This window comes from Gammaproteobacteria bacterium, from assembly GCA_028819075.1.
Classification (GTDB): domain Bacteria; phylum Gemmatimonadota; class Gemmatimonadetes; order Longimicrobiales; family Gaopeijiaceae; genus BD2-11.
This window is the reverse complement of the sequence record JAPPMM010000024.1, coordinates 1-115,343: the sequence shown is the minus strand read 5'-3', so window position 1 is coordinate 115,343 and position 115,343 is coordinate 1. Positions and strand designations below refer to the sequence as shown.

Genomic DNA, 115,343 nt, shown 5'->3' with positions numbered 1-115,343 from the left:
GCGGGCTCTCCCCGGCGCGCGCGCTCGGCTTCCCCTGCGATGAGTTCGAGCAGCGTGCTGCGCATGGTGAAGGGTGCGATCGCTAGCTGGTCGAGGCCCTCCGGACGCGCATACCCGGTCATGAAGTTGAACGCCCGCGCGGCATCGCGCGCCAGCGCCGGATCGCACGTGAAATACGACAGGTCGGTGTAGATCTTGGCGGTCACCGGGTGGTAGTTCCCCGTCCCGAAGTGGACGTAGGAGCGGAGCGACCCCGCCTCCCGCCGCACCACCAGCGAGATCTTGGCGTGCGTCTTCAGTTCCGCCACCCCGAAGACGACGTGCACCCCGGCGCGCTCCATCCCCCGCGCGAACGCGATGTTGGCCGCTTCGTCGAAACGGGCCTTCAGCTCGACCAGCGCGGTCACGTTCTTGCCCGCCTCTGCCGCCTCGATCAGCGCCGTCACGATGGGCGAGTCCTGGCTGGTCCGGTAGAGCGTCTGCTTGATGGCCACCACGGCCGGATCCTCGGCGGCCTGGCGCAGCAACTGCACCACCACGTCGAAGCTCTCGTACGGGTGGTGTACGAGGATGTCCTTCATGCGGATGGCGGCGAAGCAGTCCCCGCCGAAGTCGCGAATCCGCTCCGGGAAGCGTGCGTTGTAGGGCGAAAACACCAGATCCGGGCGATCGTCGCCGATGAGCTGCGCGGTGTCGCCCAGCCCCAGCAGATCGCCCTCGCGGAAGATGTCCCCGGGGCCGACGTCCAGCTCGCGCATCAGGAAGCGCTGCAGGGTCCCGGACATCCCGCGCGACACCCTCAGGTGGATGACCCGCCCCCTGCGCCTGCGCTTGAGCGCGGATTCGAACTCCAGCAGCAGATCCTCGGCTTCATCCTCGATCTCCACGTCGCTGTCGCGGATCACGCGGAAATACCCGGTCTCCCTGACCGCAAAGCCCGGGAAGAGGCTGTCCAGGTGCATCCCGAGCAGTTCCTCGAGGCGAATGAAGCGCTGGCTCTCTCCCGGAACGGCGATGAAGCGGTCGATCTGGGAAGGCAGCGGAAGCAGGGCGTGCATCTCGGTGCCGTCCCGCGGGCGCGCCAGCGACAGCACCATCGCGTATCCGGTATTGGGGATGAAGGGGAAGGGATGCGCGGGGTCCACGGCCAGCGGGGTGAGGACCTGAAAGATCTGCTCGTCGAAGTAGGCATCCAGGGCCGAACGTGCGGCCCCGCTCAGCTCGCTCGGATGCGCGATGACGATGCCGACGGCGCGCAGTTCGTCACGCATTTCGCGCCATCTCTTCTGCTGGCGCACCATCAGCGCCCTGGCGCGCCGGTCGATGGCCCGGAGCTGCCGCGCCGGCGTCATGCCCTCGGGGGTCGTGGTGGTGATGCCGGCGTCCACCTGGGCCCTCAGCCCCGCCACGCGCACCATGTAGAACTCGTCGAGGTTCGTGGCGGAGATGGAGAGGAAGCGCAGCCGCTCCAGCAGCGGATGGCGGGAGCTCGAGGACTCCGCCAGCACGCGCTCGTTGAACGCCAGCCACGAGAGCTCCCGGTTGATGAAGCGCTCGGGGGCTTCAGGCGTCAGGGTCTGGGCAGCAGCTGCCTGGGTCACGCGGATCGGCTCCGGCACCGGGGACACGAAACGCCGCCCGCCGGTCCCGGCCGGTGCGGCGCATGTCGAAGTCTCTACCATTCTTACACTTCGCCGGGCGGGTCAAGGTTCCAGTCGCGCCCAGGTGCGGGGGACAGCTCAGCCCCTCAGCGGAGGTGGACCCGGAAGTCCTTGAGCCAGAGTTCGCCGGTGCCGCTCACCGCCTCGTTGCCAAACTCGATCGCGGTCAGGTAGTGGTCGGCGGGGAGATAGCCCCGGTCGATCAGGTAGCGGAAGAGGGACAGCAGGTCGACGGAACCGACCAGCAGATCCCGGTGCCGCACCAGAGCCATGTAGTCGGCGACCAGCTCGCGGTCGCCGTCGGCGTTCGGCCAGACTCTGTCCGGCCAGTGGTACAGATCCCACAGGACGCCCTCGATCCGGACCGGGCCGACATAGAACTGCTGCCCCGCCGGCCGGAAATCATGATCCAGCCAGACCATCACTTCGTGTGAGATGCCGGACACGCTGGGCGGATCGTCGCGCGTGATCCAGAAGTCGAACGCGAGGTTGTACGTGCCCTCGACGGCGAGATAGGCCGCGTAGTCGACCTCCAGGGCCTCGATTGCGTCGATTCGTCGAGGAAGCTCCGGCGTGGTCGACCGTGGATGCCAGGGCTTGTGCCCGTAGATGAGCTCCGGGTAGGCCTTGACCTGCCCCCTCCTCGTCGGCCAGCGCCATCGCCAGCCGTATTCCACCCTCTCGACCAGCCCGGGCACGGTCCGCCGCATGATGCATTGCTCGTAGTCTCTCGTGTCCTGCCGGTTCCAGACGTTGTTGAAGTAGGAGAAGTCACCCACGAACCACTCTTCCCAGCCCCGGCAGGCCATGATCTCCGGCGCCACGGGCGTGGGATCCGCGGGCGGAGGCGTGGCGTCGAATGGTGCGGGTCCGGGGACGGTCGCCAGGGCGGTCCCCGAGATCGAACCCGCCGCCGCCGTGATCATCGCGTGTCCCTTTCCGGCCGCCTGCACGACGCCAGCCGAGTCCACGGTTGCCACCGACAGGTCGCTCGATTCCCATGTGAAGGAGACATCCGCAACTCTGTGACCGTCCGCGTCCGCGGCGGCCGCCCCCACCCGGATCGTGTCCCCGATGGCCGGCAGCGTGACTGCGGAGGGGGAGAGGACGATGGTCGCGGGTCCGGTCGACGGCGGCGCAACCGGCGTGTCGTCCGCACCGCAGCCGGCCAGGCACGCGACGACGATCGCCGGGAGGACGATGGCGGCCACGGTATCGGACCTGATCAGGTGTGCCGGCATTCGCGTTGCTCTCAGTCGTAACCCATGGCGCAAGCATGCGCCGATTCACGCGACGCACGGATAAACCGTGGGTCAATCCTCCTCCAGGAACAACTGCGGGCCCGTTTGTTGCCGGGGAAGTTCCTGGCTGGCGCGTGTCTCCGCCGCATGCGCTAGGTTCAGGGCACGGACAGGGCGGTCCGAGGAGCCGCGGATCATCGATGAAAGACCTCAACATCCTTCCCAACGCGTCCACCGCCGCCAACGGCCTTGGCGGAGGCCGGGTTGCGGCTCGGCCGCGCGTCGCCGAGTCGCCTCCGCAGGTGCCGCTGCGGGCCCTGGACCAGCTCTGGTTCCAGGTGAGCGGCACGGTGTGCAACCTGCGCTGCCGGCACTGCTTCATCTCGTGCAGCCCGGACAACCATTCGTTCTGGTTCATGACCCGCGGCCAGGTCGCCGCAGCCCTCGCCGAGTCCGTCCCGCTGGGAGTGAAGGAGTACTACTTCACCGGTGGCGAGCCCTTCATGAATCACGAGATGTGCGGCATCCTCGAGGATACGCTGGAGCTCGGGCCGGCTACGGTGCTGACCAACGCGACCCTCCTGCCCGAGCGGACGGTGCGCGAATTGGCCCGGCTGGCGGCCGGATCGCCTTATTCGCTGGAACTGCGGGTGAGCCTGGACGGGGTCACCCCGGAGATGAACGACGCCATCCGCGGAGAGGGAACCTTCGCGCGCTGCATCGAGGGCGTGGAACGTCTGGTCGACGCCGGGTTCCTGCCCATCATCACCGCCATGCAAAGCTGGCTCGACGCCGAGACCGGACGCATCCTGGGAGGCTTTCGCGAGCTTCTGGCGGATGTGGGCTACGACCGCGCCCGGCTGAAGATCATCCCGCCGCTGCTCATCGGCGAAGAGGCCCGCCGCACCCAGGGATATGCTCCGTCGATGCGGGTCACCCACGAGATGCTGCACGGCTTCGATCTCGATCAGCTTCTGTGCACGCGCGCGCGACTGGTCACGGCCGCCGGGGTCCACGTCTGCCCCATCCTGCTCGACTATCCGGACGCGCGCCTGGGCGACACCCTCGGCGAAGCGGTGGCGCGGCCCGCCTCGCTGTCCGAGCAGGCATGTTACACCTGCTACCTGCACGGGTCCATCTGCGCCAACACGGCGGCGAGCAGCGAGTTCTAGCGGGTGGCTGAATCGGAGGGCCGGTTCGATCGCGTGGCGGTGTTCGGCGGTGTCTACTCCAACCACCTGGCGCTGGCGGCCGCGGCCGAGGATGCGCGCGCGCGCGGCGCGGACGCGCTTTTCTGCCTGGGCGATCTGGGGGGGTTCGGGCCCAATCCGGACAAGGTCTTCCCCATACTCCGGCGCGAGGACGTGCGCGTGGTGCAGGGCAACTACGACGACTCCATCGGGCGCGGGCTGGACGACTGCCGCTGCGGCTACACCGACCCGCGCGACAATCACTATGCCAGGCTGGCGTACGACTACGCGCTCTCCAACACGTCCGGCGCGCATCGCCACTGGCTGGCCGCGCTTCCCCCCGCCATCCGCTTTCGCCTGGGCCCGCTGCGGGTGCTCGCCTGTCACGGCAGCCCGCGCCAGGTCAACGAGTTCCTGTGGGAAACCACCACGCCTTCGCATTTCCTGGCGAAGCTCGCCGCGGACGCGGGCTGCGACGTGATTCTCGGGGGACACACGGGCATCCACTGGGCCCGGCGGTTCGCGCCCCGGGGCTGGTACGTCAACGCGGGGGCGCTGGGACGGCCGGCGAACGACGGGCGCACCTGCGTCTGGTATGCTATGGTATCGGCCGAGGGGGACCGGCTGGGCGTCGACTTCATTCCGGTCCGCTACGATCACGAGGCGCTGGCCCGCGAGATGGCGGGAGAGGGCATCTGTGAGGAGTTCATCGCGACCATTCGCACCGGGTGGTGGACCACCTGCCTGGAGATCCTGCCGGGCAAGGAACGCGCGCGCGGGCGCTACTGACGCCCGGCGGGCGGGACTTCCTTCCGGTATCCTGGCCGAGAGACGCCGTTGAGCACGCACATCGCCTACCTGGACGGTCCGCGCCTGCGCCGTTCGCTGGTGGCGGCCTGCGAGTACACCCGCCAGCAGCGCCAGGAACTCAACCGCATAAACGTCTTCCCGGTGCCCGACGGCGATACCGGCACCAACCTTGCGCTCACGGTCGAGGCCATCGCGGACCGCCTGCGCCGCAACCGGGACCGCGACGTCTCGACCGTCGCGGATCAGGCGGCCGAAGCAGCGCTGCTCGGAGCCCGCGGCAACAGCGGGATGATGCTGTCGCACTTCCTGCTGGGCTTCGCGGCCCAACTGAAGGGGCGCCGGCGGGTGGGCCCGCGCGGATTCGCGGGCGCGCTCGCCGGAGGCATCGACAACCTGTACGATGCGCTCGACGATCCGGTCGAGGGCACCATTCTGACCGTCATCCGCGATACCGCGAACGCCGCACGCGAGGCGGTGGCCACCGATTTCGTCCCCTACGTCGAGGGATTGGTGGATGCGGCCAGGGAGTCGCTCGAGCGCACGCCTTCGCTGCTCCCGGTACTGAAGGAGGCCGGGGTGGTGGATGCGGGTGGGCGCGGCTTCGTGCACATGCTGGAGGGCGTGCTCCTGCTCATCAACGGCGACCCGATCGTGGCCGGGGACGATACGGACTACTCGGACGTCCCGGCCGCGGTCGCGGAGATCGAGTACCCGGCGGACGAGGAGCAGTACCGCTACTGCACGGAGGCGCTGGTGCGGGGCGCGGGGCTGCCGGAGTCGGCGGTGGTGCGCGAGGAACTGCGCCGCCACGGGGACTCGATCATCGTGGTCAGCTCGGACACCCTGCTCAAGGTGCACATCCATACCGACGGCCCCGAAGGCGTCTTCTCCTATCTCCGCACCCTGGGCCGGCTGGCCACGAAGAAGGCCGAGGACATGCGCGCGCAGCACGCGGCGGCGCGTCACGGCGGCGGACACCGTCGGAGCCTCGTGCGGCGGCCGTTCGCGATCGTGACCGACAGCGGCAACGACCTTCCCGAGGAAATCATCCGGGCGCACGGCATTCACGTGGTCCCGGCCATCCTGGTCGACGGGGGCCGGCCCCTGCGCGACGGCATCGACATCACTGCCGACGACTTCCACGAGAAGATGCGCGACGCCGATGGGGAGCTCCCCACCACCTCCCAGCCTCCGCCGCAGGCCTTCGTGGACGGGTTCACCCGGGCCGCCGAGGACGGCGACCGCATCCTGGGCGTCCTGCTGGGCAGCGGCGTGTCGGGCACCTTCGGTTCGGCGGAGGCCGCGGCGCGCACCTTCGACGGGGTGCCGGTGCATCTCTTCGATTCGCGAGGCGTGTCGGTGCTCGAGGGGCTGATGGTGCTCAAGGCGGCCGAGCTCGCGGAGAGCGGGATGTCCGCCGAAGAGATTCTGGCCGAGCTCGCCCGGGTGCGCGACCAGTCGGGCATCTTCGCCACCGTGGACACCTTCGACCGCCTGCTGCATTCCGGCCGCGTCGGCAAGGGGCAGGCGTGGGTCGGGGGCATGCTGGGCGTGAAGCCCATCCTGTCGCTGACCGATGAGGGGAAGGTCGGTCCGGTCGGCAAGGTGATCGGCCGTCGGAAGGTTCTTCCGGCGGTGATGGGGCTCCTGGAAGACCGCATCCCGGCCGGAGCGAAGAAGCTGCGCTTCGGCGTGGTGCACGTCGGGTATCCCGAGATCATCGAGAAGGTGTCGGCCGCACTGCGGGCGCGCTACGGCGAGGTCGACATCCTCACCGGGCCCGCGGCACCGATCTTCGCCACCCACGTCGGGCTGGGCGCCTGGTGCCTGGCGTACATGGTGGAGGACTAGCGTCGCTACTCGGACGAGCTTCCGAGGCGCGCCCGTCTGTGGTACGATGAAGTGTGGAACGACTTGACGCGGTGACGAATCAGCCGGAGGTCGAATCCCGCGATGCGTCCGATCCCCCGCCACGCGTGCTCGTGGTCGAGGATGAAGCCGACATCGCGGCGCTGGTTGCGTACCAGCTGACCCGCGACGGGCTGCGGGTGGAAACGGTGTCGAGGGGGACCTCGGCGCTCTCTTCCATCGACCGCGAGATGCCGGACATCGTCGTCCTGGACCGCCTGCTTCCGGGGGAGTCGGGCGACGAGGTCCTGCGCACCATTCGCCGCAGGGCCGCGACCCGCCACCTGCCCGTGCTCATGCTCACCGCCAAGCGCGAGCAGGAGGACCGCATCGAGGGGCTGGAGATGGGTGCGGACGACTACCTCACCAAGCCCTTCAGCCCGCGCGAGCTGATTCTGCGGGTGCGCTCCATTCTGCGGCGCGCCCGGTCCACCCACACCGGCGGCGCGGGACAGATCCTGCGCGCAGGTCCCCTCGCCATCGACCTGACCGGCCACCAGGTGACCCTCGACGGCCGCGAACTGAACCTGACGCCCACGGAGTTCCGGCTGCTTCGGGTGCTGGTCGAGCGCCGCGGGCGAACCCAGAGCCGCCGGCAATTGCTTGAGTCCGCCTGGGAGGTGGGGCCCGGAGTGTCCGGCTATATCCACACGCGCACGGTGGACATGCACATCCGCCGGCTGCGCACCAAGCTCGAGGAGGTGGGCGACTGGGTCGAGACCGTGCGCGGCTTTGGCTATCAGTTCCGGCTTCCCGACGCGGAGGGATAGCCCGGGTACGCCATGAAGCTGCGCGCGCACCACGGTCTGTTCCTGGGCTTCGTAGCGGTGGTGGGCATCCTGGTCGCCGCCATGGTGGTCATCGTCGGGACCGGCCTGCGGCGCCAGCTGGTGGAATCCTATCAGAGCGACCTGGCCGGGGATCTGGCGCTGGCGCAGCTGCTGCTGGAGGGAAGCGATGGGGGCTTCTCCAATCTGCAAGAGCTGGCGGAGCGCATGCGGGAGCGGGTCGACTACAGGGTTACGGTGATCGCGCCCGACGGGACCGTTCTCGCCGACTCCGATTCGGACTACCGCGCGATGGAGAACCACGGCGACCGCCCGGAGGTGCAGGGGGCCCTCGCGGGTTCGACCACGTTCGCCGAGCGCCGGAGCGCGACGGTGGGAGTTGCCCTCCTGTACGCAGCGACCGTGCTCGGGTTCGAGGGCGAGCCCGTCGTCCTGCGTCTGGCGGCGTCGCTTGAGGCCATCGACGCCACGGTGATTCAGACGCAGGGGGCCATCGCCGGCGCCGGCGCGGTGGCGATCGTCCTGGCGCTAGGTCTCTCGTACGTGCTGGCGCGCGCCCTGGCCCATCCCCTCGAGCGGGTGGCGGCGCGCGCGCGCCTGATCGCCGCCGGCGCGGACGGCATGCAGCCGCTGGCTTCGTCGCGCATGACCGAACTCGCCGAGCTGGTCGAGGCCTTCAACCGCCTCACCTCGGACCTGGACGCGCGCATCCGCGAGCTTGCGGGCGCGCGCGACGAGGTGCGCGACGTGCTCAACGCCATCAACGAGGGGGTTGTCGCCCTGAACGCCGATGCCCGTCTGGTGCGCATCAACGAGGCTGCGATGCGCATTCTCGACGTGGAGCCGGTTCCCGCGCTGACGCATGTGAGCCTGTTCGTGCGTTCCGCGGAGCTCCGGCTGCTCATGGAGGCGGCTCCGTCCCAAGCCGTGGGCGCGCGCGAAGTCCACCTGGGCGAGAAGCGGTACCTGGTGTCGGGCCGGCCGCTGGGGGCGGGCGGGGCCGTCATCACCTTCGTCGACGTGAGCGAGATCCGGCGCCTCGAAGAAGTGCGGAGCGACTTTGTCGCCAACGCGTCCCACGAACTCAAGACGCCCCTAACCGCGGTGCGCGGGTTTTCGGAGACCCTCCTCGAGGACGATCCGCCCGAGGACCTCCGCCAGAGCTTCCTCGATCTCATCTGGCGCAATACCGTGCGCCTGCAGCAGCTGGTCGAGGACCTGCTCGACCTGTCACGCCTGGAGTCCGGGGGATGGGTGCCCCAGTCCGAACCGGTCCGGGTGGAAGAGGTGGCCGTCAAGGCCTGGGCCCAGGCCGGGCCGCGCGTCTCCGAATCGAGCGTGCGGCTGCACATCGACGGAACCGGAATCGCGACGGCCGACGCCCGCGGGCTCTCGCAGATCTTCCAGAACCTCTTCGACAACGCGCTCCGGCACACCCCCTCGGGAGGGTCGATCCGGGTGCAGGTCGAGTCCGAGGCGAGTGAGGGCCTCCTCCTCGTGTCGGTAAGGGATACGGGCAGCGGCATCCTGCCGGCCCACCTGCCGCGCATCTTCGAACGGTTCTACCGGGTGGATCCGGCCCGCTCGAGAGCGGAAGGAGGGACTGGCCTGGGGCTTGCAATCGTGCGCCATCTGGTGATCGCCATGGGAGGCGAGGTCTGGGCCGAGAGCGTGATCGAGGAGGGAACCACGATTCGCTTCACGCTCCCGCGCGGCTCCGCGACTTCGCTGTCTCTCATGGAGCTGGATGAGGAAGACGACGACGATGAGGACGACGAACTCGACTACGGAGACTTCGTCGCCGCGTCGTCGCTGATTGGGGAGTAGAGATCATGGGCAGGAAAGGGAAGGCCGGAGTACGCGTGAGCGACCGTGAATGGAAGCAGCGTCTGACCCGGGAGCAGTTTCGCGTAACCCGCCGCAAGGGGACGGAGCGGGCCTTTACCGGAGCTTACTGGAACCTGAAGGACGACGGCCTCTATCGCTGCGTGTGCTGCGAAGCCCCGCTGTTCGACTCGGGGGACAAGTACGATTCGGGGACGGGATGGCCGAGCTTCAGCGACACGGCCGAAGGCGCCGACATCCGTCTCGAGGACGACCGCAGCTTCTTCATGCGCCGCACCGAGGTGCTGTGCGCGGAGTGCGACGCCCATCTCGGCCATGTATTCGGGGACGGTCCCGCCCCCACCGGCCAGCGCTACTGCATCAACTCCGCGGCGCTCAGGTTCGACCGGTCCCGCGGCCGGGAAGGTACGCAATCCCCAGAGTGAGGACGCCGACCTCGCGTCTCCACAGCAGTTCGCCCGTGCCGATGCGCACGGCGGCCACCCCCCCGGCCTCGCCGACCCCGCCCTCCCAGGTCACGTAGGCGACCTCGCCCGGCGGGTCGAGCGCCACCCCGTGCGGGAACGCCGCGCCAGCCAGCTCGATGCGGCGCACCTCCGTGAGGGTGGCCGGGTCGAGCACCGACACCGAGCCGCCGCGCCGGTTCGCCACCACCAGCACCCGCCCGTCCGCCGAGCCCGCGATCTGTGCGGGCATGGGCCCCACCGCGACGGCGCCCTCTGGTTGGCCCGCGCGGGAGAAGGCCCGCACCTCCCCGCTCCCAGCCATGGTTGCGAAGAAGCGGGCGCCGTCGGGGCTCCAGGCGACGTTCATGGGGGTGTAGCGCGGCGTTCCGGCGGGGGCGGGATCGGGTCCGGCCGGGACGCGGGCGAGGGTGGCCGCCGAGGCCGCGTCCATCAGCACGATTTCGTCGGAGAGCGAGCAGGTGACGGCGACCCGCGTCCCGGCCGGGTCGACGGCGGCGTGGTGGGGGGCGGGGCACACCACCGGCAGCGCCGCCACGGTCAGGTCGTGGACGTCCACCACCGCCACGCGGCTTTCGTCTCCCAGGCCGCCCCGCCAGTAGTCGGGGATGAAGGCGCGGCGGCCGTCGGGGGTGAGTTCCACCCGCGCCGCGCCCGGCATGTCCAGCTGGAGGCGCCCGACCAGCCGGTCGCCGTCGGTCTCGAACTTCCACAGGGTGGGGTGCCCGTGCGCGAGGGTGGCGTACCAGTGGCGGCCGTCGGCGGAAACGGTCACGCCGTGGGGCTCGTCGGTCTCGGTGCGGCGGCGGTCCAGCGAGACGATGCGCAGGGTGGTCCCGTCGCGCGCGTCCAGCACATGGATCCGGTCCGTGAACCCGGAAGTGACGTACAGGCGGGGCGGGTCCTCCGGGCCATCCGCCGCCCCTCCGCAGGCCACCAGGAGCAGCGCCGCGCCGACCCGTCTCAGGGGTCCGGCTCCAGAACGACCAGCCCGTGGTTCATGTCGGCGGCGTACAGCTTGCCGTTGTCGTGCAGCTGGGGAGCCCACGTGCATGTGTCCTCGGGGCCCAGAAAGCAGTAGTTGGTCTCGTTGCCGTAGTCGATGAAGCCGGTCTCGCGGCCCTGGAGCTCCAGTTGGCCCATGAGTTCGCCGCTGACGTCCAGAACGCGCAGGCCGCGCTCGTACCACGCCAGGTACAGGGTCGCGGCATCCTCGTCCATCCAGTAGTTGTGCGACGTGGCCCCCTGGACCTCATAGGTCGCGACCTCGCGCGGCCGGGTGATGTCGCGGAGATCCACCACATGCATGATCCCCGAGGGACTCGTGGAATAGCCGAACTGCTCCTCGCCCACGAAGGCGTAGCCGGCCTCGGGCCAGTACCAGACGTTGTGGGTCTGCCCGCCCAGATCCTGCAGGCGGCTCACCTCCACCGGGTTGGTGGGCGATCCCCCGGCCATCCCGTTGCCCACGTCGAGGATGACGAGCCCCGCATCCCAGTGCGACAGGAAGGCCAGCCCGTCCCGGACGTAGACGTCGTGGAGCATGCTCGAGCCGGCGTAGAAGCTGGCGGCGAGGCGAGGTGAAGCCGGATCGGAGATGTCGAGGATGCGCAGTCCGCTGTTGTAGGGGTCGAGAGCCAGATAGGCGTAATCGCCTTCCAGCCACGCGTTGTGGACGCCGGTGGCCAGACCTTCGGTAAAGCGGCTGATGATCTGCGGGTGCGCCGGATCGGAAAGGTCGAAGAAGGTGACCCCGTTGAGGCCTTCGGGGTCGCCCTCGTGGGTCAGCACGCCGAGCCGGCCGTCCGCCCGGATCTTTACATCGTTCACCGTGCGCGCGCTCACGACGAGCGAGTCGGAAAGGGTGGGCATTCCCGCGGCGTCCAGCGTCCAGGCGTACAGAAGGTTGCCCGGAAGCTCGGCCCGCATGCCCCAGGTGCCGGTGTAGGCGTGGTCGCCGTGCACCCACAGGTCCGAAGTGTAGCGGTCGTCGACGGCGCCCTTTCCAACCAGGCGGAGCGCCTGCGAGAGCCCGCGTGCCTGGACCGTGACGGGCGTGGTGGCGGAATCCGGCCGAATCGTGCCGTTGACGTTGACCTGTGTACGCGCGACGACCGTGATGTGCCCGGGGGCGTAGGCTACGAACCGGCCATCCGCGTCGAACAGCCCGGCATCCGGCGGGGTGGTGCGCCAGGTCACCTGCGCCCCCTTCACCGCGGCGCCGCTGCTGTCCCGGACCTCGGCCGAGAAACGCACCACGTCGCCCTGGCGGATGCGCCGGTTCCCCGCCGCGATGCGGATGTGCGTGCCGTCGACCGGCCCCACCCGCTGCTCCAGCTGGAAGCGCAGTCCGAGCGATGCACGGGCGTCGCTGCCGGCCTGTGCCTCCAGCGTGGCCTCGTAGCTGCCCGCCTGGGCGGCGTCCGGCACCATCACCACTATGGACACGGTCTCGCTCGTGCCGGGGTTCAGCGTCGGTATCTCGGAAGGCGTGGCTGTCGGAACCATGCCGGGCACGGCGACCCCGCCCGTGCGCGCGGCGCGAGCCGACAGGCTCACCGGCCCGACCGCCACGTTGCCGGTGTTGGCCAGATCGACGGCGCCCCGGTAGGAGAGCGCGCTTCCGTCCCGGGAAGCCACCAGTTCGAGGGTGGCGGTGGAGAACTCGATCGCCGCGACGCGCTCGACGGGAGGTTCTACGGGATCGCGGCAGGTGGTGAGCAGCAGCGTGAGCGACAGGCTGAACAGGAGCCCTCCGGGGTGCCTTGCCCGCGATGCGACTCGCGCGACCGGATTTCCCTGCTCGGAGGTTTCTACTGGGCGCATGTGCCTGGCTACTGGATGTCTAGGCGTGCCGGACGACACTGCCTGAAACGGCAACCATCTCCTAAGATATAACGACCGGGTCGGCGGAGCGCATTGAGTTGAGCCCGAGCGGACACTAGTATCCATGGTTGCCCCCAGGGAGACGGCGGACGCGGGGGCGGGCAGCGATATCGACGTTTCCAACACCGCGCAACATACGGAAGGGAGTATCCCGCATGACCGGGTGCCGGGTCGGCAAGGGCGAGGGTGCGGTTGGTTCTCGGCTTGTGACACGCCGCTCCCTCATCCGCTCCGGGCTGGCGGCGCTGGCGGCGGCTCCCTGGGCCGGGCCGCTGGCTGCGGCCACGGGTCCGGCGCGTCATCGAGGCCGGAACTCCGGTCCTGCCCAGGAGGGCGACATCGTACTGGGCGTGTCGGCCGCGTTCTCGGGTCCCTCCCGCGGCCTGGGCACCGAACTCTACCGCGGCTCGATGGCCTGGTTCAACCACGTCAACGACAACGGCGGGGTCAACGGCCGCAGGATCGTACTCAAGCTCACCGACGACGGCTATCAGCCCGATCCCTGCGTCGCGAACACGATCCAGCTCATGCAGGACGAGAGCGTCTTCCTGCTCTTCGGATACGTGGGCACCCCCACCGTCACCCGCGTGCTGCCCCTGCTCAAGAGGTTCCGGGACGAACAGATCTATCTCTTCTTCCCCTTCACCGGGGCGGAGCCGCAACGAGAACCGCCCTACGGCGAGTTCGCCTTCAATCTGCGCGCCTCGTACCGGCAGGAGACGGCGGGGCTGGTCGACAACTTCGTGCGCATCGGGCGCCGGCGGGTGGCGGTGTTCTACCAGAACGACGCCTACGGCCGGAGCGGGTGGGCCGGCGTGCGCGAGGCACTCGCGGCGCACGGAGAGACCATGGCCGGCGAGGCCACCTACATGCGCGGCACCCAGTTCGACGCCAGCATGAGAGCGCAGGTGGAAATCCTGCAGGGCCAGTCCCCCGACGCCGTGATCTGCATCGGCGCCTACCAGGCGTGCGCCGCCTTCGCCCGGGACGCCGTCGACCTGGGGCTCCACATTCCCGTCGCCAATGTCTCCTTCGTGGGAAGCGAGAACTTGCTCGCGCTCATGCGCGAAGGACGCGACGACCCCGAGTCGCACACCCGCTTCCTGGTGAATTCACAGGTCGTTCCGAGCTACGAGGACACGTCGCTGGCCGCCGTGCGCGAGTATCATGAGCTGATGGAGCGCTACAATCCGGAGCCTCCGGAGGATGTCGACAGGATCGCCGAAGGCGAGCCCTATGAGCCCTTCCCGCAGAGCTTCGTCAGCCTCGAGGGCTTCCTGAACGCGAAGCTGATCACGGAGATCATCGCGCGCATGGGGAGCGACCCGGACCGTTCGCAGATCGAACAGGCCGTCTTTGCGGTGCGCAACTACGACATCGGGGTCGGCGAGCGGGTGTCGTTCGGGCCTGAGCGCCGGCAGGGGCTCGACAGGGTCTACTATACGGTTCCGGAGGGGGACCGCTTCGTGCCGCTCGACGACTGGGAGTCCAGGTTCGCGATGTCATGAGGGTTCACAAGCTCTTCCGCAGACTGCGTTTCGGCGTCTTCGCGCTTTTCGCGCTCGTCGTGCTCTCCATCTTCCTGCTCTCCATCCGCACCGTCTCCAGCGAACTCGAAACCGAGTACGTCAGCAACAGCGCGAACATCGCCAGGAACATCGCCGACGCCAGCGTCGACATCCTGCTGAACAGGAACCTGGCCACCCTGCAGTCACTCATCGATCAGTTCGTGGAGATCGAAAGCATCCGCTACATCTACATCGTCAGCGATACCGGCGAGTTCCTGGCGCATACGTTCGTTCCGGGAATCCCTGAGGAGATTCTGGCCAGCGACCCCTCGCTCACCGATCCCGTCGAGCGCAGCCTCCCGGGCCTGGGCGAGTTCGTCGAAGTGGGAAGCCCGATCCTTTCAGGGGTGGCGGGCACGGTGCACGTCGGGATGGACACGGAGGCGCTCGCGCTCAAGATCCAGCGGGCGGTCGGGCAGCAGATCTACCTGCTGTGCATCATCCTGGTCGTGGGCGTGCTGGCGCTGATCTGGATCGTCAAGGCGACCGCCAAGCCGCTGGAAGAGCTGCTCACCTACGTGGTCGAGTTGGCCCGCAACGGCGGCGAGGTGTCTGACGACGGCGTGCTGGCGCGGAAAGATGAAATCGGGGACATGGCGCGGCTCATGCGTCACGCCGCCGGCCAGGGCTCCCCGCCCGCGCAGTGGCGGGCCCGGGTCAAGCGCCCGAGGTAGGCGGAACACAACGTGCGCGTTCCCAGAAGCGTCGTCGTCCTCTTCTGCACGGTGCTCCAGTTGTGCCTGGGCACGGTATACGCGTGGAGCTTTTTCCAGACCATGCTGGTGCGCGACTCCGGCTGGACCTTTAGCGAGACCGCCGCCGCGTTCAGCATCACGATCTTCTGTCTGGGGGTGTCGGCGGCGATTGCGGGGCAGGCGCTCCCGAAGGTAGGGCCCAGGGCTCTCGCCCTGGCCGGCAGCGTCCTGTTCTCGAGCGGCTATCTGGTCGCCAGCCTCGCGCTGTCGCTGGATTCCCTGTGGCTCTTCTATCTGGGATACGGGGTGATCGGGGGTGCGGGCATCGGGATGGGTTACGTGACGCCGGTTGCGACCGCCGCGAAGTGGTACCCGGATCGCAAGGGACTGGTGACGGGCATCGTGGTGATGGGCTTCGGCGTCGGGGCACTCCTGCTGAGCAAGGGTCTGGCGCCTCTTCTCGTGGTCGGAACGGAAGGCGATCTCGCGCAGGTATTCCTGTGGCTGGGGATCGTGTTTGCCTGCATCCTGGTCCCGTCCAGCCTGTTTCTGAGCGATCCGCCGGAGGCCCCGGCGCCCGCGTCCGGGGACGGCTCGAGGTCGCCGCCGCCCGAGAGGGTGGAGCCGGCCGCGCCCTACCTGCGCACTTCCCAGTTCACGATCATGTGGATCGTGTTCTTCTCCAACATCGCGGCCGGCATCTCCGTGATCAGCTTCCAGTCCGAGCTCCTGCAGGAGGTCTGGGGGCTGGCCGACCCGTCCCTCGGTCCCGCGATGCTGGCCGAATACGGCGCCACGCTCATCGCTGTGAGTTCGGTCTGCAACGGCGTCGGACGACTCCTGTGGGGCTCTCTCTGCGACCGCCTGGGACAGGTCAGCGTGTTCCGCCTTCTCCTCGCCAGCCAGATGGTGGTTTTCGGCATCCTCATGACCGAGTCCAACCCCTGGATCTTCTCCGCCCTCGTCTGTTACGTGCTCCTCTGCTTCGGCGGAGGATTCGCCACCATGCCGTCGTTCGTCGTGGACGTCTTCGGCTCGAAGAACATGTCCAAGATCTACGGCACGATCCTCACCGCGTGGGCCGCCGCCGGGATCATCGGCCCGATGTACGTGGGCTATCTGAAGGACACGTATCCCGACCGGGCGGTCATGTACTGCTTCCTGATCGGCATCCTGCTGCTGGGTACGGGATACGTCTTCTCGTTCCTGCTGGATGGCGACCGGGTCAGCCTGGGCCGCCCGACCGTGAAGGGCACGCTGCGCCGTTACGGGGTGCCGGTGACGGAGGAGGGGTAGCGCCCATCCCATGAGCCGGACCTTGACCGTCGTCCACGGAGACGGCATCGGCCCGGAGGTCATGTCCGCCACCCTGTCGGTGCTGGACGCGGCCGGCGCGGGACTCGACTACGACGAACGGCTGGGGGGGATGGCGGCGCTCGAGCGGGTGAACGATCCGCTGCCCCCGGCCACGCTCGACTCCATCCGGGCGAACGGGGTGGCGCTCAAGGGGCCGCTCACGACGCCGGTGGGCGGCGGGTTCCGGTCCATCAACGTCGCCATCCGCAAGGAATTCGACCTCTACGCCAACGTGCGGCCGGTGCGCACCTTCGTTCCCGGCGGGCGCTACGAGGACATCGATCTGGTCCTGATCCGCGAGAACACGGAGGGGCTTTACGTCGGGGTGGAGCACTACATCGGCATGGAGGGCGATCCCCGGGCCGCGGCCGAGTCGGTCATGATCGTGACCCGCTTCGGCGCGGAGCGCATCTGCCGCTACGCCTTCGAGTACGCCCGCCGGCATGGCCGCCGCAAGGTGACGCTGGCGCACAAGGCCAACATCCTCAAGTACACCCAGGGACTTTTCCTGGACGTGGGCAGGGAGCTGGCCGGCGAGTATCCGGACATCGAGTTCGAGGATCGCATCATCGACGCCACCGCGATGCAACTGGTGCTCAACCCGCACGCTTTCGACGTGCTCGTGATGGAAAACATGTTCGGCGACATCGTGAGCGACCTGATGGCCGGGCTGGTGGGCGGGCTGGGCATGGCCCCCGCCGGCAACATCGGCCGGGGCGTTGCGATGTTCGAGGCGGTCCACGGGTCGGCGCCGGACATTGCGGGACAGGGCATCGCCAACCCGACGGCTCTCATGCTGGCCGCGTGCGCCATGCTCGACCACATCGGCCAGCCGGAGACGGCCGCCCGCATCCGTGGGGCCCTGCGGCAGGTGCTGGGCCGGCGCGAGACGGTGACCGGCGACCTCGGCGGCAGCGCATCCACGCAGGAGTACGCGCAGGCGGTGATCCGGGCGCTGGAGTAGGGTCCGCCTAGCGCTCGCGCACCTCGCGCACCAGCACGCTGCGGCTCACGGAGACCTCCGCGGCGCCGCCGAGCGATTCCGGGCGGACCCGGGACCAGTCGCGCACGATGCTGAGGATGCGCCCGGTGGAGCGGCTGGTCACGATCGCGCCTCCTCCACCGCCGTCGCGGTCCAGGGTCGTGAAGCCCTCGGGGCCGGTCAGCGTCACGCGCGCCAGTTCGTCCGCCCGGCCCTCCTCGACAGGAACGGCGAAAAGGAAGCCCGCCCCGCCGTGGTCGATCCTGTCCGGCGTGAAGCTCAACGAGAACATGCGTCCCCCGGTCGTGTCGATCCCTTCCAGTCGGTACGGGCCCGGTGACGTGGGAAGCTTCACCGGCGTTTCCCACTCGAAGACGGGTTCCAGGCGCAGCTCCCCGTCCTGAACTCTGCCCCACAGCAGCAGCGTCTTCTCGACTGCCCCTCGTTCCGCGGTGGCAGTTGGCGCCGGTGGAAGCCCCATCCTGTACTCGAGGGCCTTCGTGAAGCTGAAGTCGCTGGTCCATGCCGGGTCGCAGTAGGACATGAAGTCGCGGTAGCGGGCCGGACTGATCAGCCTGCCGAAGTCGCCTCCGGTGCTGAAATCGACGCCCCAGACGCCCGTGTACGCGTCGGTGTACGGGTAGTCCGGATCGGGCCCTCCCGCGCCACAACCGGGAGCGTGTCGGAGGCTCAGATTGTGACCCAGTTCGTGGGCCAGGGTGCTGCCGAAGGGTCCGTCGCCGCGATAGACCCCCGCAACGTGTGACAGGGTCAGGCCGGCCCACCCGCCGATGTAGGCGACGCCCCCAAAGCCCCACACCGGCCGATAGCGCGAGGCCGGCAAGGCCAGGATACCGTGGTAGTAGTCGTTGGTGCCGCCTGCTTCGATGAATCGGAGCAGTTGGATTTCGTCGAGAAGTCCGAAGCCGCCCTCCTCCACCGTGTCGGCTTGGGTCGTGTACGGCTCCCGCACGCTGATATTCAACTCGGAGAGCGGCAGCACCACCTGGGTCTCCTGCAGCGCCGCGTGGGAGTTGCTGGTGGCCAGGTCCGCGACCAGAGCGGCCACCGGGGCATTGTCGACCTTGCTGGTCTCCGATTCGAACGCGACCGGGACGAGCGTCACGTCGAGCGGGGGCAGCGCGCGCACGTCCAGCGACTCGCGACCCGTCGCCGGAATTCGCATCTGGCTGCCCGTGAGCGTCGACAGAGTGCTGTCCGGGTCGATCTCGACCACCATCTCCAGGCCGGGCTGCAGGACGGAATCGGGGATCATGGCGTTGAACGAGGCGTTCAGGCTGCTCTCGTCCACCCTTCTCGGAAGGCCGGAAGGCGGGCTCAGGTCGGCAACGTGGATCTCCTCGTCATCGAGAAAGAAGGTGGCCCGCGCGGAAGGACGGTACGAGTTCAGAAAGTCGGCGGTCACGAAGACCCGCAGCAGCGCCTCGCGGTCCGCGACCAGCGGCACCTTGCCGGCGTAGGACTGGGTAGCCTGGACGAGGTAGGCGGCTTGCGCTTCGACCTTCAGATCCGGCGGGTTGACCAGCACCAGCGGTGTGCCGGCGACAGGCGTGATGCCCTCGAAACAGAGGAAGCCAACGCACTCGTCCACAGGCGTGGTTGGCAGGGAGTCGAGCTGGATGTACTGCGAGACGCTGCCTTCCCGGCGGGTGACGGTAACCAGTCGGCTGAGCGTGTCTCCCGCGGCGATCGAGACGACCGTCGAGCGCGGCTCGCCCCCGCGGGCGCCGAACACGAGGCGCATGTCGAACGGGGCGCCTTCCCTGACCGCGATGCCGATCTGTGCGGGTCCTTCCGCCAGCGGGTCCTCGTTGTCCGTCCTGACGGCTTCCAGGGTAAGTGGGAAGGGATCGGTCAGATTGTCCTCCAGCCAGAGAATCTCGAGTGAGGCGAGGCCGGCGAACACGCCCCGAGACAACTCCGTCAGCGCATTGCCGAAAACAGAGAGATTCTTGAGATCGGGCGTGCCCTGAAAGACTCCTTCCGGCAGTCGCGTCAGGTCGTTTCGGTGCATGTACAGCTCGGTCAGATCGCCGAGGTCGTCGAGGAGGCCGTCGGGCAACTCGGTCAACTGGTTGTCGCCGAGGCTGAGCAAGTCGAGGTCGTCGAGGCCGTCCAGGACGCCATCGGGCAACTCGCTCAGCCGATTGTACGAAACGGCAAGGGTGTCGAGGCTGGTGAGGTCGGCAAAGACGCCGTCGGCCAGTTCCGTCAATCGGTTCAGGTAGATCGACAGGTAGTTGAGTTCGCTGAGGCCGCCGAAAACACCCTCGGGAAGCGACGCCAGCCGATTTCTGCTGAAATACAGGTTCCTGACGTCGGTGATGTTGTCGAAGACGCCTTCGTTCAACTCGGTCAAGCGGTTTGCCGAGAGCGTCAGGTACTCCAGGCTGGTCAGATCGTCGAAGGCGCCCGCCGGCAACGCGGAAAGGCGGTTGCCCGACAATCTGAGCGCCTTGAGTTCGGTGAGGTTGTCGAAGACGCCGTCGGGCAGTGTCTCAAGTTCGTTGCCACCCAGCCAGAGGGTGTCCAGAGCCGTCATGTCGGCGAAGATCCCCTCGGGCACGGTGGTCAGCCAGTTGGATTGCAGGTAGAGCTTCTTGAGAGCAGTGAATCCGCTGAAGCTGCTGTCGGGCAATGCGGTCAGCGCGTTGCCCGAAAGATCGAGGTATTCCAGCCCGGTGAGCGCTCGGAAAACGCCTTCCGGGAGCGATGCCAGCAGGTTCTCCTCGAGATTCAGGGTGTCGAGGTTCGCGACATCGGCGAAGACGCTGTCGGGCAGCCCTCGCAGGAAGTTATGGCTGAGATCCAGGAACACGAGGCCGCTCAAGCCCTCGAAATCACCATTCTTGAGGGAGATGATGCGCTCGTCCTCGCCGTCGGCTCCAGCCATGTCCATGAATACCGTGCCGATCCCGGCAGGACCGGATGGCCGGGACTCGCATGAGGTCGACGCGCCGCCGCGCTGGAATTCATCCGTGACCGCTTCCGCGCAATCGGCACCCGACGCCGAAGTGGTGTCCTGGTGCGGACCACTGACGTCGAGGCGCCTGAGGCGCGCCAACAGTCCCGCGCTCACCTGTGCGCATTCCGTGCGGTTCGTCGCGGCCATGAGCGCGTCGCGAACCTGCGGAGTCCGGCTGCAGACGCCGTCGGTCGACGAGCTGTTGACCGAAACCTGAACCACGGCGCTCAGGTCTCCCGCCACAACCCTGATCGCGGCCGTTCCCCGGGCGACCGCCGTCGCCAGGCCATCCTGGTTCACGGAGATGACCGATGCGTTTTCGCTCGACCACGTAAACGGGGCGGGGAAGGCATTGCCGTGCTGGTCCAGCACGGTCACCGTGAGTTCCGCCGTCTCACCGGGAATGCCGAGCTCGACCGTGGCCGGGGAGACCGAGAGCGAAACCGCGCGCGGTGGCTCCGGTTCCGTGACGTCCTGGACGTCGCCACATGCCGTCAATGCCAGGAGGACAAAAACGATGGCGACTTTCTTCGGAAAATACTGAAACAGGCTCATGGTACATTCGCCTCGATTCATCAGGTGTCGCATGCCATGCCTTGGGGAGTCTGCACTGGCGGACCTCTGTCGGGTGCTTCCCTACTAGTCTGCCGGGGGGGATCGACGATACCTGCAATCTCGACACCGCCGCAAGGGGGCGCCGCCTTGCCGTGACGGGCCGCCTGAAGCATCCTTTCGCGGCGGCACTGCGGGTGCATGAGCCTGACCGAATGGCCGGCGAGACGCTTCGACAGGGACGACGGAAAACCCATGGGCATTCGTGACTCGATCGCAGACGAAATCCAGTGCTCGCGCTGCGGTGAACTCCGCGACCGCAGCGATGTCGACCGCCTTCTGTGGTGCGTCGGCTGTCGCGCCCGCGCCCGGCTGATCGCCACCCGCAGGGCGCGCATCGCCGCAACCGGGCTCGCGGTGATCGTGGCGGGTTACATCTGGGGCATCATCCGCCCGACCGACGTGGTGATCGGCGGCTGGATCGCCACCGTCATCGCGGCCTACTGGATCGGCGGCAAGCTGGCCCGCGAGATCTTCTACGGCATCGAGCGCTCCAACAGGAAGCGCTATCCCGGCAGCACCGGCTGAGCCCGCGAGGCGCCTCTTCGCCCTGACGGACGCCGGGGGAGGGGACGATCTCCGTGTCCGCTTCGTTTTCCGTTAGCTTCCCTGCGCATCTCCAGGACCGTCGGCGACAGGGGCACCCTCATGGCGGAAAAATTTCAGGGTTTCGACTTCTACGATCTGGACTCCGCGCTCAGCGAGGAGGAGCGGATGATCCGGGACGCCATCCGCGAGTGGGTGGAGGAAGAGGTCATTCCGATCATCGGCGAGGCCTACTACGAACGCAGGTTCCCCCGCTCGCTCATCCCCGGGCTGGGCGAACTCGGGGTCCTGGGGGCCAACCTGCCGGCGAAGTACGGCTGCGCCGGCCTCAACAACGTCGCCTACGGGCTCATCATGCAGGAACTCGAGCGTGGAGACTCGGGGCTGCGCTCGTTCGTGTCGGTGCAGGGCGCGCTGGTCATGTACCCCATCCATGCCTTCGGCTCGGAGGAGCACCGCCGCGAGTGGCTCCCCCGGCTTGCCTCGGCGGATGCCATCGGGTGCTTCGGCCTCACCGAGCCCGACTACGGCTCCAATCCCGGCGGAATGATCACCACCGCGAAGAAGACCGCCGACGGCTGGGTGCTCAACGGCACCAAGATGTGGATCACCAACGGCTCCATGGCCGATGTCGCGGTCATCTGGGCGCAGACCGACGCGCCCGACAACCCCAGGGGCATCCGCGGGTTCGTCGTCCCAACCGACACCCCCGGCTTCAGCGCGCGCGACCAGACCGGGAAGCTCTCGCTGCTCGCCTCGGACACCAGCGAGCTCGCGCTGCAGGACGTGCACGTTCCGGACGACGCGCTCATGCCGGGCAGCACGGGTCTCAAGAGTCCGCTCATGTGCCTTACCCAAGCGCGCTACGGGATCGCGTGGGGCGTGGTGGGCGCCGCCATGGCCTGCTTCCACGAGGCGCTCGGCTACAGCACGCAACGCGTCATGTTCGACACCGTGATCGGCGCCAAGCAGATCCAGCAGGTGCGCATCGCGGACATGCTCACCGGCATCACCCAGGGCCAGCTGCTGGCACTGCAGGTCGGCCGCCTGAAGGACGAGGGCAAAGCCACGCCGCAGCAGGTATCGCTGGCCAAGCGGGCCAACTGCCACATGGCCTGCGAGGTGGCGCGGGAGGCCCGGCGGCTGCTGGGCGCCAACGGCATCCTGGTGGAGTATTCGGCCATGCGTCACATGGCCAACCTCGAGTCGGTCTACACGTACGAGGGCACGCACGACATCCATTCCCTCATCCTGGGACAGGCGATGACCGGGCTGTCCGCCTTCTGACCTTGACCCCCGACCTGGCGCGGCGCAGGTTACCTGCCCGGCGCGACATTGCCCGCCTCGCTAGCTCAACTGGTAGAGCAACTGACTCTTAATCAGTAGGTTCGGGGTTCGAGTCCCTGGCGGGGCATAGGAGGTCGGAGACCCACATGCTCGCTCTTCCGCACGACCCACGACAGCGGGCGTCCGGTCGCCTTCTCGGCCTCGGCCTGGTCATCCTCGCCGCGTCCGGATGTGGAACCCGGGACGAGGCGCCAGGTGGAGCCGGCGTGGTCGATTCCCCGGCGGCGCAGCTGGTCCAGCGCTCGATCGCCTTGCACGACCCTGAAGGAATCTGGGGCTCGCGAGCCATCGACATGGCCTGGTTCGGCACCGGCTCCGATGGCGGCGAGCGCGTGTCCGTGGAACTCCGTTTCGGCGCGGATGAACGCGACTTTGCTCTTTCCGGTCGCTATGCGGGATCGAGTATCGAATACGAGGTTTCCGGCGAGGTCTGGGCCGCCACGGTGGACGGCGACGGTTCGCCGGACGGAGAGACTCTCGCTCGAATGCGGCTCGACCGCGAGGACGGCGTTTTCTGGCGCAGCTACTACGGCTTTCTGGCCGGCCTGCCCATGAAGATCGCGGATCCCGGTGCCCGTCTGGACCCGGAGGTGGCCGAGACGACGTTCGAGGGGCGGGACGTCCAGGCGGTGCGGGTGACCTACGATCCGCAGGTGGGCGGCGACACCTGGTACTTCTACTTCGATGCGGACACCGCGGAACTCGTGGGCTGCCGCTTCTACCACGACGAGAGGGCCAACGACGGAGAGTACATCACCTTCGAGGGGCTGGCCGAAGGGGACGGTCTGCGCCTCCCGCGCTACCGCGAGTGGTACACCAACGAAGGCGACCGCTTTCTGGGCTCGGACGAAATCCGCTCCGTCACCGTGAGGTGAGCGGCGGCCCGCTTCTCCGGCACTGCTACATCGAGAATACCGACCTGCCCCGCGAGAACGTCTCCAGAATCGGGATGAACTCCAGGTTCTCCGGGTCCGCGGTCAGCGGGTTCTCGTCCAGGATCACCAGATCCGCCTGCTTGCCGACCGTGATCGAGCCCTTGGTATCCTCCTCGAAGTACTGGTAGGCACCTCCGAGCGTCACCGCGTGCAGGGCCTGCATCGCCGTCAGCCGCTGATGCGGTCCCAGGATGTGCCCGCTGCGCGTCTTGCGGTTCACCGCGATCGACACCAGGCGCATCATGTGCGGCGGGACCACGGACGCGTCGTTGTGGATGGTGAAGTTCACCCCCCGTTCGAGGGCCCAGCCCATGGGGCTGGTGTTGTTGCCGCGATATTCGCCGAAGCTGATCCGGTGCCAGTCGCCCCAGAAGAAGGCGTGCGCCGCGAAGAACGAGGGAACGACGTTCAGGACGGCGGCACGATCCAGCTGGTCGGCGCGCATGAGCTGCGCGTGAATGATGACGGAGCGGTGGTCGGGCATCGGATCCATGCCCGCAACCGCCGCGTCCACCCCGTCGATCATGAGGTCCATGGCCGCGTCGCCGTTGGCGTGCACGATGATCGGAATGCCTCCCCGGATGAGTTCGCCCGCGGCCGCCTTGTACGCGTCGGGGATCATGACGCCGTATGCCACGTAATCCGGCGGGGCACCCGGGGGGCCTTCCTCGTAGGGGATCGTGACCCATGCCGTGCGGCCCTGCGGGGAGCCGTCGAGCATCAGCTTCACCCCGCCGACCCGGAAGCCGCCCTGGTAGTCGCGCGTGTAGCCTATGCTCGCCAGGTCCGTGGGCGTCTCGTTGAAGCGCGCGAAAGCCGCGACGTCCGCCTTGAAGGGCTCGCGGTTCGCTGCCGCCTGGAACGCCTCGGCCTGCGCCGGTCCGGTCCCGCCGTCCTGGATGGTGGTCGTGCCGTGGCTCAGGTAGATGTCGATCGACCGGCGAATCAGCTCGTCGAGTTCCTCGCCTGACGGGGTGGCGCGACGATCGAATGCGAGCAGTCCGCGGGCGGTTTCCTCCAGCACCCCGTTGGGCTCCATCGAGCCCTCCATGCGGCGGACGTGCCCGCCGGGCGGATCGGGGGTGTCGGCGGTAATGTTGCTGGCCGCGAGCGCGGCGGAGTTGGTCGTGGTCAGGTGGCCCGACACGTGGGTGAGGATAATGGGATGTTCGGTCGAAGCGCGGTCCAGATCCTCGCGCGTGGGGTGCCGGCCCTCCTCCAGCAGCGAGTCGTCGTAGCCGCGCCCGGTCACCACCTCGCCGGGCGGTATGTCGTGCTCGTCGATCCACGCGCGGACCTTGCGCACGACGTCGTCGATGTTGTTGACGTCGCCCACCGGCGGGGGGTGCAGCCCCAGGGAGGTCTGGTCGCGCCCCGCGCCCAGGAAGTGGCCGTGCGAGTCGATGAAGCCGGGCAGGAGGGCGTTGTTGCCCAGGTCCACCACCCGGGTCGATGGCCCCTGAAGCGCCATCACGTCGTCCATCGATCCGGCCGCCACGATGGTCTCCCCGCGAACCGCGACCGCCTCCACGGCGGGCTGCTGCGGATCCATGGTGACGATGTTGTCGCCGTGGAAGATCGTGTCGGCGGGGTCGGCCTGCGGAGCACAGCCCGCGAAAACGAGTGACAAAGCGAACGCGACAACGGCGAGGGGCTGCTTCGACCTGCTCATGACGCTCTCCGGGCCTTCTGAGGATGGATATCCGGTCACCGTGCGACGCGGAGTCCCCGCGCGTCAAGCGACCCGGCCGCACCACGCCCAGCATCTTGCCCGCGCCAGCCGCCGCCCCGTACTTCTACTCCCCTGAAACGCGCTCGGGTGGAACATGGTGGGCAGGCTCCCGCGCCCAGGTTCCGTATCCCGGCCGGCTGCACGCCGACACTGCTGCCGACGACCAGGAGGCTGCACATGGCAAAGAGAACGATGACCCCCTCCGAGGCGCTGGTGGAGACGCTGGTCGCCGAGGGTGTCACTGACGTCTTCGGGTTGGTCGGATCGGCGTTCATGGACGCCCTGGACCTCTTCCCGGATGCGGGCATCCGCTTCATTCCGGTGGCCCACGAGCAGGCCGCCGCGCACGCTGCCGACGGGCTGGCCCGGGTCTCGGGGCGACCCCAGGCCTGCATCGCCCAGAACGGGCCCGGCGCCGCCAACTTCGTCTCGGCGATCGCGGCGGCGTTCTGGGCGCACTCCCCGGTTGTGGCCATCACGCCCGAAACCGGCTCGCTGGGCATCGGCACGGGCGGCTTCCAGGAGCTGGACCAGATGCCGATGTTCGAGGCGCAGACCGTCTTCCAGGTGCGCGTCAACCGTCCCGAGCGCATGGGCGAACTGGCGCGCCGCTGCTTCTACAGGGCCAAGCTGGAACTGGGCCCGACCCACCTGAACATCCCCCGCGACTACTTCTACGGGGACATCGAGGACCAGATCTTCGCGACCCCCACGCTCGGAGCCGGGCGTCCCCCCCGGGCCGACATCGAGAAGGCGGTCGGCATCCTGAAGGAGGCCCGCTATCCGGTCATCGTCTCGGGAGGCGGCGTGAGCCAGGGCGACGCCGTGGAAGAGGTAAGGGCGCTGGCCGAGCACCTGAGCGCGCCGGTGGTCAACACCTACCTGCACAACGACACCTTCCCCTACAGCCACGAGCTGGGGTGCGGCCCCATCGGCTACTGCGGGTCCAAGGCGGCGATGCGCACCATCGCCAAGGCGGACGTGGTGCTGGCGCTGGGGACGCGGCTCGGCGTCTTCGGCCTTCTGCCCCAGTACGACATGACCTACTGGCCGGAGGACGCAACCCTCATCCAGGTGGACCGGGACGCCCGGCAGTGGGGCATGAGCAAGATCCCGGCCTTGTTCTCAGTCGCGGACGTCGGGGAGTACGCCGCGGAGCTGCTGGAGGAACTGAAGGGCGCGCTGCCGAGCCCGGGGCGGAACGAGGAGCGTATCGCGGACGTCGCGCGCGAAAAGCGGGCCTGGGACGACGAACTCGAGACGTGGTCCTCCTCCACCGACAGCTTCATGCATCCGCGCCGCTTCCTTTGGGAGTTCACGCGCGCGCTCCCCGGCGACGCGCTGGTCACGACGGACATCGGCAACACCTGCTCGATCAGCAACGGGTACCTCAGGTTCGACGGCCCCCGGCAGCATCTCGCCGCGCTGACCTGGGGGAACTGCGGCTTCGCCTACGGGGCCGCGCTGGGTGCGAAGGTCGGCAATCGCGGTGCGCCGGTCTTCGCCATTCAGGGAGACGGCGCCTGGGGCATCAGCGGGCTGAGCGAGGTCATGACCGCGGTGCGCGAGGACATCCCGGTCATCGCCGTCGTCATCAACAACCACGAATGGGGCGCCGAGAAGAAGAACCAGATCGACTTCTACGACAACCGCTTCGTGGGCACCAACCTGCGCGCCAATCCGGACTTCGCCGAGGTGGCCGAGGCGATGGGGGCGAAGGGCTACCGGGTCGAAGACTACCGCGACGTGAAAGACGTGGTGCGCGACGCCATCGCCAGCGACCGGCCCTGCGTCATCAACGCGGTGGTCGAAGGCGGCGCGAAGGTGCTCGCCGAGCCCTTCCGCCGGGACGCGCTGGCGATGCCGACCCGTCATCTGGAGAAGTACGCACACCTGAGCCTGGACTAGCCGCCCATACCGGAGGAAACCACATGTCCGACACCCAGGCGCTGCTGGCCGACTACGACGTCCAGGACGTCATCGAGAAGGACAGGAAGCACCTCTGGCACCATCTGTTTCAGCACAGCGTCTTCGAGACCCAGGATCCGCAGGTCTTCGTTGAGGGAGAGGGCGCACGGGTCCGGGACATCCACGGGAAGGAGTATCTCGACGGCGCCTCGGGCGGCGTCTGGTGCGTCAACGTGGGCCACGGGCGCGAGAGCATCGCGAGGGTGGTCTACGAGCAGCTGATGCGCCTGCCCTACTATGCCGGCGTGGTCGGCACCGTCCCTGCGGCGCAGTACGCGAGCGCGCTGGCGGAATGGCTGCCGGAACTGGACCATGTCTACTTCGCCAACAGCGGCTCGGAGGCCAACGAGAAGGCGATCAAGATGGTTCGCCAGATCGCGCACCTGAACGGGACCGGGAAGTACAAGGTCCTCTACCGGGACCGGGACTATCACGGGACCACCATCGGTTGCCTGGCGGCGAGCGGACAGGAGGAGCGCAAGGAGGCCTACGGACCGTTCCCCGACGGGTTCGCGGGGATACCCCACGCCATGTGCTACCGCTGTCCCTTCGGCAAGACCTATCCGGACTGCAACATCGAGTGCGCGCGCGCCCTGGGGGATGCCATCGAGGCGGAGGGACCCGACACGGTGGGCGGGGTCATTCTCGAACCCATCACGGCGGGGGGCGGCGTTATTCCGCCGGTGGACGAATACTACCCGATTGTTCGCGAGATATGCGACGAATACGGTGTGATTCTGATCATCGACGAGGTCGTATGCGGATTCGGGCGCACCGGGACCATGTTCGGGTACGAGCACTACGACTTCGTGCCCGACATCGTCACCATGGCCAAGGGCATGGCCAGCTCCTACGCGCCGATCTCGGCCGCCGCCGTGCGCGGGGAGGTGTTCGACACCTTCCTCGAGGACCCGAGCGAGAAGTACCACTACTTCAGGGACATCAGCACCTACGGCGGATGCACCGCGGGCTTCGCCGCCGCCCTCGAGAACCTGCGCATCATCGAGGAAGAGGACCTGATCGAGAACAGCCGCGTGATGGGCGCGTACCTGCTGGACCGGCTGCGCGAGCTGTCCGACCATCCGAACGTCGGCGACGTGCGCGGCAGGGGCCTGTTCGCCGGCGTGGAGCTGGTGGAGGACAAGGCTTCGAAGACGCCGGTGGGCGAGGACGTGATGATGGCGGTGGTGAAGAAGGCCGCCGATGAGGGCGTCCTGGTGGGCAAGACCACGCGGAGCGTCCCCGGGCTGAACAACACGGTCAACATGGCCCCGCCCCTCATCGTCACCAAGGCGGACGTGGACGAGTTGGTGGATGCCGTGCAGGCCGGGATCGAGCACGGGTGCCGGGACCTCTGAGATGACTCGCGAAGCCCACAGCTTGCTGATGCGAACCCGGCGCGGTTCGGGACGATCGCCTTGACCGGGTCGATGTGACGTTCCTCGACGAGTTGCGGCGCCGGGCGGGGAAGCGGCCGAGGCGGGTCGTGTTCCCCGAAGGCGGGGATCCGCGAATCCGCGAGGCGGCGCTGGCCGCGGCCGCCCACGGACTCGCGGATCCCCTGCTGCTGGGCCCCGCGGGCGAGCTGGCGCGCCAGCTCGCCGGCGATGCGCGCTCTCGCGCCGTCCGGGTGGTCGACCCGGCCGACCCCGCCCGGGTGGAGCGCCACGCGGCGGTCCTCGGCGGCCTGAAGCGCTTCCGCGACCTCCCCGGCGACGAGTTGCGCCGCCGCGCCGCCGATCCCCTCTACCACGGCGCGCTCATGGTCGGCACCGGCGAAGCCGACGGCGGGGTCGCGGGGGCGGTCTACACCACCGCGGCGGTGATCCGGGCGGGCATCCACTGCGTCGGCCGCGCCGAGGGGGCCACCACCGTCTCCTCCTCCTTCTTCATGGTGGTTCGGCCCTTCCGCGGCCCGGAACCCGAGGTGCTCACCTTCGCCGACTCGGCCATCGTGCCCGATCCCACGGCCGAGCAGCTCGCGGAGATCGCGCTGGCGTCGTGCCGTGCGCGCCGGCGCATCGTCGGCGACGAGCCCCGTGTTGCCTTCCTGTCCTACTCCACCCGCGGAAGCGCGGAGGGGCCCTCCGTCGACCGGGTGCGGGCTGCGGTGGCCCACTTCCGCGAGGTCAGCCCGCACACCGCAGCCGACGGCGAGCTTCAGGCCGACGCCGCCCTCATCGCAGCCGTCGGTCGTCGGAAAACCCCGGACTCCCCGGTGGCGGGAAGGGCGAACGTGCTCATCTTCCCCGATCTGGACGCCGGCAACATCGCCTACAAACTTGTCCAGCGGCTCGCCGGCGCGGAGGCGCTGGGTCCGATCGTGCAGGGGCTCGCGGGCCCCTGGTGCGACCTGTCCCGCGGCGCGTCGGTGGAGGACGCGGTTCACGTGGCGTGCATCACATCCCTTCTGGCGGACTGACCCGGTCGGTCCACCCCCTCACTCCAGCCGAGGACGCCCTCAATGGGTCTTGACGAACGAATCAACGAGTTCATGCAACCCGTTACGGACGCGGTGGCCGGCTTCATCTTCTACGCCGTGCCCATCGCGGGCGCCGACGTACCCCTCATCGTGGCGTGGCTCATCGCGGGTGGCGTGTTCTTCACCCTGTACCTGCGCTTCATCAACGTGCGCGGCTTCAAGCACGCGCTGGACCTGGTCCGGGGGCGCTACACCGATCCTTCCCAGCCGGGCGAGGTCACCCCCTTCCAGGCGCTCGCGACCGCCGTTTCGGGCACGGTCGGGATCGGGAACATCGCGGGGGTGGCAGTGGCGATTTCCCTGGGCGGGCCGGGCGCCACGCTCTGGCTCATCATCGCCGGCCTGCTGGGGATGAGCACCAAGTTCGCCGAGTGCACGCTGGCGGTGAAATACCGCCACACCAACCCGGACGACTCCGTCAGCGGCGGCCCCATGTACTACCTGCAGCGGGGCCTCGAGCTGCGGAACCTGCCCGGGGTCGGCAAGGGCCTGGGGATGTTCTACGCGGCAGCCATGGTGTTCGGCTGCCTCGGCATCGGCAACATGTTCCAGTCCAACCAGGCCGCCGCGATCCTCATCGAGGTCACGGGGGCGGAAGGCAGCTTCTTCAGCGACAAGGCCTGGCTGCTGGGCGTCTTCATGGCCGTCGCCGTGGCGATGGTGATCGTCGGAGGGATCAAGAGCATCGCGCGGGTCACCTCGAAGCTGGTGCCCTTCATGGCGGTGCTCTACGTGCTCTCGGCGCTGGCCATCATCGGCATCAACGCCGAACGCCTCCCGGCCGCCATCGTCCAGATCTGGCAGGGCGCCTTTTCGCCCGAGAGCATCGGCGGCGGGATGATCGGTGTCATGATCATCGGATTCCGGCGCGCCGTCTTCTCGAACGAGGCCGGCCTCGGCTCGGCCGCCATCGCCCACTCCGCGGTGCAAACCGACGAACCGTGCACGGAGGGCTTCGTCAGCCTGCTCGAACCGTTCATCGACACAGTGGTCATCTGCACCATGACCGCGCTGGTCATCATCACGACGGTCTACGATCCCGCGCTGGCCGATGCGGGCATCAGCGGCATCGAGATGACCAAGACGGCCTTCGAGAGCACGCTCTCCTGGTCGCCGGTGCCCCTTTCCGTCGCGGCCGTGCTGTTCGCCTTCTCGACGATGATCTCGTGGAGCTACTACGGCCTGAAGGCGGCCACCTACGTGACCGGCGAGAACCGGTCGGTGGAGACGGGATTCAAGCTGTTCTTCTGCGGCTTCGTGGTCCTGGGCTCGAGCATCAACCTCGCCGCCCTGATCGATCTCTCGGACGCGATGATCTACGTGGTCGCGATTCCCAACCTGCTGGGGCTGTACCTGCTGGCTCCGGTCCTGAGAAAAGAGGTCCTCTCGTATCGGGAACGACTCGGCCGCTACTAAACTTCACGCTTTCTCAGGAGGAACATGATGCTAAGGAACATCCTCGCCGCCATCGCCGGCTACGTTGCCATGGCCGCCGTGCTCTTCGTGCTCTTCTCTCTTCTGTGGGTGACGCTGGGGCCGTCGCGCGCCTTCGAGCCGGGTTCGTGGGAGGTATCCGGCAGCTGGGTGCTCGGCCAGGTCGTGCTCGGGCTCGTGGCCGCGTACATCGGCGGACGAGTCTGTGCGAAGGTGGCGCGAGACGCCGGGGGCGCCACCAGTCTGATCGTCATGGTTATCGGGCTCGGGGTGTTGAACGCCCTGATGCCGGGGGAGATGGCGGCGGGGCCGCGCCCCGACGACGTGTCGATGATGGAGGCGACCGCGGGCGCCCGGCAGCCGACGTGGTTTGCCTGGCTCAACCCGGTGATCGGCGCCGTCGGCGTCTGGTTCGGTTCGAAGAAGCTGCGCGCGTAATAGCCGCTTGCGGGTGGGTACGCGCCGCCAACGGCGGGCGAGTCCGCCACGCGCGCGCCGCGCGCCCGTTCAGTCTTTAAGCACGAGTTCGAGGCCGGGGAGATCCACCCCGTGCGTCTCGACGCGCCAGTGCTCGCCGGGAGCGAGCGGGGCAAGCGCGGTCATGGTCCCGGTGCTGACGACGCGCTCGCCCGAGGCGCGTGATGAGGCCTCGAAGTTCGAGCGCAACCGCGGGACGAACCCGAGCGCCGCGCGCGGATGGCCCAGCACGGCGCTCCCCCGTCCCTCGGCCACCGGCTCATCGTTCCGGAAGAGCCGAACTTCGAGCCGGTCGAGCCGTTCGATTCCTTCCGCGAATCCAGGCGCGGCGCGATGTACGCGGGGGCCGACGACCAGTGCTCCGTGAAGCGCGAAATCCGCCACCGAGTCCGCGGGCGTGAGGTCCCAGCCGTAGTGGCAATCGACGACTTCGAACCCGACCGCCATCCAGGCGGGGCGGCTCCAGTCCGGCGCCCCCCCTTCCGCCTCGATCCCGAACATGACCTCGACCTCGATGCGCGGCGAGCAGAAGCCGGCCAGGGACAACTCGGCGGCCGGCGCAGCCATCGTCAGGGTCTGCTCGTACACCGGCCCCAGAATGGGCTCGGAGATGCCGAACCGGGGCCAGACGGTCCTGTTGGTGAACCCAACCTTCCACCCGGCGCGCCGGTATCCGCGCTCCCGCAGGCGACGGTCGAGGGCCGCGCCCACGCGGTAGGCGCCGTCGAGATCGAGTCCGGCCACCTGGCTGGTCGGCGGCAGCGTTGTGCTCCGCCCGTCGCGGGCCGCCAGTAGCGCGGTTGCGAGATCGGCTTCGGTCACGCCGCGCCTCCCACCCTCCGAGCGTTCATCTCCGCACACCCCTCCGCAACCAGCCCTAGCCGCCGACCAGTCGGTTGTACTGCCGCAGGATTTCCCGCAGCCGGTCGTGCGGGAGTGCGTGGATGGTCCAGTCGTTGGCGCCGGTCATGGTCTCGCCCGCCACCAGCGCGTTGATCACCGCCTCCTCGGTGCCTTCCACCGTCGCGCGGAAGATGCCGTCCAGGCGCCCGTTGGGCAGCATGACCAGCGGGACCTCCCCTTCGCCGGCGACGGTCGCCTCGCGATTCGCGGTCGAGAACGCCATGAAGATGTCGCCCGACCCCCCGGTGGACACGCTGCCGTTGCGCGCCAGACCCAGCGAGATGCGGCGCGACACGCGCTTGAGCTGGTTGGGCAGCAGCGGCGCATCGGTGGCCACAACCACGATGATCGACCCGTCGCGGTTGGCGGGCGGCGGCTCGGCGGGCGAGTCTCGGCCCCCCTCCGGCGCCGGCCTTTCCGGCAGCAGGTCGGGGATCTCCCGGCCCACCGGCACCCCGGCAACCCGCAGGAGGTCGCGCGAGCCGTAGTTGCACTGCACCAGCACGCCCACGGTGTAGGTGGCGTCACCGACTTCCACGACCCGCGACGCCGTTCCGATTCCGGCCTTGAACCTGTGGCAGCGCATCCCGGTGCCGCCCCCGACGTTGCCCTCCACCACGGGCCCGCCCGTCGCCGACTCCATGGCCGCGATCGCGTCCGCCTCGGTCACGTGCTGGCCGCGGATGTCGTTCAGCGTCCCGTCCCAGGTCTCGGCCACCACCGGAAGCGCGTTGAGCCACGCCCCGTTCCCCGTCTCCACGCTCTTCGCCGCCCCGTAGCGGATGACCGCGTGGTGCACGATCCCGACGCTCAGGGTGTTGGTGATCATCAGGGGGGTGTCCATCATGCCCCGGTCCTCCACCCAGGTGGTGCCGGTCATCTCGCCGTCCCCGTTGAGCGAGAACCACGCCGCGAACACGGGCGCCGGGTCGTCGTTGCCGCGGGGCCAGATCGCCGTTACGCCCGTGCGCACCGGCCCCTCCCCCACCACCAGCGGGCCGCTCCCGCGGACGATGGTGGTGTGCCCCACCGTGACCCCGGGCACGTCCGTAATCGCGTTCAGCGGACCGGGGGTGCCGTCGAACGGAACCCCGAGATCGCGCGCCCGCGGCCTGTCCGCGTCCTGGGCCGCAGCCTGCCCGGCAGCCACCAGCAGCGCCGCCGCGCCGAAAAGCGTTGGCAGACCGCCCCCGATTACGCGCCGAATTCCAGTCTCCAATCTCATCGGTTCACCTCCGATCTGTTCTCGCTCTGCCCTCCGAAATCGATCCTACGGCGCGTTGGGGTTGGGAGCCATCGACACCAGGAGAATCAGCCGTTCCTTGCTTCCGTTGCTCACCCCATGGGGCTCATCCGGCGCAGACCACGCCAGTCCTCCCGCCGCCAGCCGGCGCGTCTCGGCACCGATCGTAACGAGCGCCTCGCCCTCGATCACATAGTAGAACTTGGTGGCCCCGGCATGCGCATGGACCTTCTGCTCCTGCCCCGGTTCGAGACAGTAGATGTCGCAGAACATCTGCGGCGTCTCGAAGAGATTGACCTTCTGCATCTTCTCATGTGAGAAGCGCGGCGCCTCTCCGGTGTGGACAAAGGACATATTTTCGGGCCCGTAGTGGATAATTCTGTGGATAAACCGGGCTGGGAGGGCATCGGAGCGCCAGCCTCCACCGTAGCCGACGGGGGAGTCCACGGGCAAGGGCAACGTTGCGCGAACTCGCACGAGTTCCGCGCCAGGGCTATCTTCGGCCCTCGGCGGAAGGGTCCGTCCCGCGTCCGTTCATCATGGAAGCCTTGAATCCGGGGATGGACCGACCTCCCGAGCAACACGCGATGACCACCGCATGGGGAAGGAACATGACCTACGTTACGGCCTTGACCGCGCGCATCAGGCTGAGCGCTCCGATCCTGGCGCTGACGCTCCTTTTGGGATGCGCCGGCGACGCAAGCGAAGAAACGGAGGGACCCGACGTGAGCAATCCGCTGATGAGACCGGCTGAACTCGCCGAAACCGCGCCCGACACCTACCGCGCCCGCTTCCAGACGAATGAAGGTGTGTTTGTGGTCGAGGTGAACCGCGCGTGGGCCCCCAACGGCGCCGATCGCTTCTACGTACTGGTCAAGAACGGGTACTTCGACGACGCCCGCTTCTTCCGGGTGATCGAGGGCTTCATGGCCCAGTTCGGCATGCACGCGGATCCGTACGTCACGAACGCCTGGCGCAACCATCCCATTCCCGACGACCCGGTAACACAGAGCAACCTGCGGGGCTACCTCAGCTTTGCGGCCACCTCGCTGCCCAACTCGCGCACCACCCAGGTGTTCATCAACCTGGTGGACAACACCAACCTGGACGGGATGGGATTCGCGCCCGTCGGGCAGGTGGTCGAGGGGATGGACGTCGTGGACAACATCTACTCCGGTTACGGAGAAGCTGCCCCGATGGGCAACGGGCCGCTCCAGCAGAACATCTCGGCCAGCGGCAACGCCTACCTGACCGAGAACTTCCCCGAACTCGACTACGTGGAGCAGGCCACCATCGTCGGGGGATAGCGGCGGCTCGGACGCACCCTTTTGACACCCGGAAACCCGGACCGTAGTCTGTCCGTTGGGCAGAAGTCCGGGTGTGCCCTGGACCTCGGCCCGTTTCCATTGAGGATGCAGCGGCGCCGCGGCGCGTTGGCGCCGGCGGGCTCCCCCCGGGGCATGCGGAGTTCATCCGGATGAGCAGCATCATCGTGCGGCGGAGGATGACGATATGGAGTATCTGCCACGGAACCCCCACAGGAGGACACGCACCATGCAATCACCCTGGCGAACCACGCTGCTGGCCGCGGGTGTGCTGGCTCTCTTCCTCGCGCCCCCACTCGAGGCGCAGGAAAACGGCCGCATCACCGGGGTCGTAACCGAATCCGGTTCGGGCGGGCCGGTCTCCGAGGCGCAGGTCTACCTTCCGGACCAGGCACTCGGCGGCCTCTCCCGCGCCAACGGGCGGTATCTCATCATCAACGTTCCGCCGGGCACCTACACCGTGCGCGCCGAGCGCATCGGCCTCGGCTCCGCCGAGCAGGAGGTGACGGTCGGCGCGGGTGAGACCGTCACCGCCGACTTCGTGCTCGAGGAACTCGCCCTGGGTCTCGACGAGATCGTGGTCACCGGTACCGCCGGGGCAGCCCGCCGGCGCGAGATCGGCAACTCCATCGCGCAGATCAACGTCACCGAGCTGCCCGACAAGCCCGTCCAGATGGTGGACCTGCTCCAGGGCGCGGCGCCGGGTCTCGACCTGAGCGCCACCGGGGGGGAGCTGGGCGTCGCGCCCGCCATCCGCCTGCGGGGCAACTCCAGCGTCTCCATGAGCAACAACCCCATCATCTACATCGACGGGGTGCGCATGCGCAGCGAGCCGCTGGCGCACGTGGCGGCTCCGGACCACCGCGGCATCCGCGGGTCCAACACCTCGAAGACGCCGCTCAACTCGATCAACCCCAACGACATCGAGCGCATCGAGATCATCAAAGGGTCGGCGGCAACCACGCTGTACGGCACCGAGGCGTCCGCCGGCGTCATCCAGATCTTCACCAAGCGCGGATCCGTGGGGGCGCCCCAATGGACGATGGAGAGCCAGCAGGGCGCGGTATGGAGCCGCAAGTTCGGCAACTATCCGGACTCCCCCTTCCCCTACCTGCGCATGGAGCCCTTTCTCAAGACGGGCCACAACCAGCACTACATGACATCGGTGCGCGGCGGGCTGGAGAACCTGCAGTACTTCGTCTCGGGTTCCTTCTCCGACCAGGAGGGTTACCTGCCCAACGAGTTCAGCAGCGAGTGGATCACGCGCGGGAACTTCACCTTCACGCCGCTTCCCAACTTCCAGATCCAGTGGAACACATCGTACTCCACCGAGTCCGCCCAGCAGCTCTCCCAGAGCAACGCGCAGGGGCTGGGCCACAACGTGTACCGGGGCAAGGCCAACTACTTCACCGACGACTCTCCCGACGTGATCGCGGCCAGCGTGCTCGCTTTCGATATCCGCCATACCATCGACCGCTTCACCACGGGCGGCACCTTCACCTACACGCCGATCGCGGATCTTACCAATCGTTTCACCCTGGGGTACGACTGGCTGCAGCAGGACTCGCGCAACCTGCGCCCCTTCGGCTTCCGCTTCCGTCCCCGGGGCGCGCTGCTCAACCACCACTGGCAGAACCGCCTCATCACCTTCGACTACGTCGGCACCTACAGCTTCAACCTGATGGACGGGATCCGCTCCAACTTCTCCTGGGGCGGCCAGGCGGTTGGCGACGATGAACACACCGTCGAGGCCTGGGGCGAGGGCTTCCCGGGCGCCGAGGAGCCCACGGTCAACTCCGCCGCCGAGACTCAGGGATTCGAGACGCGGCAGAAGGTCTGGAACGCTGGCTTCTTCTTCCAGAACGTCTTCGACATCAACAACAAGTACTTCATCACCGGCGGCGTCCGCGTCGACGGCAACAGCGCCTTTGGCGAGGGCTTCGGCCTGCAGGTCTATCCGAAGGTCAGCGCCTCCTGGGTCCTCTCCGACGAGGAATTCTGGAATCCCGGGATGGGCTCGCTGAAGCTGCGCGCCGCCTGGGGGAGGTCGGGACGCGCGCCGGGCGCGTTCGATGCAGTGCGCACCTGGGAGGCCGCGGGCCTGAACGACCGGCCCGCCTTCCTGCCCCAGAACCTGGGCAATCCGGATCTGGGTCCCGAGGTCACCACCGAGCTGGAAGGGGGGTTCGACGCCTCCTTCGTCGACGATCGGGTGGCGATCGACTTCACCTATTATTACCAGCGGACCACCGATGCGCTCTTCGCGGTGCTGCAGGTCCCGTCCAACGGCTTCCAGTCGAGCCAGCTTCAGAACATCGGGGAGTTGAAGAACGAGGGCTTCGAGGTGTCGATCAACACCACGCCCTACCGGAGCGCCAACTACGAGTTGAACCTCGGACTCAACATCTCCACCAACAAATCCGAAGTGCTCGACCTGGGCGGCGCGCAGGCGTTCCATGCCAGCCAGGGAACCTGGATCATCGAGGGGGAGCCGGTTCCGGTGGTGCGTGACGACTACGTCTCCAATCCCGACGAGATCGCGGACCCGATCCGCGAGCGGAACCACATCTACGGCCCCAACTTCCCGACCCACAACATCGGTCCCAGCACGAGCCTGCGTCTCCCGGGCGGGATTTACATCTCGGCGGCTGGCGAGTTCAAGGGCGGCCACTTCCTGCGCGACTCCAACGTGCACCCGGGCGGCATCAGCCGCGGCGGCAAGATGCCCCTCTGCTGGCCCTACTACGAGGACAAGGCCAACAACACCAACATCACGCTCCTGGACAGCACCCCTGCGCTCTGGCGGGCCCGCTGCACGCCGAGTCTGATCGACTCCGGCTACCTCACCTGGGACGCCGACTTCTTCCGGCTGCGCAGCCTGAGCGCCCAGGTGCCGGTGGACTTCGCGTTCCCGGACCGCATCAGCAGCGCGCTGCTGACGCTCGCGCTCAACAACTCCTATACCTGGAAGAGGATGCCCTATCTCGATCCCGAGATGCGCGGTAACCAGGGAGGAGTGGACCTCGGGCAGGCCATCGCGGCCCGCAACCCGACTCCCATCAGCTTCCGGGCCTCGCTCCGGATCCAGTTCTAGAGGAGGGCGGACGATGACCACGACCAACAGACGACTGACGGCTGGCGCCCTCCTCCTGGTGGCGTTTGCGGGCGCTTGCGAAGTGACCAATCCCGGCCCGGTGCAGGACAAGTTCCTCGACGACGAAACCTCGCACGCGGCGCTGGTTCGCGGGGCCGAGCGCATGGTGCTCGAGACCGCGAACTTCGTCTTCTACACCAACTCCATCATCACGCGCGTGCTCTTCCCCGGGGGCGATACCAACTCCCACAGCCCGCGCATTCAGGGAGGCTCGCTCCCGCCCGAGGACGTGAACGGAGACTGGAACAACGTGCAGCAGGCGCTCTTCATCGCGAAGAGCGCACTGGAGAGGGGTGTGACGGGTGAAAACCTGGCCCAGGCGCACATCTGGGCCGGCTACACCTACCGGATTCTGGGCGAGAACTGGTGCCAGTGGCTGGAGGCCGCAGGCGCACCCCAGCCCCCCAGCGCGGCTCTCGACAACGCGGAGCAGCACTTCACGTCGGCACTGGGCGCCGCTGCCAATTCCACGCAGAGCAACGCGGCTTACGCAGGGCGCGCGCAGGTCCGGGTGGCCAAGGGCGACTGGGGAGGCGCCCTGAGCGATGCCGCCCAGGTACCTCCCAACTTCGTGTTCGCGGTGCAACCCGATCCGAATTTCTTCAACACGCGCAGCCGGGTCGGATGGGCCAACGCAGATGAGCCCTACCGGCAGTTCACGCTCCTCTTCACCTTCTTCGGTGAACAGGCCCCGTCCAATATCCGCTCGCTGCTGCCGCTCGAGGCCAGCGATCTTCCCGTCACCATCCCCGGCACCGGCTATTACGCGGAATCCGGGGATCCCCGGGTGGCGTGGCACCGGATCCCCGACCAGCCCTTCGCCAACGCTTCGTTGCAGGGCTTCGGCCAAGTGCCGTGGAGCAACTTCACCTGGCTGGATCCGGAGACTCCGATCCACCTCGGCACCGGGACGGAGATGCTTCTGTACCGGGCTGAGGGAATGCTGCGCGACGGCAACTACGCGGGGGGCATGGAGCTCATCAACCAGGTGCGCTCGATGTACATCAGCGACAACACCGGGGAGCCGCTGGCGCCCTGGGACGCCATGAGCCTGGAGGCGGCGTGGACGGCGCTGAAGACCGAGCGCATGATCGAGGGGCTGCTCGAGGGCCGCCGTCTGGTCGACCTGCGCCGGTGGGCTGCGGACGGTTCACCGGGCGAGGCTCCCTTCCCGCCGTGGGAGGAGCTGTCTCCCCTCTTCGCGGAAGCCCCGACGGCGACCTGCTTCCCCATCGCCGAGAACGAGGTGAACCGCAACCCGAACCTGGGCGGGTGAGCGAACGCGGAGAACGACTCGGATGTCAATGAGGAAGGACCGCTCCCCGTACGCCGGCGACGGCACGCGGAGGACCGGGGTGGGGCTCGAATGAGACCACCGCGGCGCGGCTCCCGGCTGATGGTGCCGGGAGCCTGCGCTGGTTATTATGCATGGTTGGCATGGACTGACTCCCTCTGGAGGGCCGGACGATGAACTTCATCACGGGCAAGCACATCCCGCGACGGACATTCCTGCGCGGGGCCGCGGGCGTGGCGGTTGGACTGCCGCTTCTGGACGCCATGGTTCCGGCGGGCGGCCGCTGGAGGGAGGTGATGGCGGCGGTCGACAAGACGCGTCTGGTCGGCATCGAGATGGTGCACGGCGCGGCGGGCTCCAACGACTGGGGCGCGACCCAGCACCTGTGGTCGCCGGCGCAGATCGGCCGGAACTTCGACCTGAGCACCAGCGCCCTGAGTTCCCTCGAGCCGTACCGCGACTACCTCACCATCGTGTCCAACACGGACTGCCAGATGGCGGAGGCGTTCCAGCCCAAGGAGATCGGGGGCGACCACTTCCGCACCAGCGCCGTCTACCTGACCCAGGCGCACCCGAGGCAGACCGAGGGCTCGGACGTGTACATCGGCACGTCGATGGACCAGTTGTACGCCCAGCGCTTCGGCCAGGACACCCCGATTCCGTCGATGCAGCTCTGCATCGAGAACGTGGACCAGTCGGGCGGCTGCGCGTACGGCTACACCTGCGTGTACACCGACTCCATCAGCTGGGCCTCCCCCACCGAGCCGCTCCCCGTCATCCGCGATCCGCGGGTGGCTTTCGACCAGCTCTTCGGGGCCGGCAGCACCCCGGAGGATCGTGTGGCGCGCCGGCGTGAGAACCGGAGCATCCTGGACTGGGTGGCCGCACGGGCCGCGCGCCTCAAGACGGAACTGGGGCTGGAGGACCGGGCCCGCCTCGACCGCTACATGGACAACATCCGCGAGCTCGAGCGGCGCATCGAGATGACCGAGGCGCAGAACCGGAGCGGCGAGGCGCGAGAACTGCCAGAGGCCCCGGCCGGGGTGCCGGATTCCTTCCGCGAGCACGTCGAGCAGATGTGGGACGTGCAGGCGCTCGCGTTCCAGTCCGACATGACGCGCGTCTTCTCGTTCAAGATGGGGCGCGACTCCTCGGCTCGGGTCTTCCCCGAAAGCGGCACCGACAAGCCCTTCCACCCGGCCTCGCACCACGGCGGCAACCCGGAGGCGGTGTCGGAGTTCAACCTCATCAACCGCTACCACGTGAGCACGCTTCCCTACTTCCTGGAGAAGCTGAAGGGCATCGAGGAGGGCGACTCGAACCTGCTCGACAAGAGCATGATCCTCTACGGATCGGCGATGGGCGACCCCAACCTGCACAACCACAAGCGGGTGCCCTTCATCGCGCTGGGCGGGGCCAACGGACGGCTGGAGGGTGGCCTGCACCTGAAGGCGCCGGACGGAACCCCGCTGGCCAACGCAATGCTCACCCTGCTGCACGCGCTCGGCCTCGACGACATGGACGGCTTCGGCAACAGCACCGGGGAATTCGCCCTGTCCATGCCGACCTCGATGGTGGAGCAGGCCAGCGGCAGCTGACGAACTCGGATCGGCCCCTCGCCCGCGGGGGGCCGCATCCAGGAAATAGCCGGAGGCGAGATGAAGGACGGAAGAAGAAGTGCGCGCCCCCGCCTTGACGTGGTTGCGGCGCTGGTCGTGCTGCTGGTCGCGACCGCTGCGACTCCCCCCGACTCCCCCGTGGCCGACGCGGCCATGCGCGGAGAACTGGACGAGGTGAGGGAGCTGCTCAGGAGCGGCGCCGACGTGAACGCCCCCCAGAGCGACGGCCTGACCGCGCTGCACTGGGCCGCCGACAACGGGGACGCCGCCGTGGCCCGCGTGCTGATCTACGCGGGTGCCAACCTGGCTCCGCTGACCCGCAACGACGCCTACACCCCGATGCACATGGCGGCCCGCGGCGGGCACGCCGAGGTGATCGGGCAACTGGTGGAAGCCGGGGCCGATCCGGCGGTGGCGACCTCGCGCACCGGGGTAACTCCGATGCACCTGGCGGCCAAGGCCGGCAGCGGCGAGGCGATCCGGACCTTGGCGGCCGGCGGGGCGGAGGTCGACGCGCGCGACCACCAGTGGGGCCAGACGCCGCTGATCTTCGCGGCCGGCTTCAACCGGCTGGTGGCCGTGAACACCCTGGTCGAGCTCGGCGCGGACGTATCGCTGACCGAAAACGTGCTGCACATGCCCACCCGCTACGCGGTGGACAGGGCGGCCAGAGCGGCCCGCAACGAAGTGCTGGAGTCGTTCCGGGCGCAGTCCGACAACCCGGGCCTGTGGGCCCCCTCGCCGCAGCAGGTACAGGCGGCGTCGGAGGCGGCGTGGCGGGTGCAGGCGCTTTCTCCCGAGGAGATCATCGGCAAGGCCACCGACCAGGAGATGACGGAGAACCAGCTCGCCCTGCTCCAGACCAACGCGCTCTCGTACCACGAGATGGTGGGGAACCAGGGCGGGCTGACCGCGCTGCTGCACGCCAGCCGCGACGGCTTCCGCGACGTGGTCCACGCCCTCCTCGACGCGGGCGCCGACGTCAACCAGGTGAGCGGGGGCGAGAGGAACAGCCCGCTCCTGATTGCGGCCATCAACGGGCACTTCGACCTGATGCTCGAGCTCCTCGAGCGCGGCGCCGACCCCAGGCTGGCCGACCTCTCCGGGGCGACCCCGCTCTTCGCCGTCATCAACACCCAGTACGCCCCCAAGACGCGCTACCCCCAGCAGCAGGCCTTCAAGCAGCAGGAGGCCACACACCTTGAGGTGATGGAGGCGCTGCTGGACGCGGGCGCCGATCCCAACGTGCAGCTGGACCGCCACCTCTGGTACCTGGAGTACAATTTCGCCCAGTTGAGCGTGAACATGTGGGGCGCGTCCCCCTTCTGGCGGGCTGCCCACGGCACCGACGAGAAGGCGATGCGGCTGCTGCTCGAGTACGGCGCCGATCCCACCATCCCCACCCGCAGGCCCCCCTCGCGCAGGCGCGGCGGCTACGGTGGCGGCGGCGGCGATCAAGTCGACCCGTCAGGCCTTGCCCCGGTGCCCACCGGCGGCCCGGGCGTATTCCCCATCCACGCGGCCTCCGGGGTAGGGTACAGCGGTGGCGACGGGGCCGGTCGCGCGGGGGTGTCGCACATCCACGTCCCCAACGGCTGGATGCCGTCCGTGAAGCTGCTGGTCGAGGAGCTGGGCGCCGACGTGAACGCACGCGACCACAACGGCTACACCCCGCTGCACTTCGCGGCCGCGCGCGGCGACAACGAACTGATCCTCTACCTGGTGGAGAAGGGCGCCGACGTGATGGCGGTGAGCCGGCGCGGCCAGACCGTGGTCGACATGGCCAACGGCCCGGTGCAGCGCATCCAGCCCTTCCCGGAGACCATCGCGCTGCTCGAGGGCATGGGCGCCATCAACAACCACAACTGCGTTTCCTGCTGACCGGATCGGGGCGCCGGGGCGGCCTCCCGCCCGCCCCGCCTTCCGTCCACTTCTATTCGGCGCCGTCACCCTCCTCTTCTGAGCCACGCGTCCACGGGCAGGTCGTCGGTGGTCTGGGCGTCTTCGTCCACCCAGTAGTAGGGGCCGAAGGGGCGCGTCTCGGGCCATACCTCGTCGAGGGTGTCGGCTTCATACAGCACCCCGTGCTGCATCACGTACTCGATGTCCATGGTGTTGCGGATGTCGTCCAGGGGGTTCGAGCGGAGCACCAGCAGGTCCGCGAGCTTGCCGGCCTCGAGTGAGCCGATATCCTGGTCGGCGCCCAGGAAGTATGCCCCACCCCAGGACGCCATGCGCAGCGCTCCGAGGGGACCCAGGCCGGCGGCCGCCATCCAGATCTCCCAGTGCATGCTGGTGCCGTGGTGCTCGCCGTGTCCGCCGAGCGCGCCATTTCCGCCCGCCGCCACGATGTCGGCCAGCCCCTGCGCGATCATCGGGAAGCTGTAGTCGGTTTCCGGTCTGAGCATCCGGCGGCGCAGGAAGGCGGTCATGCGCCAGGGCATCCAGCGGCGCTGCTTCTCGTGCATCCAGACATCCGATTCCGCGTACCAGTATTCGATGTTCGCCGCGGTGGGGCTGTCGAACATGAAGGGGTTCGAGTAGACGGTTCCCGCCTGCGCGAAGAACTGCACGGCATCCGAGAAGAGCGGGATGACGCTCATCGGGTGTTCCTGCCCGGTATAGCCGTCCATCGCCTGGCCCAGGTTGTACTCGAGTTCGTAGCCTTCGGCCGTGAGGTTGAGGTTCCTGGCGCGGGCGACGTCCGCGATCCACTGGCGCCGGTCGCGCCGCGGGTGCGAATGCTGCTTGAGCGAGACCGCGCCCCAGGACTGGAGACGGTCGATGGCGTCTTCGGTGGCCGCGTAGTCGCTGAGTTCCTCGTAGGGCAGGGGATCGCCCGTGGCGTAGCTGCGCGGGCCGATCATGCGCCCGGCGCGGATGAGTTCGGCGGTGGGGAAGGTGTTCTGGTGCCAGAGCGAGTTGTCGAGGCGCGTGGTGACGCCGTAGGCGAGATAGATGCCGGCCTCGTAGTCGCGCAGGGGCCGATGGCCGCGGTGCTCGCGGTTGCTGTGGGAATGCATGTCGACGAACCCGGGGACGATGGTGCGTCCCGAGGCGTCGATGACGCGGTCGGCGCCCGCCGTATCGCACTCCCCGACGCACACGATGCGGCGTCCGTCCACCACCACCGTGCCGCGCTCCAGCACCTCGTCCTGGCCCGCGCCCGCCAGGGTCACCAGCCGCGCGTTGGTGAACGCGACCCGCCCGGTCACCTCGCGCCGCGGCACCTCCAGGCGGATGTCGAAGGTATCGGCGCGCTGGGCGGTGACGTCGTGGCGGTAGTAGCGCGCGGCGCTTCCGAACTCGACCGTGGAAGCATCGCGCCAGCGCGGGAACAGGCCGCCGGTGCGGCTCAGGCGCTCGATCGGAAGCGAGCTGTCGCGGCGGCTGAGCGCCACCGGGCCGCCGGCACCTTCCGCTGGCGCGAGCGGAGTCACCCAGATGTCGTTGGCCTCCTGGAAGGCCAGCCAGCGGCCGTCGGGTGAAGGCGCGACCTCCTCGGCGGACTCGAGGATCATGTGGACCCTGCGGTCCTCCCCGTCCCGCCCGACGGAGGCGACCTCGACCCCCGCGTTCGTGATCTCCGGATAGAAAATGCGTCCCTCCGGTCCCCACGACGGGGCCAGGATCGCCGTCCGCTGCACCCGGTCGGGGCCGCTGCCGGTGGGGAGCGCCACGCGCACCACGTGCGCCCCCTCCCCTCCGTCGGCCGGGAAGCGCTGCAGGTCCCACCAGGGGTTGTGCGTGACGGTACGTCCGCGCAGGGTGGCCCCCGACCCCCGGGCGACCACGATCTCGCTCCCGTCGGGGCTCCACGCCGCGTTTACGTACTCCCCGCGCGCTGCGCTTACCTGGACGGGTGTGCCGCCTCCCGCGCGCACCTTCCAGACGTGGCCGCCCCCGGTGTCGTCGAGGGTCGTGAAGGCGATCCACTCCCCGTCCGGCGACCAGGCCGGCCCGAACTCCTGCACGGGCACGAAGTCCCCGGGTGTGGCTCGGCGCGGCGTGCCAGACGGCAGATCGGCCACCCAGACCCGCCCGATCGCCTGGAAGGCCACGGTGGAGCCGTCCGGCGACGCGGTGTGCCAGCGCAGAAACTCGGCCTCGAAGGGGCCGTCCTCGATGCGGAACTCAAGCCGCGCGCGCTCCGAGATAGTGCGCTGCACCCGCGCCTCGAAAGGAACCGGACGCACGTCGCCGGACTCGATGTCCACCAGGCCGATGCCCCCGCCCCCGGAGATCACGATCGTGCCCCCGTCCGCCGACCACGAGTACCCGGGCAGAACCCGCAGGCTCTTGTCCCCGCTCTCCACCGCGATGTTGATCGGGTCGACCAGCTTGCGCTCCGCGCCCGTCTCCAGGTCGAGCAGCCAGAGCGCGGTGCGCGGGCTGAAGCGGTGGCCCTTGAACGACACCGTGGCGGCCGGCAGGTGGCGGGCGAAGGCGAGCCAGCGCCCGTCCGGGGAGGCCTCCGGGGCGAACGCGCCCCCGCTCGAGCGCCGTCCGGCTCCCGTGCTGAACGAGGTCCCGCTGGTGATGTCGATGATGCGCCCGCTCTGCACATCGACGCGCCGGATCTGGTAGGCGCCGTCGAGCGCGTCTCGGTCGCGGCCTCCCTCGACGTCGTGGTAGTAGACGTAGCGCCCGTCCGGCGACACCGACGGCCAGTGCGCCCCGCCGTCGTCCACCAGCCGCACACCGGCGCCCCCGTCCCGGTGGTGCATCCAGATGCCCAGGCCGTTCTCCCCCACCCCGCCGCGCGCGATCGGGTCGCGCCGCACCACGATGAACTCGCCGTCGGGCGTCCACGCCGGGGTGACCGCACGCGAGTTCAGGTCGTGGAAGACCGCTCGCGCGTTCGATCCGTCGGCGTCCATGACCCACAGGTTGTCCTGCCCCCCGCGGTCCGAGATGAAGGCGATGCTCGCCCCGTCCGGCGAGATGCGCGGGTGGTAGTTGACCGCCACCCCGCTCTCCTGGGTGAGCGACTCCCCCGCGCCGCCCTCCGCCGGCACCCGGTAGATGTGGCCCAACAGGTCGAACACGACCCAGGAGCCGTCTGGCGCCAGGTCCACCGACATGCGCGTCCCCTCGGTGGTGGTGAAGTCGATTTCGCGGGTCTGGCCGCGGGGCAGGCGCACGTCCCAGCCGTCCTGTGCAGCTGCGGGGTGAGCCGAAGCCGCAAGCGAGCAGACCAGCAGACCGACGGCCGCCATCGCGGCGGTGGGGAAACGTGTCGAAAAGAGATGTCGACGCCCTACGGGCAGGGTGGTCGTGACGCGCATCGGAGACCTCCGGGACCAGCGGTGGGGAGACAATCGCCCAAGGGTCGATAGTGCCGCTCCGCGCGACTCCCGCGCAAGCGGATTCCGGCCGCGTCCAGGCAGGCGGCCAGCCCCGCAGGTGGGCGGGCGCGTCCCTGGGGCAGCGGTGCAAATCACGCTTGACAAGCCCGCTTCTTCCCCCGCTATTGAAGCTTGTGTCGGTGCGTCCGTTTCGGCGCCGGCGCCGCGCATGATTCGATGCGTCTTGTCAATCGAGGGGAGGCACGATGAGGATACTTGTCGCCGGAATGATGGTTCTCGGCGTGGCCATCGCAGGCAACGATCCCGGGATTTCATTGGCTGACGGACCCTGGGGCGCGGAGCCCGCGGCACCCGTCTCGCCCGCGCCCGCGGTGAACCCCACCGGCGCGCCGCACCCCGCCCCTGAGACCCTCACCGGCCTGGTGCGCACCTATTGCGTCGTGTGCCACAACGACGTCCTCCTGACCGGCAACACCACCCTGCAGGCCTTCGAGGTCGAGAACGCGACCGACAACGCCCAGACCGCCGAGCGCATGATCATGAAGCTGCGCGCCGGCATGATGCCGCCCCCGGGCTTTCCCCGGCCCGGCGGCGACTCCCTGCTGGCGCTGGTCGAGACGCTCGAGTCCACCCTAGACGAGGCCGCGGCGCGCAATCCCAACCCCGGCAACCGCACCTTCCAGCGCCTCAACCGCGCCGAGTACGAGGCCTCCGTCGAGAGCCTGCTGGGGCTCAGGATCGACGCCGGCCTCTACCTGCCCCTCGACACCAAGAGCGCCAATTTCGACAACATCGCCGATGTCCAGCTGCTCTCCCCCACGCTCATGGACGCGTATCTGAACGCGGCCGCGGAGATCAGCCGGCTGGCGGTGGGCAACCTCGAAGTCCAGCCCAGCGAGACCACCTACTCCAAGTCCGGCTACTTCTCCCAGTGGGAGCGCATCGACGGGGCGCCCTTCGGCACCCGCGGAGGAATCTCCGCCCTGCACAACTTCCCCGCCGATGGCGAGTACAGCGTGAAGATGGCGTTCGACCACACGACCACCGGAGAGTTCTTCGGCAACGTCACCCAGGGCGAACAGATCGAGATCTCCATCGACGGAGAGCGCGTGGCGCTGCTCAACGTCGACCAGTTCATGCACGTCGCCGACCCAAACGGAGCGAACCAGGAGAGCCAGTCCTTCTTCGTCACCGCCGGGCCGCACGAAGTCTCGGCGGTCTTCCTCAAGCAGTTCGAGGGGCCGGTGCCCGACCTCATGTCGCGTCACGACTGGTCGCTGGCCGATCGCCGCATCGGCGCGGACGGGTACGGCATCACCGCCCTCCCGCACATCAAGGATCTGACCATTGCGGGCCCGTTCCAGGTGACCGGCGTGTCCGAGAACCCGGTTCGCCGCCACATCTTTACCTGCCGTCCCACCGCCCCCGGGGAAGCGGAGGCTTGCGCGCGCGACATCGTGACCCGTCTCGGCTCCGCCGCGTTCCGGCGCTCACTGACCGAACTCGACACCTCCGAACTCATGGAGTTCTACCGCCAGGGTGAGGACGCGGCCGGCTTCGAGACCGGTGTGCGGCTCGCCCTGCAGGCGATCCTGGCGAGCCCGGACTTCGTGTTCCGCTTCGAGCCGGTTGCGGGCAGCGCGCGCGACGGCAGCTATCGTATCAGCGAGCTGGCCCTGGCCAGCCGGCTCTCCTACTTCCTCTGGGGCACGCCTCCCGACGAGGAACTGGTGTCGCTGGCCGAGCGCGGCCGGCTCTCGGAAAACCTGCGGGACCAGGTCGAGCGCATGATCGCCGACCCGCGTTCCGACGCGCTCGGCACCCGCTTCGCCAACCAGTGGCTGCGCCTCCAGGACCTGGATCTGGTGCATCCGGACCGCCTTATGTTCCCCGACTACCACCAGCAACTGGCCGATGCCATGACGAGGGAGACGGAACTCCTCTTCATGAACCTGGTGCGCGAGGACCGGAGCTTCCTCGAGCTCTACACGGCCGACTACACCTTCGTGAACGAACGGCTGGCGAAGCACTACGAGATCCCGGGGGTCGTGGGCGAGGAGTTCCAGCGCGTCGAGTACCCGGACGACCGCCGGGCCGGCATCTTCGGCCACGGCAGCGTCCTCACCCTTACCTCGGTGGCCAACCGCACCTCCCCGGTGTTGCGCGGCAAGTGGGTGATGGAGGTGGTTCTGGGCACGCCGCCACCGCCCCCTCCGCCGGGCGTTCCCGACCTGGAGGAGACCGAAGCCGTCGAGGGCACCACCATCCTGACGACGCGCGAGCGCATGGAGCGGCACCGGGCGAGCCCGGTGTGCAACGCCTGCCACCAGTTCATGGACCCGATCGGGCTGGCGCTCGACAACTTCGACGTGACCGGCAAGTGGCGCATCCGCGAGCACGGCATCCCGCTCGACACCCGCGGAACCTTCTACGACGGGAGCGATGTGACCAGCCCGCAGGAACTGCGCGCGGTGCTGCTGGAGCGTCCGGAACCGCTGATCCGCCACTTCACCGCAAACCTGATGGCGTACGCGCTCGGTCGCCGAATGGAGTACTACGACCAGCCGGAGATCCGCGAGATCGCGCGCAAGGCGGCGGTCGAAGGCAACCCCATGTCGGCCTTCATCCGCGGCGTGGTCGAGAGCGAGGCCTTCCAGATGAAGAGCGCCGCCACGGTGGAGGACGCACAGAGCGGCAGTTGATCCGTCCTATGGTGGGGTAGGTGCCGGTGGTGCGCCGGCACCCGCTTCACGCCTCGGATTCACCCTGCCGCTGGCCGAGTTCCGTCTCCAGCAGCAGCAGCGCGGATTTGTCGTCGCCCGCCAGGCGCAGCCGGTCGACGATGTCGGAGGCGACCTTCTCCTCCTGCACCTGCTCGTTGACGAACCACTGCAGCATCACCTGGGTGGGGTAGTCGGTCTCCTCCACGGCGAGGCGGTATAGTTCGCCGATGAGCGCGGTCACCTTGCGTTCGTGGGCCAGCGCCGCCTGGAACACTTCCAGGGGCGAGCCGAACTCCGAGGGCGGGGCGTCGATGCGGCCTAGATCGACCCGACCCTCGCGGTCGTTCACGAAGTCGAAAATGCGCAGCGCGTGCTCCCGCTCCTCGTCCGACTGCATGCGCATCCAGTGGGCGAAGCCGGGGTATCCCGTCCGCTCGAAGTACGCGCTCATGGCGAGGTAGTACTGGCTGGCGTAGAACTCCTGCACTATCTGCTCGTTGAGCGCCGCCTCGACTCTGTCTCCAATCATCTGTTCCTGTGTCCCGTGGGTTGGTGAAGAAGGCTGGTTCCGCGCGTTCAGTACCCCAGAGCCCTTCCCCCGCGCCGGGGATCGGACCACGCGGTGAGCAGACCGTCCACGACGACGATCATCTGGACATCGCCGGAGAGCCCCCCTCGCTCGACGACGACGTGACCGAGCGCCTCCAGCCGCGAAACGGTCTCCGGCGAGAGCGCTCCCGCCTCGTAGAAGATCTGGTCCGGCAGATGCTGGTGATGGACCCGCGGCGCCAGAACGGCCTCGACCACATCCATCTCGAAGTCCACGACGTTGGAGATCGTCTGGAACACCGTGGTGATGATGGTCGCGCCACCCGGGGTGCCGGTGACCATTCCCAGCTCTCCGTCCGGCCCCAGGACGATGGTCGGCGACATGGAGGAAAGCATCCGCTTCCCCGGCTCGATGGCGTTGTTTTCCCCTTGCACCAGGCCGAACTGGTTGGCGAAGCCGGGCCTGGCGGCGAGGTCGTCCATGTCGTTGTTCAGAATGAAGCCCGCCCCGGTGACGGTGACCTTGCTTCCGTACCAGGAGTTCACGGTTGTGGTGACCGACACGGCGTTGCCATCGGCATCGACGATGGAATAGTGCGTCGTGTTCTCGCCCTCCTCGGGGACGGTGACGCCGGGAGACGTCCCGGCCTCCCCCACACTCTCCAGTCCGGGTCCGACCTCGGAGGACGGAGTGGCGGCATCCAGGGAAATGCTCGCTCCCCGCTCGCTCGCGTATGCGGCCGAGGTCAGGCGCTCCAGCGGCATTTCCACGAAGTCGGGATCCGCCAGGTAGTGGTTGCGGTCGGCATAGCCCCGCCGCCAGGCCTCGGCGTGCAGATGGATCGTCTGCGCCGACTGCCAGCCGAGGGAGGCAAGGTCGTAGCGCTCCAGGATCCCGGCGGTCTGCGCCATCGTGACGCCCCCGGACGACGGGGGCGGCATCGAGATGACCGTGTGCCCCCGGTATTCGAACGCGATGGGTTCGCGCCAGACTGCCTGATACTCGGCGAGGTCCCGGCGGGTGAGGATGCCGCCGCCACGTTCCATCTCGGCGAGGATGAGGTCCGCCGTTTCCCCAAGGTAGAAGTCGTCGCGGCCGATATCGCGGAGGCGCCTCAGAGTGCTGGCCAGGTCCGGCTGGCGGAGCGTGTCCCCGACGGCGGGCGGCTGGCCTCCGCGGGGCAGGAACTGCTCCGCCGAGGCCGGAAAGGCCTGAAGGGCCGCGACCATCGCGTCGCCCAGGGAGTTCAGGAATCGGGGCCGCACGGGGAAGCCTCCGGCAAGCTCGATCGCGGGGTCCAGGAGCGCGGCCCATTCCATGCGCCCGAAGCGCCGATGGATTTGCCACATTCCGTCGACGGTGCCGGGCACGCCGACGGAGAGATGGCCGACGACGACGTCCTCCGTGACTTCGCCGTCGTCGTCCAGGTACATGTCCCGCGTGGAGGCGAAGGGCGCGCGGGCGCGGAAGTCGAGAGCCGCCGTTTCGCCGCCTGCCGTCCGAAGCACCAGAAACCCGTCACCGCCGAGGTTCCCTGCTTCCGGGTTGACCACGGCCAGCGCGAACATCACCGCGACGGCGGCATCCATCGCGTTCCCGCCGGACCTGAGGACGTCGACACCGACCTGGCTGGCGAGTTCGTCGGTCGTGACGACCATCCCGTTGGTCGCGGTAACGGGGGCGGGTGTGTCCCGGTACCGCCACGACTCCGGAAACGCGGTCCCACCCGCCGGCGAGGGATCCCCACAGCCGATGCAGGCCGCGAGCGCCAGGACGAGAGCCGTGTGCAACAGCAGTGGCAGCCGCGCCATTCGTTTTCTCCTCTCCGGCAATCGCGGAAGCCTCCCGGGACGCACGAGGTTCGCCGACGTTTCCGAAAGCTGGTTGATTAGGCTGGAAGCCCGGATCCCCGCCGGGTCGGCCCTCAATGTACCGATCTTCCGATTCCGGGCCAGAGTGCGCTTTACTCCGGCCGCCTTGCCCTGTAGCTTTCCTGCTCCCCGTCTCCGGCGTTTCAGTTGAAGCGCCCGAGAACGCGGAGCGCACGAGTGAGGATCGCTGGCGGGTTAGCCCGCTGGAGGAAAGTCCGAGCTCCACAGGGCAGGGTGCCGGGTAACGCCCGGGCGGCGTGAGCCGACGGAAAGTGCCGCAGAGAGCAGACCGCCGATGGCCCCCCGGGGCACAGGCAAGGGTGAAAGGGTGCGGTAAGGGCGCACCGGGCCGCTGGCAACAGGGGCCGCATGGCAAACCCCACCCGGAGCAAGGCCGAATAGAGGACGAGGAGTTGCCCGCTCCACCCGAGTCCCGGGTAGGCCGCACGAGGCCGGCAGCGATGCCGGTCCCAGATAAATGATCCTCCCCCGTCTTCGGGCGGGGACAGAACTCGGCTTATTCCGTGCGCTCCGCCGCGGGGGAGCAGCCGGCATTGGCCGCGACACGCGCCCGTAGCTCAGCTGGATAGAGCGCTGCCCTCCGGAGGCAGAGGCCACAGGTTCGAATCCTGTCGGGCGTATCCTCTCTCGCGGGGCCATCCGCGCCCCGCCGCACGGCGATCAGCCGTAGCGCCCCTCGATGTAATCGGCGGTCTGGCGGTGCTGCGGGTTCAGGAAGACGTCCTCCGTACGGCCGTGCTCGATCAACTTGCCGATCAGCATGAACACGGTCTCCTCGCTGGCTCGCCGCGCCTGGGCCATGTTGTGGGTCACGATCAGGATCGTGAACTCGCCCCTCAGCTCCCAGATGAGCTCCTCCACGGCCGCCGTGCCCTTGGGATCGAGCGCCGAGCACGGTTCGTCCATGAGCAGCACGGCGGGCTTCACCGGGAGCAACCGCGCGATGCAGAGCTTCTGCTGCTCCTCGAGCGACAGCTCGGTGGCCAGGGTGTCGAGCCGATCCTTGACCGAGTCCCAGAGCAGCACCTTGCGCAGGGCATCCTCGACCAGTTCCTGCCTGCGCGCGCGCGAGACGCGGTGGCCGCGGGCGTGCAGCCGGTGGCCGAAGCTCACGTTGTCGCGGATGGAGAGCGGCAGGGGATTGGGACGCTGAAACACCATCCCCACCTGCTTGCGCACCTGCACCAGCTCTACCTCCGGCGCGTAGATGTCCTGGCCCAGAATCTCGATGCTTCCCGTGGTTCGGACGTAGCCGAGCCGCTCGTTGATGCGGTTGCAGCTCCGGAGCAGGGTGGATTTGCCGCAGCCCGAGGGACCGATGAGGGAGGTGATGATGCCCTGCTTCACGTGCAGGTTGACATCGAAGAGGGCCTGGAAGTCTCCATACCAGAGGTTGAGGCCCCGGGTCGCGATCGCGGCAGGTGCGGGAGCGGCAGCCGGCTCAGCCAAAGCGTCCCTCGATGTAGTCGTGGGTGCGCGGATCCTTGACGATGCCGCTGAAGATGCGCGCCGTGTCGCTGGTTTCGACGTGCTCGCCGGTCAGGAAGAACGCGGTCCGGTCCGCCAGCCGCCTCGCCTGCTGCACCAGATTGGTCACCAGCACGATCGACATCTCGTTCTTCAAGTCCTTGAGGACATCCTCTATGCGCATCGTGGTGACCGGATCCACGGCGATCGAGAACTCGTCCAGCAGCAGGAGATCGGGTTCCTGCGAAAGCGCGCGCGCGATGGTGAGGCGCTGCTGCTGGCCTCCGGAGAGCAGGCTTCCGAGCGAGTCAAGCCGGTCCCTGACCTCTTCCCAGAGCGCGGCGCGCCGGAGGCACCGTTCGACGATCTCGTCGAGCTCGCTGCCTTTGCGCACGCCCCGCAGGCGCGGAGCCAGGGCCACGTTCTCGTAGACGGTGAGCGGGAGCCCCACCGGGAGCGGAAAGACCACGCCGATGCGGCTGCGCAGCGCGTACACATTGCGCACGCGTCGGATATCGCGGCCGTCGAAGGTGATACGGCCCTCCACCTCCATCCCGGGGATGAACTCGTCCATGCGGTTGAGGGCGCGCAGGAACGAGGTCTTGCCCGAGCCCGCGGGGCCGATGACCCCCAGGATCTCGTTCCGGCGAATGGAGAGATCCAGCCCTCGCAGCGCCACATGGTTCCCGTAGCGGATCGTGAGGTTCTGCACGACCACCTTCGCGGAAAGCGCCTCGGCCGAGGCGCCGCCGCCGTTGGGCGCCCCGCCCGCTACCATTTCTTTCTCCCGCGCACGTACACGCGAAAGGCGATGGAGAGCGCGTTCATTGCCAGCACCATGGAAATCAGCACAAGCGCCACGCCGAACGGCAGCGCTTCCGGCGCGTCCGGTACCTGAGTGGCGATGACGAACAGGTGCAGCGACATGGCCATGGTCTGGTCCAGGACGCCCTGGGGCAGGAAGGGAAGGAAGAAAGCCGCGCCGGTGAACATGATGGGAGCGGTCTCTCCCGAGGTGCGCGACACCTCCAGGATGATGCCCGTGAGGATGCCGCTGAGGGCGTTGGGCAGCACGATGCGGCGAATGGTCTGCCAGCGGGTTGCGCCCATGTTCCAGCAGGCTTCCCGGAAGGCTCGCGGCACCGCCTGCAGCGACTCGCGGGTGGACACGATGACGACCGGGAGCGTCATCACCGCCAGGGTGAGGCTGGCCGCCAGAATGCTCGTGCCGAAGCGGAAGAAGAGCACGAAGGCGCCCACCCCGAACAGGGCGTGCACGATCGACGGCACCCCCGCCAGGTTGATGATCGCGAGGTTTATGGCGCGCGTGAGCCAGTTGTCGGGGGCGTATTCGCTCAGGTAGACGGCGGCCGCCACCCCCACGGGCACGGACGCGATCAGCGCCACGACCACCAGCCACACCGTCCCCACCAGCGCGGGTAGAATGCCCCCGGCGGTCATGCCGTCCACCGGCGGCGTGGTAAGAAACTCCCAGGAGATGACGGGGCCGCCCTCTACCACCAGCAGTGCCATGATGATCACGACCGGCAGGATGAGCAGCGCGGTCATCAGTCCGAGCAGAACGCGCACCAGCCACTCGACCTTCCGGTCGCGCGCGTTCAGCGAGGTGCCCGCGAACAACGGGGCCGCCGTACCGGTCATGGGCGCCCCCGCTCCCCCTTCCTGCGGATCCCGCGCATGATGGTATCGGCGGCCAGGTTGATCGCGAAGGTCACCAGGAAGAGCAGGATGCCCAGCGTGAAGAGCGCCCGGAAGTGATCGGAGCCGACGGCCGTCTCGCCCAGTTCCGCCGCAATGGTGGCGGTGAGCGCGCGCACGGAGTCGAACACGCTGTCCGGGAGGTTGATGGAGTGGCCGCTGGCCATGAGCACGACCATGGTCTCGCCGAACCCTCGTCCCACGCCCAGCAGCACCGCCGCCACCAGGCCGTTCTTCGCCGCGGGAATCACCACCTTGCGAATCACTTGCCAGCGGGTGGCGCCCAGCGCTTCGGCTGCTTCCCGATAGCCGTCCGGGACCGCCTTGAGGGCGTCTTCGGCGATGGTGGTCATGATGGGGGCCGCCATCAGCCCCAGGATGATCCCCGCGTTCAGGACGTTCAGCCCGATGGGAACGTCGAAGAAGTCGATGATCAGCGAGTTCATGATGCTGAAGCCGATGAAACCCCACACGACGGAGGGGATGGCCGCGAGCAGCTCGACGAGCACCTTGAGCGTTTCGCGCACCCGGCCGCGCGCGAATTCACCGATGAACACGGCGGCCGCCAGCGAGAAGGGGATCGACACCACCATCGCCAGCCCCGTAATGCTCGCCGTCCCCACGATGAGCGCCAGTGCGCCGTAGGTGGCATCCACCGCCGAGGTGGGCCGCCAGGCGATGGAGCCGAAAAACTCGCCCGCGTCGAACTCGGTGAACACGAACCCGAGGCCTTCGCGCGCGATGAAGGCGAAGATCCCGCCGATGAAGAGGATCGCCGAAGTGCCGCCGATGAAGACGAACACCGTCACCGCGCGGTCTGCGTACCAGGCGCGGCCGCGGTGGTCGAAGTCGCGCGAGCGGGCGAGCGCCTGCGGATTCATTGAGGGCCGATCAGGCGTCCTTATCCCGGGCTACTGTACGCACTCGGCGGGCATCGCCGGGGTGTAGCCCAGCTCCAGCATGATGCACTGCCCGGCATCGCCCAGCACCCAGTCGAGATAGGTCTTGACCGCGCCCGCCGGACTACCGGAGGTGTACATGAGCAGGGGCCGGGCGATCGGGTAGCTGCCGTCGAGCGCCGTCTCGATCGAGGGGGCGACGCACGACTCGCCGGCGCTGCCCATGACGCAGGGCATCGTGACCTCGGGGGTTGCGTAGGCCATTCCGCTGTAGCCGATCGAGCACGGCGTCTGGGCCACCAGGTGCACCACGTCCTTCGAGCCGTGCATGTCGTGGGAGCCGAGCTTGAAGTCCTCGTTGTCGAGAACCGCCTCGCGGAAATACGCGAAGGTGCCGGAGTTGTTCTGTCGGCTGACGCGGACGATCTCGTCCGATGCGCACCCCGGCACCTGAACGTCGAGCTGGCTCCAGCGCTCGATCGTGCCGTTCTCTCCGTAGATGCCCGCCAGCTGGTCCAGGGTAAGCCGGCCCACCGGATTGTCGCGGTGGACGTACACGGCCAGCGCGTCGTGGCCGACAAGGTGCTCTACGGGATCGTTGCCGTTCGCGCGAGCCGCCTCGATCTCCCGCGAGGTCATCTTGCGGCTCGAGTTGGCGATGTCCACCGTGCCGTTGATCATCGCCGAGATACCGGTGCCGGAGCCGCCACCCGAGACCGCCACGGCGACTTCGGCGTCGACTGCGCTGTACGCTTCCGCCCAGGCCTGGGCGACGGTGATCAGCGTATCCGATCCCTTGTTCTGGATCACCGCGCGCGCACCGTTCTCGGCGCGGCCGCCGCAGGCGATGACAAGGATCGACAACAGGGTGGACATGCTACGTCTCATTCTCGGTTCCCTCCATGGATGATCGCTGCAATCGGGCATACCCGCTCCCTGCGTCGGAACCGGGGCCACCATAACCTATCCGCACGGCGGGCCCTCCGATACCGGGCGCCGGTGCGCTGCGCGCTTCTGTTACGAAAGTGTTGCCTCGCCGGGACGAGAAGGCCGATCGGGGCCTCGGCGGGCCAGCTTCCACACGCCCACGGTGAGCACCGGTACGACGTACACGGCCAGGAAGACCCAGGTCATGGTCCCGTATCCCCGCGCGATCAGGTCGATCAGCCCGAATTGGGCGATGAGGGCGCCACCGAGCAGCAGGCCTGTGCCGATCCCGGTGCGCAGGCGGGCGGGCATCTCCGCCTTGCGCCGTGCGTAGACCGCCGCTATGCGCTCGTTCACCGCGTGGATCATCCCCGCCCCGGTCTCGATCAGGGTTCCGAAGAGCGCCAGCTGGAACGCGAGTTGGAACCAGCGCATGCCGAGCGTTTCGAGCAGCGCGTTCGCGGGGACGGTGCGGTCAAGGATCTCCGGGTACTGTCCCACCATGGCGAGGTAGAAGAGCAACCCGGGGATGATGGCGATCGGGCCGGCCAGCAGGCCCGCCGAGACCGCCTCCCGGCGGGTGCCGACGTGCCGCATCACGAAGAGCAGGCCGGGAATGGTCGCGAGGTTGTAGGCGGCGTAGCGCACGCCGGCAAGGAGCCAGCCCTCGCCCGCCGGGACGGCGGCGAACCTCTGCGAGATTTCTCCCCCGAAGGAGACGAAACAGAGGACGAAAAAGAGGACGAACACGGCGTAGAGCACGAAGGACCAGCCGGCGAAGAAGCGCTCTATGGTCTTCGACCCGCGGAACACCAGGTAGCCGATGGCGGCGATCATGCCGAGCACCCCGGCAGCGTAGCTGATGCCGAACGTCTCTTCGAGTATGCTGCCGGCCGCGGCCGCGATGACCGCCAGAACCAGCATGAGGAACGCCAGGTATGCCGCTTCGTAGGCGACCCACCAGCGCCCACCCAGGAGGCGGCGGAAGAAGGTTCGGTAGTCGTAGGCGGAGAAGCGGCGGGCGAAGTCGAAGGTCACCGCGCAGGTCGCGCTCCAGATCACCGTGGACACCAGCAGCATGGCCATGAGGCCGCCGCGGGGACCCTGCGTGAGGAAGAACTCCACGAGTTCGCGTCCGGTGCCGTACCCGCCTGCGATGACCACCGACTGAAAGACGAATCCCGGGAGCAGGTAGCGGCGGAAGAACGAGTGCTGGGCGGACGTGGTCACGGTCTGGTTCTCCGGGCGAGGGCCTCCGGGGCCACGCGGGCGGGGGTGCGAGCCCTGAGCCTACGGGGGCCGGATCGGCATGGCAAACCGGCGGGCCACCTCGGGGCGGTCCGTTGCCAAGTTTGGCACGACTCTTGCTCTATGTCCTGCCAGGCGGACCTGGCTGAAACCGGGCATGCGCCGGTCGCGTAGGCCCGGAAGACAGGGGGAGTGGGATGAGCACGGAAGAACGAATCAGGCACCTGGGAAGAGCGGCATCGAGGGCGGAGGATGAAGGGAGGTACCGGGAAGCTCGCAATCTGCGGCTTCTGGCGCGTGACGCTCGACCCATCTCTTCCTTGAAGGACGTTCCGAACATTTCCCTGGCCGGTTCGAGGGAATGAGTATCGGCTGAGTCGAGATGTGGGGTGGGGTGGTGAGGCCCCCGAGCCCGTGGAAGCGGGTTCGGGGGCTTTGGTATTGAGCGCAGCGTCGGCGGATCTCCGCGGTCCCGGCGACCAGCGACATGTCGATCAGCAGCAGAAGGCCTGAGTGCCAGCATCTTGACAGCCGATGATGGATTTCCGTCGTTGAAAGGCGGGCGGTCCGTCGCCCGCCAGGCTGGAAAACTGCCGCAGCAGGGAGCAAGGCCGTGAGATTGAAGGGAAGCGATTGGCGCGTGATCGGAGGGATGCTGGCCTGTTTCGCGGTCGGCGCGTGCGCGGGCGACGACGAAGCGGGAGACTCCTTGTCCGGCTCGTCCAGGGACGCTCGGGCGGCCGCCGCGACCATCACCGAAGCCGACTTTCTGGACCGGGTGGCGATTCTGGCCCACGACTCCATGCGGGGCCGGGCCACGCCGAGCCCGGAGATCGAGGAGGCCGCGCGCTGGATTGCGGGAGAGCTCGCTGCAATGGGACTCGAACCGGGTGGTGGCGGGGGCGAGTTCATCCAGCGCTACTCTTTCCGTCCCCGGATAGTTGATCTCGAAGCCCCTGCGATCGACGCGCCCAACGTGGCCGCCGTGCTGACGGGCAGCGATCCGGAACTGCGGAACGAGTACGTCGTGTTCAGCGCCCACATGGACCACGTGGGAGTGCGGGATCCGGACGCGAGCGGGGACAGCATCTACAACGGCGCCGACGACGACGCCTCCGGAACGGCCGCGGTCATCGAGATCGCCGAGGCGTTTGCCGCCCTCGAAGAGCCGCCGGCGCGGTCGACGGTGTTCCTGCTGGTGAGCGGGGAGGAGCGGGGCCTGCACGGAAGCCGCGCCTACGCCGACGACCCGCCGGAACCGGTCGCCTCGGGGCGCATGGTGGCCAACCTCAACATGGACATGGTGGGCCGCAACTGGCCCGACACCATCGTGGCCATCGGCAAGGAGCACTCGGATCTGGGGGCGACCCTGCAACGCGTCAACGCGGCGCATCCCGAGCTCGGCATGACCGCCATCGACGACCTGTGGCCGGACGAGAACTTCTACTTCCGTTCGGACCACTACAACTTCGCGCGCAACGGCGTGCCGGTCCTCTTCTTCTTCAACGGGACCCACGACGACTACCACCGGCCGAGCGACGAGGTCGAGCTGATCGACGCCGAAAAGGGAGCGCGCCTGACCCGGCTCATCTTCTACCTGGGGCTCGAGATCGCCAGCGCTCCGGAGCCGCCGGAGTGGAATCCCGAAAGCCGCCGCATGATCGTCGAGATGATCGAGAACAGGCGATGAGCGTCCGGCTGATGCCGCTGGAAGACTATCGGGAGTATCCCGTCCGGGAGATGCGCGCCCGTGCGCGCGCGTTCCGCGAGGAAGTCCGCCGCCGGCGCACGGTGCGCGACTTCTCACCGCGCTCCGTGCCGCGCGGGATCATCGAGGACTGCCTGCTCGCCGCCGGTTCCGCCCCCAACGGCGCCAACCACCAGCCCTGGCACTTCGTCGTGGTGAGCGACCCCACGGTGAAGAAGCAGATCCGCGAGGCCGCGGAAGACGAGGAGCGGGCCTTCTACCGGGGACGGGCGCCGGACGAATGGCTGCGGGCGCTCGAACCCCTGGGCACCGACGAACACAAGCCCTTCCTGGAGGTCGCGCCGTACCTGATCGTGATCTTCGCCGAGAGCTACGCTCTGCTCCCCGACGGGACCCGCCGCAAGAACTACTACGTGACCGAGTCGGTCGGCATCGCCACGGGGCTGCTCATCACGGCCCTCCATCACGCCGGCCTGGCATCGCTCACCCACACGCCCAGCCCCATGGGCTTCCTGAACCGCATCCTGGGCCGTCCGAAAAACGAGCGCCCCTTCCTGTTGCTGGTGGTGGGGTATCCGGCGGACGACGCCAGGGTGCCCGTCATCGGCAAGAAGTCCCTGCGCGAGATCGCGACCTTCAGCGGGTAGCAACCCCGCGGCCGGCCACTCGCATTGCGGGTTGGTCTTGGATAAACTGCGCCCATGGGCACCCGCCGGACGCGGGCACCTGTCAACGGTTCCACCCGTTCAACCGGACGAGGCACAATGGGACGCCTGGATGCAGACACAGGACGGGACTCGGCGGAGATCCGCGCCTTCACAAAGGCGATTCTGAGGGACCTCAAGGCCCTCGAGAGGATGCTCTCCGAGGGCATGATCGAGTCCGGGGTGCGCCGCTTCGGCGTGGAACAGGAGTTCTTCCTGGTGGACCGCGGCTGGCGCCCGGCGACCGTCGCGCTCGACGTGCTGGAGCATCTTCCGAAAGACACCTTCACGACAGAGCTGGCGCTCTTCAACCTGGAGGCCAACCTCCAGCCCAAGCTCCTCACCGGGCGCTGCTTCTCGGCCATGGAGGTCGAAATCGAAGAGCGGATCGCGCAGGCGCGCGCCTCCGCGCAGCGGCAGGGGGCCGACATCGTCCTGTGCGGCATCCTGCCGACCCTGGGCAAGTCCGACCTGTCCATGGACAGCATCACGCCCATGCCCCGCTACTACGCCCTCAACGATGCGCTCAACCGCATCCGCGGCGGGTCGTCGTACCGGCTGCGCATCGAGGGCACCGACGAGATCTTCGTCGAGCACGACTCGGTGATGGTGGAGGCGTGCAACACCAGCTACCAGGTGCACCTTCAGGTTTCCGCGGAGGAGTTCCCGAGCTTCTACAACGTGGCCCAGCTGGTCACCCCGCCGGTGCTGGCGGCGTGCGTCAACTCCCCGCTCCTCTTCGGCAAGCGGCTCTGGAACGAGACCCGCATCGCGCTCTTCGAGCAGTCGATGGACACGCGCAGCGCAACGCCGCACCTGCGCCAGACCAGCACGCGCGTGCGCTTCGGCGAGCGCTGGATCAACAAGTCGGTGACCGAGCTCTTCGAGGACGACATCGCGCGCTTCCGCGTGCTCCTGACCGGAGAGGTGACGGAGGATCCCTTCGAGGTGCTTGCACGGGGCGGCGTGCCCCGGCTCCCCGCGCTGCAGCTGCACAACGGCACGGTATACCGCTGGAACCGCCCCTGCTACGGCATCAGCGAAGGCAAGCCGCACCTGCGCATCGAGTGCCGCGTGCTGCCCTCCGGTCCCACGATCATGGACGAGGTTGCCAACGCCGCCTTCTGGATCGGTCTCGTGCTCGGAGGCGCCCGGGAATACGGAGACGTGGCCGGCCGCGTCGACTTCGACTACGCCAAGGCCAACTTCGTGGCCGCCAGCCGCCGAGGCCTGGACGCCGGTTTCCACTGGCTCACCGGCGAGACCGTGAGCGCGCGCGATCTCCTGCTGGGTGAACTGCTTCCGCTGTCACGGAGCGGGCTCGAGGAGCTGCAGATCGAGGAGACCGAGATCGACCACTACCTGGGGATCGTCCAGGGGCGCATCGAGTCCGGCATGACCGGCGCGACGTGGCAGCTCAAGTCGCTGCGCAGCATGAGCGGCCAGGGATCGGCCGCAGAGCGCATGACCGCGCTCACCTCCGGGATGGCTCATCGGCAACGGGATCCGCGTCCGGCGCACACCTGGGAGCCGGCCGAGATCTGGGAGGCGGGCGGCTGGCGCTACAATTTCCTGAAGGTCGAGCAGTACATGGTGACCGACCTGTTCACCGTGCATGAGGACGAGCCCATCGAGCTGGCCGCCTTCCTGATGGACAAGCAGAACATCCGTCATGTGCTGGTGGAAGACGACGACCACACGCTGGTCGGGCTGGTCTCGTACCGCGCGATCCTGCGCCTGGTCGCCGCCTCCGGCGTCCCAGGCATCGAGGAGTCCGACCCCATCCGCACCATCATGGCCTCCGACGTGGTGACCGTGGAGCCCGAGACCTCCACGCTGGAAGCGATCAGGATCATGCGCGAGAAGCGCGTGTCCGCGCTCCCGGTGGAGAAGAACGGCAAGCTGATCGGAATCATCAGCGAGCGCGATTTCCTGCCGATCGCCTACCAGCTGCTGGAAGAGAAGCTGGAGGAGGTCTGAGGGGTCCCGACCCGCGACCTCAGATCTTGATGTAGATCCGGCGCCGGTGCAGCAGCCAGGCGACGGTGAGCCAGAACGCGACCTGTGCGAGCGCGAGGGCCAGCGAGCCATTGTAGTCGCCCGCCCAGGACTGGAAACCGTTGCGGAAGATCCAGTCGTAGAGGGATGACGCGGCGGCGTCGGGCGCGGGGATCCGCGCCATCGTCTTGGCCACCATCCCGGATGCCACGAAGATGGCGATGGAGTTCATTCCGCAGGCCATGAACGGTGCGCTCCAGGCACTCCGCCATCGCTTGACGTCGATGGCCCAGAACATCGTGCCCAGCAGCAGGAGCGCGGTTCCGGCGGTGAAGACCACGTAGGAACTGGTCCACAGGTTCTTGTTGATGGGGAAGACGAGGTCCCAGGCGAGTCCCAGCGCGACCATCACCGCGCCCGCCATCCACATCTCCCAGGCGAGCCGGCGGCCGGAGCGGCCGCTTTGGAGCCGTTCGCCGCAGAAGATGCCCAGGAGGCAGGTGGCGATGGCCGGGAAGGTGGAGAGCAGCCCTTCCGGGTCCCATGTGCCCGACCACAGCCGGCCGGGCATGAGGATGCGGTCGATGTGGGCGGCGAGGTTGCCGTCCGGCGAGAGGTCGCCCGGTGCGGAGCCGGGGACCGGCACGAGCATCATCACGGCCCAGTAGCCCAACAAGAGCGCGGCTGTGGCGGCCATCCTCCCGCGGGCGGAAGCCCACAGGTACAGCCCGGCCGCGGCGAAGTACACGAGGCCGATGCGCTGGAGGACGCCGTATAGGCGCATCTCGCCGAAGTCGAAGTCCGGGATGGCGCGCATGGCGAGCCCGATCGCGATGAGAATCAGCGAACGGCGGATGACGTGCCGGAACAGGCTGGAGCGGCTGGCTCCTCCCGCGAGCCTGCCCCGGAAGGAGAACGGCATCGCGACGCCGACGATGAACAGGAAGTACGGGAAGATGAGATCGGTGGGGGTCCACCCGTGCCACTCGGCGTGGGCGAGAGGCGCATACACGTACGCCCAGCTGCCCGGGTTGTTGACCAGCACCATTCCCGCGATGGTCAGGCCCCGGAACGCGTCCAGGGAGAGGAGGCGGTCCGACGTTTCGGGCATGTGGACACCAGAATCCGGGAACGTGTCATCCTTGCCGGGATTTCGATTCTAACCGTTCCCGGTGGTGAACGCATTGGCGGTGAGATGTCGGGGCGTCGGAGTGGGTCCCGTGGTTCGATATCCCTGCTTGTCCATCTGAGATATCTTGACTAGGATTGTCAGTATACCGTGTTCTGCTCTTTTTCGGAGGGTTTCGATTGAGGAAGACCAGCGTAGAAGTTGACCACGGCCTCATCGAGCAGGTTCGGCTGCTGCTTGGAACAGCCTCAATCAAGGAGACAATCGACACCGCGTTGCGCGAAGTGCTGCGGCGCGAGGCCAGGCGCCAGGAGATAGCGGCGCTCTCCACCATGGAGGGGCTTGATCTGGCCAACGAGACCGTCATGGCCAAGGCGTGGCGTCGTTGACACCGCGGGAAACGCCCGTCGCCTACCTGATTGACCAGAGTGCTCTGGCCCGCATGGAGGATCCTCGGGTCGGGGCGCGAGTGGTGCCGATCATCGAATCAGGCCGGGCGGCGACATGCTCCGTCGTCGAGCTCGAGGTCCTCTACTCGACACGCAATCATGCCGAGCACGCGCGTGTTCGGGCTCGACGGGCGCTGGCCTATCGGCGCATCGACCTTACGGAGGCCGTTTTCCAGAGGGCGATCGCCGTTCAGGGGTTACTCGCCCGCCGGGGACAGCACCGGCTGCCCATCCAGGACCTGATCATCGCGGCCGCGGCGGAGATGGCCGGCGCGACCCTTCTTCATTACGACTCGGACTTCGACACGATCGCGCTCGCGACGGGGCAGGATGTCGAGTGGGTCGCTCCGCGAGGCTCCCTATAGGCGTGGGCTACGCCACCACCTCCGCGAACGCGTCTCCCATCTTCTCCAGCGCTTCCTGCAGCTCGTGGGCGGGCGGGCCGAAGCCGAGCCGGAGGTAGTGGTCCATGCCGAAGTGGTCGCCGGGCACCACCAGCACGGACTTCTCGGCGCGCAGCTTCTCCGCCAGCACACTTGAGTTGACGGGAGCGTCGTAGCGGACGTAGCAGATGGCGCCCGCGTCGGGGGGATGGTAGCGGAAGAGGCCGTTTTGGGACTCCATCCACTCGGTGACCAGCGGCAGGTTGCTGCGCAGGATCGAGCGTGTGCGGGCGAGGATGCGGGCGCGGGCGTCCGGGGCCAGAGCGGCGGTCGCGAGGATGTCGGAAAGGGTCGCGGGGGTGATGGTGGTGAAGTCGGTGCGCGCCCACAGCGTCTCGGTGATGTCGACCGGGGCGACGATCCAGCCGATGCGCAGCCCGGGCGTGCCGTACGCCTTGGAGAGCGAGTTGGTCACGATGGTGCGGTCGTACTCGCCCCACATGGAGGGCGTGGGGATGCCGGAAAGCTCCGCGCCCTGGTAGACCTCGTCGCAGAGGATCCACGCCCCCGCCCGCTCCGCGGCTTCGACGATGCCTCGCCGCGACTCCGGGCTGAGACACGCTCCCGTGGGGTTGTTCGGGTTGGTGATCAGGATGAAGCGAACGTCGTCGTCGAGGATGGCGCGCAGTTGATCGAGGTCGGGCTGCCAGCCCGTCTCCTCAAGCAGCTCGAAGGGGCGCACCAGGCCGCCGAAGTTCCGCACCAGCCCGGGCACCTGCATGTAGTTCGGGACCATGACGGCCGCGGGGGCGCCCGGCTCCATGAGCTGCCAGCAGGCGGCCATGTTGGCCTCCGCGCCGCCGGTGGTGACCACCACCTCGTCGGGAGTGACGTTGTCGTAGAGGGCGGCGATGCGCTCCCTCAACTCGTCCGACCCGTTCGACTGGCCGTATCCGAGGCTCGACGCTCCCAGATTCTCGATGCCGGTGAGTTCGATCAGTTCGTCCAGCGAGAGCGGGTCCACTCCGCTCTCGGAGAGGTTGTAGCGAACGCGGTGCTCGAATACGGACTGCCAGCGCTCCATCTCGAATCGGTCGAGCTTCACGGGCTTGCCTCTCCGGGTTCAGGGCGCGCGCGGGGCGCGTTGATGTGGTTTCGGGCCGCGCGCGTGGTGCGTTGACTTGGGGCGCGCGGGCGCGTTGATGCTGATTTGGGCCGCGCGGGCGGCGGCTAGCGGATCCCTACCAGGCCGCGCACGGACTCGATGAGGGCGTCGCTGTCCCAGCCGATGCCGTGCCGGAAGACAATGCTCGTGTTGCGGATGTGTCCGTCGGCTTCGACGTCGCCCTCCACGACCGCGAGATCCGCGCGCTTGCCGGGCTCCACGCTGCCCACGTCGTCGTAGATTCCCAGTACGCGGGCACCGTTGGCGCTCATGATTTCCGCCACCTCGGGAGCGGTGAACCCGGCTTCCAGCAGCAGCTCGAAGTTGCGCTGGTCGCCCAGCCCCGGCGGCGCCGCGCCGTAGCCGGTCGGGTCGACGCCGGCGGCCAGGAGCCCTCCCGCCTGTACGAAGGCGTACTCGTAGTCCATCGCCACCCGCAGCAACTCGGGAGAGAGGCCCATGCCGGATGCGGGATCGGTGCCGCGGATGCGGTCGAACTGCGCCCGCACGTCGGCGGCCACCTCGGGCGCCAGGACTTCCCATACCCGGGGATCGAGGTCGCCGCGGCCCGGCACGGAGATCTCGTAGACCGCCAGCGTCGAGGTCATCGACACATCGTTGTCGACCATGTCCCGGAAGGTCTGCTGCACGTCCGGGCCGTTCACGTCGAGGTCCCCGTAGGTGTTGCGGAACCCGGGCGGACACTCGTCGGGCTGCTTGGACGGATCGTACTCGCTGTTGGCGAAAAGGCCGTGCTCGAGGTTGTCGATCCCGAGCGCCACCGCCTCTCTGTAACCCACTGAGCAAAGATGCGCAGTGACGTTGATGCCGTGGGCATGGGCTTCCTCGATCGCGGCGCCCAGCTCGGCCCGGCTGATCCAGGTATAGGCCTTGAACCAGTCCACGCCCTCCTCGGACCAGTAGCGCACCACCCGGCGGGCGGATTCCGGTCCGTCCAGTTGCGCCATCGTGCGGCTCCCCCGCTGTCCGGTGAGGTAGGGTCCGGTGATGAAGATGGTCGGCCCGACGGCGAGCCCGGCCTCGATTTCCTCCTGAAGGTTGATCTCCTCGTAGGGCGCGCGCGCGCCGGTGGTGCGGATGGTCGTCAGGCCGGAGGCCAGATAGAGCCTGGGGGCGCTGAAGGAGAGCTGCGCCGCCCGGCCGCCGGCCGCCGTGTAGAAGCTGTGGTTGTGCAACCCGATCAGCCCGGGCATCACCGTGTGTCCTGCCAGGTCGAGCACCTCGGCGCCACCGGGCACGTCGACCTCGCCGTCGTTGCCCACCGCCGCGATGCGGCCGTCCGCGATCACCACCGTCTGTCCGTCGCGCGCGGGTTCGCCGGTGCCGTCGAGGAGCTTGACCCCGGTGAGCGCCACCGGGTCGGCGTCGACCGCGATCAGGTCGGCGAACTCCTGGGTGACATCCGCCGCCGGCTGGGCCGCGGCGGCTTCCGGCGCGGGTGCGTCCGCTTCCTGCGGGGCAGGCGCCTCGCACGCGACGCCCAGCGCCACGAAGGCGGCCGGCAGAAGCAGCTTTGCGAATGGGGCGTTTTGTTCGCGTGGGTCTCTCATTGGTCCTCCTCGTACGCGATATCGTTCCAGAGCATCAAAAAGGCACGGCTGCGGGGCGCCGCACAATGGGTCAGGGCTCGACCTCGAACACGAACTTCATCCCGGCCTCGATATGCTCCGCGATGTGGCAGTGCACCATCCAGCGCCCGGGGTTGGACAGCTCCAGCAGGATGTCGGTGGTGGATCCGGTCGGGAGCAGCACCGTGTCCTTCCACACAAGGTTGTCGTTGGCGACGCCGTTCTGCGAGAGCACCAGGAAGCGCTGTCCGTGGATGTGCAGCGGATGCTGCATGGCGTGAAACGCGTTGCGGTCGTTGTGAAGCCGGATCTTGACCACGTCGCCCACGCGGAAGCGCCAGCTGATGTCCATGTTCTCGCGCGCGGTCCCGGATTCGCGCAGGATCCAGCGGGCCTGCCCGCCGTCGCTCGCCCAGTTCATGACCGGCATGGTGCCGCTCCACTCCACCGGGTTGAAGTAAACCCAGTCGTAGAGCATCGACTGTTCGACGGCGCGGGGAAGATCCTCGACCTCGAGGGTGAGGTCCAGCGAATGGTCGACGGGGCGGTCAAACTGCTCGCGGTAGGCGTCGATTTCGCGCGCGACATCCGCGTTCTCGCGCAGGGTCGCGAAGGCGTGTGCGTGATCGACCGCGCCGGGCTCGGGGTCGACGACGATCCGGCCCATGACGCGCGACTCGCTAAGGAAGACGCCTTCCCTGTGGCTGATCGCCTGCACCCGGTTGGCGAGCACGAACTCGCCGGGCTCGTCGAAGCGCACCTCCACGACGTACCGCTCGGCCGGGGAGATGACGACGCTCTCGGACATCACCTCCCGCTCGAACCTGCCCACGTCGGAGGCAACCACCTTGACGGGCAGGGGGATCGAGGCGCTGGACGGGATGACGGGTTCGCCGGTCAGGATGCCGGACGGGTCGAGCGTGGCGGAACTCTCGTCCGCGCGAGCGAACGAAAGGTTGAACGTGCGCGTGTTGGAGACGTTGGTGAGGAAAAAGCGCACCACCTCGCCGCGCCTCACGCTCAGCGCGTAGTCCGGCTCGCCGTTTACGAGAAGGATGTTGCCGAAGCGGCCCATGAGCGCGTAGTTGCTCGCTTCCTCGCCGAAGGGCACGATGCCGTCCTCCCCGAGCAGAAGGTCGTCCAGCATCAGCACCTGTTCCTGGTTCGCCGGGCCGTAGTAGTCGGGTCGCGGCGAGTCGACCAGCAGGTTTCCGTAGAGGCCCATCTCCTGCTGTATGTCCTCGCGGTGATGAGGATGGTACCAGTAGATGCCGGCGTCCGGGAAATGGATCTGGTAGCGGAAGGTCTCGCCGGGCTCGACCGGGTCCTGGGTGACCCCGGGGACCCCGTCGAAGCGGTTGTCCAGACGGATGCCGTGCCAGTGGATGGCCGTCGGCAGCGGGGTTCGGTTGGTGAAGTTGACGAAGATGGTCGCGTTCTCGGGCACCTGGATGAGGGGGCCCGGCTGCTGCCCGTTGAAGGCAAGCATGACCACCGGGCGGCCGCCGATGTCGCGGCGGACGAAGTCGGCTTCGAGGTCGAGCGTGCCGCCGTCGCCCAGGCGCACCAGCTGGCGCGGGCGGACCGGGGGGAGGTCCTCCGGCGCCGGGGCTTCCGGCAGAAAGCCGTCCACGCGCGGCCGCAGCGCCATGATGCCCGGCAGCATCGGCAGGCCGGGGTACATGGGGGGCAGGCTCCATGTGGATCCATCCATGCCGCCGGCGTGGTCATGGGACATGCCCTCGGGCGCGCGAAGGGCCTCCGGCGCCTGGGCCAGCAGGTCGTGGGCTTCCATCAGGCTGCTGGGCGAGCGGCCGCGCAGCACGAGCCGGCCCTCGCGCTCGGTGGCGCTGGCGGATGCCTCCGCGGTGACCATGATGAGGAACTTGTTGAACGAGACTCGGCCGAGGGGATTGCGGCCGTTCCCCACCGGCCCGAGCCGGATCATCGGATCCAGCGTGGGGGTGGTCGCCCACGCCACGTAGGCCTCGAATGGGCCCAGCTGGCTGGGGTCGGGAAGTCCGCTGATCCAGGCGGTCAGGTTGGACACATGGTTGCCTTCGGCGGTCACCGTCACCCCGAAGGGACCGGGCACCCGGCCCAGCTCGACCACTCCCCACGCATCCCGTGCGGCGGCCGTGGCGTGCAGGTCGAAGCAGAAGAGATCGGTCGGCGTCTGCCCCACGGGAGAAGCGGCGCCGCCGGCCAGTCGGGCGCCCCGGGCCCCCGCGGAACAGAGGCTGGAGAGGTCGGACTGCTGGGGTGCGAGCGCCGCGGCGCATCCCGGCAGGAAGCCGGCTAGGGCCACCACGCTGAACGCCGCCTGCAACAGGTCGCGCATCGTCTCCCACGCCTGCAAGGTGAATCTCCAGGTTCCCGTTTGGGTTCCCGGACGGTTGTTCCATAATATGGGTGCCCGCCGCGCACGCGAATGAAGATAGACCCTTGCCCCGGGAGACGGCCGTGAAGACGAGGGAAGCGCACTGGTACCACTTGGCCGCCGCTCGAATGTCGCGGCGCGATTTTGTGAGAATCGGGCGGGATGTGGCCGGCATCGTCGCGCTGGGCTCGCTTGGCGCCTGCCGGGCCGACCGCTCGGCGCAGCTGGCCGTCTCGCCCTTCCCGTCGGGGGTCGCGTCCGGCGATCCCGACGCCGGGGGAATGGTGCTGTGGACGCGCCTGTCCGGGGAGGGGATGCGCGAAGCGGGTCTGGCGGCGGAGCCGGTCGCGGTGCGCTGGGAGGTGGCGGCCGACGAGAGCTTCGCGCGCATCGTTCGCTAGGGCACCCAGCTGGCCGTGCCCGAACTCGGTCACTCGGTACACGTGGAGGTGGAGGGACTCGAGTCCGACCGGCCGTACTGGTATCGCTTCATGACGGGAGGCGACCAGAGCCCGGTCGGACGCACCCGCACCCTGCCCGCGCCCGGCACGCCCGCCGACCGGCTGCGCTTCGCGTTCGCCTCGTGTCAGAACTACGAGCACGGCTACTTCACGGCCTACCGCCACATGGCGGAGGAAGAACTGGACCTGGTCTTCCACCTGGGCGACTACATCTACGAGGTGGGATACGGCGACAACCTGGTGCGCGCGCACGAGGCGGGCGAAGTGTTCACCCTCGACGACTACCGGGCCCGCTACCTCCTCTACCGGTCCGACCCCGACCTGCAGGCCGCTCACGCGTCGTTCCCGTGGGTGATCACCTTCGACGACCACGAGGTGGACAACAACTGGGCGTCCGACGTGGCCGAGGACGACCAGTCTCCCGCGCAGCTTCTGCTGCGCCGCACCGCCGCCTTCCAGGCCTTCTACGAGTTCATGCCCGTGCGGCGCTCGTCCATGCCCAGCGGGCCCGACATCCAGGTCTACCGGCGGCTCCACTTCGGCGGCCTGGCCGACCTCCATGTGCTGGACAGCCGCCAGTACCGCTCCGACCAGGCGTGTGGCGACACCAACGGGCCGCTGTGCCCGGAGGCCCTCGAGCCCGGCCGCACCATGCTCGGGGCCGAGCAGGAGGAGTGGCTGTTCGGGGGCTTGGCCGGGTCGGAGAGCCGCTGGAACGTCCTGGCCAACCAGGTCATGATCGCCCGGCTGGAGGGCTCCCGCGACGGCGAGCCCACCGTCTCGATGGACCGCTGGGACGGCTACCCGGAAGCGCAGGGCCGGCTGCTCTCCTTCCTCGACCAGACGCGGCCGCCGAACCCGGTGGTGCTCACCGGGGACATCCACAGCAACTGGGCGGCCGACCTGAAGGCGGACCCCCGCGACCCGTCGTCCGGCGTCGTGGGCGCCGAACTGGTGGGCACTTCCATCAGCTCCGGCGGAGACGGGGAGGATACGCGCCCAGGTACCGCCGACTCGCTGGCCCGCAACCCGCACATCCACTTCTTCAACGCCCAGCGAGGCTACGTCCGCTGCGAGGCAACCCCCGAGCGGCTGGCCGCCGACTACCGCGTCGTGCCCTACGTGACGCGACCGGGAGCCCCGCTCGAGACGCGCGCCTCGTTCGTGGTCGAAGCGGGCCGGCCGGGACTCCTGCCCGCGTGAATGCCGCGCATGCCCGGGTTCCCGCCCAACGCCTTCCCCCTCCGAGGGAGCCGCATTCATCACGGCCTCGTGCGCGCGAGGTCCGAATCAGGTTACTATGACCGGACGGGCCCGCGTGGGTCCGGAAATCCTGTTGCCATCCTGCCGAAGGAGTTCGCCATGCGAACCAGCGTCGTCCATTCGACCATCGTGAAAACCGGGGCCGCCGTTCTGGCGCTCGCTCTGGCGGCCGCGCCCGCAGCCGGGCAGTGGACATCACTGAAGCCGGGCAGCGACAACATGGACGTGCTCGGCCACGTCCCCCTCGGCCCGCAGCTCAGCATCGCGGACATCGAGCTCGAGCAGGAGATGCACCGTCCCTACGCGTACGTCGCGCGCATGGTGTACGGAGAGGTCGGTCCCAAGGGCACCGACATCATCAACCTCGAGGATCCCGAGAAGCCGGAGGTGATCTACCGCTGGCGCATCGAGAATCAGGACCTGCACCAGCGCACGGGCGGCATGGACGTCAAGTACTTCAAGCTCGACGGCCGCTACTACGTGGTGCAGTCGCTGCAGTTCGGCCAGGGCGGCCCCAACCCCGATCTGGGCGCGGTCATCCTGGATGTCACCGGGCTCCCCGATCCGACCACGGTTCGCGAGGTGGCGCGCATCCGCGAGCCAGAGCTACCCGGGGGCTTCCACAACATCTTCATCTACAAGCACTCGGACGGACGCGTCCTGCTTCTCACTACGGTGCGCGGCCCGTTCGCCCACGCCTACGACATGGCGAAGGCGGTCGATGGCGATCCATCGGACGCGCTGGCGGGGCGGATCCCGGTTCCCGAGTCTCCGCTCGGGCAGGGCAGCGGGCGCGGCTATCACGACTTCTACGCCGCCTGGCACCCCGACACCGGGCAGGACCGCTTCTACGGCGGCGGCACCGGGGGCTATTACGTCTACAACATCAGCGACCTGGACAACCCGGAGCTGGTGGTCACGATGACGGGCATCAGCGGCGTCCGCTCGGGGCACACCTTCACGCCCAGCCCCGACGGCCGCTACGTCATCGCCGAGACCGAATACCAGTACGCGCCGCTGCGCATCTTCGATCTTCAGCCCGCGCTCGAGGGCACGCAGACGAACATCAACCGGCCCATCTCGGCCTGGACCGCGGACTGGCAGAACCTCGTGCACAACCACGAGGTGCGCTGGCCCTACGTCTTCGTCTCCGGGTATCTCGACGGCCTCCAGATCTTCAGCCTGATGGATCCGACCAACCCGGTCACCGTGGGCTACTACGACACCTACGTCGGCTCGCCCAACGCTCGCGACTTCCGCACCCCCGTGTTCAACGGGGCGTTCGGCGTGGACGTGCGCAACGAGGACGGGCTCATCGTCGTGAGCGACATGAGCACCGGTTTCTGGACCTTCCGCATGGAGGGCTTCAGCGGCTGGAACGGCGAGGACTGGGGCATGCCGGACATCTCCAGCGTCCAGAAATGGGACGAGACCCGTCCGCGCCCGGTCAGCCAGGAGCCCTGACCCCATGATGGTGACCTGATGATGGGCAAGATGCTGCTGGCGCTCGCGCTTCTCGCCGGGATGGCTCCGGGAAGCGGAGATCCCTCTCCCGGGATTCCTCCGGCGACGTGCGCGCTGCCGGATGCCGTCGGGCCGACCGAGGCGTTCCACGCGCCGCTGCCCGAATCCGCCGCCCCGGTCGACGCGCCGGCCTACTACGCCTTCCCGGTGGTGAGCACGCGCAGGCTTCCGGGCACGGGCCTCGCGGCGGGACTCGGCGAGGTGACCTTCCCCGACTCCCCGTTCGGGGTCACCCTGGCCGAGGACGGCAGCTACGTGCTCGACGTGTGGCTCTCGGTGGAACGCCTGATGGCGCCCCGCGAAGGCGTCTATGTGGGATGGCTGACCACGCCGAACCTGGACAAGGTCGAGCGCATCGGCGCGCTGGCCGACGGCGGTCCGCTCCGAGGCCGGGCGCAGTGGAACAAGTTTCTGCTGGTGGTCACGCTCGAGCCCGCCGACGATCCCGGGGCCGCGATGTGGACGGGCCCGGTGGTGATGCGCGGCATGTCCCGCAGCGGGCAGATGCACACCATGGCGGGGCACGGCGCCTTCGAAGAGGAGAACTGCGCCGCCTACGGCTACGATTGAGGCAGCCGACGCCGGTGCGCCTCCTTCACGGAATGCGAGTCCTTCTCCTGGCCGTGCTGCCGGGCGCGCTCGCGGCCCAGGAGCACCAGATGATGGGCCACGGCGAGCACGGCGAGGCCGGTGGCTGGCGCATGCCGCCGATGGACATGACCATGCCCATGGTGCCCGGGCTCGAGAACGCGCTCCCGCCCGTACGCCCGTTTCTCATCGGGGACGGCATGGATCCCGCGATGTTTCCGGCGGCCGAGCCCAGCCGGCGGGTGGTTCTGGCGGATGGCGACACCCTCGACATGGACGTGTCCGTGGTCCGGCGCACGATCGGCGGGCGCGACTACGCCATGCTCGGATACGGCGGCCAGTACCCGGGTCCCCTCATCCAGGCCGACCGCGGCTCACGCATCATGGTGCGGGTGACCAACCGCATTCAACTGCCCACGACGGTCCACTGGCACGGCATACGGCTGGAGAACCGCTTCGACGGGGTCGCCGGCCTGACCCAGGATCCCATCGCCGATGGCGAGACCTTCACATACGAGATCGACGTTCCCGACGCCGGCATGTTCTGGTACCATCCGCACATGCGCGAGGACGTCCAGCAGGACCTTGGCCTCTACGGGAACCTGCTGGTCATGCCGGCGGCCCCGGACTATTACGGCCCCTCCCACCGCGAGGAGTTGCTCGTGCTCGACGACATCCTCATCGACGGGCAGGGCCTCATCCCCTGGGGCGAGGAAGCGCCGACGCACGCGCTCATGGGACGCTTCGGCACCGTGATGCTGACCAACGGGGTCGACGACCACCGCATCGAGGCGCGCGCCGGCGAGGTGATTCGCTTCTACCTGACCAACGTCGCCAACACGCGCACCTTCAACGTCCGGTTCGGGAATGCGCGCGTGAAGCTGATCGCTTCCGACATCGGCAAGTTCGAGCGCGAGACCTGGGTGGAGAGCGTGGTCATCGCGCCCGCCGAGCGCTACGTGGTGGACGTGCGCTTCCCCGAGGCCGGGCAGGTGGGCATCACCAACACGATCCAGGCCGTGAACCACTTCCGCGGCACCTTCTATCCGCACGAGGACACGCTGGCGGTGGTGAGCGTGAACGGCCCCGCTGTCGACGACGCCGTCACCCAGGCGTTCGATGCACTGCGCGAGAACCGCGACGTGGCCGAGGACATCGAACCCTTCCGGGCCCTGCTGGGCAAGCCGGTGGACTACGAGCTGGTGACCACGGTCCGGGTGCGCGACCTTCCCGTGCCCATCGTGGCGTCGATGGAGGCCGACACGTTCTATGTGCCGCCGGTCGAGTGGAACGACGGCATGCCGATGATGAACTGGCTCTCCACGGGCACCCAGGTGACCTGGATCCTGCGGGAGCCGGCCAGCGGGCGCGAGAACGGTGACATCCAGTGGCGGTTCCGCGTGGGCGACGTGGTAAAGATCCGGGTGTTCAACGATCCCGAGTCGTTTCACCCGATGAACCATCCCATCCACATTCACGGGCAGCGCTTCCTGGTGACCGAGCGCGACGGCATCCCCAACACCAACCTGGTGTGGAAGGACACCACCATCCTGCCGGTGGGCTCGACCATGGATCTCCTCGTGGAGATGTCGAATCCGGGGTCGTGGATGGTTCACTGTCACATCGCGGAGCACCTGCACGCGGGAATGATGTTCGTCTTCGAGGTTACGGAGGAGTAGTGCCGCCGATGTCATCACGCATGTCGTTCGCCATTGTGGTTCTGCTGATTCCGGGGTGTGCGGGATCTCCGGAGGCTCCGCCGGCGTCTCCTTCCCCCGAGTCCGCGGCGGTGGAGACGCCGGCTCCGGACGACGCCCCTCCCGCCGCGGCATCTCCGGCTCTTGTCGCCTTCTATACGGAGGAACAGGCCCGCCGCGGGCAGCGCGCGTTTCGTCAGGTCTGCTCCGACTGCCACTACACGAGCGAGTTCAAGGGCCCGGTGTTCACGGACGTGTGGGCGCGCCGCACCGCCCGCGACCTGTACCGGGAACTGCGCCGCACGATGCCCGACGACAACCCGGGAGGACTGCCGCGCCAGACCTACGTGGATGTGATGGCGTACATCCTGGAGTTGAACGGCTATCCCGCCGGTTCCGACGAACTTCCACCCGACGATCAAGTTCTGGGCAGCTTCAGGCTGACCCCGCCGGAACAGGATCCGGGGCGTTGACCCGCAGTCCCCTGTTTCGGTAAACTTGTCGGCTGTCGGTCCTTCGCCCGGGAAAGGCGGCGGCCGCACCCGGACCAAGAGTCTTCGGAGCCAAGGGAATGAAAGAAGGAATTCACCCGGCGTATCACCCGGTGGTGTTTCAGGACGCGTCCAACGGCTACGCGTTCCTGACCCGATCGACCGTCAAGAGCGACAAGAGCATCAAGTGGGAAGACGGCAACGAGTATCCCCTGGTCAGCCTGGAGATCTCGAGTTCCTCGCACCCGTTCTACACGGGCACGCAGCGCATGGTGGATACCGCGGGCCGCGTCGAGCGCTTCCAGCAGCGCTATGCGCGACAGATGCGCAAGAAGTCCGACGCGGACGGGTCGGACGGGAAGTAGCCGGTCCGGGGATGGCGGCAGACACGATTTTCTCCCGGATCGTCCGACGGGAAATTCCGGCCGACATCGTCTATCAGGACGACCTGGTGACCGCATTTCGCGATATCGAGCCGGCCGCGCCCACGCATGTGCTGGTGGTGCCCAACCACATCATCGCAAGCGCGCGCGACATAACGAACGACGACGAGCCGGTGCTGGGCCGCATGTTCGCGGTCGCGGCCCGGATCGCACGGGAGCAGGACATTGCGGAAACCGGATACCGGCTGATCGTCAACTGTGGCGAGGACGGGTGCCAGGAGGTCTACCACCTCCACATGCATCTGATCGGGGGACGCCCGCTGGGGCCCATGCTCGCGGCTCCCCGGGGCTCGTCCGCCCACTAGCACTCAAGGAAGGCGCAAGGTGGCAAAACGAGGAAAGATCGAACAGAACCTGAAGCGCGCGGAGTTGATCGAGCGCTATGCGGAGCGCCGTCGCGAACTTCGCAAGATCATCGCCGATCCGGACAAGTCCACGGATGAGAAGCGGGAAGCCCAGTGGGCGCTGCGGAAGCTGCCGCGCGATTCCAGCGCGACGCGCTACCGCAACCGCTGCGGCACCTCGGGACGGCCCCGCGGCCACATCAAGAAGTTCGGCCTCTCCCGCATCGCATTTCGCGAGTGGTCCCTGGAGGGGAAGATCCCCGGGGTCCGCAAGTCCAGCTGGTAGCGCCCGGCCCGGGCAGCCCGCGGCGGTGTCCGTTCCCGCCGTCATCGCCGACGAACTCGGCGCCCACGTTTCGGTAGCGGGCGGGGTCGAGCGCGCGCCCGGCCGTGCACGGGACATCACCGCCCTCAACCTTCAGCTCTTCACCAAGCAGCCGAACCGCTGGGCCGAGCCCACCCTCGACGGCAGGCGGGTCCGCGCCTTCAGCCAGGCGCGTGCGGCCGCCGGGATCAGGTGTGCCGTCGCACACGACTCCTACCTCATCAACCTGGCGTCCCCGGATCCGGGACTCTGGCGCCGGTCCCTGGACAGCTTCCGGGCAGAGCTGGGGCGCGGGCGCGATCTGGGCCTGGATTTTCTCGTCACGCATCCGGGAAACGCCACCGACGGCGACATCGCCAGCGGCATCGCCCGCAACGCCGCGGCTCTGACGGAGGCGCTCGACGGGTGTCCGGATGGGCCCCGCGTGCTGCTCGAGCTGACCGCGGGGGCCGGCACCACGGTCGGAGGCCGGTTCGAGCACCTCGCCGCGATCCGCAAGGGCGTGGGCCCGCCGCTGGACCAGCGCGTGGGCGTATGCTTCGATACCTGTCACGCGTTTTCCGCCGGGTACGATCTGGTTGATGGCTACGAGGACGTCTGGCGGGCTTTCGACGACGCGCTCGGTCCGGGCTCGCTCGAACTCTTTCACCTGAACGACTCGAAGCACCCCTTCGCTTCCCGCCGCGACCAGCACGAGATGATCGGCGAGGGTACGCTGGGCGAGGCTCCCTTTCGCCGCATCATGCGGGACGCTCGCTTCCGGGACATTCCCAAGCTGCTGGAGACGCCCAAGGGCGACGACGTGGTGTCGAACGACCGGCGCAACCTGGCACTCCTGCGTTCCTGGCGCACGTGACCGGAGCGCGGGTGCGAGATCGAGCTCGCGGGCTGGTGCATGCCGGGCTTCTCCACCTGATGCTGATGGCGCTGTCGGCGGCGCCGGCCGCAGCGCAGATGCCGCTCACGGTGGAGGTGCGTGGGGGCGGGGCGTACTCGACCCCCTTCGCCCGAGGGATTGCCGTGGTGCCGGCCGAGCTCGAGGCGGTGGCGCGCGACCTGGAGGTGGGCCCGCGGCCCGCCCCGGTAGCCGAGCTGGCCCTGGCGGCGCGGCCCGGGCCTGCGCTCGTACTGGAGTTCCGTTCCGGCGTGACCATCGCCGACGTGGCGGGAGAGGGCGGGGGCAACTCCTGGCCGGCTGGCCGGATGACCGCCGTCCACATTCTGGGCGGGGTTCGGGTTCCGCTGTCGCCGCTGGCGGGGGCGGACGTGCGTGTGGGGGCGGGAAAAGTGCTGTACCTGAGCAGCGACGTGAATCTGCTGGAAGGGGACGGACGGACGGGCGTGCTGCTGTCCGGCGGGTTCGGGTACCGCCTCCCCGGTCCGTTTCTCGCGGTCGGGGTGGCCGAGGCGCAGTGGCACGAGTTCGATCCCGCCCCGCTGGACGAAGCGGGCGCGGCGACCGGTGCGGTAACTCGATTCCTCGCCTACCTCGCCGTGCCGGTGTGGGGGACGCCATGAACCGGCGGCGGGGACCCGGATCGATGTGGCGCGTGGCCGTGTTGGGCTCGGCGCTCGTCACCGCCTGCGACAGCGCGACCGTCCCGGCGCTTCCCGGCCCCTACGACTTCCGCCTGGCCGTCTACGGCACCGACGGCCGCGCCCGCCAGCGAACCTTCCACTGGGACCGGGGTGCCGTCGTGCCGGTGTTCGTGGTGGACGAACAGCCGGGCGCTGACGACCTGCGGCGGGCTCTTGAGGGGGCGGTGCGGGCATGGCGGTCCGCCGCGGTGTTCGGCGAAGTGCGGTTGCGGGAGACCACCGACCTGGGCGAGGCGCGCGCGGTGCTGCGCTGGCACGATGCGACGGGCGTTCTCTCGACCCCCATGACGTGCCTGGGACCCGTGACGGGCGCCGCCTCGACGCTCGGGTGCCTGAACGACCCCCGCGACGCGCTGCGCACGTGGCCCCGCCGCGACGGCGAGCCCTCGCAGGTCATCTACCGCGTGGTCATCCGCCGTACCGGCGACCGGGAGTTGCTCGACCGGCTGGTCATCCACGAGATGGGACACGTCCTGGGCATCCTGAGCCATTCGCCGGACCCGTCCGACATCATGTGGGCGGGCCCGGATCTGCCCCCGGCGCCCACCGCGCGCGATCGAAGCACCCTTCGTTCCCTCTACCAGACACCCGTGGATCTTCCCGTCGAATCGGCGTCTCCCGGGGAATGACGGGGGTAGTTCATCCGCGGGCTGCCAGAGCCGCGTGGTGGAACATCGCCACCGTTGACTCGACTACCGGATTCCGGTACCCTCCGCGCAACTGAAGTTCGGCTCGTTCATCCTTTCGAGCCCTTCCGCACCAGGAGATCGCTTTCGGTGAGCAGCCGGAGCCCGCGTCCCGGAAGCGCCCGGGATCCACGCCTGCCGGTGGCCGTTCTCGGAGCCACGGGAATCGTCGGCCAGCGTCTGGTTCGCATGCTCGCCGGACACCCCTCGCTGCGGCTGGCCGAAGTCGTCGCATCGTCACGGAGCGCCGGCCGGCGCTATGCGGACGCAGTGCAGTGGAGCCTTACCGGGGACATCCCGGACACGGCGGCCGGCCTGCCGGTGCGCGCCGTTCGCGATCGGCTCCGCAGCCGGCTGGTGCTCTCCGCGCTGCCGCGCGCCGTCGCCACCGACCTGGAACTCGACCTCGCCCGCGCCGGCCACGTGGTCTGCAGCAACGCCTCCGCCCACCGTCAGCGGGCGGATGTGCCCCTGATCGTGCCCGATATCAACGCCGGAGACCTGGAGCGGGTCCGGTCGCAGCGCTGGTTCGCCCGGGGAGGCGCGCTGGTGACCAACCCGAACTGCGTCGTCGTCGGAGTTGCGCTGGCGCTGGCCCCGATCGAAAGGAGTTTCGGGATCGAGGAGGCCACGCTGGTAACCTTGCAGGCGCTGTCCGGCGCCGGGCTCAACGGCACGGGCGCGGTCCGGATGTCCGGAAACGTCGTTCCCTGGATCTCCGGCGAAGAGGAAAAGATCGGCCCGGAACTCAACAAGATCCTCGGTACCCGCATTCGAGTCGCCGCCAGCACGAACCGGGTGCCCGTGCTCGACGGGCACATGGCGCATGTCTTCCTGAAGCTGCGCACGCCGGCTGACCCGGAGGAGGTCGAGCGCTGCCTCCTCGACTATCGGCCATGCGCATCACTGCCCGAACTGCCGACGCTCCCGGAGCGGCCCCTCGCGGTGCGCCGGGAGCCCGACCGGCCGCAGCCCCGCCTCGACATCGGCGCCTCGCGCGGCATGGCGGTCAGCGTCGGCCGCATACGCTCCGCCCCCCCACACGATCTCGCGCTCGTCACCGTGGTGCACAACGGGGTGCGGGGCGCCGCCGGAGCGTGTCTGGCCAACGCCGAACTGTGTGTCCTGCGCGGGCTGCTCGAGAGCGGCGAATCGAGGGACGGAGGCTGATCGCCGGCTGTTGGACAAACGCGGGCGGCATCGCTACTTTTGCCCTGCGTTTCGGAGGCCCATCGATAATTGAGCCAACACAATGAGGCCGGGACTGGCTCTCGCGCCGGACGCAACGCCCCGGGAAAGGGGACTGCGGAACTCGCGGGGAGGTCGCCAAGGATTCGTACCCGGGCTTCAAATATCTCCTCCGAAATGCCGGGAGGCTGGCGTCCGACGGGGCGCCGGTCTCCTGTTTTTCTGATGGTCGCATTCGTGTCCGCAGCGGGAAGGGAGAGATGCCGCGGGTAAGGATCACGCGGAGAATGCACTTCTGCGCCGCCCACCGGCTGCACCGGGCCGACTGGTCCGATGAGCGCAACCAAGAGGTGTTCCGCAGCTGCGCCAACCCCAACTGGCACGGCCACAACTACGAGTTGGACGTGACCGTGGAGGGACCGGTCGACCCGGACACGGGTTACGTCATGGACCTGAAGCAGTTGCGTGATCTGGTGCAGGACGGCGTGATCGGTGACGTCGACCACGCCAACCTGAACATGGATGTCGGTTGGCTGGACGGGATCATTCCCTCCACGGAGAACGTGGTGGTGGCGATCTGGCGCAGGCTGCGTGAACGCATGCCTCCGGAGGTGGAACTGGTGAAGCTGGTCCTGTGGGAGACGCCGAGAAACCGGGCGGAGTACTCGGGTGAGTAGCCGGGGACTCCTGCGGGGGAACGGCCCCGCCCCGGGTCGAGCGAAGGCAGCCGGCTCCCTCCCGGATTCGCTGGCCCGGGCCTCGTTCGAGGAACTCGTGACCGAGATCATTCGCCGCATCGGCGAGGATCCCGGCCGGCAGGGTCTGGTGCGCACGCCGGAACGGGTGACGCGCGCGATGGAGCTGTTCACCAGCGGGTACGCGCAGGCGCCCGAGGACGTGATGGCCGGCGCGCTCTTCCGGGAGAGCCACCAGAACATGGTGCTGGTGCGCAACATCGAGATGTATTCCCTGTGCGAGCACCACCTGCTGCCGTTCTTCGGCAAGGTCCACGTGGCGTACATCCCGAACGGGCGGATCGTCGGGCTGTCCAAGACCGCGCGCATCGTCAACGTCTTCGCGCGCCGGCTCCAGGTTCAGGAGCGGCTGACCGAGCAGATCGCCCAGGGGCTGTGGGATGTCGTACATCCACAGGGCGTGGGCGTGATCGTGGAGGCGCACCACCTGTGCATGATGATGCGTGGCGTCGAGCAGCAGAACTCCTCGACCCTCACGTCGGCGATGCGGGGGTCGTTTCTGGAGGACTCGCGGACCCGCGAGGAATTCCTCGCGCTGGCGCTGAAGGCGGGGAACCTGGAGTAAGCCCGTGAACGACCTTGCGGGCTGCTCCGCGCTGGTGACGGGCGCGACCAGCGGGATCGGCGCAGCGTGCGCGCGAGCCCTCGCGTCCGGCGGGGCGGAAGTGTTCCTGGTGGCGCGCCGGCGCGACCTGCTCTCCCGCATCGCGGACGAGATCGGCGGGCACGACCTGCCCGCGGATCTTGCCGACGACGGCCAGGTGGAGGGCCTGTCGGCGGAGGTGGCGGCGCGCCTGGGTGGTACGCCCGATGTCCTCGTCCACGCGGCGGGCGTGTTTTCCCTCGCCCCCCTGCACCAGACCGGCCTTGAGGATCTGGACCGCAGCCTGACCGTCAACCTGCGGAGCGCCTTTCTGCTGGCGCGCGCCTTCCTTCCCGGCATGCTGCGCCGGAACCACGGACACATCGTGCTGGTGGGATCGGTAGCGGGACGCACGGCGTTTCCAGAGAACAGCGCCTACTCCGCCTCCAAGTTCGGGCTGCGCGGCATGCACGAGGTGCTGCGCGAGGAAACCCGCGGAACGGGCGTACGCACTTCGCTGGTGGAGCCGGGCGCGTGCGACACTCCGCTCTGGGATCCCATCGACCCGGAGCGCCATCCCGGGCTTCCGCCCCGCGACGGAATGCTCGAGCCGCGGCAGGTGGCCGAGGCGATCCTGTTTCTGGTCACCCGCCCCGCCACCGTTCAGATCCCCCTTCTGCAGATCGAGCGCTCATGACGCGGGCGCTCCCGGTCCGGCGCCGTCGCCGATTGTGAACCCGCAGCTCACCGAGCGCCTGATCTGTCCGCGCTGCGGTCCGGGCTTCGGCCTGGTGCTGCGTGCGGACCGGGTGGAGCAGGGAAGGGTGCTCGACGGCTTTCTGGGCTGCTCCAACTGTCGCGTGCTCTACCCGGTCGCGCGCGGCGTCGCAGACCTGCGCCACCCTCCGCGTTCCCGGTCCCATCGACGCGCGCGCGCCGTTCCTCCGCCGACGTCGCGGGATGCCCCGGAGCTCGATGCGCTGCGCCTTGCCGCGCTGATCGGCGTGGCTCGGGGCCCCGCGTTGATCGCGGTTGCCGGCGACCTGGCGGGCCGCGCAGGCGAGCTGGCGTCCCTGCTTCCCGACGTGGAGGTGGTGGCGCTGGCCCCGCGGTTTCACACCAGCCTTCCTGCCCGGGCGAGCTATCTCATGGCATCGGATCGACTGCCGCTGCGCGACGGATCGCTGGCGGGGATCGCGCTCGCCGGATCGTGGGCCGAACTTCTGCTCAGGGACGGGTTACGATGTCTGGCGCGCTCCGGGCGCATCGTCCTCGCGGGTGCGTCTCCCGAGGGCGAGAGGGTGTTCCGTGGCCAGGACCTGACGGTGCTGGCGGACGAAGCGGGCGTGGTGGTCGGGCGCCTCGGCCAGGGGTAGAGCGTGTTTGCTTCCCACCCCGGCTGCGGATAGCTTTTGCAGCCATCGGCACTCCCGATTCCAGTCCTCCTTCCCCGTGGACAACGTACGACATGGGTTGGATAAAAGGTCTTTTCGGGGGCTCCGGCCCCGACAAGACAGACTACCATGAGGATGCGCGCGCCCTCGTCGAGGAGGGCAGGTTCCAGGACGCGCTGAACTCCTTCAATCTCGCCCTGAAGGAATCTCCCGGAGATCCGATCATCCTGCAGGAAATCGCCATGGTCTACACCCGGATCGGGATGTCGGACGAAGCGGCGAAGACCTATCGCCACGTTTTGCGCAAGCACCCGGATACGGCCGGGGCCCACTACGGGCTAGGGTTTCTGCTGCGGCGGGCGGGACAGAAGAGGGCCGCCGTCGATCACCTCAGCACCTTCCTGGCCAACCCTCCTCAGGGTTCCGAGTACGAGCAGCACATCTCCCACGCGCGCAGCACGCTCGCGACCCTGATGCGTGAACTGGAGCAGGGGTCCGCCGATGGGGATGGATAGGGAAGTCCGCCTTTCCTGGCTCGGCTCCGGCCGTGCCTACGAGGGCCGGTCGGGGGTTGGCGATCCCGCCGTGATCATCGACGGAAACGGCGCGCGCGGGCCTTCCCCCATGGACACGGTCCTGCTGGGTGTCGCGGCCTGCATGGGGATCGACATCGAGGAGATTCTGCGCAAGTCGCGGGTGCCGCTCGAGGAACTGGATTTCGTTGTCCGGGGTGCGCGCGCGGAAGATCATCCCCGGCGCTACACCCGAGTCGACTTCGACATCGCGCTCTCCGGGCCCCGACCCGGGGACGAGGCGCGGGTCGAGCGCGCGGTGGAGCTGTCGCGCGACAAGTACTGCAGCGCCCTCAATTCGCTCCGCAGCGACATCCGGGTGACGACCCGCATCCGGACCCGAACGCCGGCTTCGACGCCGGGCGCGCCGTGACCTCCCCCACGCTCACCAGCCTGTTTCTCGAGGCCGTCGAGCGATTCGGGGACGCAACTGCGCTCAGGGCGCCGAACGCCGACCTGACTTGGTCGCGGATCTCATATGATGAAGTGTTCCGGACCGCCAGGAGGGCGGCCAGCGGGCTCCGGGCGCTCGGGGTGGAACGGGGCGAAGCGGCGGCCATCCTGTCCAACAACCGTCCCGAGTGGGCGCTCGCCGACTACGCCTGCCTGTGCGCGGGCGTCCGGGACGTCCCCATCTATCCCAGCCTGACCGCGCCCCAGGTCGCCTACATCCTGCGGGACTCCGGCGCCCGGGCGGTCTTCGCCGAGGACGAGGAACAGCTCGCGAAGCTCATCGAGATTCGGGACCAATGCCCCGAACTCCGCCACATCATCGTTTTCGATCCTCCGGGCGAGATTCCCGAAGGCGTCCTGGCGTGGCGCGACTTCGTGCAGCTCGATCCCATGGGCCTGAGCGACAAGGCGTTTCGGGAAGAGGCGCTCGCCGCGCGGCCGGAGTCGGTCGCCACCATCCTCTATACCTCGGGCACGACCGGGAATCCGAAGGGCGTGCTGCTCACGCATGCCAACGTCGGGTCCAACGTGCGCGTCTCCCGCACGCTGCTCGACATTTCCGACACCGACACCACGCTCAGCTTCCTGCCCCTGTCGCACGTCTTCCAGCGCATGGTGGACTACGTCTTCTTCAACGTGGGGTGCACCATCGCCTACGCCCGCGACATGACCACCGTGGCCGAGGATCTGAAGATCGTCCGGCCGACCGTGGCCGTCTCGGTTCCCCGGCTGTACGAGCGCGTGTACAACGCGGTGACCGGAGCGACGGGCGTGAAGGGGCTGCTGGTGGGCTGGGCGGCATCCGTGGGCCTCGCGCACGCCGACGCGGTGCTGGCAGGCCGCGATCCGGGGTGGTGGACGAGGGCCCGCAAGTCCCTGGCCGACAAGCTGGTGTTCAGCAAGCTGCGCGCGGCCGTGGGCGGACGGCTGCGTTTCTTCGTCAGCGGCGGCGCACCGCTTTCGCCCGGAATCAACAAGTTCTTTTTCGCCGCCGGGCTTCAGATCCTCGAGGGATACGGGCTGACGGAGACCAGCCCGGTCACCAACGTGAACACCTTCGAGAACTTCCGCATCGGCACGGTGGGCAAGGCGGTTCCGGGCACGGAGATCCGCATCGCCTCCGACGGCGAGATCTGCATTCGCGGCCCCCAGGTCATGAAGGGATACTTCAACCGTCCCGAGGACACCGCCGAAGCCATCGACGAGGAAGGGTGGTTCAAGACGGGCGACATCGGCGAACTCGACGAGGACGGCTTCCTGCGCATCACCGACCGCAAGAAGGACATCATCGTCACCGCAGGCGGCAAGAACATCGCGCCGCAGCCCATCGAGAATGACGTCAAGCTCGATCCGTACATCGAGCAGGCGGTCATGGTGGGCGACCGGCGACCCTTCCCGTCGCTTCTGGTGGTGCCCGACTTCGAGCAGCTGAACCAGTGGGCCGCCGCAAGCGAGATCGACGCGTCGGACGCCGGGGCGCTGCTCCGTGATGCGAGGTGCCAGGAGTTTCTGGGGGGCAGGGTGAAGGAGGCGCTGGCGGGGCTGGCCCGCTTCGAGATGCCCAAGAAGACGGCTTTCCTGGCGTCGACGTTCACGATCGAGGACGGGACGCTCACCCCGACCCAGAAGGTGCGGCGACGGGCCGTGGAGGAGCGTCACGGCGGGCTCATCGAGTCGCTGTACGACGAAGCGAACGTCGGCCGCGACTACTTCACCGGCTGAGCAGGCCTTCCGGAATCGAGGGGAGCTTCGGGTGTCCGACTCGCACCGGGTGGTACTGATTTCAGCGCCGGGAGCCGAAGCCGGGCGGCAACTGGCCCGCGCGCTGGTGGAGGAACGGCTGGCTGCCTGCGGGAGCGTGGTGCCGGCGGTGACGTCGGTGTACCGCTGGCAGGGCGCGGTGGAGGAGGAGGAAGAGGCGCTGGTGGTGCTAAAGACGGCGGCCGACCGGGTCGAAGCGCTCACGCGGCGGACGCGCGAACTCCATCCCTATGAAGTTCCCGAGATCCTCGCTCTTCCCGTTGCCGGCGGCAATCCCGCGTATCTGGAGTGGGTGACCGAGGAGACGCGCGCCGCGCCGTCCGGGCCCGCCGACGCGCAGACCTGATGGACAGGCTTCCCCGCCGGGCCCATATTGGTGCCGGCATCGGGGGATTCGCCTCCCGTCTCCACGAACACCCAACCGGTCGCGCGAGGGAAACATGAGCTGGGTGCCTGGCGGCTACATCTTCACCCACGTGGTCTTCTGGGGCGTCGTGGCGCTGGTCGCGGTGGGAACCAACGCGGTCGCGATCATGATGGTCACCGGTCTGATGCTCCTTCTGGTCCCGGAGTCGCTCAGGCGCTGAGCACTCCCCGGAGGAGGACTGAATGCTGCTGAAGATACTGGGCGGCGTCCTCGCGCTTGCGCTCGGGGTCTTTCTGGGACTCTCCTTCGGCAAAGGCCCCACCGTGGAAGACGTCGAAGAGCGAATGGGCAAGAACCTGCCCCGGGAGCGGGCCACTCGCCACTTCACCTTCCTCGGCCTTATGCAGAAGAAGCAACAGCGGGGGTCGCACCGTCGCCGTCAGAGGTCCCGCGGGCCGTTCGACCTGTCCAGCTAGGCCGGATCTCTATCCCACCAGGCGAGTCACGAGCACCAGCACGGTGCCGATGATCCCCCCGAGCACGTAGCCCAGCCGCACGATCAGTTTCAGTTCCCGCTCCGTCACCCGCCGCACGATCTGCTCCATGCGCGCGGCGGGAAACGCCAGCACCTTCTCCTCGACGCGACGCGCCACGTCGATCTGCCGAACCACGGCGGGCACCTGGGCCTGCAGCCACTCCCAGACCGGTGCGCTCAATCCCTCCTTCAGACGGTCGGCGGCGCCATCCGGGAGCCAGCGCGCGGGAACTCCGATGGGACGGTCGAGGACGGTGTCCACCAACTGGCGGGTGGTGCCGTCGATCAGTTGCGCGGCGGCGTCGCTGCGGGCGAGCGATACCAGCCCGTCCGCGATCGACGCGGGAGGGATGCGTTCCAGCACCTCGCCCCAGCTGCGCGCACCCGCCTCGTGGAGGGCCGCTTCGAGCTTTTCCACCAGGAAGCTGCGCGTTGCGGGATCGCGAGCCGTCGAAGCCACCCAGTCGGCCAGCGTCCGGCGCGCCGCGACCACGCTCTCGCTGTCGGCCTCGCCCAGCACCAGGTGGACGGGGCGGCGCAGGAAGTCTACGACCGCGTCGTTGATGCCGCGCGACATGGCCGCCTGGACCGCGGGATCCTTCAGCAGGTGCGCGATCTGCTCCGCGCCCTCTTCCCGGATGGTGTCCAGCACCCGGTCCACGGTGTCTTCGGTGATGACCAGGCGCGCCACCACCCGCTGGTGGAAGCGCAGGTCGCGCAGGAAGCGCTGCAACAGGTCGTGGATGCCCCGCTCGAAGCGGGCCCGCGCCCGGTCGTCCTCCAGCAGGGCGCCGAGCCGGGCGATCGCGAGCGGCAGGTAGTTGGAGAGCCCGCGCTCGAATGCCGCCACCATTCCGGGCGGAATCGTCTGCTCGAAGGTCTTCTCGGGCGAGAGCAGCGAGCGGGCGGCCGACGACAGGTAGTCGTCCACGGCGCGGTAGAAGCCGTCGCTGCCCAGCGTGCCCTCCATCCACCCGTCGAGCGCGGAGGCCAGAGCGGCGCTGCGCGCGGGCGTGAGCGCGCCGCCGATGGGCACGTCGGAGAGCGCTTCCACCACCGACCCGGCGCGGTCGGCGACCGTACGCTCGAACTCCTCTGAGTCGAGCCAGGCCGCGATCTGCTCGCGGACCCTGTCCGCCGAGTGATGCAGCGCCGATTCCACCTCGGGCAGGATCGACTCCGGCAGCATCTCCCGCAGGGACCCGCGCTCCTCCAGGAGCAGCACGTCCACGAACTCGCCCAGGCGCCGGTCGAAGGCGCGCCGGAATTCCTCGTCGGCGAAGGTCCGCTCCAGGTCGGATTCGGTGAGCAGGCGGTTCCCCACCGTGCGCCCGATGGCCGCGGCCAGGCGGGGCTGGTTCTTGGGAACCGCGCCCTGCAGGAGGCCGATCTTCCTGCCGCGCACGCGCAACGGCTCGTACGGGTGGAAGAGCATCCAGATCGCGACCGAGTTGGTCAGCCCGCCCGCCAGCGCACCGAAGGCGATGGTGAGCAGCGGGGCGATCAGGTTCTCGAGCAAGGGGCGATGCGGCTCACGGTGCGCGATGGTAGAGGATGCCGCGCACGGGATAGGCGACGGTCTCGATCGTGATCGAGCCCTCCACTTCCGAGATGGCGATCAGGGGCAACTGTGGACCCGGCCCCTCCCCGGCCTCCATGTGCGTGCTCATGGCCTCGATTCTACCGGTCAGGTCGGCGTCGGGCGACTGGAAGCGCCACACAACCGGAACGTCCCGCCGGGCCGGCTCGAACGCCCGCGAGCGGGTCGCCGTCACCGTCACGTCCGGCCAGTCGAAATTGCGCGCGCGCAGCATGCCCCATCCCTGGAACGTGGAGTCGGCGGCCGCATCGAAGGGTCCGCGCAGAAACACGTGGATGTCGTCGGAGATGAGAAGCGCCCAGCTTTCGGGCATCGCTTCCGAGGCCTGACGCGCGAAGGAAATGTCGACCAGCGTCCCCGCCAGGGCGTTCTCGGACAGAATGGTCGATGCCTCTCTCACCTGGACCAGTTCTCCCGGACGGCTGCTCCATCCCGCCACCGCCTCCCCGAGCCACATCTCCAGTTCCCGGCCCGCGCTGCGATACAGGAGGGCCGTCAGCGCATCCCGTTCCGCAACGATGATGCGGATGCCCTCGTGGGGGATGATGCGCCATGGCGTCCGGACCGGGGGAGTCTCCCACGAGGACTGGAAGAAGGCGTCCCACACGCCTCCGCGCGCCAGCCAGATGCGGGCGTCCCGGTCGACGGCCTCCTCACGGGTGTTTGCCGAGAACGACCAGGCAACCACCAGCGGGCTCTCGTCCTCCAACGCAAAAAAGGCCAGATGACGCTCGTACCGATTTCCCGCGAACGAGTCCAGCGGCGCAAGGGCCGGGTCTTCGACGCGCGCGCTGTCGGGGTTCCCGGGCTCGGCGGTGCATGCGGCGGTCACCAGGAGCGCCGCGGGCAACAGGCGGGCCATGCTCATCGGACGGGGGCCGCAGCTTGACGAAACGCGGTCTCGACCACCACGTTGCCGCCGGGACGAAGCCACCCGCCTTTCACCACGCCCATCCATCCCCTCCTCAGAGTAGCTACCCATGGAATACAATCCGGACCTTCCCTTCTACAAGCGGCTGCACTGGCAGGTTCTTGCCGCGATGATCCTGGGTTCGCTCGCCGGGGTCGCTTTCGGCGAAGCCGGGGCCGAGGCGATCGGCTGGATCGGCGAACTGTTCATGCGGCTGCTGAGGATGATCATCGTGCCGCTGGTGCTCACCTCGATCGTGTCCGGAGTGGCGTCGGTGGGCGGAGGCCGGGCCGTGGGCCGCCTGTTCGGCAAGACGCTGGGATACTACGTCGTGTCGAGCTTCCTCGCCGCTTCGGTGGGGCTCCTGATGGTCAATCTCTACCGGCCGGGGGTGGGGTCCAACATCGTCGAGGCCTCCACCGACCCCATGCTGGTCGACACGCCCGACTCGTTCATCCAGCTGATCCTGGACATCGTGCCCATCAACTTCGTGGGCGCGGCCGGCACCGGCGACATGCTGGCGATCATCTTCTTCTGCATCGTCTTCGGCGCGGCCATCACGACGCTGCCGGAACGCCCGCGCGTCATCATCACCGACATCTTCGACGCCTTCTTCAAGGCGATGATGGCGCTCACGTCCGGCATCATCAAGCTGCTGCCGATCGGCGTCCTGGCGCTCATCACGAGGATGGTGGGCACGACCGGATTCGACGCGTTCGGAACGCTGGCCAAGTACATTGCGACGCTCGCCTCGGGGCTGACGATTCACCTCTTCATCACGCTGCCGCTCCTCCTGTACTTCGGAGGACGTCTGGCGTCCGGGCGCCCCATTTCGCCGATCATCCACTTCCGCAACATGCTCGAACCGCTCCTGGTCGCCTTCTCGACCAGTTCCTCGGGTGCGACGCTCCCGGTGACGATCAAGACCGTGCGCGAGAAGGTGGGCGTTTCCAACAAGGTGTCGTCGTTCGTGCTGCCCATGGGCGCCACGGTGAACATGGACGGAACGGCGGTTTTCGAATGCGTCGGGGCGCTCTTCATCGCCCAGGCTCTGGGCGCCGACCTCAGCTTCATGACGCAGGCCACGGTCGTGCTGACGGCGCTTCTGGCTTCGATCGGAGCGGCTGCGGTGCCCTCGGCCGGCCTCGTGGTCATCTTCATCGTGCTGGAGGCCATCGGGCTTGGAGGCAACGCCGACGCCGCCCTGATCGTCGGGGCGATGCTCGCGATCGACCGCCCGCTGGACATGGCGCGGACGGCGGTCAACGTCTACAGCGATTCATGCGGCGCCGCCATCATCGCGCGTTCGGAGGGCGAAGACCACGTGGATGCGCAGGTCGCCGTGGGATGAGGCCAGAGGCACCCGGGGCGGGCCCGCGCCGACTCCGCTAGCGCCGCTGCCCTCGTCTTCCGCCGCGGGGACTCCGGGAGCGGGACGCCGGTCGGCAACCGACGCGACGGCGGGCTGCCCGGTTCCCGTCGGCAGTTCGCGGGTCCGGGTCGAGAGCGGTGCCTCCGGCGGCGGGCGCTTGGGGGCGCGATCGGTCCTTTCGCCAGTTGCCGGACCGGCGGCTTGGGCCGCGGACTCCCCGGCGGGCCCGGGCGAGTCGGGAACGGGGTCCCCGCCGGCTGGCGCGTCGGCTCGGCGCGCGCGCGCGGCGTCTGCGGATAGCGGTCTGTTCGCCGTCCCCTGCTTCGACTGCGGATCCAACCACCTCCACTGGTGCGGACTCACCCGGCGGAGGCTCGGTGTCCCCGCCAACCTGCGCGGGCACGGGTTCCTTGCGGGCCGGAGCGGGCGACGCCTGAGGCCTGGTGAACTTCCGGTCCAACGCAGCGATGAACGCGCCGATGAGCCGCGTGTTGCTGCCGAAGTCCCCCAGTCCCTTGGAGCGCGAAGTCGAACGGAGATCCACCCGCGTCTGCGCCTGCTCGTCGAGTCCGACGCGAATCACGACATCGCTCGCGCGGCGGGAAAGGCGCCCCCGCGTAAGGGCGTGAATGACGCCTTCCTCCTCGTCCCACCAGCGGGCATGCCAGCGCGGCAGTTCACCGCGAACGAGGTCGAGAGCAGCTTCCCATACCTGGGCGAAAGGGATGGCATAGGTGCGGCCCACGAGACGGCGATCGGTGGCGTCGGCCGACGTTCGAGAAGTCGTCGCCACAAGCGCGCGCTTGAGACGATCGGTAAAAGAGAGTTCCTGGCTCAGCCTGTCCCCCCTGGGAGGCCCGGTTGGCGAAACAGAGGCAACTCGCAACGCCTAATCTTACGCTGGAGCGCGTCCGATTTCCATTCTGCCGGTTAATATCCACGAAATGCCGCAAACTTCACACTGCGCCACTGCATGAAAGCCGTCATTCCGCTTGCGGGCAAGGGAACGAGGTTGCGGCCCCACACCCACCTCCTGCCCAAGGCGCTGGTGCGCGTGGCAGGGAGACCGGTCCTCGCCCATCTGCTCGACGACCTCTTGCGCTTCGGGGTCACGGAGATGGTGTTCATCGTCGGCCATCTCGACGAAGTCATCCGCCGGTACATGGCAGACGCGTATCCGGACCTGCCCGTCCACTACGTCGTCCAGGCCGTGCAGGACGGAACCGCGGGGGCGGTCAAGCTGGCGCAGCCGTTCGCGGACGGCGAGCTGCTGATCCTGTTCGCGGATACCCTGTTCGAGGCCGATCTTTCGCCGGCGCGAACGCTCTCGCCGGAATGGAGCGCGGTCATCTGGACGAAGGAGGTCGAGGACTACTGGAAGTACGGCGTCGTCGTAACCGGCCCGGACGGCGCCATGACGAGCATCGTGGAGAAGCCGGAGCAGCCCGTCTCCCGCCTCGCCAACATCGGCCTCTACCATATCCGCGATTCCGCCCTGCTCTTCGAGGGCATCGACCACGTGCTGGCTGCGCCTAGGAGCTCGTCGGGCGAGTACTACCTGACGGACGCCTTCCAGTACATGGTGGACCGGGGTGCGCGCATCCGCACGGCCCCGGTGGACTCCTGGCACGACTGCGGCAGTCCCGAGGGGCTGCTGGGCACCAATCGGCATCTGCTGGAGGCGGGAGGCGCGGCGGTGTCGGCCGCGGCGCGGCTGAGCGACTGCTCGCTTGCCGAACCGGTGCTGGTGGATGAGGATGTGGTCGCCGAGGGGAGCGTTATCGGTCCCAACGTCACGCTGGAGCGGGGGGCGAGAGTGGTCGGCAGCAGGCTGACGAACACCATCGTGGGTGCCGGCGCGCGCGTGGAGGGAGCGCGCCTGGACGGGTCGCTGGTGGGCGCGGGCGCGATCGTGCGGGGTGTGGAGGGAAGGGTGAATGTCTCGGACCACTCGGTGGTCGAGGCGACGGGGGCGAACGAGGGCGCCTAGTCCCGGCCGATCCTTCTCACTACCACCTCTCCCGCGGGGTCCCGCGCCACCACCAGGTCGGCGGGTACGCCCGGGCCGATCCGCGCGCTTCCGTCCGGGGCGCGATGCCCCTCGCCGGCGACGACGAAGAGTCCGCCGGCCGCGACCGTTTCATGGGCTTCCCGGTCCGCCAGGTCGCCCACTTCCACGATGGTCGGGCCCGATCGCGTTAGGGGATCGTCGTACTCGATGAGCACGTCGGCCACCATCGGCGGCAGACCCTGCGCGATCAGCGTGCCCCCGGCGAGCAGGAGGTCGCTCACCATGTGCCCGTTCGGAGGCAGCCCGTCGTAGAGGGCGAGGTCGACCTCCGCGAAGCTGCCGTCGGCGATCGATCCCAGCGCGGACAGAATGCCGACGAAGTTCACCATGCGCAGGTGCTGCTTCTGCGGATCATCCGGCCATCCGCCGGACTCGATCAGAATCGTGCTCGTGCCCCACGCTCCCATCAGGTCGCCGAAGGCCCGCGGGTTGAAGGCGTCGTCGTAGCGGGTGACGTGCCCGCCCACCAGCGGCTCGACCGCCTGGCGCACCACCCCGCACACGCGCATCGCCGCGCGCCGCCGCTCGCTGATCTCGGGTTTTTCGCTGTGGGCGGGCGCCAGGAGCGCGATGGCCGCCATGCGGCCGGAGTCCCCGACGCGAAAGCGCGGGCTCTGGTCGTGCAGGTTGAAGCCGAACGCGGGCCGTATCCGGTCGTGCGCCGACTTGAGCGCGCGCCCTTCCGGGGTGGCGAGGCTTCGGGCATCCCGGTTCACGTCGATCCCGGCCGCGTTGTGGCGCTGAAAGCGGGCCGCGCCGTCCGGGTTGAGCATGGGGACGAAATGCAGGCTCAGACGGTGGGACAGCGCCCGGACCAGAGCGTGTTCCGGGTGCCGGGCCAGGAATGAGATGATGTCCGCCAGCGCCATGGTCGCGGTGCTCTCGTCCCCGTGCATCTGGGACCACGCCAGCACCCCCACCTCGCCCTCGCCGAACGACACCATGCGGAGCGGCCGTCCCTCGGCGCTTTCGCCCACCCTTTCGCACGCCAGCGCCGGGCTGCCGTCCAGGATAGGATCGAGGATGGTCCAGTAGGCCTCGGGACCGAAGCGTCGCTGACCGAGCCCGCTTACGCGCGCGGTTTCATGGAGTGCGCGTAGCTCCGTGGTGAGTTTCGGCACCGTTTGGGCTCTTCGAAATCGGTTCTCGATACAGGAGATGCCGGGGCTGGCCTATAGGTTGTCGAACCGCAGGCGCTGAATAATGGCGGCATCTTCGCCGCGCTGTCCAGGCGCGGTCGCCGTCGCGGCCCGTGCCCCTGTCTCGGTCCACTTCAACCGCTCGGCCCCATCGTTGGCGCGAGGTCCATTACCCCGAGGACTCTCCGGCGGACACCAATCGTGGCCCGCGGATGTCAGCATTCGAGGTGCTCAAACGTTGTTGTGAGTGATGGAATGCGGCCTTAAACGCAAACGCGACGAGGATGACCGACACTCTCTAACTCGTACCAAAGACGCGCACCTGAGGGAACGGTTCTTCGCCATAGGTGAAGATGAGTCCATCCTTCACGGAGCCGACCGCTCCAACTGTGGGGTGTCTCTCGATCACTCGTCCTGCTGATACATCCAGGACGACGAGTTCGTGACGCCGGTTCTCGGCAGAACGCGGGCCTTCGATTTGAAGCCCGAGCACCACGTTACCGCCGCGATCCGCAACGACAGACGTGCCTGAGTGCGAGAAGCCCTCTTCCGGGTCCGGGCGATACCGGCAGCACAGGCCGAGTCTGTTTTGCCTGAGCTGCCAGGGAACGTAGTCCTCAAGCGTCGTCTCCCAGAGTACCCCTCCCTCGGGGTCGAAGGCTCGAACCACCGGTACCATCCAATTGAACTTCACGATCGTTCGAGTAGCTTCATCGCACGCGATGTAGCCGTAGTTGAGCATATGCGGCGTCTGCCCCAGCTCTCGACGTTGTTCAGCCCCTCGCGGCTCCTCGGGGCTCGCAAAGCCCCGAATTACCTCGCCATCACCGTCGATTTCGTTGATCGTGGGCTCACTTGGCCCTCCGGGCTGGCGCAGGACGTAACGTCGCCCTCCGAGTACACAAACGTCGATTGGTCGGAACCTCAAAGTTGTCACCCCCCTGAAGGCAAGACTGTCTCCATCGAGTTCGAATGTGCTGATCCGCCCATTGGCGACATCCGCGATGTGGAGAACCCCTTCCGAATCGAGATCAGAGCCACGAATGCCCAGGAGCTCTCGAGGGCCTTGCCCGCTCCGCCGATACGAGGTGATGTGGGTGCCGTCCCGATCGAATACGTGGATATCGGAAGTCTGCGCCCCCAGGACGTAGACGTTACCGGCGGCGTCTACCTCGATCGTGCGGAGAAGACCGAACACCTCGGAGGCATCGCCGTCCAACCGTCCGATGGTCATTTGCAGATCCCCGGGCTCCCACGACTGAGCCGTAACGGGTTCGACCAGCGGGGTGGACGCAATGGACCCGACGATGCAAAGCAGCGTGAGGGCATGACGCTCCGAGCGGGACAGACAGGTACTACTCATACTAAGCATTTGAGAAATCATGGGGTTACCCTCCGGATCGTGGTCTCAAGTTCCAGCGAGTCCACGACGCCTTACGACACTACGCCGTTTACCAGAATCGTCGGTGTTCCCTGTGCACCAAGTTGCATGGCAGCAGCAGTCATTTTCGATGAAAAAGTACCGGCGACTCGTCCGCCGAGCAAACTGACTTCGGGCGGATCCAGCTGTTTACGAAAGACGAACGCGTGCCGGAGCGGATCATCCAGTTCAACGTGCCCGTGCCCAATGAAGGATCGCGTTTGACCCCGGGCGGTTTACTCGCAGACCTGACAGCACTCAGGCCTGACGGCTCTGCGATTGTACAGATTGGGAGAGTGGATGAAAGCGGAACTCCGCCGACCTTTGACATTCTGGCGATCTCGATCAGTCGAGACACGCTCGTAGTACTCGAGCGTAGGCGCCGTGCCGTTCACAGGGCGTTCTGGGTCCCCGGATACCATCCCCCGTCAGGCAGGTCGTGGTTGGAATGGACGGGACGATCTGGTTGCTTCGAGAGATGCGCGAGGACCGTGTCGATGTTTGGGAAATCTACGATTCGGCGGGGACTCTCGAGGGCACGGTAGAGGTTGGACAGGGGCGGAGTTGCCTGAAGCCGTGGACCCCTCGTCTCGCTATCGTCCTCGCGAGCCGTGACGAGGTCTGGGGTACTACATTCGACGAATATGAGGTGCCGTACATTCACCGGTACCGCGTTGATAGAACCTGCGCGCCCTGAATGCGGTTGTTCCTGCCGCAAAGTCACCGAGGTCGACAGGCAGCTCCTGAGCGCGGAGCCGGGATCAGTACTGGAGATACCGCTCTCGAACCTGCAGGAACTCGTCCAGGTCCGGCTGCCACGCGGCGCGCACCTCCTGCATGGACGCCCCCGCGTCGACAGCCAGCCGCAGGCGGTCCGTGCCCGCAAGCCGGTCGAAGGCGGCCTCGCGCCATTCCCACAAGTCGCCGGAGAGCGCCGCAGCTTCGATAAGCGCCGCCACCGCAGCCTCGGTGGGATCGTATCCCGGGTCGGTGGAGACCAACCTCACGCCTCCCACCTCGACTCCGCCGTGCTTGCCGTCGCCGGGGTTTTCCGGCACGAAGCGAACCGCCTCGAAGCGCACGCCCGCGAGGCCATAACCGTTCAAGTTCGCGGCCAGCGCCTCCCCGTCCAGCCAGGGGGCTCCGATCTGCTGAAAGGCGATGGGCGTGCCCCGGCCCACGGACAGGTTGGTCCCTTCGAACAGGCAGGTGCCCGGATAGTGACGGGCGCTCTCCACCGAAGGCATGTTCGGCGAAGGCGCCACCCAGGGAAGCCCGGTGTCCGGGAACCAGTCGCCCCGGCTCCATCCCGAGAGCGGGGCCACGCCGAGTTCCGCCTCCACCCCGAACTCGCCCCGGAAAAGACGCGCCAGTTCGCCCGGGGTCATCCCGTGGCGCATGGGGATGGGGTACATGCCCACGAAGGACGCGAACGCAGGATCCAGCACGTTGCCCTGCACCTCGACGCCCCCGATCGGGTTGGGCCGGTCCAGCACCACGAAGGGGATCCCGGCTTCGCCGGCCGCCTCCATCGCCAGCGCCATGGTGTAGACGTAAGTGTAGTAGCGCGCGCCGATATCCTGGATGTCGAAGAGGAGCACCTCGACGCCCTCCAGCATCTCCGGCGTCGGCTTGCGGGTCGCTCCGTAGAGCGAATGGATCGGCAGCCCCGTGCTGGGGTCCGTCCCGCTATCCACGAGTTCACCGGCTTCGGCCTCGCCCCGGATGCCATGCTCGGGAGAATAGAGTGCGACCAGCTCCACGCGCGCGTCCCCGTGCAGGAGGTCGATGGTGGAGACGGCCTGACGGTCGATGCCCGTGTGGTTGGTGACGAGCCCGGCGCGGCGGTCCTCCACCAGGTGGATCGAGTCCGCGAGCAGAACCTCGATGCCGGGGCGGGTTTCGCCGGCCACCTGCGCGGCGATGCCGCCGGAAGCATCCACGGCCGGATCGCCCCCTCCGCGCACGATCAGATTGGCGCCGAGGAGGATCGCGCCCACGGCGACCAGGCCGGCACCGACCCGCGATTGTCGCATCCTTGAGGAAACCATTACCTTGCGCCAGTCCTCGATTGCAGCAGTCCCATGGGTGGTCGGCGGGCTGTCAACTTCGTCCGGGGGGAAGAAGTCGTCAACCGGTGCTTGCGCTGAATAGTCGGGCGACGTCGGGTTCGCGCCTCGCGCCGCCCCTTCGCACGGATGGTCTCGCCTCCCTCCTGGCGCTCGTTCCGATCGTTGTCTCCTGCGGCACCGCGCCGTCTGGCCGCGGCTTGCCCGAGCCGTCGGCGCCGACGGAAGCCCCGGCGCCGGATGCAACCCCTCCGGCTGGCAACACGGCTCCTCCTCCGGTCGACCGACCGGCTCCGGCTCCCCCGCCTTCACGCCCGGCCCGAGTCGCCGACGAAACATCGACACCGAGTCCTGCGGCCTCCGCAGAAGCGCTCGGCGCCTGGGCATCCTCCGTCCTGGAGTCGATGACCCTCGAGGAGAAGGCGGGCCAGTTGCTGATGCCGTGGATGCTCGGCGACTTCGCGCCGGCGGGCTCCGAGGACTTCGAGCGCATGGCCGAGGCGGTGCGCGATGACGGGGTCGGGGGCGTGATCGTGTCGGTGGGCTCTCCGTCGGAGGTGGCCGCCAAGATCAACAACCTGCAGTCGCTGGCGAAGTACCCGCTGCTGGTGGGAGCGGATCTAGAGAGCGGGGCCGGCTACCGCATGCGCGGGGCGGTCTACCTGCCCAACGACATCGAGCTGGGCGGCGCCACCCTGTTCCCGTCGCTGATGGCGGTGGGCGCCACGGGCGACGACAGTCTGGCCTGGGAGATGGGCCGCGTCACCGCCGTCGAAGCGCGCGCCGTGGGCGTCCACCTCCCCTTCGCGCCGGTGCTGGACGTCAACAACAACCCGGACAACCCGGTCATCGCCACCCGCTCCTTCGGCGAGGACCCCGCGGAGGTGGCCCGGCTCGGCTCGGCCTTCGTGCGCGGGCTTCAGGAGCACGGCGCGGTCGCTACCGGCAAGCACTTCCCGGGCCACGGCGACACCGGGGTGGACTCCCATGTGGATCTGCCGGTGATCCGGGTGGACCGCGAGCGACTGGACCGCGTCGAGCTGCGTCCCTTCCGCGCGGCGGTCGATGCCGGCATGGGCGCCGTCATGAGCGCGCACGTCTCCATCCCCTCCGTCACCGGCTCCGTCTCGATGCCCAGCACCCTCTCCCCCGCGGTCCTCTCAGACCTGCTGCGGGGAGAGATGGGATTCGAGGGCCTGATCGTGACCGACGCCATGAACATGGCCGCGATCACGCGCCGGTTCGGGGCCCGCGACGCGGTCGTGCGCGCGCTCGAAGCCGGCGCCGACATCATCCTCATGCCCGAAAACCCCCGCGCGGCGCGCGAGAGCCTGGTCGCCGCGGTCCGCTCGGGCCGCGTCAGCGAAGCGCGCCTGGACCGCTCGGTGGCCCGCATCCTCGAGTTGAAGGAGCGGATGGGGCTCGATCGCGAACGCTACACGGACATCTTCGGGATCCATCGCAAAGTCGGGATCCCGGAGCATGTGGAGCGGGCTACGGAGATCGCCGAGGCATCCATTACCCTCCTGCGCAACGACCGCAACCTGCTCTCGCTGCGCGGAACCCGCACCGCGAACGTCCTCTCCGTCACGTACCGCGCTCGCAACAACCTGCTCGCCGGACGCTATTTTAATACTCGCGTGCGCGAGACCTACCGCCGGCTGCGCACGGCGTATCTGGACTCGGGCGTCGTCGACAGCGAGTACGATCGTCTGCTCGCGCGCGCCTCCCGCTCGGATCTGGTCATCGTATCCGCGTACGTGGCCGCGGCCCGCACCGACGGCAGGCCGAACCTGCCCGAGCCCCTGTCGGACTTCGTCGAGGCGCTGGCGGACCGGCGCGTGCCGCACATCGTCATCTCTTTCGGCAATCCCTACCTGCTCTCCGACGTCCCCGAAGCCCAGGCCTACATGCTGGCCTGGAGCGCATCGGAGGTCAGCCAGATCGCCGCCGCCCGGGCACTCTTCGGGGAGATCCCCATCCGCGGGCGCACGCCCACAGGGCTCCCGTCGCTCTTCGATATAGGAGACGGGATTCAGCTCCCCGTCAGGGGCCGATGAGGGGCGTGAAGCACGCCAGGCGGGTTCGTCCCGCAGGGCCGCGTCCAGGACGGGTCGGGATGGCCGTCCCGTGGCCGTGGCCGGCGGCGTTGCTCCTCCTGCTTGCGGTCGGGGCAGCCTGCGACGGTCCGGCTCGGGATTCCGGCGGAGCGGAGGGATCGCCTGCGGCCCTCTATTACGATGAACTCGATGGTCGGGCGAGTACATGGGTGGATGAGACGCTCGCTTCGCTCTCCCTGCGCGAGCGCATCGCGCAGCTCGTGGTTCCCTGGATCCCCGGCGCGTACGCCTCGTCGAGCGACGCCAGCTTCCGCACGCTGGAGCGTTGGGTGACGGAGGAGGGCATCGGAGGCGTCGTCATCTCGATCGGCTCGCCCCACTCCTACGCCTCGCTGCTGAACCGCCTCCAGAACGCCGCCCGCGTCCCGCTGCTGGTCACCGCGGATTTCGAGAACGGGGGTCCGGGGATGCGCGTCAACCACTCCTACGCGCTTCCCACCCTGCTCCCGCAGGGCGGAGGCACCAGCTTCCCGCCCACGATGGCCTTCGGCGCCATCGGCGACCCGGCCTTCGCCCACGAATACGGGCGCATCACGGCGGTGGAGGCGCGCGCGCTGGGCGTGCACCTGAACTTCGCCCCGGTCCTCGACGTCAACTCCAATCCCGAGAACCCCATCATCAACACCCGTGCCTTCGGAGAGGACCCGGAGGCGGTGGCGCGGCTGGGGACGGCGTACATCGAGGGTGCGCGAGAGGGCGGCGTGCTCACCACGGCGAAGCACTTTCCGGGTCACGGCGACACCCGCACCGACTCGCACATCGAACTTCCGGTGGTGGCCGCGGACAGGGAGCGCCTGGAGGCGATGGAGCTGGTGCCCTTCCGGCGAGCCGTGTCCGCCGGCGTCGATGCGGTAATGACGGCTCACGTCGCGGTGCCCGGCATCCTGGGGAGCGACGTGCCGGCGACGCTGTCGCCCTACTTCCTCACGGAGCTCCTGCGCGAGGACATGGAGTTCGATGGCCTGATCTTCACGGATGCATTGAGGATGGGCGCAATCTCGCGCGGATACGGGGCGGGAGAAGCGGCGGTGCTGGCTCTTGAGGCGGGCTCGGACGTGCTCCTTGTGCCCGAGGATGTGGGCGAGGCCATCGACGCGGTGGAGGTCGCGGTGCGCACCGGCCGGGTGGCGCGCGAACGCATCGACCGGTCGGTGCGGCTGCTGCTGGGCGCCAAGGCGCGCGTGGGGCTCCACGAGCGCCGCACCGTCGACCTGGTGGCCGTGCCCGAGGTGGCGGGTTCCGCCCGGCACCTGACCTTCGCCGACCTCGCCGCCGAGCGCTCCGTCACCCTGGTGCGCGACCGCGACGGCCTGGTGCCGCTCCCGGCCGATGCCCGCGGCCTGGTGGTGAGCGTCACCTACGCCCGCGACCAGGACCTGATCGCCGGCCGCGAGTTCGACCGGGTCGCGGCGCGCTTCGTGGACGGCTTCCGGAGCCTGCGCCTCGACGAGGGATCGGATGCGGCGGCGTACCAGGCAGTGCGGGACGCCGCGGGCGACGCGGACGTGGTGCTCCTGAACGTGTACGTGCCCCCGTTCGCCGGAGCGGGCTCCGTGGCGGTCCCGGATGCGCTGCGCGAGATGGTGGGCGACCTGTCCGGGCGCGGCGCGGTGGTGGTCTCGTCCTTCGGCAATCCCTACTCGCTGAGCGCATTCGAGGACCTGGGCAGCTACCTCATCGCCTGGGGCAGCCACGAGGTCTCGCAGCGCGCCGGGGCCTTCGCGCTCATGGGAGCCGCGGAGATCTCCGGTACGCTCCCCATCAGCATCCCGCCCGACCACGGGGCGGGGGACGGGCTCCGCAGGGAGGCGCTCCCGGAACCGGCGGCGATCCGGGACGCCCTGATGGCCGTGCCGTCGTGGGTCGTGCAACCGCTTGAGTTCGTGACTGCCGCGCGCGCTGCGGATGACGACCAGGAGGTCCAGGGGCAGATCAGCCCGCTCGAGGGCGACCCCGCGGGCGCGGGGATGTCGGCGGCCGTCCTGGAGGCGCTCGACCGCCGCATCCTCGACGCCATCGCCGGCTCGGCCAGCCCGGGCGCGGCGCTCGCCGTCGTGCGCCACGGCCAGTTGGTGCGCCTGCGCGGCTACGGCCGCCTGGACTGGGATCCCGCGTCTGCGCCGGCCACCCCTTCCTCCATCTACGACATGGCTTCGGTCACCAAGGTGATGGGCACCACCACGGCCGCCATGATCCTGGTCGACGAGGGCCGCCTCGACCTGGACGCCCCCGTGGTGCGCTACCTTCCGTGGTGGTCGGCGGGCGACCCGCGCAAGGAGGCGGTCACCGTGCGCCAGTTGCTGCTCCACCGGGCCGGGCTGCCTCCCTTCCGCCGCTTCTTCCTGGAGATGGAGGGCGTGGAAGCCTACCAGCAGGCCATCGCCGGGCTGCCTCTCGACTACGCGCCGGGCGACAGCACGGTGTATTCGGACATCGGCATGATGACGGTGGCGTGGGCGATCGAGGAGATCACCGGCCAGCCGCTGGACCGCTTCCTGAGCGAGCGCGTGTGGGGGCCGCTCGGCATGCAGGACACCGGCTTCAGCCCCGACTCCGTGCTGCACGGGCGCGTGGCCCCCACCGAGATCGACGCCGACTACCGGGGCGTCCACGTGCGCGGGGTGGTCCACGACGAGAACGCGTACGCGGTGGGGGGCGTGGCCGGCCACGCCGGTCTCTTCTCCTCCGCGCGCGACATCGCCGTCTACGCCGCCATGATGCTGGCCGGAGGCAGCGCCGGCCCCTGCGACCGCACGCCGGCCATCCCCTGTAGCGCTCCCCGGTCCGGGACGGTGCGCGTCGTCGAGCCTGCCACGGTGGACGACTTCACCCTCCGCCACGACGCCGGCGCGAGTCGCGCCACCGGCTGGGACACCCCCTCCGGCAACTCCTCGGCAGGACGGTTTTTCACCGGGCGCGCCTTCGGCCACACCGGCTTCACCGGCCCCTCCGTGTGGATCGACCCCGAGCTCGACCTGGCCGTGGTGCTGCTCCTGAACCGGGTCAACCCCACCCGCGAGAACAGCCGGCACGTCCCGCTGCGCCGCGAGGTCCACGACCTCGCCGCCCAGGCCGTCACCGACCTCGACATCGAGCCACGGCCTCCTTCTTGATCCGCTGCGACCGCCTCACGGGGGTGTATTGAACGGTTTCGGGGGCGTCGACCTGGCCGTACTGGTGGCCTACCTGGCGGCCACCACCGCCTGGGGCGCCTGGCTGGGCCGCCGCCAGCGGGGCGGGTCGGACTACTTCCTGGGAAACCGAAGGCTGCCCTGGGGGGCGGTGCTGCTGTCGGTGGTGGCCACCGAGACCAGCACGCTGACGTTTCTCTCCATTCCCGGGGTCGCGTACCTGGGCACCCTGGGCTTCCTGCAGCTCACCTTCGGATACCTGGCGGGCCGGGTGGTGGTCGCGTCCCTTCTGCTGCCCGCCTACTACCGCGGCGAGCTCAAGACCGCCTACGCCCTCTTGGGCGCCCGCTTCGGCAGCGGGGTGCGGCGCCTCACCTCGGCGATCTTCATGGTGACCCGGCTCCTTGCCGATTCCGTGCGCCTCTTCGCCACCGCCATCCCGCTCGCGCTGGTGACCGGCTGGCCCTACCCGCTTTCCATCCTGGTAATCGGCGCGCTCACGGTGGTCTACACCTACTTCGGCGGCATCAAGGCGGTCGTGTGGGTAGATGCGGTGCAGATGGCGCTCTACCTGGTCGGTGCGGTCATCGCGGTCGTTGTGCTCCAGGGGCTGGTTGATGGCGGATGGGGGGCGATCCTGTCGCAGGCGGGCGCGGCGGGCAAGCTTCGCATCGTGGACCTGTCCCTCGACTTCTCGGTGCCCTACACCTTGTGGGCGGGGCTGCTGGGCGGCGGATTCCTGGCGATGGCCTCCCACGGCACCGACCAGCTCATCGTGCAGCGACTGCTCACCTGCAAGGACCTCGCGGCCGGCCGCAGGGCCCTCATCGGGAGCGGGGTCGCGGTGGTGGGCCAGTTCGCCGTCTTCCTGCTGGTGGGGCTCGGCCTTTGGGCCTTCTACGAGAACCGCTCCTTCGCTGCCTCCGACGAGATCTTCGCGCGCTTCATCGTCGAGGAGCTTCCCGCCGGTGTCACCGGGCTTCTGATCGCGGGCGTGTTCGCGGCGGCGATGTCGTCGCTCTCCTCCTCCATCAACTCGCTGGCGTCCTCCTCCGCCTACGACTTCTGGGCCCCCGCCCGCGGCATCGACGACGACGCGCGCATCCTGCGGGCCGGCAAGCTCTTCACCCTGGTCTGGGCCGGGCTGCTGGTCGGGGGCGCGATCCTGTTCATCCCGCTGAGCGCCGGCACCAGCGCGGTGGAAGTGGCCCTCGCCGTTGCCTCGCTGGTCTACGGCGGGCTGCTGGGGGCCTTCGCGCTGGGGGTGTTGTCGCGCCGCGCCACCGCGGGGGGAACGGCGGCCGGCATGGTGACCGGCATCGGCGCGGTTACGGCCATCTGGATCCTGGCGCCCAACCGGGTGGCGTGGCCCTGGTTCGTGCTCATCGGCACGGCGATCACGGTGGTGGTGGGGATGGCGCTGGCCGCTGCGCGGCCGGCGGCTCGTGTCGGCGGCGGCTGATGGGCATGGGCCAGGTCCGGCAGCCGGCCGTGCTCCCCCCATGCCCGTCCCCGTGACCGGACCGTACGTCGCGGGCGTCGATGGGGGCGGCACCCGCACCCGCGTCCTGCTCCTCGCCCGCGACGGCGCGACCGCCGGCCGTGCCGAAGGCCCCGCCGCCCTGGTGCGTCCCGACCGCCCCGCCCCCGCGGCCCGGGTGGTCGCCGACACCGTCCGCCGCGCGGCCGACCCGGCCGGGGTGGCCCTGCCGCTCCCGGCGCTCTGGGCGGGACTGGCCGGCGCCGGCCGGCCGCGCGTGCGCCGCGCCCTGGAAGCGGCCCTGCGCGACGAACGGATCGCGCGCGCGGTGCGGGTCGGCACCGACGTGGAGGCCGCCTTCCACGACGCCTTCGGCGGCGGCCCGGGCATCGTGGTGGTGGCCGGCACCGGCTCGGTGGTGCTGGGGGCGGCGGAAGACGGCCGCCGCCTGCAGGTGGGCGGATGGGGCGGGGTGATGGGCGACGAAGGGAGCGGCTACCACATCGGCGTGTCGGCCCTGCGCGCCGTCGCGGCCGCAACCGACCGGCGCGCCCCCCCGACCGCCCTCACCGCCGCCGTGCTGGGATCCCTCGGCCTCGACCGACCGCGGCAACTGCCCGCCTGGGCCGAATCCGCCACCAAAGCCGACATCGCCGCCCTCGCGCCCCTGGTGATTCGCGCCGCCTGCTCCGGCGACGCCCCCGCCACCGCCGTGATCCGGCGCGCGCTGGACGCCCTCGGGGATCAGCTCTCCACCACCATCCGGGAACTCTTTCCCCCCGCATCCGGCGACCCCCCCACCATCGCGCTGGCCGGCGGCCTCATCGCCCCGGGCGGCCCCCTCCGCGCCGATGCGGAGCAACTCGTCGCCTCCGCCGGCGGACACCTGCTCCCGCGCGCCTTCACCCCCGAACGCGGCGCCGCCCGCCTGGCCCTGACCCTCCTGGACTGACCTCGCGCCCGTCATCTGTCCGCTCCCTCGGGGCTTGAGCCGGGATCCCGCTCCGCGCAGTCCCTCGTCCGGTAGCCCGGCGGAGGCTTGACCATGTAGCCGGGTAGCGGTTTATTCCCGCCATGATCAAGCCGGACCACCCGTCTCCGATTCGGGTGATGAAGTTCGGGGGGACCTCGGTCGGCAGCGCCGCGCGTATCCGGCGCGTCGTCGGTCTCGTCGCCGATGCCCGCGCCACCTCCACCCCGGTCGTGGTCGTCTCCGCGGTAGACGGAACGACGGACCGGCTGGTCGAGGTCGCCGAGCTTGCGGGGCGGGGGGACGCCGGACACGCGTCGGTGACGCGCGAGATCGCGGAGATGCACCGGGAGCTTCTCCACGCCCTCGCTCCGACCGACGAAGCGCCGGGCCTCGCCCTGCGCCTCGATGCGGCGATGGACGTCCTCCGGCGCCTCGCGAGCGGGGCCCAGCTTCTCGGCGAGTGCACCCTCCGCACGCGCGACTGGATGCTCTCCTTCGGGGAGTTGCTCTCCTCGATGCTCGTCGCCGCCTGCATGCGCTCCCATGGGGTCGCCGCGGTCGACGTGGACGCAAGGGAGCTGCTCCGCACCGACACCCGCTTCGGCGCGGCGCGGGTGGACCGGCAGCGGTCGCGGGAGTTGGTGCGCGCGCGGCTTCCCGGAGACGCCGGAGTCCCGGTGGTCACCGGGTTCATCGCCTCGACGGCCGCCGGGGAGACGACCACGCTGGGCCGGGGCGCGTCCGACTACACGGCCACCCTTCTCGGTTCGATGCTGGGCGCGGCGGAGGTCGAGATCTGGACGGACGTGGACGGGGTTCTCACCGCGGATCCCGAGGCCGTGCCCGACGCCGCGCCGGTGCGCGAGATCACCTACGCGGAGCTCCTGGAGCTCGCCCACTTCGGCGCGCAGGTGATCTGTCCCCCGGCAGTGGAGCCTGCCCGGAGCGCCGGGATCCGGCTGAGGATCCGCAGCACCCTCGATCCGTCCCTCCCGGGGACGCTGGTCGTGACTTCGGTTCAGCGGGATCCCCTTCGGCCGGTGCGCGGGATCTCCGCGACCAGGGACGTGGCGTTGATCCGGCTCGCCGGCGTCGAGACGGTCGGCGCTACCGAGGCCTCGCAACGGATCTTCCGTGCGCTCCGTGTCGCCGACGTGGACTCGCTTCTCTTCACGCAGGACTCGGGCGCGCACGCCTTGTCCCTGGCGGTCAGGAGCGCCGACGCGGAGCGGGCGCGGGCCGCTCTGGCGACCGAGTTCCGGAGGGAGCGGGAGTCGCGGCTCGTGCGCGACCCGACCGTCGAACAGGGGTTTTCGATCCTCGCGGTCGTGGGAGAGGGGATGCGGTACACGCCCGGCGTCTCCGGGAAACTCTTCTCGGCTCTGGGAGCTGCGAGGGTAAACGTGCACGCTATCGCCCAGGGATCCTCCGAACGCAACATCTCATGGGTCGTGAACGCCGGGCAGGAGGGGGTCGCGCTCCGCACCGTCCACCGCGCCTTCTTCAGCCCGCCTGACGAACTCGAGCCCGTCCGCATCCTCGTGCTCGGGGCGGGCGGGGTCGGCGGAGCCTTCCTCGACCAGTTCGCCGCAAGCGGGGACGACGCGATGCGGCCGCACGGGGTCCAGCCCGTCCTGGTCGGGATCTCGAACAGCCGGAAGGCCGCAACCGACCTCGAGGGCCTGGTGGCAGGCCGGTGGAGGTCGCACGTCGAGAGGGGCCGCGGCGATCCCGACCGGGCCTTCGAGGCCGTCTGGACGGGCGACCCGCTCGTCGTCGTCGACTGCACCGCGAGCGCGACCGTCGCGGCGTGCTACGCGGACTATCTCCGGGCCGGGGCCGCCGTGGTCACGGCCAACAAGCTTCCCCTTTCCGGGCCGTTCGAGGAGTACGCGACGCTCATGCGCCTTGCCGGGCGCGGGGGCGGCCTCCACCACGGGACGACTGTGGGGGCCGGCCTCCCGATGGTGCGAATGATCGCCGACCTTCGGCGCAGCGGTGACACCGTCATCTCCCTCGAGGGGACGCTGTCGGGTACGCTCACCTTCCTGATGGACCAGTTGAGCCGCGGGCGGCGGTTCAGTTCAGCGGTCGAGGAAGCCCGGCGGAGAGGGATCTCCGAGCCGGATCCGAGGGAAGACCTGGGCCTCAGGGACGTGGTCCGAAAGCTCGTCATCCTTGCACGCACGGCGGGGATCCCCCTGGAACCTTCCGATGTCGATGTCGAACCGATTCTCCCGGAGCGCCTCCTCCAGCCCGGTCCGGTCCGGGAGTTCATCGAACGGCTCTCCGGGCTCGACGCCGAGATGGCCGAGCGGTCGCGGGCGGCGACGGCGCAGGGGGGGCGGCTCGTCTGCCTGGCACGGGTGGCCCAGGGCGTGGCGTCCGTCCGCCTGGAGGTGGTGCCCGAGGACCAACCCGCCGCTCGCACCCGCGGAACCGAAAACCTGCTCGTCATCCGCTCTCGATGGTACGCCGACCATCCCATGGTGATTCAGGGCCCCGGAGCGGGCCCGGAGGTCACCGCGGCCGGGCTCATGACCGACCTGGTGGCGGCCGCCGGGCGGGTTGCCGGCCGAGCCGGGCAGGGTCAGCGGCGCACCTCCTTGCCCCGGTCGGGACTTTCGACGTAGGCCGTCTGCCATTTTGGCAGAGGGTGGGAGGCGCGAATCACGGCGAGGAATCGTCTAAGTTGAACCAGGACTGCACGATCTGCCGCACTCGCCGTTGGACGGCATCTCACGCCATCGTGTCGCGATGGCGGGGAACACGCACCGTTTGGCGGGAATTCTAAGCCTCATCACCCGCAAGGGTCGGTGGCCCGTCTTCGGGAGCGGCCGCAAGCAAATACTCGACCACCTCATGGTGGCCCCGTGATGCCGCAATCTGCATGGGTGTTTCCCCATCAGCGTGCGTAGGTGCTGCGAGATCGGCGCCGGCCTCCACCAGCACCCGCGCCACATCCAAATAGCCCCAGTGCGCCGCCACGTGCAGCGGGGCGCCGCCCATCCACTGCTCTCGGGCGTTGGGGTCGGCACCGGCGTCCAGCAGGAGCCGAACCACGTTTACAGAGCCACTGTAGCCTGCCGCCAAGTGCAGAGGCGTCGCGCCGATCACGGGATCACGGGCGTTGGGATCGCTTCCGGTCGCAAGCAGATGCCGCACTTGAGCCGCGTCGCCGGCCGCGGCAGCCAAATGCAAGGGCGTACCGGCGAACGGCATCACGGGGAGGCTCGCACGGACTTCTGGACCAGAGCGACTGCCCCAGTTGCTGGCATAGGGATCCACTGGAAGGCCTGTCGCTCGTGGCCTGAATGGTGTGCCATCAAGGGTCGCACGCCGCGACCGTTGCCGCCGCGGCGCGCATGAAATCAGCACCATCCAACAGGTTAGCGGTCCATCGACCGGAAAGCCGGGTGTCGAGCCCGCGACTGCCGAGAGCAACCCACACTCCGGCGATGTAGTCTAGCCCGCCTTGGGCTGGTATCCCGGGCCAGTCGGCCGTCGGGCAAGCAGCCTTTCCGTGCCAGTAGGTTGCAAACGCCCTCACCTGGTTGTACGGCCGCCGCGCCCTCGTGTACCGCTCGAAGTCTTCCGCGATCACGGCGCGAGCAGCCTCTTCCGTCCACGCGGCGGTGGCGAGGTACCACAGCCGTGCGACTCGTCCCGGATGCTCGCCCTGATCCGCAGCCACCCTCGCCACTTCCGCCAAGCTGTCGGCCCGCGTTGCCAGAACGGATTGGCTGGCAAGGGAGGTCGGCGCGAGCAATGCCGCTACCAAGAAAGATCGGACGGGGAGGATCACGATTCGTAACAGGGTTCACACAAGGTTAAGGGTGACCGCTTCAGCCGATAGCAGTCGGAAGCGGAGGGAAGGTCGCAGCCGCACTTCCAGCAATACCTGTCAGTCTTGATATGCTGCAGCTCCCATGCGTCGCCCTGTTTGCGGGCTGCCACGGATCGGTGCTCGTTCACCTGTCGCTGTATGCTCCTGCCGAAGAGCAGCCTCACTCTTCCATCACCCCCGGCCGCGCGCAAGGCTTCGACGGCGACCTGCCGCCGCTCCGCGAAGGCAAGGGGTTGGCCACGTTCGTTCAGGACCACCCACCACTCTCTCATGGCCGTCCAATGTTGTCGCCGTCGTCCATTGCATCCCTGATGACCAGCCTGCCGCCGTCTTGCTCGTTGAGCAGCCTGGCCAGCCTGCCGAAGGGTCTCCCGTGAACGGTAGTACCGAGCCCTCATGGCCTCAAGAGTCAGCCTGCCCCGTGTACAACACGGGGCGCTCTGGCGGGTGCTCCGCCCCCCTTCGATCCCCCGGGAAAGCCCCCGCTCCGGCAGCGTTCGCAGTTGGGGTTCCGCCCACTTCCGGGGGGTCCGCACGTTCCCCGGGCGGCCATCCGCCACCTTTTCACCGCCGGTCGAGGCCGTCGGCTTCGGGTGTGTCCGCGGAGTGACCGGCGGGCGTCGTGGTCGGCGTCGCCACCGCTTCGGCGCCGGTCCCCCCGGCCTCCGGGGTCGAGTCCCCTTCCTGCCCCGGACTGAATGAGGGCCGACCCAACGGGTGAGCACCTGACGTTGCCGCGAGTCCGCGCCCACCCTGCCGCGACAGCGGCCCGGACTCCCATGGCCGGCGACTTCCGACAACACCCTGCTTATGCCCGATAAGGATGGCTAAGGCCCTACGAGGGCGTAGTTTGTAAATGGTGCAAACACTACAGGAGGAGGCCTGTGCGAAACGCAATCGTGACGATGTTTGGTTCGAAGAAGTTCCTGACCGCCCTCACTGGAGTGGCGGTGGTCGTCTTCGAGAATCTCGGTGTCCCAATCTCGGAAGAGGCGCTGCTGCCTCTGGTAGCGTACATCGTCGGCCAAGGAATCGCCGACCACGGGAAGGAGCGGGCCAAGGTGGAATCCGGCAAGGCCGATGAGCTTCTCGGCGCCCTTGGGCGCAACTCGTGATGTCGCCAGCCTAGCCGGTTGGGCGGGATTGGCGAGGCTCTAGACTACTAGCAGCTAGGAGCCGTGATGCCAAGTGTGCGAAGTGCGGAGAACGGATTGCCGAAGGGCAGGCGGTTCGTGCACGGCGCGCGAGCGATTGCTCCGTGTCCCGGAGATTCGAACCGTTTTGGAGGCGTTTCGGGGTATCTGCGGGCCACAGGATGGCCTCAGATCGACGATCTCGGGTCTCCGAGGTGTACGGGTAGGCCGGAAACCGGGCGCTCGCCAGAGCGTGGCGCAGTCCCGAGGGAGTGATGGGCCGGGCTGGTCGCCCTCATCGTCCTTGAGGCTGCCGACGACGAGACCGGGGAGCTTGTCCGCGACTGCTCGATAGGCGTGGTTCCGGGCGGTGCCGAGAGGGGCGTTTCGACGGCTCCGCCGGGCTGGCTTGACCCACTGTAAGGTGGACAAGCCAGCTTACTCCTTGGGGCCACACTCCGTGAGTCCCCTGCGGAGGCTGGCGAGGGGTGCTCCGCCCCCCTTCGACCCCCCGTTAAATCCCGCTCCGGAGGCGTTCGCGGTTGGGGTCCCCCCGGTCGGCCAGTCGCCGGGTGTTCTCCCAACGGCGGCCGATCACCGCCGGTCGATGCCCGTCGGCTTCGCGGCTGAGTCCGCGGAGTGACCGGCGAGCGGCGTGGTCTGGGTCGCCACCGCTTCGGCGCCGGTTCCCCCCGGCCTCCGGGACGGATCCCATCCCAACGTCCCGGTCGGAGGGACGGGCTCTGCCCGCCCCGGAGAATGGGAGGACCGGCGGGCGCAGAGCCGGAGCGGTTCGGGGAGGCCGGTCCGCCGGTCTGGTCCCGCGCGCACGCCGATCGTGCGGCTCCCGTATCACGGGGCACTGGTCAAGCTCCTCGATGTCGTTCGTAGAGCCATGCGCGCGCCGAGATGCGCGCGCGCTCCAGTCTTGCTTCATGCTCGTGCGCGCGCGTCGAGCAAACGGCATCGCAGTAATCCGAATCGCGGTTGGGATGCACCGGCCGCGAACAGCCGTCGCGCTTGCAGACCTTGTCAGCGCGCTCGACGCGGAGCCTCTTGCGTAGTATTCGCCGCCTCATCGCACATGCAGAAAGTCGAAGTACGCGCGCCCTTCCTCACCAGCGCCTGGAAGCGCTCCGCGCAGCCCATCTGAGCGCGCACGTGGCGAGCGAGCAAGGTCGATGTGATCGGTCAGCACTCGCGACGTCACCAGCGCATGGCGAGGACGGAGGAAACGTCGCCACGCCAAGCCCAAACGGGATGGGTGCCGACCTTCCAAGCTGTCATGCGAAAGACCGGGTATCCTGCCAGCACGGTTGCACCGTCCTCGCTGGCTGGATCGGCCTCCGGCCCCTCCAAGAGGAACACGGGCCCCTCCCCGGTGCTCTGGACGAATACTGTAGTGCCCTGCGGGATGCCATCAAGGATGTTTTGGGGCTCGCGGGTCACGTGAATTCGCTTACGTTGCATTTGAGTGCGCGATGTGCATCAGTAGTCGGAGTCGCTTCCCCATCTCGTCACGATTCTGCCGCCAACTCGCTCCTATGGTGCCAGTTTTCCCACTTTTCCACCGTGTTTTCCATAACGATGAAGCGATCACGATCACGGCGTTCGCCGCAGCCTGTGTCGGCCCGCTGACTACTTGTACCGATACGTGATGCGTCCCTTCGACAGATCGTAGGGGGACAGCGCGCACTTGACTCGGTCGCCCTCCAGCACCCGGATGTAGTGCTGGCGCATCTTTCCGGCGAGATACGCAAGGATCGAGTGGCCGTTCTCCAAGCGGACCCGGAAGGTAGTGTTGGGAAGGACTTCGGTAACGACCCCTTCGATTTCGATCGCCTGTTTTGCCAAGGGCGGGTCTCTTCTCACGGACAGAGTAGGCAGCAGGTCCGCCTAACGTCCGTGACACGATCCCGTCGCGCAAGCCGTGTTGCGGGCCATGCTCAATTGGCCCTCGCCCCGATGGCGTAGGTCGCGGCAGACGCCCGTAGGCCCAGGACGCGCCGGTCCCGAACGCCCAAAGCCTTCCTGCAAGGATTGATGGAACGGGAGCGACCCCCGAGGGAGGGTGTCCGGGATGTGCACATCCCAACCCTCCCCCGTGGCACGCCAAGCGTCCACGGAGGGGGGTCGCTCCCGGCAACGGGCACCCGTGTCCGCGCGTCACGCCCGTCCCGGCGGCGGCGTCACAAACGCAACCACACCAGCCATTTGCGGCATCGTCGTTGTGTCACGTCCGAGCGCGTGTCTCGTGCACAACGACCCTGATGTCGATGTGCACTTCTGGATCGGCAACGAGCCATGCTGCACGCACGGTTCTCGTCAGGCTTGGCACCGCTACCTTCGCCTCGGCTTTCGTCTCCGAATTCCGCGTGCGTGCAGCGTGTTCGAGACGGCCTGCACCAGATCATGCAGGACTGGTCGGCGTACCTGGCGGCCGGGGGCACGGGCAGCGGGACCTGATTGAGTCCGCGACGGGGCTCGGAGGACCCGTTTCGAGGCGTTTGGGAGGCATTTCGCGGAATCTAAGGGCCTTGGGATCGCGCAGACTTGACGATCTCGGGTTCCCGAGGGGTAAGGGCAGGGCGGACATCGGGCCTGCTGGAGGATCTCGACACCGGGGCCGCGGGCGATCGCCTCGCGGCTCCGGAGCCGTGCGGAGCAGGCAGGGCTCGGGTCGGTCACGCCGCACATGCTCCAGAGATCGTTCGCCACCCACCTGCTGGCCGCGGGGAACGACCTGGCCGTGATGGCCGGCTGCATGGGGCACGCGCGGACAGACACGACGCGGATCTACGACCGGAGGGGCGAGGAGGCGAAGCGCGCCGCGGCTGCCACGCTGGCGGTGCCGTACCGGAAGCCGGAGAAGCAGAAGGAGCTGGGGCTGTGAGGGGCGTTTGCCGGATGGCGCGCGAAACCCCCTGGCTGCGGCTGGAACCGGCGGAAAGCGGCTGAAACCGGCTGAAACTCCCGCATCACCGGTAGGGCTTCCGGTCGGGCATGCTCGCTACCGAATCTCTGCCGTAACGCAGGAAACGCAGAGCCTCCTCACGCAGGATCTCTTCACGGCACCCCTCGAAGGCTCCCGCAAGCTCCTCTGGCCGGAACGCGCAACGTATCCGGTAAAAATCCCGGCAGCTGAACTGCATCGTTCCGATACCGAGCCAGCCCAGCTCTCTGCGGCAGGCAAACTGCTTGCATGCCGTGAACTCGGGCACCTGGGCACAAAGCTCCTCGATCTCCGACCCACCGGTCCGGACGAGACGGTACACGTCCTCGTTCACGGTTCCGGCACGATCCAGGGACATGATGGCGTCGGCGCCTTTCTGGCCCGCCTGCGCCAGGAGCCAGAGTGCTCGGTCCGCGTCCAGGAACCTTTCCTGCTGGGAGAGATCGCGCGACAGACGTGCCACCGTCTCGTCACTGACCGCCCTTTCAGGGTCTAGATCAGGCGCGTCCTCACAGCCTGCCAGAGCTACTACCAGCATCAATCTTCTCATCGGGCGCCTCCTGGGGACTCATCGCAGGCCATTATGTTGCAAGCATCGGGCCGGTCCCCCTGATTGCGGCCGGAACCGGCCGGCAGCGTTTGAAGCCGCCCGATCGCGCCGAAGGCCCGGGCTACCGGACCCGCCAGAAGAAAACCAGTGCCGACACGTCCCAGCCGCAGTCGATGTTGGTGTTCAATCCGTCGCCCGTGTCAACCCCATGGATGATGCAGGAGATCTCCCGGGTGGTGCCCGAGGCGTGCAGCACGACGGCGAAATCCCGGTGGCTGCCCTCGATGGTGCCGCGGGTGGGGTTCCCGCCTGCGGGATTGATGCCGAAGGTGCCGGTGACCCGACCTTCCGGGTGAGCGTCCAGGTCGAGGTGCCAGTAATGGGGCGGGTGCGCGTTGTGGTTGATGCCTTCCCACTCGCCGGCGATCCAAGGCGGTTCCGGGGCAGCAGCGCTGCGGCAGGCTAGAAGGGTCAGGCCGAGCGCGAGCAGCAGCGAAAGGGAACGGCGCGATCGTTTCATTGGAGATCCTGAAAAGGCTGGGAGGCCAAATTTTATTACGCGGGCAAGGGCGCCTCGGTTACCCGCCCCCCGGTCGGGGTCAGACCCCTCCCCCATGCCCTGATGCGACCCGCTCCCTACCCCGTGAGCTGCCAGAAGTCCTCTTCGGTGATGATGCGCAACTCGTGGCCCTTGGTGATGAGCGCCTCGGCATCGCGCTGCTTTGTGCTCTTCTCGCGACCGCGCAACTTGCGCTCGTCCTGTGTGCCCACAACTAGGATGGTGACCCTTCCGGACATCCGATTCCTGTAGTCGCAACCCCACTCGACCGCCTTGTCGACGAGTTCGCTGCGCGGGCGCGAAAGCGTCCCCGTGAACACGATGACTTCCCCATGCAGCGGCCCGTCCGGGTTTCCTTCCCGGCTGCGGTAGCCGGGCCCGGGCCCGGGGCCATGCGCGCTGGGGAAGATCGGCTGCCTGACCCTCTTGGGCCAATCCTCTAGACTCAAACCCGTGTCCTGACAGGCGCGGAGCATGATCCGGGCACACGCCCGCGCATCCTCAAGCGCGTCATGGTGCTCGAACTCGATCCCGAGGAACTCGGCGACATTCCAGAGGCCGTATCCCTTCTTGCCGAAACGGTCCCGCCACGCCCGCCGCACGACGCGTGCGGTGTCGACCCACAAACCGGACAGGGTGGCAAGCCCGTAGCGCTCGAACGCGCGCTGGAACGCCACCCGGTCGAAGGCCGAATGGGTCACGACGTGACCCTGTAGGCGTTGACGGATCTCGGCCTCCAGTTCGGGCATCGTCGGACTGCCTACCACATCCTCTTCGTCGATCCCATGGATATCGACGTTCCAGTCATCGAACCACGTCTCCGGGTCCACCAGCGTGCTCCACTCGTCCACTATCTGGCCGTCCCGGACGTCGACGATCCCGATCTGACAGATGCTGTCGCGGCTCGGGTTCGCCGTTTCGACGTCCACTGCCGAGAACGAGGGCGGTAACGGTGGGTCGTCCCTCCTGCCGGCCGGGACGGGAAGGGGACTCGACCCCGGCGGGAGGAACGGACGGAGTCCGTGCCGGAGGCCGGGGGGACCGGCGCCGAAGCGGTGGCAACGCCGACCACGCTGCCCGCCGGTCACTCCGCGAACTCAGCCGCGAAGCCGAGGGCGGAACATCCGGCGACGGGCCGACCGGGGGGACCTTCGGACCTTCCAACCGCGAACGCTGCCGGAGCGGGGTTTGTCCTGGGGATCGAAGGGGGCGGAGCACCCCTCGCCAGCCCGCGGTTATACCGGGGACTCCCCACCATTTGTCAACACTTCCTGAGGCGGGGCTGTAACCCCGCGTG

At 68.4% G+C, this 115,343-nt stretch carries 92 protein-coding genes, 2 tRNA genes, 1 other RNA gene and 1 pseudogene (1 of these 96 running past the window's edge); 64 read left to right on the top strand and 32 right to left on the bottom strand.

All coding sequences use genetic code 11. From position 1 onward, the window contains the following. Both OXU32_06235 and OXU32_06230 read right to left on the bottom strand, forming a co-directional pair. A protein-coding gene (locus OXU32_06235; protein ID MDE0073563.1) for an RNA degradosome polyphosphate kinase crosses the window boundary here: on the bottom strand, nt 1-1,601 show its 5' portion. It extends 550 nt beyond the left edge of the window; the window shows 1,601 of its 2,151 coding nt (coding positions 1-1,601); its start codon is at nt 1,599-1,601; its stop codon lies beyond the left edge, outside the window. Nucleotides 1,602-1,747: 146 nt separating this feature from the next. Continuing rightward, on the bottom strand, nt 1,748-2,902 hold the full coding sequence (locus OXU32_06230) for an Ig-like domain-containing protein (protein ID MDE0073562.1): 1,155 nt from the start codon (nt 2,900-2,902) through the stop codon (nt 1,748-1,750). 200 nt (nt 2,903-3,102) lie between these two features. Here OXU32_06230 and OXU32_06225 point away from each other — a divergent pair, with 200 nt between their 5' ends. Genes OXU32_06225 through msrB form a run of 6 tightly spaced genes read left to right on the top strand, consistent with a single transcriptional unit; the run spans nt 3,103 to nt 9,868 of the window. Beyond that, nucleotides 3,103-4,074: a radical SAM protein gene (locus tag OXU32_06225; protein MDE0073561.1), complete on the top strand. Its 972-nt coding sequence runs from the start codon at nt 3,103-3,105 to the stop codon at nt 4,072-4,074. Nucleotides 4,075-4,077: 3 nt separating this feature from the next. Then, nucleotides 4,078-4,881 carry a metallophosphoesterase family protein gene (locus OXU32_06220; protein MDE0073560.1) on the top strand — a complete coding sequence of 268 codons (804 nt, stop codon included), beginning with the start codon at nt 4,078-4,080 and terminating at the stop codon, nt 4,879-4,881. A gap of 48 nt (nt 4,882-4,929) precedes the next feature. After that, a complete protein-coding gene (locus OXU32_06215; protein MDE0073559.1) occupies nt 4,930-6,753 on the top strand; it encodes a DegV family EDD domain-containing protein in 1,824 nt (607 codons plus the stop codon). Between the two features lie 53 nt (nt 6,754-6,806). After that, on the top strand, nt 6,807-7,580 hold the full coding sequence (locus OXU32_06210; GenBank protein ID MDE0073558.1) for a response regulator transcription factor: 774 nt from the start codon (nt 6,807-6,809) through the stop codon (nt 7,578-7,580). A 12-nt stretch (nt 7,581-7,592) separates the two neighbouring features. After that, nucleotides 7,593-9,425, top strand: coding sequence for an ATP-binding protein (locus OXU32_06205; GenBank protein MDE0073557.1), 1,833 nt, complete (start codon nt 7,593-7,595; stop codon nt 9,423-9,425). Between the two features lie 5 nt (nt 9,426-9,430). Continuing rightward, nucleotides 9,431-9,868: a peptide-methionine (R)-S-oxide reductase MsrB gene (gene msrB, locus OXU32_06200; GenBank protein MDE0073556.1), complete on the top strand. Its 438-nt coding sequence runs from the start codon at nt 9,431-9,433 to the stop codon at nt 9,866-9,868. Here msrB and OXU32_06195 read toward each other — a convergent pair. Both OXU32_06195 and OXU32_06190 read right to left on the bottom strand, forming a co-directional pair. After that, nucleotides 9,819-10,844 (bottom strand): YncE family protein, encoded by a 1,026-nt coding sequence (locus OXU32_06195; GenBank protein MDE0073555.1) that lies wholly within the window; start codon nt 10,842-10,844, stop codon nt 9,819-9,821. The genes msrB and OXU32_06195 overlap by 50 nt on opposite strands. A gap of 26 nt (nt 10,845-10,870) precedes the next feature. Beyond that, nucleotides 10,871-12,733 (bottom strand): hypothetical protein, encoded by a 1,863-nt coding sequence (locus OXU32_06190; protein MDE0073554.1) that lies wholly within the window; start codon nt 12,731-12,733, stop codon nt 10,871-10,873. Between the two features lie 215 nt (nt 12,734-12,948). On the opposite strand from OXU32_06190, the gene OXU32_06185 reads away from it, so the two are divergent. Genes OXU32_06185 through OXU32_06170 form a run of 4 tightly spaced genes read left to right on the top strand, consistent with a single transcriptional unit; the run spans nt 12,949 to nt 17,376 of the window. Then, nucleotides 12,949-14,301 carry an ABC transporter substrate-binding protein gene (locus OXU32_06185; protein MDE0073553.1) on the top strand — a complete coding sequence of 451 codons (1,353 nt, stop codon included), beginning with the start codon at nt 12,949-12,951 and terminating at the stop codon, nt 14,299-14,301. After that, entirely contained in the window at nt 14,298-15,035 is a 738-nt protein-coding gene (locus tag OXU32_06180) for a hypothetical protein (GenBank protein MDE0073552.1), read from the top strand. The genes OXU32_06185 and OXU32_06180 overlap by 4 nt, the downstream gene beginning before the upstream one ends. Before the next feature lie 12 nt (nt 15,036-15,047). Then, nucleotides 15,048-16,352 (top strand): OFA family MFS transporter, encoded by a 1,305-nt coding sequence (locus tag OXU32_06175; GenBank protein ID MDE0073551.1) that lies wholly within the window; start codon nt 15,048-15,050, stop codon nt 16,350-16,352. A 10-nt stretch (nt 16,353-16,362) separates the two neighbouring features. Then, nucleotides 16,363-17,376 (top strand): isocitrate/isopropylmalate family dehydrogenase, encoded by a 1,014-nt coding sequence (locus OXU32_06170; GenBank protein MDE0073550.1) that lies wholly within the window; start codon nt 16,363-16,365, stop codon nt 17,374-17,376. Nucleotides 17,377-17,383: 7 nt separating this feature from the next. Here OXU32_06170 and OXU32_06165 read toward each other — a convergent pair whose 3' ends face one another. Beyond that, nucleotides 17,384-20,935, bottom strand: coding sequence for a leucine-rich repeat protein (locus tag OXU32_06165; protein ID MDE0073549.1), 3,552 nt, complete (start codon nt 20,933-20,935; stop codon nt 17,384-17,386). A 198-nt stretch (nt 20,936-21,133) separates the two neighbouring features. Between OXU32_06165 and OXU32_06160 the strand changes: the two genes are divergently transcribed. From OXU32_06160 to OXU32_06145, 4 genes are all read left to right on the top strand, one after another. Then, complete coding sequence (locus OXU32_06160) at nt 21,134-21,520, top strand: hypothetical protein (protein ID MDE0073548.1); 387 nt, start codon at nt 21,134-21,136, stop codon at nt 21,518-21,520. 120 nt (nt 21,521-21,640) lie between these two features. Continuing rightward, complete coding sequence (locus OXU32_06155; protein ID MDE0073547.1) at nt 21,641-22,825, top strand: acyl-CoA dehydrogenase family protein; 1,185 nt, start codon at nt 21,641-21,643, stop codon at nt 22,823-22,825. A 54-nt stretch (nt 22,826-22,879) separates the two neighbouring features. Further along, a tRNA-Lys gene (locus OXU32_06150) sits at nt 22,880-22,952 on the top strand. A 19-nt stretch (nt 22,953-22,971) separates the two neighbouring features. Continuing rightward, complete coding sequence (locus OXU32_06145; GenBank protein ID MDE0073546.1) at nt 22,972-23,760, top strand: DUF6503 family protein; 789 nt, start codon at nt 22,972-22,974, stop codon at nt 23,758-23,760. Between the two features lie 25 nt (nt 23,761-23,785). Here the strand turns inward: OXU32_06145 and OXU32_06140 are convergent, their stop codons facing one another. Then, a complete protein-coding gene (locus tag OXU32_06140; GenBank protein ID MDE0073545.1) occupies nt 23,786-25,492 on the bottom strand; it encodes an amidohydrolase in 1,707 nt (568 codons plus the stop codon). Between the two features lie 237 nt (nt 25,493-25,729). Between OXU32_06140 and xsc the strand changes: the two genes are divergently transcribed. The 5 genes from xsc (at nt 25,730) to OXU32_06115 (ending at nt 31,874) form a co-directional block, all read left to right on the top strand. Beyond that, nucleotides 25,730-27,460 carry a sulfoacetaldehyde acetyltransferase gene (gene xsc, locus OXU32_06135; GenBank protein ID MDE0073544.1) on the top strand — a complete coding sequence of 577 codons (1,731 nt, stop codon included), beginning with the start codon at nt 25,730-25,732 and terminating at the stop codon, nt 27,458-27,460. 23 nt (nt 27,461-27,483) lie between these two features. Continuing rightward, nucleotides 27,484-28,878 (top strand): aminotransferase, encoded by a 1,395-nt coding sequence (locus tag OXU32_06130; GenBank protein ID MDE0073543.1) that lies wholly within the window; start codon nt 27,484-27,486, stop codon nt 28,876-28,878. 74 nt (nt 28,879-28,952) lie between these two features. Beyond that, nucleotides 28,953-29,942 (top strand): phosphate acyltransferase, encoded by a 990-nt coding sequence (locus OXU32_06125; GenBank protein MDE0073542.1) that lies wholly within the window; start codon nt 28,953-28,955, stop codon nt 29,940-29,942. Nucleotides 29,943-29,984: 42 nt separating this feature from the next. Continuing rightward, nucleotides 29,985-31,418 (top strand): alanine/glycine:cation symporter family protein, encoded by a 1,434-nt coding sequence (locus tag OXU32_06120; protein MDE0073541.1) that lies wholly within the window; start codon nt 29,985-29,987, stop codon nt 31,416-31,418. Nucleotides 31,419-31,442: 24 nt separating this feature from the next. Then, complete coding sequence (locus OXU32_06115) at nt 31,443-31,874, top strand: hypothetical protein (GenBank protein MDE0073540.1); 432 nt, start codon at nt 31,443-31,445, stop codon at nt 31,872-31,874. Between the two features lie 69 nt (nt 31,875-31,943). Here the strand turns inward: OXU32_06115 and OXU32_06110 are convergent, their stop codons facing one another. Genes OXU32_06110 through OXU32_06100 form a run of 3 tightly spaced genes read right to left on the bottom strand, consistent with a single transcriptional unit; the run spans nt 31,944 to nt 34,365 of the window. Then, the gene (locus OXU32_06110; protein ID MDE0073539.1) at nt 31,944-32,735 is read right to left on the bottom strand and encodes a hydratase; all 792 of its coding nucleotides are present in this window, start codon (nt 32,733-32,735) and stop codon (nt 31,944-31,946) included. Nucleotides 32,736-32,790: 55 nt separating this feature from the next. Beyond that, nucleotides 32,791-34,041, bottom strand: coding sequence for a P1 family peptidase (locus OXU32_06105; GenBank protein ID MDE0073538.1), 1,251 nt, complete (start codon nt 34,039-34,041; stop codon nt 32,791-32,793). Nucleotides 34,042-34,086: 45 nt separating this feature from the next. Beyond that, on the bottom strand, nt 34,087-34,365 hold the full coding sequence (locus OXU32_06100; GenBank protein MDE0073537.1) for a cupin domain-containing protein: 279 nt from the start codon (nt 34,363-34,365) through the stop codon (nt 34,087-34,089). Between the two features lie 305 nt (nt 34,366-34,670). Between OXU32_06100 and OXU32_06095 the strand changes: the two genes are divergently transcribed. The 5 genes from OXU32_06095 to OXU32_06075 all read left to right on the top strand — a co-directional run bounded on the left by OXU32_06095 (nt 34,671) and on the right by OXU32_06075 (nt 43,332). After that, a complete protein-coding gene (locus tag OXU32_06095; protein ID MDE0073536.1) occupies nt 34,671-35,366 on the top strand; it encodes a peptidylprolyl isomerase in 696 nt (231 codons plus the stop codon). Nucleotides 35,367-35,613: 247 nt separating this feature from the next. Then, on the top strand, nt 35,614-38,478 hold the full coding sequence (locus OXU32_06090) for a TonB-dependent receptor (GenBank protein ID MDE0073535.1): 2,865 nt from the start codon (nt 35,614-35,616) through the stop codon (nt 38,476-38,478). Nucleotides 38,479-38,491: 13 nt separating this feature from the next. Further along, on the top strand, nt 38,492-39,814 hold the full coding sequence (locus OXU32_06085) for a RagB/SusD family nutrient uptake outer membrane protein (GenBank protein MDE0073534.1): 1,323 nt from the start codon (nt 38,492-38,494) through the stop codon (nt 39,812-39,814). 191 nt (nt 39,815-40,005) lie between these two features. Beyond that, nucleotides 40,006-41,430 carry a DUF1552 domain-containing protein gene (locus OXU32_06080; protein MDE0073533.1) on the top strand — a complete coding sequence of 475 codons (1,425 nt, stop codon included), beginning with the start codon at nt 40,006-40,008 and terminating at the stop codon, nt 41,428-41,430. A gap of 60 nt (nt 41,431-41,490) precedes the next feature. Beyond that, nucleotides 41,491-43,332, top strand: coding sequence for an ankyrin repeat domain-containing protein (locus OXU32_06075; protein ID MDE0073532.1), 1,842 nt, complete (start codon nt 41,491-41,493; stop codon nt 43,330-43,332). A gap of 65 nt (nt 43,333-43,397) precedes the next feature. Here the strand turns inward: OXU32_06075 and OXU32_06070 are convergent, their stop codons facing one another. Then, nucleotides 43,398-46,739, bottom strand: a complete 3,342-nt coding sequence (locus OXU32_06070; protein ID MDE0073531.1) for an amidohydrolase family protein — start codon at nt 46,737-46,739, stop codon at nt 43,398-43,400. A gap of 266 nt (nt 46,740-47,005) precedes the next feature. Here OXU32_06070 and OXU32_06065 point away from each other — a divergent pair, with 266 nt between their 5' ends. Then, on the top strand, nt 47,006-49,462 hold the full coding sequence (locus tag OXU32_06065; GenBank protein ID MDE0073530.1) for a DUF1592 domain-containing protein: 2,457 nt from the start codon (nt 47,006-47,008) through the stop codon (nt 49,460-49,462). Between the two features lie 46 nt (nt 49,463-49,508). Here OXU32_06065 and OXU32_06060 read toward each other — a convergent pair whose 3' ends face one another. Continuing rightward, a complete protein-coding gene (locus OXU32_06060; GenBank protein ID MDE0073529.1) occupies nt 49,509-50,012 on the bottom strand; it encodes a ferritin in 504 nt (167 codons plus the stop codon). Between the two features lie 47 nt (nt 50,013-50,059). Further along, nucleotides 50,060-51,844 carry a gamma-glutamyltransferase gene (ggt, locus tag OXU32_06055; protein ID MDE0073528.1) on the bottom strand — a complete coding sequence of 595 codons (1,785 nt, stop codon included), beginning with the start codon at nt 51,842-51,844 and terminating at the stop codon, nt 50,060-50,062. 226 nt (nt 51,845-52,070) lie between these two features. Between ggt and rnpB the strand changes: the two genes are divergently transcribed. Both rnpB and OXU32_06045 read left to right on the top strand, forming a co-directional pair. Then, an RNA gene (gene rnpB, locus OXU32_06050) (RNase P RNA component class A) lies at nt 52,071-52,441 on the top strand. A 30-nt stretch (nt 52,442-52,471) separates the two neighbouring features. Further along, nucleotides 52,472-52,545 (top strand) — tRNA-Arg (locus OXU32_06045). Between the two features lie 40 nt (nt 52,546-52,585). Here the strand turns inward: OXU32_06045 and OXU32_06040 are convergent. The 6 genes from OXU32_06040 to OXU32_06015 all read right to left on the bottom strand — a co-directional run bounded on the left by OXU32_06040 (nt 52,586) and on the right by OXU32_06015 (nt 58,167). After that, complete coding sequence (locus tag OXU32_06040) at nt 52,586-53,374, bottom strand: phosphate ABC transporter ATP-binding protein (GenBank protein MDE0073527.1); 789 nt, start codon at nt 53,372-53,374, stop codon at nt 52,586-52,588. Next, nucleotides 53,367-54,170, bottom strand: coding sequence for a phosphate ABC transporter ATP-binding protein (locus OXU32_06035; GenBank protein ID MDE0073526.1), 804 nt, complete (start codon nt 54,168-54,170; stop codon nt 53,367-53,369). Before OXU32_06035 ends, OXU32_06040 begins: the two co-directional genes overlap by 8 nt. Then, on the bottom strand, nt 54,164-55,054 hold the full coding sequence (gene pstA, locus OXU32_06030; protein ID MDE0073525.1) for a phosphate ABC transporter permease PstA: 891 nt from the start codon (nt 55,052-55,054) through the stop codon (nt 54,164-54,166). Before pstA ends, OXU32_06035 begins: the two co-directional genes overlap by 7 nt. After that, nucleotides 55,051-55,992, bottom strand: coding sequence for a phosphate ABC transporter permease subunit PstC (gene pstC / locus OXU32_06025; protein MDE0073524.1), 942 nt, complete (start codon nt 55,990-55,992; stop codon nt 55,051-55,053). The genes pstA and pstC overlap by 4 nt, the downstream gene beginning before the upstream one ends. Nucleotides 55,993-56,022: 30 nt before the next feature. Further along, nucleotides 56,023-56,898: a phosphate ABC transporter substrate-binding protein gene (locus tag OXU32_06020; protein MDE0073523.1), complete on the bottom strand. Its 876-nt coding sequence runs from the start codon at nt 56,896-56,898 to the stop codon at nt 56,023-56,025. A gap of 129 nt (nt 56,899-57,027) precedes the next feature. Then, entirely contained in the window at nt 57,028-58,167 is a 1,140-nt protein-coding gene (locus OXU32_06015) for a hypothetical protein (protein MDE0073522.1), read from the bottom strand. Between the two features lie 631 nt (nt 58,168-58,798). Here OXU32_06015 and OXU32_06010 point away from each other — a divergent pair. The 3 genes from OXU32_06010 to OXU32_06000 all read left to right on the top strand — a co-directional run bounded on the left by OXU32_06010 (nt 58,799) and on the right by OXU32_06000 (nt 62,577). Next, nucleotides 58,799-59,875, top strand: a complete 1,077-nt coding sequence (locus OXU32_06010; protein ID MDE0073521.1) for a M20/M25/M40 family metallo-hydrolase — start codon at nt 58,799-58,801, stop codon at nt 59,873-59,875. After that, a complete protein-coding gene (locus OXU32_06005) occupies nt 59,872-60,540 on the top strand; it encodes a nitroreductase family protein (GenBank protein ID MDE0073520.1) in 669 nt (222 codons plus the stop codon). Before OXU32_06010 ends, OXU32_06005 begins: the two co-directional genes overlap by 4 nt. Nucleotides 60,541-60,657: 117 nt before the next feature. After that, entirely contained in the window at nt 60,658-62,577 is a 1,920-nt protein-coding gene (locus OXU32_06000) for a glutamate-cysteine ligase family protein (protein MDE0073519.1), read from the top strand. A 19-nt stretch (nt 62,578-62,596) separates the two neighbouring features. Here OXU32_06000 and OXU32_05995 read toward each other — a convergent pair whose 3' ends face one another. Beyond that, complete coding sequence (locus tag OXU32_05995) at nt 62,597-63,706, bottom strand: DUF5009 domain-containing protein (protein ID MDE0073518.1); 1,110 nt, start codon at nt 63,704-63,706, stop codon at nt 62,597-62,599. A gap of 197 nt (nt 63,707-63,903) precedes the next feature. On the opposite strand from OXU32_05995, the gene OXU32_05990 reads away from it, so the two are divergent. Continuing rightward, nucleotides 63,904-64,113, top strand: a complete 210-nt coding sequence (locus OXU32_05990; GenBank protein ID MDE0073517.1) for a hypothetical protein — start codon at nt 63,904-63,906, stop codon at nt 64,111-64,113. Further along, nucleotides 64,110-64,538, top strand: coding sequence for a PIN domain-containing protein (locus OXU32_05985; protein ID MDE0073516.1), 429 nt, complete (start codon nt 64,110-64,112; stop codon nt 64,536-64,538). Before OXU32_05990 ends, OXU32_05985 begins: the two co-directional genes overlap by 4 nt. A gap of 7 nt (nt 64,539-64,545) precedes the next feature. Here OXU32_05985 and OXU32_05980 read toward each other — a convergent pair whose 3' ends face one another. The 3 genes from OXU32_05980 to OXU32_05970 all read right to left on the bottom strand — a co-directional run bounded on the left by OXU32_05980 (nt 64,546) and on the right by OXU32_05970 (nt 69,651). Continuing rightward, nucleotides 64,546-65,661 carry an aminotransferase class I/II-fold pyridoxal phosphate-dependent enzyme gene (locus OXU32_05980; GenBank protein MDE0073515.1) on the bottom strand — a complete coding sequence of 372 codons (1,116 nt, stop codon included), beginning with the start codon at nt 65,659-65,661 and terminating at the stop codon, nt 64,546-64,548. A 125-nt stretch (nt 65,662-65,786) separates the two neighbouring features. Beyond that, complete coding sequence (locus OXU32_05975; protein MDE0073514.1) at nt 65,787-67,292, bottom strand: amidohydrolase family protein; 1,506 nt, start codon at nt 67,290-67,292, stop codon at nt 65,787-65,789. Nucleotides 67,293-67,362: 70 nt separating this feature from the next. Then, entirely contained in the window at nt 67,363-69,651 is a 2,289-nt protein-coding gene (locus tag OXU32_05970; GenBank protein MDE0073513.1) for a multicopper oxidase family protein, read from the bottom strand. A gap of 167 nt (nt 69,652-69,818) precedes the next feature. On the opposite strand from OXU32_05970, the pseudogene OXU32_05965 reads away from it, so the two are divergent. From OXU32_05965 to OXU32_05855, 23 genes and pseudogenes are all read left to right on the top strand, one after another. After that, nucleotides 69,819-70,211, top strand: a pseudogene (locus OXU32_05965) (PhoD-like phosphatase N-terminal domain-containing protein). Nucleotides 70,212-70,223: 12 nt separating this feature from the next. Further along, entirely contained in the window at nt 70,224-71,354 is a 1,131-nt protein-coding gene (locus OXU32_05960; GenBank protein MDE0073512.1) for an alkaline phosphatase D family protein, read from the top strand. A gap of 159 nt (nt 71,355-71,513) precedes the next feature. After that, complete coding sequence (locus tag OXU32_05955) at nt 71,514-72,878, top strand: hypothetical protein (protein MDE0073511.1); 1,365 nt, start codon at nt 71,514-71,516, stop codon at nt 72,876-72,878. Nucleotides 72,879-72,896: 18 nt separating this feature from the next. Continuing rightward, nucleotides 72,897-73,508 carry a hypothetical protein gene (locus tag OXU32_05950; protein MDE0073510.1) on the top strand — a complete coding sequence of 204 codons (612 nt, stop codon included), beginning with the start codon at nt 72,897-72,899 and terminating at the stop codon, nt 73,506-73,508. A 32-nt stretch (nt 73,509-73,540) separates the two neighbouring features. After that, complete coding sequence (locus OXU32_05945) at nt 73,541-75,205, top strand: multicopper oxidase family protein (GenBank protein ID MDE0073509.1); 1,665 nt, start codon at nt 73,541-73,543, stop codon at nt 75,203-75,205. An 8-nt stretch (nt 75,206-75,213) separates the two neighbouring features. Then, complete coding sequence (locus OXU32_05940; protein MDE0073508.1) at nt 75,214-75,696, top strand: cytochrome c; 483 nt, start codon at nt 75,214-75,216, stop codon at nt 75,694-75,696. A gap of 98 nt (nt 75,697-75,794) precedes the next feature. After that, nucleotides 75,795-76,079, top strand: a complete 285-nt coding sequence (locus tag OXU32_05935) for a type B 50S ribosomal protein L31 (protein MDE0073507.1) — start codon at nt 75,795-75,797, stop codon at nt 76,077-76,079. Nucleotides 76,080-76,090: 11 nt separating this feature from the next. Beyond that, nucleotides 76,091-76,462: an HIT domain-containing protein gene (locus OXU32_05930; protein ID MDE0073506.1), complete on the top strand. Its 372-nt coding sequence runs from the start codon at nt 76,091-76,093 to the stop codon at nt 76,460-76,462. Between the two features lie 19 nt (nt 76,463-76,481). Then, nucleotides 76,482-76,787, top strand: coding sequence for a 30S ribosomal protein S14 (gene rpsN / locus OXU32_05925; protein MDE0073505.1), 306 nt, complete (start codon nt 76,482-76,484; stop codon nt 76,785-76,787). 25 nt (nt 76,788-76,812) lie between these two features. Next, complete coding sequence (locus OXU32_05920; GenBank protein ID MDE0073504.1) at nt 76,813-77,682, top strand: deoxyribonuclease IV; 870 nt, start codon at nt 76,813-76,815, stop codon at nt 77,680-77,682. Nucleotides 77,683-77,693: 11 nt separating this feature from the next. Then, the gene (locus OXU32_05915) at nt 77,694-78,344 is read left to right on the top strand and encodes a hypothetical protein (GenBank protein ID MDE0073503.1); all 651 of its coding nucleotides are present in this window, start codon (nt 77,694-77,696) and stop codon (nt 78,342-78,344) included. Then, complete coding sequence (locus OXU32_05910; GenBank protein ID MDE0073502.1) at nt 78,341-79,054, top strand: hypothetical protein; 714 nt, start codon at nt 78,341-78,343, stop codon at nt 79,052-79,054. Before OXU32_05915 ends, OXU32_05910 begins: the two co-directional genes overlap by 4 nt. 147 nt (nt 79,055-79,201) lie before the next feature. Continuing rightward, entirely contained in the window at nt 79,202-80,281 is a 1,080-nt protein-coding gene (gene asd / locus OXU32_05905) for an aspartate-semialdehyde dehydrogenase (protein MDE0073501.1), read from the top strand. 305 nt (nt 80,282-80,586) lie between these two features. Beyond that, nucleotides 80,587-80,976, top strand: coding sequence for a 6-carboxytetrahydropterin synthase (locus OXU32_05900; GenBank protein MDE0073500.1), 390 nt, complete (start codon nt 80,587-80,589; stop codon nt 80,974-80,976). A gap of 70 nt (nt 80,977-81,046) precedes the next feature. After that, nucleotides 81,047-81,619, top strand: a complete 573-nt coding sequence (gene folE / locus OXU32_05895; GenBank protein MDE0073499.1) for a GTP cyclohydrolase I FolE — start codon at nt 81,047-81,049, stop codon at nt 81,617-81,619. Between the two features lie 4 nt (nt 81,620-81,623). Beyond that, nucleotides 81,624-82,334: an SDR family oxidoreductase gene (locus tag OXU32_05890; protein ID MDE0073498.1), complete on the top strand. Its 711-nt coding sequence runs from the start codon at nt 81,624-81,626 to the stop codon at nt 82,332-82,334. Nucleotides 82,335-82,368: 34 nt separating this feature from the next. After that, complete coding sequence (locus tag OXU32_05885) at nt 82,369-83,013, top strand: hypothetical protein (GenBank protein ID MDE0073497.1); 645 nt, start codon at nt 82,369-82,371, stop codon at nt 83,011-83,013. A 92-nt stretch (nt 83,014-83,105) separates the two neighbouring features. Next, the gene (locus OXU32_05880) at nt 83,106-83,546 is read left to right on the top strand and encodes a tetratricopeptide repeat protein (protein MDE0073496.1); all 441 of its coding nucleotides are present in this window, start codon (nt 83,106-83,108) and stop codon (nt 83,544-83,546) included. Further along, the gene (locus OXU32_05875; protein ID MDE0073495.1) at nt 83,539-83,976 is read left to right on the top strand and encodes an OsmC family protein; all 438 of its coding nucleotides are present in this window, start codon (nt 83,539-83,541) and stop codon (nt 83,974-83,976) included. Before OXU32_05880 ends, OXU32_05875 begins: the two co-directional genes overlap by 8 nt. Next, the gene (locus OXU32_05870; protein MDE0073494.1) at nt 83,973-85,778 is read left to right on the top strand and encodes a long-chain fatty acid--CoA ligase; all 1,806 of its coding nucleotides are present in this window, start codon (nt 83,973-83,975) and stop codon (nt 85,776-85,778) included. Before OXU32_05875 ends, OXU32_05870 begins: the two co-directional genes overlap by 4 nt. A gap of 31 nt (nt 85,779-85,809) precedes the next feature. Beyond that, nucleotides 85,810-86,163, top strand: a complete 354-nt coding sequence (locus tag OXU32_05865) for a divalent-cation tolerance protein CutA (protein MDE0073493.1) — start codon at nt 85,810-85,812, stop codon at nt 86,161-86,163. Between the two features lie 94 nt (nt 86,164-86,257). Then, the gene (locus OXU32_05860; protein ID MDE0073492.1) at nt 86,258-86,404 is read left to right on the top strand and encodes a hypothetical protein; all 147 of its coding nucleotides are present in this window, start codon (nt 86,258-86,260) and stop codon (nt 86,402-86,404) included. A 22-nt stretch (nt 86,405-86,426) separates the two neighbouring features. Beyond that, the gene (locus tag OXU32_05855; protein MDE0073491.1) at nt 86,427-86,660 is read left to right on the top strand and encodes a hypothetical protein; all 234 of its coding nucleotides are present in this window, start codon (nt 86,427-86,429) and stop codon (nt 86,658-86,660) included. Nucleotides 86,661-86,669: 9 nt separating this feature from the next. On the opposite strand, the gene OXU32_05850 is transcribed toward OXU32_05855, so the two are convergent. Then, complete coding sequence (locus OXU32_05850; GenBank protein ID MDE0073490.1) at nt 86,670-88,238, bottom strand: DUF445 family protein; 1,569 nt, start codon at nt 88,236-88,238, stop codon at nt 86,670-86,672. 13 nt (nt 88,239-88,251) lie between these two features. After that, nucleotides 88,252-89,181: a hypothetical protein gene (locus OXU32_05845; GenBank protein ID MDE0073489.1), complete on the bottom strand. Its 930-nt coding sequence runs from the start codon at nt 89,179-89,181 to the stop codon at nt 88,252-88,254. A 118-nt stretch (nt 89,182-89,299) separates the two neighbouring features. On the opposite strand from OXU32_05845, the gene OXU32_05840 reads away from it, so the two are divergent. Both OXU32_05840 and OXU32_05835 read left to right on the top strand, forming a co-directional pair. Then, nucleotides 89,300-90,580 carry a dicarboxylate/amino acid:cation symporter gene (locus OXU32_05840; protein ID MDE0073488.1) on the top strand — a complete coding sequence of 427 codons (1,281 nt, stop codon included), beginning with the start codon at nt 89,300-89,302 and terminating at the stop codon, nt 90,578-90,580. Nucleotides 90,581-91,574: 994 nt separating this feature from the next. After that, on the top strand, nt 91,575-92,591 hold the full coding sequence (locus OXU32_05835) for a sugar phosphate nucleotidyltransferase (protein ID MDE0073487.1): 1,017 nt from the start codon (nt 91,575-91,577) through the stop codon (nt 92,589-92,591). On the opposite strand, the gene OXU32_05830 is transcribed toward OXU32_05835, so the two are convergent. The 3 genes from OXU32_05830 to OXU32_05820 form a co-directional block, all read right to left on the bottom strand. Then, the gene (locus OXU32_05830; protein ID MDE0073486.1) at nt 92,588-93,793 is read right to left on the bottom strand and encodes a M14 family metallopeptidase; all 1,206 of its coding nucleotides are present in this window, start codon (nt 93,791-93,793) and stop codon (nt 92,588-92,590) included. The two genes, OXU32_05835 and OXU32_05830, sit on opposite strands and share 4 nt — an antisense overlap. A 316-nt stretch (nt 93,794-94,109) precedes the next feature. After that, on the bottom strand, nt 94,110-95,045 hold the full coding sequence (locus OXU32_05825) for a 6-bladed beta-propeller (protein MDE0073485.1): 936 nt from the start codon (nt 95,043-95,045) through the stop codon (nt 94,110-94,112). A gap of 947 nt (nt 95,046-95,992) precedes the next feature. After that, nucleotides 95,993-97,267 (bottom strand): DUF1343 domain-containing protein, encoded by a 1,275-nt coding sequence (locus OXU32_05820; protein ID MDE0073484.1) that lies wholly within the window; start codon nt 97,265-97,267, stop codon nt 95,993-95,995. Nucleotides 97,268-97,704: 437 nt separating this feature from the next. On the opposite strand from OXU32_05820, the gene OXU32_05815 reads away from it, so the two are divergent. The 5 genes from OXU32_05815 (at nt 97,705) to thrA (ending at nt 107,637) form a co-directional block, all read left to right on the top strand. Next, complete coding sequence (locus OXU32_05815; GenBank protein ID MDE0073483.1) at nt 97,705-99,360, top strand: glycoside hydrolase family 3 C-terminal domain-containing protein; 1,656 nt, start codon at nt 97,705-97,707, stop codon at nt 99,358-99,360. Between the two features lie 59 nt (nt 99,361-99,419). Beyond that, nucleotides 99,420-102,533, top strand: coding sequence for a serine hydrolase (locus OXU32_05810; GenBank protein MDE0073482.1), 3,114 nt, complete (start codon nt 99,420-99,422; stop codon nt 102,531-102,533). 28 nt (nt 102,534-102,561) lie between these two features. Beyond that, nucleotides 102,562-104,013 carry a sodium:solute symporter gene (locus OXU32_05805; GenBank protein ID MDE0073481.1) on the top strand — a complete coding sequence of 484 codons (1,452 nt, stop codon included), beginning with the start codon at nt 102,562-102,564 and terminating at the stop codon, nt 104,011-104,013. A 40-nt stretch (nt 104,014-104,053) separates the two neighbouring features. Then, nucleotides 104,054-104,983, top strand: a complete 930-nt coding sequence (locus OXU32_05800; GenBank protein MDE0073480.1) for a hypothetical protein — start codon at nt 104,054-104,056, stop codon at nt 104,981-104,983. Between the two features lie 158 nt (nt 104,984-105,141). Further along, on the top strand, nt 105,142-107,637 hold the full coding sequence (gene thrA, locus OXU32_05795) for a bifunctional aspartate kinase/homoserine dehydrogenase I (protein MDE0073479.1): 2,496 nt from the start codon (nt 105,142-105,144) through the stop codon (nt 107,635-107,637). A 157-nt stretch (nt 107,638-107,794) separates the two neighbouring features. On the opposite strand, the gene OXU32_05790 is transcribed toward thrA, so the two are convergent. Further along, a complete protein-coding gene (locus tag OXU32_05790) occupies nt 107,795-108,226 on the bottom strand; it encodes an ankyrin repeat domain-containing protein (GenBank protein MDE0073478.1) in 432 nt (143 codons plus the stop codon). Nucleotides 108,227-109,735: 1,509 nt separating this feature from the next. Here OXU32_05790 and OXU32_05785 point away from each other — a divergent pair. Next, nucleotides 109,736-109,966, top strand: coding sequence for a hypothetical protein (locus tag OXU32_05785; GenBank protein MDE0073477.1), 231 nt, complete (start codon nt 109,736-109,738; stop codon nt 109,964-109,966). Between the two features lie 1,656 nt (nt 109,967-111,622). Here OXU32_05785 and infA read toward each other — a convergent pair. Continuing rightward, nucleotides 111,623-111,838 carry a translation initiation factor IF-1 gene (infA, locus tag OXU32_05780; GenBank protein ID MDE0073476.1) on the bottom strand — a complete coding sequence of 72 codons (216 nt, stop codon included), beginning with the start codon at nt 111,836-111,838 and terminating at the stop codon, nt 111,623-111,625. A gap of 757 nt (nt 111,839-112,595) precedes the next feature. Between infA and OXU32_05775 the strand changes: the two genes are divergently transcribed. Next, nucleotides 112,596-112,877, top strand: a complete 282-nt coding sequence (locus OXU32_05775; GenBank protein MDE0073475.1) for a tyrosine-type recombinase/integrase — start codon at nt 112,596-112,598, stop codon at nt 112,875-112,877. Between the two features lie 85 nt (nt 112,878-112,962). Here the strand turns inward: OXU32_05775 and OXU32_05770 are convergent, their stop codons facing one another. From OXU32_05770 to OXU32_05760, 3 genes are all read right to left on the bottom strand, one after another. Continuing rightward, nucleotides 112,963-113,487, bottom strand: a complete 525-nt coding sequence (locus OXU32_05770; protein MDE0073474.1) for a hypothetical protein — start codon at nt 113,485-113,487, stop codon at nt 112,963-112,965. A gap of 121 nt (nt 113,488-113,608) precedes the next feature. Further along, a complete protein-coding gene (locus OXU32_05765) occupies nt 113,609-114,007 on the bottom strand; it encodes a hypothetical protein (protein ID MDE0073473.1) in 399 nt (132 codons plus the stop codon). Between the two features lie 116 nt (nt 114,008-114,123). Next, entirely contained in the window at nt 114,124-114,975 is an 852-nt protein-coding gene (locus tag OXU32_05760) for an exonuclease domain-containing protein (GenBank protein MDE0073472.1), read from the bottom strand. Nucleotides 114,976-115,343 lie beyond the last annotated feature (368 nt).

Excerpts from the sequence above, each read along its gene's own strand:
- OXU32_06230 (MDE0073562.1), bottom strand. The coding sequence starts at position 2,902 with ATGCCGGCACACCTGATCAGGTCCGATACCGTGGCCGCCATCGTCCTC.
- OXU32_06225 (MDE0073561.1), top strand. The coding sequence starts at position 3,103 with ATGAAAGACCTCAACATCCTTCCCAACGCGTCCACCGCCGCCAACGGC.
- OXU32_06205 (MDE0073557.1), top strand. The coding sequence starts at position 7,593 with ATGAAGCTGCGCGCGCACCACGGTCTGTTCCTGGGCTTCGTAGCGGTG.
- msrB (MDE0073556.1), top strand. The coding sequence starts at position 9,431 with ATGGGCAGGAAAGGGAAGGCCGGAGTACGCGTGAGCGACCGTGAATGG.
- OXU32_06190 (MDE0073554.1), bottom strand. The coding sequence starts at position 12,733 with ATGCGCCCAGTAGAAACCTCCGAGCAGGGAAATCCGGTCGCGCGAGTC.
- OXU32_06185 (MDE0073553.1), top strand. The coding sequence starts at position 12,949 with ATGACCGGGTGCCGGGTCGGCAAGGGCGAGGGTGCGGTTGGTTCTCGG.
- OXU32_06180 (MDE0073552.1), top strand. The coding sequence starts at position 14,298 with ATGAGGGTTCACAAGCTCTTCCGCAGACTGCGTTTCGGCGTCTTCGCG.
- OXU32_06170 (MDE0073550.1), top strand. The coding sequence starts at position 16,363 with ATGAGCCGGACCTTGACCGTCGTCCACGGAGACGGCATCGGCCCGGAG.
- OXU32_06165 (MDE0073549.1), bottom strand. The coding sequence starts at position 20,935 with ATGAGCCTGTTTCAGTATTTTCCGAAGAAAGTCGCCATCGTTTTTGTC.
- OXU32_06160 (MDE0073548.1), top strand. The coding sequence starts at position 21,134 with ATGAGCCTGACCGAATGGCCGGCGAGACGCTTCGACAGGGACGACGGA.
- OXU32_06155 (MDE0073547.1), top strand. The coding sequence starts at position 21,641 with ATGGCGGAAAAATTTCAGGGTTTCGACTTCTACGATCTGGACTCCGCG.
- OXU32_06145 (MDE0073546.1), top strand. The coding sequence starts at position 22,972 with ATGCTCGCTCTTCCGCACGACCCACGACAGCGGGCGTCCGGTCGCCTT.
- OXU32_06140 (MDE0073545.1), bottom strand. The coding sequence starts at position 25,492 with ATGAGCAGGTCGAAGCAGCCCCTCGCCGTTGTCGCGTTCGCTTTGTCA.
- xsc (MDE0073544.1), top strand. The coding sequence starts at position 25,730 with ATGGCAAAGAGAACGATGACCCCCTCCGAGGCGCTGGTGGAGACGCTG.
- OXU32_06130 (MDE0073543.1), top strand. The coding sequence starts at position 27,484 with ATGTCCGACACCCAGGCGCTGCTGGCCGACTACGACGTCCAGGACGTC.
- OXU32_06120 (MDE0073541.1), top strand. The coding sequence starts at position 29,985 with ATGGGTCTTGACGAACGAATCAACGAGTTCATGCAACCCGTTACGGAC.
- OXU32_06115 (MDE0073540.1), top strand. The coding sequence starts at position 31,443 with ATGATGCTAAGGAACATCCTCGCCGCCATCGCCGGCTACGTTGCCATG.
- OXU32_06105 (MDE0073538.1), bottom strand. The coding sequence starts at position 34,041 with ATGAGATTGGAGACTGGAATTCGGCGCGTAATCGGGGGCGGTCTGCCA.
- OXU32_06100 (MDE0073537.1), bottom strand. The coding sequence starts at position 34,365 with ATGCAGAAGGTCAATCTCTTCGAGACGCCGCAGATGTTCTGCGACATC.
- OXU32_06095 (MDE0073536.1), top strand. The coding sequence starts at position 34,671 with ATGACCTACGTTACGGCCTTGACCGCGCGCATCAGGCTGAGCGCTCCG.
- OXU32_06090 (MDE0073535.1), top strand. The coding sequence starts at position 35,614 with ATGCAATCACCCTGGCGAACCACGCTGCTGGCCGCGGGTGTGCTGGCT.
- OXU32_06085 (MDE0073534.1), top strand. The coding sequence starts at position 38,492 with ATGACCACGACCAACAGACGACTGACGGCTGGCGCCCTCCTCCTGGTG.
- OXU32_06080 (MDE0073533.1), top strand. The coding sequence starts at position 40,006 with ATGAACTTCATCACGGGCAAGCACATCCCGCGACGGACATTCCTGCGC.
- OXU32_06075 (MDE0073532.1), top strand. The coding sequence starts at position 41,491 with ATGAAGGACGGAAGAAGAAGTGCGCGCCCCCGCCTTGACGTGGTTGCG.
- OXU32_06070 (MDE0073531.1), bottom strand. The coding sequence starts at position 46,739 with ATGCGCGTCACGACCACCCTGCCCGTAGGGCGTCGACATCTCTTTTCG.
- OXU32_06065 (MDE0073530.1), top strand. The coding sequence starts at position 47,006 with ATGAGGATACTTGTCGCCGGAATGATGGTTCTCGGCGTGGCCATCGCA.
- OXU32_06060 (MDE0073529.1), bottom strand. The coding sequence starts at position 50,012 with ATGATTGGAGACAGAGTCGAGGCGGCGCTCAACGAGCAGATAGTGCAG.
- ggt (MDE0073528.1), bottom strand. The coding sequence starts at position 51,844 with ATGGCGCGGCTGCCACTGCTGTTGCACACGGCTCTCGTCCTGGCGCTC.
- OXU32_06035 (MDE0073526.1), bottom strand. The coding sequence starts at position 54,170 with ATGGTAGCGGGCGGGGCGCCCAACGGCGGCGGCGCCTCGGCCGAGGCG.
- pstA (MDE0073525.1), bottom strand. The coding sequence starts at position 55,054 with ATGACCGGTACGGCGGCCCCGTTGTTCGCGGGCACCTCGCTGAACGCG.
- pstC (MDE0073524.1), bottom strand. The coding sequence starts at position 55,992 with ATGAATCCGCAGGCGCTCGCCCGCTCGCGCGACTTCGACCACCGCGGC.
- OXU32_06020 (MDE0073523.1), bottom strand. The coding sequence starts at position 56,898 with ATGAGACGTAGCATGTCCACCCTGTTGTCGATCCTTGTCATCGCCTGC.
- OXU32_06005 (MDE0073520.1), top strand. The coding sequence starts at position 59,872 with ATGAGCGTCCGGCTGATGCCGCTGGAAGACTATCGGGAGTATCCCGTC.
- OXU32_06000 (MDE0073519.1), top strand. The coding sequence starts at position 60,658 with ATGGGACGCCTGGATGCAGACACAGGACGGGACTCGGCGGAGATCCGC.
- OXU32_05995 (MDE0073518.1), bottom strand. The coding sequence starts at position 63,706 with ATGCCCGAAACGTCGGACCGCCTCCTCTCCCTGGACGCGTTCCGGGGC.
- OXU32_05975 (MDE0073514.1), bottom strand. The coding sequence starts at position 67,292 with ATGAGAGACCCACGCGAACAAAACGCCCCATTCGCAAAGCTGCTTCTG.
- OXU32_05970 (MDE0073513.1), bottom strand. The coding sequence starts at position 69,651 with ATGCGCGACCTGTTGCAGGCGGCGTTCAGCGTGGTGGCCCTAGCCGGC.
- OXU32_05955 (MDE0073511.1), top strand. The coding sequence starts at position 71,514 with ATGCGAACCAGCGTCGTCCATTCGACCATCGTGAAAACCGGGGCCGCC.
- OXU32_05950 (MDE0073510.1), top strand. The coding sequence starts at position 72,897 with ATGATGGGCAAGATGCTGCTGGCGCTCGCGCTTCTCGCCGGGATGGCT.
- OXU32_05945 (MDE0073509.1), top strand. The coding sequence starts at position 73,541 with ATGCGAGTCCTTCTCCTGGCCGTGCTGCCGGGCGCGCTCGCGGCCCAG.
- OXU32_05940 (MDE0073508.1), top strand. The coding sequence starts at position 75,214 with ATGTCATCACGCATGTCGTTCGCCATTGTGGTTCTGCTGATTCCGGGG.
- OXU32_05935 (MDE0073507.1), top strand. The coding sequence starts at position 75,795 with ATGAAAGAAGGAATTCACCCGGCGTATCACCCGGTGGTGTTTCAGGAC.
- OXU32_05930 (MDE0073506.1), top strand. The coding sequence starts at position 76,091 with ATGGCGGCAGACACGATTTTCTCCCGGATCGTCCGACGGGAAATTCCG.
- OXU32_05910 (MDE0073502.1), top strand. The coding sequence starts at position 78,341 with ATGAACCGGCGGCGGGGACCCGGATCGATGTGGCGCGTGGCCGTGTTG.
- OXU32_05900 (MDE0073500.1), top strand. The coding sequence starts at position 80,587 with ATGCACTTCTGCGCCGCCCACCGGCTGCACCGGGCCGACTGGTCCGAT.
- OXU32_05880 (MDE0073496.1), top strand. The coding sequence starts at position 83,106 with ATGGGTTGGATAAAAGGTCTTTTCGGGGGCTCCGGCCCCGACAAGACA.
- OXU32_05875 (MDE0073495.1), top strand. The coding sequence starts at position 83,539 with ATGGATAGGGAAGTCCGCCTTTCCTGGCTCGGCTCCGGCCGTGCCTAC.
- OXU32_05860 (MDE0073492.1), top strand. The coding sequence starts at position 86,258 with ATGAGCTGGGTGCCTGGCGGCTACATCTTCACCCACGTGGTCTTCTGG.
- OXU32_05855 (MDE0073491.1), top strand. The coding sequence starts at position 86,427 with ATGCTGCTGAAGATACTGGGCGGCGTCCTCGCGCTTGCGCTCGGGGTC.
- OXU32_05845 (MDE0073489.1), bottom strand. The coding sequence starts at position 89,181 with ATGGCCCGCCTGTTGCCCGCGGCGCTCCTGGTGACCGCCGCATGCACC.
- OXU32_05840 (MDE0073488.1), top strand. The coding sequence starts at position 89,300 with ATGGAATACAATCCGGACCTTCCCTTCTACAAGCGGCTGCACTGGCAG.
- OXU32_05835 (MDE0073487.1), top strand. The coding sequence starts at position 91,575 with ATGAAAGCCGTCATTCCGCTTGCGGGCAAGGGAACGAGGTTGCGGCCC.
- OXU32_05825 (MDE0073485.1), bottom strand. The coding sequence starts at position 95,045 with ATGACCATCGGACGGTTGGACGGCGATGCCTCCGAGGTGTTCGGTCTT.
- OXU32_05820 (MDE0073484.1), bottom strand. The coding sequence starts at position 97,267 with ATGCGACAATCGCGGGTCGGTGCCGGCCTGGTCGCCGTGGGCGCGATC.
- OXU32_05815 (MDE0073483.1), top strand. The coding sequence starts at position 97,705 with ATGACCCTCGAGGAGAAGGCGGGCCAGTTGCTGATGCCGTGGATGCTC.
- OXU32_05810 (MDE0073482.1), top strand. The coding sequence starts at position 99,420 with ATGGCCGTCCCGTGGCCGTGGCCGGCGGCGTTGCTCCTCCTGCTTGCG.
- OXU32_05800 (MDE0073480.1), top strand. The coding sequence starts at position 104,054 with ATGCCCGTCCCCGTGACCGGACCGTACGTCGCGGGCGTCGATGGGGGC.
- thrA (MDE0073479.1), top strand. The coding sequence starts at position 105,142 with ATGAAGTTCGGGGGGACCTCGGTCGGCAGCGCCGCGCGTATCCGGCGC.
- OXU32_05790 (MDE0073478.1), bottom strand. The coding sequence starts at position 108,226 with ATGCCGTTCGCCGGTACGCCCTTGCATTTGGCTGCCGCGGCCGGCGAC.
- OXU32_05770 (MDE0073474.1), bottom strand. The coding sequence starts at position 113,487 with ATGAGAAGATTGATGCTGGTAGTAGCTCTGGCAGGCTGTGAGGACGCG.
- OXU32_05765 (MDE0073473.1), bottom strand. The coding sequence starts at position 114,007 with ATGAAACGATCGCGCCGTTCCCTTTCGCTGCTGCTCGCGCTCGGCCTG.